Source organism: Cognatiluteimonas profundi, assembly GCF_009792795.1.
Classification (GTDB): Bacteria; Pseudomonadota; Gammaproteobacteria; order Xanthomonadales; family Xanthomonadaceae; genus Cognatiluteimonas; species Cognatiluteimonas profundi.
In genome coordinates, this window is sequence record NZ_VKHQ01000001.1 from 56,219 (window position 1) to 152,169 (window position 95,951).

91 protein-coding genes, 9 tRNA genes, 1 other RNA gene and 1 pseudogene (1 of these 102 cut by a window edge) are annotated in these 95,951 nt (G+C 66.8%); 37 read left to right on the forward strand and 65 right to left on the reverse strand.

Translation table 11 applies throughout. From position 1 onward, the window contains the following. Positions 1–1,195 carry the 3' portion of an exodeoxyribonuclease VII large subunit gene (gene xseA / locus GST15_RS00295; protein ID WP_159015258.1) on the forward strand. Its footprint begins 155 nt before the window's first position, so 1,195 of the gene's 1,350 nt are visible here — the last part of the coding sequence; its start codon lies off the left edge, out of view; its stop codon occupies positions 1,193–1,195. Between the two features lie 82 nt (positions 1,196–1,277). Continuing rightward, on the forward strand, positions 1,278–2,714 hold the full coding sequence (locus GST15_RS00300) for an aldehyde dehydrogenase family protein (protein WP_159015259.1): 1,437 nt from the start codon (positions 1,278–1,280) through the stop codon (positions 2,712–2,714). 15 nt (positions 2,715–2,729) lie between these two features. Here the strand turns inward: GST15_RS00300 and GST15_RS00305 are convergent, their stop codons facing one another. Next, a complete protein-coding gene (locus GST15_RS00305; protein ID WP_159015260.1) occupies positions 2,730–5,675 on the reverse strand; it encodes an EAL domain-containing protein in 2,946 nt (981 codons plus the stop codon). 133 nt (positions 5,676–5,808) lie between these two features. Here GST15_RS00305 and GST15_RS00310 point away from each other — a divergent pair, with 133 nt between their 5' ends. From GST15_RS00310 to GST15_RS00330, 5 genes are all read left to right on the forward strand, one after another. Next, positions 5,809–6,402: an RNA polymerase sigma factor gene (locus GST15_RS00310; RefSeq protein WP_159015261.1), complete on the forward strand. Its 594-nt coding sequence runs from the start codon at positions 5,809–5,811 to the stop codon at positions 6,400–6,402. Continuing rightward, on the forward strand, positions 6,399–7,256 hold the full coding sequence (locus GST15_RS00315) for a hypothetical protein (RefSeq protein WP_159015262.1): 858 nt from the start codon (positions 6,399–6,401) through the stop codon (positions 7,254–7,256). Before GST15_RS00310 ends, GST15_RS00315 begins: the two co-directional genes overlap by 4 nt. Then, positions 7,253–7,861 carry an IMPACT family protein gene (locus GST15_RS00320; protein ID WP_159015263.1) on the forward strand — a complete coding sequence of 203 codons (609 nt, stop codon included), beginning with the start codon at positions 7,253–7,255 and terminating at the stop codon, positions 7,859–7,861. Before GST15_RS00315 ends, GST15_RS00320 begins: the two co-directional genes overlap by 4 nt. An 82-nt stretch (positions 7,862–7,943) precedes the next feature. Continuing rightward, entirely contained in the window at positions 7,944–9,698 is a 1,755-nt protein-coding gene (locus GST15_RS00325; RefSeq protein WP_159015264.1) for an ABC transporter transmembrane domain-containing protein, read from the forward strand. A gap of 81 nt (positions 9,699–9,779) precedes the next feature. Next, positions 9,780–10,487 (forward strand): hypothetical protein, encoded by a 708-nt coding sequence (locus GST15_RS00330; RefSeq protein ID WP_159015265.1) that lies wholly within the window; start codon positions 9,780–9,782, stop codon positions 10,485–10,487. 64 nt (positions 10,488–10,551) lie between these two features. Here GST15_RS00330 and GST15_RS00335 read toward each other — a convergent pair whose 3' ends face one another. The 7 genes from GST15_RS00335 to GST15_RS00365 all read right to left on the reverse strand — a co-directional run bounded on the left by GST15_RS00335 (position 10,552) and on the right by GST15_RS00365 (position 17,424). Next, the gene (locus GST15_RS00335; protein WP_159015266.1) at positions 10,552–10,758 is read right to left on the reverse strand and encodes a cold-shock protein; all 207 of its coding nucleotides are present in this window, start codon (positions 10,756–10,758) and stop codon (positions 10,552–10,554) included. 97 nt (positions 10,759–10,855) lie between these two features. Further along, positions 10,856–11,629 carry an S-methyl-5'-thioinosine phosphorylase gene (locus GST15_RS00340; protein WP_425482172.1) on the reverse strand — a complete coding sequence of 258 codons (774 nt, stop codon included), beginning with the start codon at positions 11,627–11,629 and terminating at the stop codon, positions 10,856–10,858. 5 nt (positions 11,630–11,634) lie between these two features. Beyond that, entirely contained in the window at positions 11,635–12,186 is a 552-nt protein-coding gene (locus GST15_RS00345) for a hypoxanthine-guanine phosphoribosyltransferase (protein ID WP_159015267.1), read from the reverse strand. Then, a complete protein-coding gene (gene nagZ, locus GST15_RS00350; RefSeq protein ID WP_159015268.1) occupies positions 12,183–13,181 on the reverse strand; it encodes a beta-N-acetylhexosaminidase in 999 nt (332 codons plus the stop codon). Before nagZ ends, GST15_RS00345 begins: the two co-directional genes overlap by 4 nt. A gap of 101 nt (positions 13,182–13,282) precedes the next feature. Beyond that, entirely contained in the window at positions 13,283–14,644 is a 1,362-nt protein-coding gene (gene rlmD / locus GST15_RS00355; RefSeq protein ID WP_233263000.1) for a 23S rRNA (uracil(1939)-C(5))-methyltransferase RlmD, read from the reverse strand. Between the two features lie 55 nt (positions 14,645–14,699). Beyond that, positions 14,700–15,305 (reverse strand): YdbL family probable chaperone protein, encoded by a 606-nt coding sequence (locus GST15_RS00360; protein WP_159015270.1) that lies wholly within the window; start codon positions 15,303–15,305, stop codon positions 14,700–14,702. Positions 15,306–15,345: 40 nt separating this feature from the next. After that, on the reverse strand, positions 15,346–17,424 hold the full coding sequence (locus GST15_RS00365) for a translocation/assembly module TamB domain-containing protein (protein ID WP_159015271.1): 2,079 nt from the start codon (positions 17,422–17,424) through the stop codon (positions 15,346–15,348). A 45-nt stretch (positions 17,425–17,469) separates the two neighbouring features. Between GST15_RS00365 and GST15_RS00370 the strand changes: the two genes are divergently transcribed. Next, positions 17,470–18,210 carry a hybrid sensor histidine kinase/response regulator gene (locus GST15_RS00370; protein WP_159015272.1) on the forward strand — a complete coding sequence of 247 codons (741 nt, stop codon included), beginning with the start codon at positions 17,470–17,472 and terminating at the stop codon, positions 18,208–18,210. On the opposite strand, the gene recO is transcribed toward GST15_RS00370, so the two are convergent. The 9 genes from recO to rpoE all read right to left on the reverse strand — a co-directional run bounded on the left by recO (position 18,207) and on the right by rpoE (position 27,048). Beyond that, positions 18,207–18,950 (reverse strand): DNA repair protein RecO, encoded by a 744-nt coding sequence (recO, locus tag GST15_RS00375; RefSeq protein WP_159015273.1) that lies wholly within the window; start codon positions 18,948–18,950, stop codon positions 18,207–18,209. The two genes, GST15_RS00370 and recO, sit on opposite strands and share 4 nt — an antisense overlap. 50 nt (positions 18,951–19,000) lie before the next feature. Next, a complete protein-coding gene (gene era / locus GST15_RS00380; RefSeq protein ID WP_159015274.1) occupies positions 19,001–19,933 on the reverse strand; it encodes a GTPase Era in 933 nt (310 codons plus the stop codon). Further along, positions 19,930–20,613: a ribonuclease III gene (rnc, locus tag GST15_RS00385; protein WP_159015275.1), complete on the reverse strand. Its 684-nt coding sequence runs from the start codon at positions 20,611–20,613 to the stop codon at positions 19,930–19,932. Before rnc ends, era begins: the two co-directional genes overlap by 4 nt. Next, positions 20,600–20,980, reverse strand: a complete 381-nt coding sequence (locus tag GST15_RS00390; RefSeq protein ID WP_159015276.1) for a DUF4845 domain-containing protein — start codon at positions 20,978–20,980, stop codon at positions 20,600–20,602. The genes rnc and GST15_RS00390 overlap by 14 nt, the downstream gene beginning before the upstream one ends. An 89-nt stretch (positions 20,981–21,069) precedes the next feature. Then, a complete protein-coding gene (gene lepB / locus GST15_RS00395; protein WP_159015277.1) occupies positions 21,070–21,861 on the reverse strand; it encodes a signal peptidase I in 792 nt (263 codons plus the stop codon). A gap of 102 nt (positions 21,862–21,963) precedes the next feature. After that, the gene (lepA, locus tag GST15_RS00400) at positions 21,964–23,757 is read right to left on the reverse strand and encodes a translation elongation factor 4 (protein WP_159015278.1); all 1,794 of its coding nucleotides are present in this window, start codon (positions 23,755–23,757) and stop codon (positions 21,964–21,966) included. 213 nt (positions 23,758–23,970) lie between these two features. Next, positions 23,971–25,506, reverse strand: coding sequence for a DegQ family serine endoprotease (locus tag GST15_RS00405; protein ID WP_159015279.1), 1,536 nt, complete (start codon positions 25,504–25,506; stop codon positions 23,971–23,973). A gap of 79 nt (positions 25,507–25,585) precedes the next feature. Beyond that, a complete protein-coding gene (locus GST15_RS00410) occupies positions 25,586–26,437 on the reverse strand; it encodes a sigma-E factor negative regulatory protein (protein ID WP_159015280.1) in 852 nt (283 codons plus the stop codon). Beyond that, the gene (gene rpoE / locus GST15_RS00415) at positions 26,434–27,048 is read right to left on the reverse strand and encodes an RNA polymerase sigma factor RpoE (protein WP_159015281.1); all 615 of its coding nucleotides are present in this window, start codon (positions 27,046–27,048) and stop codon (positions 26,434–26,436) included. Before rpoE ends, GST15_RS00410 begins: the two co-directional genes overlap by 4 nt. 157 nt (positions 27,049–27,205) lie before the next feature. On the opposite strand from rpoE, the gene GST15_RS00420 reads away from it, so the two are divergent. Next, positions 27,206–29,257: a 3-hydroxyacyl-CoA dehydrogenase NAD-binding domain-containing protein gene (locus tag GST15_RS00420; protein WP_159015282.1), complete on the forward strand. Its 2,052-nt coding sequence runs from the start codon at positions 27,206–27,208 to the stop codon at positions 29,255–29,257. 57 nt (positions 29,258–29,314) lie between these two features. Here GST15_RS00420 and GST15_RS00425 read toward each other — a convergent pair whose 3' ends face one another. The 13 genes from GST15_RS00425 to GST15_RS00485 form a co-directional block, all read right to left on the reverse strand. Next, the gene (locus GST15_RS00425; RefSeq protein ID WP_159015283.1) at positions 29,315–29,674 is read right to left on the reverse strand and encodes a PilZ domain-containing protein; all 360 of its coding nucleotides are present in this window, start codon (positions 29,672–29,674) and stop codon (positions 29,315–29,317) included. Further along, a complete protein-coding gene (locus tag GST15_RS00430) occupies positions 29,674–30,669 on the reverse strand; it encodes a DNA polymerase III subunit delta' (protein ID WP_233262995.1) in 996 nt (331 codons plus the stop codon). The genes GST15_RS00425 and GST15_RS00430 overlap by 1 nt, the downstream gene beginning before the upstream one ends. Beyond that, the gene (gene tmk / locus GST15_RS00435) at positions 30,666–31,322 is read right to left on the reverse strand and encodes a dTMP kinase (RefSeq protein ID WP_159015284.1); all 657 of its coding nucleotides are present in this window, start codon (positions 31,320–31,322) and stop codon (positions 30,666–30,668) included. Before tmk ends, GST15_RS00430 begins: the two co-directional genes overlap by 4 nt. Continuing rightward, complete coding sequence (gene mltG, locus GST15_RS00440; RefSeq protein ID WP_159015285.1) at positions 31,319–32,371, reverse strand: endolytic transglycosylase MltG; 1,053 nt, start codon at positions 32,369–32,371, stop codon at positions 31,319–31,321. Before mltG ends, tmk begins: the two co-directional genes overlap by 4 nt. Further along, a complete protein-coding gene (gene pabC / locus GST15_RS00445) occupies positions 32,368–33,189 on the reverse strand; it encodes an aminodeoxychorismate lyase (RefSeq protein WP_159015286.1) in 822 nt (273 codons plus the stop codon). The genes mltG and pabC overlap by 4 nt, the downstream gene beginning before the upstream one ends. Further along, positions 33,186–34,541 (reverse strand): aminodeoxychorismate synthase component I, encoded by a 1,356-nt coding sequence (locus GST15_RS00450; protein ID WP_159015287.1) that lies wholly within the window; start codon positions 34,539–34,541, stop codon positions 33,186–33,188. Before GST15_RS00450 ends, pabC begins: the two co-directional genes overlap by 4 nt. A 17-nt stretch (positions 34,542–34,558) precedes the next feature. After that, positions 34,559–35,797, reverse strand: a complete 1,239-nt coding sequence (gene fabF, locus GST15_RS00455; RefSeq protein WP_159015288.1) for a beta-ketoacyl-ACP synthase II — start codon at positions 35,795–35,797, stop codon at positions 34,559–34,561. 119 nt (positions 35,798–35,916) lie between these two features. Further along, entirely contained in the window at positions 35,917–36,156 is a 240-nt protein-coding gene (gene acpP, locus GST15_RS00460) for an acyl carrier protein (protein WP_159015289.1), read from the reverse strand. A 93-nt stretch (positions 36,157–36,249) separates the two neighbouring features. Then, positions 36,250–36,996, reverse strand: coding sequence for a 3-oxoacyl-ACP reductase FabG (gene fabG / locus GST15_RS00465; protein WP_159015290.1), 747 nt, complete (start codon positions 36,994–36,996; stop codon positions 36,250–36,252). Further along, positions 36,993–37,943: an ACP S-malonyltransferase gene (gene fabD, locus GST15_RS00470; RefSeq protein ID WP_159015291.1), complete on the reverse strand. Its 951-nt coding sequence runs from the start codon at positions 37,941–37,943 to the stop codon at positions 36,993–36,995. Before fabD ends, fabG begins: the two co-directional genes overlap by 4 nt. A gap of 97 nt (positions 37,944–38,040) precedes the next feature. After that, positions 38,041–39,048 carry a beta-ketoacyl-ACP synthase III gene (locus GST15_RS00475; RefSeq protein ID WP_159015292.1) on the reverse strand — a complete coding sequence of 336 codons (1,008 nt, stop codon included), beginning with the start codon at positions 39,046–39,048 and terminating at the stop codon, positions 38,041–38,043. A 90-nt stretch (positions 39,049–39,138) separates the two neighbouring features. Continuing rightward, the gene (gene rpmF, locus GST15_RS00480) at positions 39,139–39,333 is read right to left on the reverse strand and encodes a 50S ribosomal protein L32 (RefSeq protein ID WP_159015293.1); all 195 of its coding nucleotides are present in this window, start codon (positions 39,331–39,333) and stop codon (positions 39,139–39,141) included. Between the two features lie 78 nt (positions 39,334–39,411). Further along, positions 39,412–39,936, reverse strand: a complete 525-nt coding sequence (locus tag GST15_RS00485; protein ID WP_159015350.1) for a YceD family protein — start codon at positions 39,934–39,936, stop codon at positions 39,412–39,414. 123 nt (positions 39,937–40,059) lie between these two features. Here GST15_RS00485 and GST15_RS00490 point away from each other — a divergent pair, with 123 nt between their 5' ends. Together GST15_RS00490 and GST15_RS00495 are read left to right on the forward strand one after the other, a co-directional pair. Further along, positions 40,060–40,419, forward strand: coding sequence for a hypothetical protein (locus GST15_RS00490; protein WP_159015294.1), 360 nt, complete (start codon positions 40,060–40,062; stop codon positions 40,417–40,419). A gap of 8 nt (positions 40,420–40,427) precedes the next feature. Then, positions 40,428–41,036: a Maf family protein gene (locus tag GST15_RS00495; RefSeq protein WP_199268683.1), complete on the forward strand. Its 609-nt coding sequence runs from the start codon at positions 40,428–40,430 to the stop codon at positions 41,034–41,036. Positions 41,037–41,066: 30 nt separating this feature from the next. On the opposite strand, the gene GST15_RS00500 is transcribed toward GST15_RS00495, so the two are convergent. Further along, positions 41,067–42,905 carry an ArnT family glycosyltransferase gene (locus GST15_RS00500; protein WP_199268685.1) on the reverse strand — a complete coding sequence of 613 codons (1,839 nt, stop codon included), beginning with the start codon at positions 42,903–42,905 and terminating at the stop codon, positions 41,067–41,069. Between the two features lie 162 nt (positions 42,906–43,067). Here GST15_RS00500 and GST15_RS00505 point away from each other — a divergent pair, with 162 nt between their 5' ends. The 4 genes from GST15_RS00505 to GST15_RS00520 are packed head-to-tail and all read left to right on the forward strand — an operon-like array spanning position 43,068 to position 47,471. Then, positions 43,068–44,021: an AAA family ATPase gene (locus tag GST15_RS00505; protein ID WP_325064759.1), complete on the forward strand. Its 954-nt coding sequence runs from the start codon at positions 43,068–43,070 to the stop codon at positions 44,019–44,021. Between the two features lie 2 nt (positions 44,022–44,023). Further along, the gene (locus tag GST15_RS00510; RefSeq protein ID WP_159015296.1) at positions 44,024–44,986 is read left to right on the forward strand and encodes a DUF58 domain-containing protein; all 963 of its coding nucleotides are present in this window, start codon (positions 44,024–44,026) and stop codon (positions 44,984–44,986) included. Positions 44,987–44,988: 2 nt separating this feature from the next. After that, the gene (locus GST15_RS00515) at positions 44,989–46,941 is read left to right on the forward strand and encodes a transglutaminase TgpA family protein (RefSeq protein ID WP_159015297.1); all 1,953 of its coding nucleotides are present in this window, start codon (positions 44,989–44,991) and stop codon (positions 46,939–46,941) included. 29 nt (positions 46,942–46,970) lie between these two features. Further along, positions 46,971–47,471 carry a Slp family lipoprotein gene (locus tag GST15_RS00520; RefSeq protein WP_159015298.1) on the forward strand — a complete coding sequence of 167 codons (501 nt, stop codon included), beginning with the start codon at positions 46,971–46,973 and terminating at the stop codon, positions 47,469–47,471. Positions 47,472–47,540: 69 nt separating this feature from the next. Here the strand turns inward: GST15_RS00520 and GST15_RS00525 are convergent, their stop codons facing one another. From GST15_RS00525 to dnaX, 4 genes are read right to left on the reverse strand one after another with little or no spacing between them, the layout of a single operon-like run. Next, the gene (locus GST15_RS00525) at positions 47,541–47,894 is read right to left on the reverse strand and encodes a histidine triad nucleotide-binding protein (RefSeq protein ID WP_159015299.1); all 354 of its coding nucleotides are present in this window, start codon (positions 47,892–47,894) and stop codon (positions 47,541–47,543) included. A 22-nt stretch (positions 47,895–47,916) separates the two neighbouring features. Continuing rightward, positions 47,917–48,516 (reverse strand): recombination mediator RecR, encoded by a 600-nt coding sequence (gene recR / locus GST15_RS00530; protein WP_159015300.1) that lies wholly within the window; start codon positions 48,514–48,516, stop codon positions 47,917–47,919. Positions 48,517–48,552: 36 nt separating this feature from the next. After that, a complete protein-coding gene (locus GST15_RS00535) occupies positions 48,553–48,873 on the reverse strand; it encodes a YbaB/EbfC family nucleoid-associated protein (RefSeq protein ID WP_159015301.1) in 321 nt (106 codons plus the stop codon). Between the two features lie 56 nt (positions 48,874–48,929). Then, complete coding sequence (gene dnaX / locus GST15_RS00540) at positions 48,930–50,591, reverse strand: DNA polymerase III subunit gamma/tau (protein WP_159015302.1); 1,662 nt, start codon at positions 50,589–50,591, stop codon at positions 48,930–48,932. 233 nt (positions 50,592–50,824) lie between these two features. On the opposite strand from dnaX, the gene GST15_RS00545 reads away from it, so the two are divergent. Then, positions 50,825–50,917 (forward strand) — tRNA-Ser (locus tag GST15_RS00545). 33 nt (positions 50,918–50,950) lie between these two features. Next, positions 50,951–51,047, forward strand: an RNA gene (gene ffs / locus GST15_RS00550) — signal recognition particle sRNA small type. Positions 51,048–51,197: 150 nt separating this feature from the next. On the opposite strand, the gene GST15_RS00555 is transcribed toward ffs, so the two are convergent. Genes GST15_RS00555 through GST15_RS00580 form a run of 6 tightly spaced genes read right to left on the reverse strand, consistent with a single transcriptional unit; the run spans position 51,198 to position 54,948 of the window. Then, a complete protein-coding gene (locus GST15_RS00555) occupies positions 51,198–51,662 on the reverse strand; it encodes a molybdenum cofactor biosynthesis protein MoaE (protein WP_159015303.1) in 465 nt (154 codons plus the stop codon). After that, positions 51,619–51,861: a molybdopterin converting factor subunit 1 gene (moaD, locus tag GST15_RS00560; protein WP_159015304.1), complete on the reverse strand. Its 243-nt coding sequence runs from the start codon at positions 51,859–51,861 to the stop codon at positions 51,619–51,621. The genes GST15_RS00555 and moaD overlap by 44 nt, the downstream gene beginning before the upstream one ends. Further along, the gene (moaC, locus tag GST15_RS00565) at positions 51,858–52,352 is read right to left on the reverse strand and encodes a cyclic pyranopterin monophosphate synthase MoaC (RefSeq protein ID WP_159015305.1); all 495 of its coding nucleotides are present in this window, start codon (positions 52,350–52,352) and stop codon (positions 51,858–51,860) included. The genes moaD and moaC overlap by 4 nt, the downstream gene beginning before the upstream one ends. After that, the gene (gene moaA, locus GST15_RS00570) at positions 52,353–53,390 is read right to left on the reverse strand and encodes a GTP 3',8-cyclase MoaA (protein ID WP_233263002.1); all 1,038 of its coding nucleotides are present in this window, start codon (positions 53,388–53,390) and stop codon (positions 52,353–52,355) included. 23 nt (positions 53,391–53,413) lie between these two features. After that, positions 53,414–54,169, reverse strand: coding sequence for an MBL fold metallo-hydrolase (locus tag GST15_RS00575; protein WP_159015307.1), 756 nt, complete (start codon positions 54,167–54,169; stop codon positions 53,414–53,416). Further along, the gene (locus GST15_RS00580) at positions 54,169–54,948 is read right to left on the reverse strand and encodes a 3-deoxy-D-manno-octulosonic acid kinase (protein WP_159015308.1); all 780 of its coding nucleotides are present in this window, start codon (positions 54,946–54,948) and stop codon (positions 54,169–54,171) included. Before GST15_RS00580 ends, GST15_RS00575 begins: the two co-directional genes overlap by 1 nt. 66 nt (positions 54,949–55,014) lie before the next feature. Between GST15_RS00580 and GST15_RS00585 the strand changes: the two genes are divergently transcribed. Further along, positions 55,015–56,046, forward strand: a complete 1,032-nt coding sequence (locus GST15_RS00585) for a glycosyltransferase family 9 protein (RefSeq protein WP_233263003.1) — start codon at positions 55,015–55,017, stop codon at positions 56,044–56,046. Here the strand turns inward: GST15_RS00585 and GST15_RS00590 are convergent, their stop codons facing one another. Together GST15_RS00590 and GST15_RS00595 are read right to left on the reverse strand one after the other, a co-directional pair. Continuing rightward, positions 56,047–56,448, reverse strand: coding sequence for a DUF6165 family protein (locus GST15_RS00590; protein WP_159015310.1), 402 nt, complete (start codon positions 56,446–56,448; stop codon positions 56,047–56,049). Positions 56,449–56,581: 133 nt separating this feature from the next. Continuing rightward, a tRNA-Ser gene (locus GST15_RS00595) sits at positions 56,582–56,671 on the reverse strand. 201 nt (positions 56,672–56,872) lie between these two features. Between GST15_RS00595 and GST15_RS00600 the strand changes: the two genes are divergently transcribed. Beyond that, on the forward strand, positions 56,873–57,577 hold the full coding sequence (locus tag GST15_RS00600; protein ID WP_159015311.1) for a PP2C family protein-serine/threonine phosphatase: 705 nt from the start codon (positions 56,873–56,875) through the stop codon (positions 57,575–57,577). Positions 57,578–57,609: 32 nt separating this feature from the next. On the opposite strand, the gene dnaQ is transcribed toward GST15_RS00600, so the two are convergent. From dnaQ to GST15_RS00615, 3 genes are read right to left on the reverse strand one after another with little or no spacing between them, the layout of a single operon-like run. Then, the gene (dnaQ, locus tag GST15_RS00605) at positions 57,610–58,317 is read right to left on the reverse strand and encodes a DNA polymerase III subunit epsilon (protein ID WP_159015312.1); all 708 of its coding nucleotides are present in this window, start codon (positions 58,315–58,317) and stop codon (positions 57,610–57,612) included. Beyond that, on the reverse strand, positions 58,317–58,778 hold the full coding sequence (gene rnhA / locus GST15_RS00610; protein ID WP_159015353.1) for a ribonuclease HI: 462 nt from the start codon (positions 58,776–58,778) through the stop codon (positions 58,317–58,319). The genes dnaQ and rnhA overlap by 1 nt, the downstream gene beginning before the upstream one ends. 32 nt (positions 58,779–58,810) lie before the next feature. Further along, positions 58,811–59,425: a class I SAM-dependent methyltransferase gene (locus GST15_RS00615; RefSeq protein ID WP_159015313.1), complete on the reverse strand. Its 615-nt coding sequence runs from the start codon at positions 59,423–59,425 to the stop codon at positions 58,811–58,813. A gap of 93 nt (positions 59,426–59,518) precedes the next feature. Between GST15_RS00615 and gloB the strand changes: the two genes are divergently transcribed. From gloB to GST15_RS00630, 3 genes are read left to right on the forward strand one after another with little or no spacing between them, the layout of a single operon-like run. Continuing rightward, complete coding sequence (gloB, locus tag GST15_RS00620; RefSeq protein WP_159015314.1) at positions 59,519–60,283, forward strand: hydroxyacylglutathione hydrolase; 765 nt, start codon at positions 59,519–59,521, stop codon at positions 60,281–60,283. Further along, the gene (locus GST15_RS00625) at positions 60,280–61,431 is read left to right on the forward strand and encodes a LysM peptidoglycan-binding domain-containing protein (protein WP_159015315.1); all 1,152 of its coding nucleotides are present in this window, start codon (positions 60,280–60,282) and stop codon (positions 61,429–61,431) included. The genes gloB and GST15_RS00625 overlap by 4 nt, the downstream gene beginning before the upstream one ends. A 59-nt stretch (positions 61,432–61,490) precedes the next feature. Beyond that, positions 61,491–62,285 carry an enoyl-ACP reductase FabI gene (locus GST15_RS00630; protein ID WP_159015316.1) on the forward strand — a complete coding sequence of 265 codons (795 nt, stop codon included), beginning with the start codon at positions 61,491–61,493 and terminating at the stop codon, positions 62,283–62,285. Positions 62,286–62,358: 73 nt separating this feature from the next. Here GST15_RS00630 and GST15_RS00635 read toward each other — a convergent pair whose 3' ends face one another. The 14 genes from GST15_RS00635 to GST15_RS00700 form a co-directional block, all read right to left on the reverse strand. Next, entirely contained in the window at positions 62,359–64,338 is a 1,980-nt protein-coding gene (locus GST15_RS00635) for a SurA N-terminal domain-containing protein (protein WP_159015317.1), read from the reverse strand. A 116-nt stretch (positions 64,339–64,454) separates the two neighbouring features. Further along, a tRNA-Asp gene (locus GST15_RS00640) sits at positions 64,455–64,531 on the reverse strand. Between the two features lie 36 nt (positions 64,532–64,567). Next, positions 64,568–64,642, reverse strand: a tRNA-Val gene (locus GST15_RS00645). Between the two features lie 45 nt (positions 64,643–64,687). Further along, on the reverse strand, positions 64,688–64,960 hold the full coding sequence (locus GST15_RS00650) for an HU family DNA-binding protein (RefSeq protein ID WP_159015318.1): 273 nt from the start codon (positions 64,958–64,960) through the stop codon (positions 64,688–64,690). A 205-nt stretch (positions 64,961–65,165) separates the two neighbouring features. Next, the gene (gene lon, locus GST15_RS00655) at positions 65,166–67,592 is read right to left on the reverse strand and encodes an endopeptidase La (protein ID WP_159015319.1); all 2,427 of its coding nucleotides are present in this window, start codon (positions 67,590–67,592) and stop codon (positions 65,166–65,168) included. A gap of 276 nt (positions 67,593–67,868) precedes the next feature. Beyond that, positions 67,869–69,152 carry an ATP-dependent Clp protease ATP-binding subunit ClpX gene (gene clpX / locus GST15_RS00660; protein WP_159015320.1) on the reverse strand — a complete coding sequence of 428 codons (1,284 nt, stop codon included), beginning with the start codon at positions 69,150–69,152 and terminating at the stop codon, positions 67,869–67,871. 127 nt (positions 69,153–69,279) lie between these two features. After that, positions 69,280–69,906 (reverse strand): ATP-dependent Clp endopeptidase proteolytic subunit ClpP, encoded by a 627-nt coding sequence (clpP, locus tag GST15_RS00665; RefSeq protein WP_159015321.1) that lies wholly within the window; start codon positions 69,904–69,906, stop codon positions 69,280–69,282. Positions 69,907–69,941: 35 nt separating this feature from the next. Further along, the gene (tig, locus tag GST15_RS00670; RefSeq protein WP_159015322.1) at positions 69,942–71,246 is read right to left on the reverse strand and encodes a trigger factor; all 1,305 of its coding nucleotides are present in this window, start codon (positions 71,244–71,246) and stop codon (positions 69,942–69,944) included. A 507-nt stretch (positions 71,247–71,753) separates the two neighbouring features. Then, a tRNA-Leu gene (locus GST15_RS00675) sits at positions 71,754–71,838 on the reverse strand. Positions 71,839–71,971: 133 nt separating this feature from the next. Beyond that, positions 71,972–72,047 (reverse strand) — tRNA-Lys (locus tag GST15_RS00680). 34 nt (positions 72,048–72,081) lie between these two features. Beyond that, positions 72,082–72,158, reverse strand: a tRNA-His gene (locus GST15_RS00685). 951 nt (positions 72,159–73,109) lie between these two features. After that, positions 73,110–73,787, reverse strand: a complete 678-nt coding sequence (locus GST15_RS00690; protein WP_159015323.1) for a hypothetical protein — start codon at positions 73,785–73,787, stop codon at positions 73,110–73,112. A gap of 257 nt (positions 73,788–74,044) precedes the next feature. Further along, a tRNA-Arg gene (locus GST15_RS00695) sits at positions 74,045–74,121 on the reverse strand. 52 nt (positions 74,122–74,173) lie between these two features. Then, positions 74,174–74,250 (reverse strand) — tRNA-Pro (locus tag GST15_RS00700). Positions 74,251–74,383: 133 nt separating this feature from the next. On the opposite strand from GST15_RS00700, the gene GST15_RS00705 reads away from it, so the two are divergent. Continuing rightward, positions 74,384–75,139: a Bax inhibitor-1/YccA family protein gene (locus GST15_RS00705; protein ID WP_159015324.1), complete on the forward strand. Its 756-nt coding sequence runs from the start codon at positions 74,384–74,386 to the stop codon at positions 75,137–75,139. Positions 75,140–75,239: 100 nt separating this feature from the next. Here the strand turns inward: GST15_RS00705 and GST15_RS00710 are convergent, their stop codons facing one another. The 3 genes from GST15_RS00710 to grxC all read right to left on the reverse strand — a co-directional run bounded on the left by GST15_RS00710 (position 75,240) and on the right by grxC (position 77,054). Next, a complete protein-coding gene (locus GST15_RS00710; protein WP_159015325.1) occupies positions 75,240–76,247 on the reverse strand; it encodes an isocitrate dehydrogenase in 1,008 nt (335 codons plus the stop codon). A gap of 130 nt (positions 76,248–76,377) precedes the next feature. Then, on the reverse strand, positions 76,378–76,767 hold the full coding sequence (locus GST15_RS00715; protein ID WP_159015326.1) for a carboxymuconolactone decarboxylase family protein: 390 nt from the start codon (positions 76,765–76,767) through the stop codon (positions 76,378–76,380). Then, entirely contained in the window at positions 76,764–77,054 is a 291-nt protein-coding gene (grxC, locus tag GST15_RS00720; RefSeq protein ID WP_267902531.1) for a glutaredoxin 3, read from the reverse strand. The genes GST15_RS00715 and grxC overlap by 4 nt, the downstream gene beginning before the upstream one ends. 162 nt (positions 77,055–77,216) lie before the next feature. Between grxC and GST15_RS00725 the strand changes: the two genes are divergently transcribed. The 6 genes from GST15_RS00725 to GST15_RS00750 all read left to right on the forward strand — a co-directional run bounded on the left by GST15_RS00725 (position 77,217) and on the right by GST15_RS00750 (position 85,632). Beyond that, a complete protein-coding gene (locus tag GST15_RS00725) occupies positions 77,217–78,824 on the forward strand; it encodes a M48 family metalloprotease (protein WP_233262998.1) in 1,608 nt (535 codons plus the stop codon). Between the two features lie 102 nt (positions 78,825–78,926). Next, positions 78,927–79,628, forward strand: coding sequence for a phosphate regulon transcriptional regulator PhoB (gene phoB / locus GST15_RS00730; RefSeq protein WP_159015327.1), 702 nt, complete (start codon positions 78,927–78,929; stop codon positions 79,626–79,628). A gap of 9 nt (positions 79,629–79,637) precedes the next feature. After that, positions 79,638–80,960: a phosphate regulon sensor histidine kinase PhoR gene (gene phoR, locus GST15_RS00735; RefSeq protein WP_159015328.1), complete on the forward strand. Its 1,323-nt coding sequence runs from the start codon at positions 79,638–79,640 to the stop codon at positions 80,958–80,960. Between the two features lie 64 nt (positions 80,961–81,024). Further along, on the forward strand, positions 81,025–83,145 hold the full coding sequence (ppk1, locus tag GST15_RS00740) for a polyphosphate kinase 1 (protein ID WP_159015329.1): 2,121 nt from the start codon (positions 81,025–81,027) through the stop codon (positions 83,143–83,145). Continuing rightward, positions 83,142–84,695, forward strand: coding sequence for an exopolyphosphatase (ppx, locus tag GST15_RS00745; protein WP_159015330.1), 1,554 nt, complete (start codon positions 83,142–83,144; stop codon positions 84,693–84,695). The genes ppk1 and ppx overlap by 4 nt, the downstream gene beginning before the upstream one ends. 82 nt (positions 84,696–84,777) lie before the next feature. Further along, positions 84,778–85,632 (forward strand): 23S rRNA (adenine(2030)-N(6))-methyltransferase RlmJ, encoded by an 855-nt coding sequence (locus tag GST15_RS00750; protein WP_159015331.1) that lies wholly within the window; start codon positions 84,778–84,780, stop codon positions 85,630–85,632. A 41-nt stretch (positions 85,633–85,673) separates the two neighbouring features. On the opposite strand, the gene GST15_RS00755 is transcribed toward GST15_RS00750, so the two are convergent. Beyond that, a complete protein-coding gene (locus GST15_RS00755; protein ID WP_159015332.1) occupies positions 85,674–86,588 on the reverse strand; it encodes a cation diffusion facilitator family transporter in 915 nt (304 codons plus the stop codon). A gap of 129 nt (positions 86,589–86,717) precedes the next feature. On the opposite strand from GST15_RS00755, the gene GST15_RS00760 reads away from it, so the two are divergent. From GST15_RS00760 to GST15_RS00770, 3 genes are all read left to right on the forward strand, one after another. Further along, on the forward strand, positions 86,718–87,266 hold the full coding sequence (locus GST15_RS00760; protein WP_159015333.1) for a GNAT family N-acetyltransferase: 549 nt from the start codon (positions 86,718–86,720) through the stop codon (positions 87,264–87,266). 161 nt (positions 87,267–87,427) lie between these two features. After that, complete coding sequence (gene mfd / locus GST15_RS00765) at positions 87,428–90,973, forward strand: transcription-repair coupling factor (RefSeq protein WP_425482169.1); 3,546 nt, start codon at positions 87,428–87,430, stop codon at positions 90,971–90,973. 150 nt (positions 90,974–91,123) lie between these two features. After that, positions 91,124–91,453 carry a hypothetical protein gene (locus GST15_RS00770; protein ID WP_159015334.1) on the forward strand — a complete coding sequence of 110 codons (330 nt, stop codon included), beginning with the start codon at positions 91,124–91,126 and terminating at the stop codon, positions 91,451–91,453. Between the two features lies 1 nt (position 91,454). Here the strand turns inward: GST15_RS00770 and GST15_RS00775 are convergent, their stop codons facing one another. Continuing rightward, positions 91,455–92,450 carry an integron integrase gene (locus GST15_RS00775; protein WP_325064760.1) on the reverse strand — a complete coding sequence of 332 codons (996 nt, stop codon included), beginning with the start codon at positions 92,448–92,450 and terminating at the stop codon, positions 91,455–91,457. 598 nt (positions 92,451–93,048) lie between these two features. Here GST15_RS00775 and GST15_RS00780 point away from each other — a divergent pair. The 5 genes and pseudogenes from GST15_RS00780 (at position 93,049) to GST15_RS00795 (ending at position 95,934) form a co-directional block, all read left to right on the forward strand. After that, positions 93,049–93,474 carry a hypothetical protein gene (locus GST15_RS00780; RefSeq protein ID WP_159015335.1) on the forward strand — a complete coding sequence of 142 codons (426 nt, stop codon included), beginning with the start codon at positions 93,049–93,051 and terminating at the stop codon, positions 93,472–93,474. Between the two features lie 119 nt (positions 93,475–93,593). Beyond that, positions 93,594–93,659: pseudogene (locus GST15_RS12990) on the forward strand (hypothetical protein); the annotation flags it as partial. A gap of 66 nt (positions 93,660–93,725) precedes the next feature. Next, positions 93,726–93,881, forward strand: a complete 156-nt coding sequence (locus tag GST15_RS00785) for a hypothetical protein (protein WP_159015336.1) — start codon at positions 93,726–93,728, stop codon at positions 93,879–93,881. A 143-nt stretch (positions 93,882–94,024) separates the two neighbouring features. Continuing rightward, entirely contained in the window at positions 94,025–94,597 is a 573-nt protein-coding gene (locus GST15_RS00790; protein WP_159015337.1) for a hypothetical protein, read from the forward strand. Between the two features lie 998 nt (positions 94,598–95,595). Beyond that, positions 95,596–95,934 (forward strand): hypothetical protein, encoded by a 339-nt coding sequence (locus tag GST15_RS00795; RefSeq protein WP_159015338.1) that lies wholly within the window; start codon positions 95,596–95,598, stop codon positions 95,932–95,934. Positions 95,935–95,951 lie beyond the last annotated feature (17 nt).

Sequence of the window (95,951 nt, forward strand, 5' to 3'; positions counted from 1 at the left end):
CCTCAAGGATGCCCGCGCGCAGGTGCGATGCGCGCTGTTCAAGCCAAAAAGCACGTGGTTGACGTTCGTTCCGCGCGACGGCCTGCGCGTGCTGGCCCGCGGCCGCCTGACCCTGTACGAGGCCCGCGGCGACTACCAGCTGGTGCTGGACCACATGGAGGAAGCCGGCGAAGGCGCCCTGCGCCGCGCCTTCGACGAACTGCGCGCGAAGCTCGCGGCCGAGGGCCTGTTCGCGAGCGAGCGCAAGCGTCCCCTGCCCCCGCATCCGCGACGCATCGCGGTCATCACCTCGGCCAGCGGTGCCGCCGTGCGCGATGTCCTCAGCGTGCTGGCCAGGCGCTATCCGCTGCTTGAGGTCGACGTGTTGCCGGTCCTGGTCCAGGGCACCACGGCTGCCGCACAGATCACCGCCATGCTGCGACGCGCGGCGGCCAGCGGCCGCTACGACGTGTTGCTGCTGACCCGCGGTGGCGGCTCGCTGGAAGACCTGTGGGCATTCAACGACGAACACCTGGTCCGCGCGATCGTGGCATCGGCAGTGCCGGTGGTCTCGGCTGTTGGCCACGAGACCGATGTCAGCCTGGCCGATTTCGCCGCGGACCTGCGCGCGCCCACGCCGTCGGCTGCCGCGGAACTGCTGGTGCCCAGCCAGGACGACCTGCATCGCCGCCTGCGCACGCTGGCCGCGCGCCTGGCCAACCTGCAGCAGCAGCGCCTGCGCGGCGCGATCCAGCGGGCCGATCGCGCGTCGATCCGCCTGCATGGGCTGCGGCCACAGGCGCGGCTGCAGCTGCTGTGCCAGCGGCAGGCGGAGGGCCTGCGGCGGCTCGCTGCCGCATGGCAACGCCGACTGGACCGCGAGCGCGCACGCCTGCGGCATGCCGATGCGGTGCTGCGTTCCGCGCATCCGTCGCGGCGGCTGGCGCGCCTGCAGGCGCGCGTCGAAGGCCTCGGCCCACGGAGCCGGACCGCCATCGCACGCCGCCTGTCGGGCGATGCCCTGCGCCTGCGCGCGCTGGCGCGATCGCTGCATGCGGTGAGCCCGCTGGCGACGGTTGCCCGCGGCTACGCCATCCTGCAACACGATGACGGTCGCATCGTCCGCAGCGTCCTCGACGCGACTCCCGGCGACGCCCTGGATGCGCGCCTGAGCGATGGCCACCTGCGGGTGCGCGTGGAAGATCCGACGCACTGAGTGAAATCACCCCGGTGTTCCCGCGCCAAAGGGGACCCGCGCTTCACGACCCTTGCCGCAGGCTGATCCAAGGAGGCAGCACATGCTCAGCCAGACATATCCGTACTACCTCGCCAACCGACCGGTTGCGGCCAACTGCGACCTCGCCGTCACCGACAAGTATTCGGGCGATGTCGCCACGCGCGTTGCCTTCGCCGACGCCGACGCCATGCGCGAAGCCATCGGCCGCGCCTCCGATGCGCGGGCGGCAATGGCCGCCTTCCCGCCCGACGCACGACGCGATGTCCTGGAACATTGCGTGCGACGTTTCGGCGAGCGCCAGGACGAGCTGGCGATGGCGTTGTGCATCGAGGCCGGCAAGCCGATCAAGGATGCGCGCGGCGAAGTGGCGCGACTGATCGACACCTTCCGCATTGCCGCCGGGGAAGCCACGCGCATCGATGGCGACGTGATCGAGCTGCAGGTCTCGCCGCGCACGCGCGGCTACCGTGGAATGGTCAAGCGCGTGCCCGTCGGCGCGTGCGCGTTCATCACGCCGTTCAACTTTCCGCTCAACCTGGTGGCGCACAAGGTCGCGCCGGCGATCGCCGCGGGTTGCCCGTTCGTGCTCAAGCCGGCCGCCAAGACACCAATCGGTGCGCTCATCATCGGCGGGATCCTGTCGGAGACGGATCTGCCGGAAGGCGCGTTTTCCATCCTGCCGTGCTCCAACGACGATGCCGGCCTGCTGGTCGAGGACCCGCGCATCGCACTGCTGAGCTTCACCGGTGGCATGGTCGGCTGGGAGCTGAAAGCGCGCGCCGGCCGCAAGCGCGTCACCCTCGAACTCGGCGGCAATGCAGCATGCATCGTCGACGCCGACCCCGGGCAATCGCTCGATGCCATCGTCGCGCGGCTGGTCTCTGGCGCGTATTACCAGTCGGGGCAAAGCTGCATCAGCGTGCAGCGCATCCTCGCCCACGCGGACATCCATGCGCAGCTGTGCGACAAGCTGCGGGCCGCCATCGCCGCGTTGCGCATGGGTGATCCGCGCGACGAAGACGTCTTCATCGGCCCGATGATCGACGTCGACGCGGCGACACGCGTTCAGGACTGGATCGATGCCGCCATCGCCGCCGGCGCCACGCTGCTGGCTGGCGGCAAGCGCGACGGCGCATTCGTCGCGCCGTCGCTGCTCGCCAACGTGCCGCGCGACTGCGACCTGTACCGCAAGGAAGCATTCGGTCCGGTGGCATGCATCGAATCCTTCGTCGACTTCGACGATGCGATCGCCCGCGTCAACGACAGCGATTTCGGGCTGCAGGCGGGCGTGTTCAGCGGAAGCCTCGCGCACGCCATGCGTGCATGGGACCGGCTGGAAGTCGGCGGCGTGATCGTCGGCGACGTGCCGAGCTTCCGCGTCGACAACATGCCCTATGGCGGCGTGAAGGGTTCCGGGATCGGACGCGAGGGAATCGCCAGCGCCATCGCCGACATGACCGAGCCCCGATTGCTGGTGATCCGCGATCGCCCGGATTGAGCGCTGGCTGTCCCGTCAGGCCAGCGGAACCGTGCCCCAGGTCGCTTCTTCCTGCGGCTTGCCGAGCAGGTAGCCCTGGCCGAAAAGACATCCCAGCTCCATCAGCGTGTCGCGCTGGACGACCGTCTCGATGCCCTCGCCGATGGTGTCGATGCCCAGCGTCACGGCGAGCGCGAGGATGGCACGAACCAGCGCAAGGCTTTCGGCGCGCGTTTCCCCATCGAGACCGGCGACGAAGCTGCGATCGATCTTCAAGGCCTGGATCGGGAAGCGATGCAGGTAGGACAGCGCCGAGAAGCCGGTGCCGAAGTCGTCCAGCAATGCGAGTACGCCGCGCTCGCGCAACACGTTGAGCATGCGCAGCGCGCGCGGAGCGTCGTCGAGCAGCGCAACCTCCGTGATCTCGATGCGCAACCGCCGCGGGTCCGCGCCGGCGGAATCCAGCATCCCGAGCAGGCGTTCGGCGAAGTCGTCGGATCGGAAATGCTTGGGCGACACATTGATCGACACGTAGCCGTCGCCCGGCTGGCGCAGCCAGCCCATCACCCGTTCGTACAGCAGCCAGTCGACCTGCTCGATCAGGCCGCTGTCCTCGCCGACGCCGACGAACTCGCCTGGCGGCAATGCGCCGTGGAGTTCGTGGTTCCAGCGCAACAGCGCCTCGTGGCCCATGATCTTTCCATCGGTCAGCCGCACGATCGGCTGGAAATGCGGCATGAACGCATCGCTCAGGATGGCGCGGCGCAGGTCGGCTTCCAGGTCGAGCAGGCGGATGGCGTGCGCGCGCATGGCCTCGTCGAACACCGCGCTGCGATCGCGGCCTTCCGCCTTCGCGCGGTACATGGCCGCATCGGCGTCGCGCAGGAGTTCCTCGCCCAGGCGGTAACGCGGTTGCCACAGCGCGATCCCGATGCTGGCCGAGGGAAACAACTCGCGCCCGCCAAGCCACAGTGGTTTCCCCAGCGACTCCAGGATGCGCGCGGCGAGGATCTCGCTTTCGCCGTCGCCTTCGAGCGTATCGACCAGGATCGCGAATTCGTCGCCGCCAAAGCGCGCGACCACGCCGCGTTCGCCCAGTGCGTCGGCAATGCGCCGTCCGACTTCCACGAGCATCTCGTCGCCGGCGGCATGGCCGATGCTGTCGTTGATGAGCTTGAAGCGATCCAGGTCCAGGAACAGCACGGCGAAGGAAGCGCCATCGAGCATGCGCGCCTGGCTGATCGCCTCGTCCAGGCGCTCCAGCAGCTGTGGCCGGTTGGGCAGGCCGGTCAGCGCATCGTGGCGCGCCTGGTGGGTCAGCCGCTGCTCGGCGCGCATGCGCTCGCCGATCTGGGCGCGCAGTTCGCGATTGGCGCCGGCCAGTTCCTGCGTGCGCGACTCGACGCGGAACTCCAGTTCCGAATGCGCGGCCTTCAGGTGTTCCTGCGTGCGTTTGCGCGCAAGCCCGCCACCGATGTGGTGGGCGACGAACGTCAGCAATTCCTGGTCGCGCGGGGTGAACATGATGTCGGATGTGTAGCTCTGCACCGCGATCGCACCCACGACCATGCTGTCGCGCACCAGCGGCACGCCCAGCCAGCAATGCGCCAGCGCGCCATGGCTGCGCACGCTGCCGAAGGCCTCCAGGTCCGCGATCCGCGCGCGGTCCGCCAGCAGGGCTTCGCCGTTGTCGATGACGAATTCGGTCAGCCCGTTCGCACGTCGGCGCGTGATGCGGTTGGGATCGCGCTCATCCACCGAATAGGGGAACTCGATGTCCTCGCCGCTGGACGTCAGCAACGCGATGTAGAAGTTGCGCGCATACAGCAGCTCACCGACCAGGCCGTGCACGTCGGCATAGAAACGCTCCAGGCTGCCGGCGGTCACCGACAGTTCGGTGATCTTGTACAGGGCGCGCTGCAGCCGCTCGGCACGCTTGCGCTCGACGATCTCGGCCTGCAGCACCAGGTTGGCCTGCTGCAATTCCAGCGTGCGCTCATCGACCCGGCGCTCGAGCTCGACCCGCGTGTGCTTGCGGTCCAGGGCCGTCTGGATGTGCTGGGCGACGTACTCCAGCAACGCCCGGTCCTCGTCGCTGTACAACCCGGGCCGGTCGTAGCTCTGGACGACGATTGCGCCGCTGACGCGACTGTCGCGTCGCATCGGAACGCCAAGCCAGTCAGCACTGTCCGGGCCGTGGCTCAGGTCGCCCTGCACGCCCAGTTCGCGACGCACCTGTGCAGATGGCCCCATCAGCGGCTCGCCGTAGTGCAGCAACGCCACCGTCAGACTGTTGGTCAATTCGCCGATCGGGATCTCGACATCCGATTCGGCGACGTAGGGATCCAGCGCGTCGGCGAAATACAGGAAGCGCACCGATGCCCGCACCTCGTCGTAGACCACGATGAAGAAGTTCTCGGCGTACATGAGTCCGCCGACCACGTCGTGGATGCGGCCGAGCATGTCGCGCATTTCCAGCGCGGAGCCCGCCAGGTCGGCAATCTCGTACAGGGCCTGCTGCAGGCGCTGGGATTTCTGCAGCGACGCGACCCGGGCCTTGGCATGCGTGGATTCCAGGGTCGCGGCGACCGTGCGCCGGGCCAGCGACAGCCAGTTCGAGCGCGCCGGTGGCGCCAACGGCTCGGCGAGCGTCGCGACAATGGCAATGCGGGTGTCGCCGGACTCCCAGGTCGAGTGGATCTCCGCGGCGGATGCGGCTGGCTGCCCGGCGTCCAGGCAGGTCTCCGCGTGGGCATGCAGCGGTTGGGAGGCGCCCATCGACGCCGACACCCCGTCCCCGGCCGCGGCATTGCGCCAGCGCACGACGATCGTCGAGCCTTCCGGCAGGGTCGCCGCCAGCGCATCGGCGAGGCTGTGCGCGTCCGTGTCCGAACTGTCGGTATCGCCCGTCCCCACGGGCGCCTCATCGGTGGCCTCCGCGAAGCGGGCGCCGTGATGGGCAACAATCGTTCCCCTGCTCATGGGCCGCAGGATAGCGCGCACGGGCGGGGGTGCGGGGAGCCGGCTGCGGCGCGGGACTAGCGGGCGGCCAAACCAAGCGTCCCAAGGGCTGGCGGGCTTCACCCGGCCAGCCGTACCGCTTAACCTGCCAACGATGGACACCTCCGTGGGCGACAGCACCCAGGCCAGCGATGAACGGCTGATGCTCGCCTGGGCAGCGGGCGACCTGCCGGCCTTCGAGCAGCTGTATGGACGCCACCGTGGAAGCCTGTACCGTTATCTGTTGCGCCAGCTGCGCAATCCGGCCGTCGCCGACGACGTGTTCCAGGATGTCTGGCAGCGCGTGATCATGGCGCGCGCGGACTGGAAGCCGGACGCCGCCTTCGCGACCTGGCTGTACCGGATCGCCCACAACCGGCTTGTCGATCATTGGCGCGCGCAGCGTTACCGGCCGCCGGCCCCTTCCGATGGCGACGAGCGCACCGCGCGCATACCCGATCCCGACACGCCCGAACGCACACTGTCCGAATTCGAACAACGGCGGGCCCTGCAACTGGCGCTTGACCAGTTGCCCAAGGACCAGCGCGAGGTGCTGTTGTTGCGCCTGGAACAGGAACTGACGCTGGAGGAAATCGGAATCGTCACTGGCGTGGGACGCGAAACCGTCAAGTCACGCCTGCGCTATGCGATGGACAAGCTGCGTGCGCGGCTGCCCGACTCCGCCCCCGACACGATGCAGCACCAATGACCAAGTCCCGCCTGACAGACCTGAGCCCCGAAGAGCGGACGCTGGCCGAGCAGCTCGCCCGTGTCGGTCCTCGCGCAGAGCCATCGCCGGCGCTGGACGCGCGCGTGATGGCGGCGGCCCGCGACGCATCGGACCGGGAACGCGAACCGTTGCGCAAGCATCGGCGCTGGCCGCTGGCTGTCGGCCTGGTCGCCTCGCTGGTGCTGGCGGTCGGCATCGCCTGGCGCGTGCGTCCATTGCCACCGAGCGGTTCGCCGGGTACGCCAGAGGTCGCAGGGCCCGTGTCCGCCAAGGGGCCCGCGCAGGCGCCACGGGAGTTCGCCACGCCAGCACCGGCCACTGGCGTGGCCGACACGGCGCCTGCCGTCGAAGCGGCAACCGAAGCCCGCTCGCCCAAGCCCGCCGCCGCCATTCGGGAAAAAGCCGCGGCGCCGACAGCCTCCGCGCCGGACATCGCACTCGACGTCCCGACCCCAGTCGAAGCACCCACGGCCCCGACGCCAGCGCCAGCGCCGCCGCCTCCGCCGGCACGGCCGGTGTCGCAGGCACAGCCGGCGCCCGCACCAGCCGCCAATGCCGCCATGGATGCGGCGCGGGTCCAGTCCGACGCTGGAAGCGACGAATCAGGAATGGCCGCCGAGGCCACGCCGGAGCCAGGTTCCAGCGACGAACCCATGGACGCGATGCCACCGGCGACCGCGGACGCCCCCGGCGTACGCGACGCCTGGCTGCTCCGCATCCGCACGCTCATCGACAGCGGCGACATCGCCGGCGGACGTCGCAGCCTGCGCGCGTTCGCCGAACGCTATCCCGAATACCCCCTCCCGGAAGACCTGCGCGCCCTGTTGCGATGAGCGACACCCTAGCGGCACCGGCCACGCACCTGCTCGAAGTTCGCCACAGCCGCTTCCTGGCGCAGGCCGCGCCGGCGGCATCGATCGATGCCGCGCTGGGGTTCATCGATCGGATGCGGCAAGCGGACGCCTCGCACAACTGCTGGGCCTACCGGATTGGCGACCTGTACCGGTCCACCGATGACGGCGAGCCCGCGGGGACCTCGGGCCGGCCGATCCTGGCGGCGATCGACGGCCAGGGCCTCGACCAGGTGGTGGTACTGGTCAGTCGCTGGTTCGGCGGCATCAAGCTCGGCGCCGGCGGCCTGGTCCGCGCCTATGGCGGCGCGGCGGCCGAATGCCTGCGGACGGCTGAGCGCCAACCACTGACGATCCCTTGCGAACTGCTGTTGCGGGCCGGCTTCGACGACATCGGCGCGGTGCATGCGGCACTGCAGGCGCACGGCGCCACGCCCGTGGAAGAAACCTTCGACAGCGACGGACTGCGACTTCGCGTGACGCTCCCACGGCAAGCGATGGACCCGCTGGTCGTCCGCCTGCGCGACGCCACCCGCGATCGCGTCCGCATCGAGGTGCCGCCGGGGAAGGCGCCGCCTCCGGGTTGACCGCGGGCGGACAAGCCCAAATCCCGGACACCACGGCGCGAGCGATGTCGCGTCATCAGCGCTGAACGTTCATCATGGCCGGATGACCACGACACCTCCATCCAAAGCCCCCATCGGCAGCCTGCGGGCGCTGTGGCCTTTCGTGCGGGCGCATCGCAACCTCTTCGTCGCCTGGTTGCTGGCGCTGGCGTTCTCCTCTTCGGCAACGCTCAGCCTGCCGGTCGCATTCCGGCGAATGATCGACCAGGGCTTCACCAACGGCGCCAACATCGACCGCGCGTTCCTGTTCCTGTTTGGCGTGGCGACGGTGCTGGCGCTCGCAACCGCTGCACGCTTCTTCTTCGTGTCGCTGCTCGGCGAACGCGTGGTGGCGGACATGCGGCAGCAGCTGTATTCGCACCTGATCGGCCTGGATGCCGGATTCCACGACCGCACCCGCAGTGGCGAACTCGTCTCGCGCCTGACCTCCGACGCCGAACTACTTCGCAGCGTGGTGGGTTCGAGCATGTCGGTCGCCTTGCGCAGCCTGATCACGGTGGTCGGCTCGATCGCCATGTTGTTCGTCACCAGCCCGCACCTGGCCAGCTTCACCCTGATCGGCATCCCGTTGGCCGTGTTGCCGATCGTGATCGGCGGCCGTCGCCTGCGGAAGATCGCCCGCGCCAGCCAGGATCGCGTTGCCGACGCGAACACGCTCGCGGCCGAAACCCTGGGCGCCGTGCGGACCGTGCAGGCCCACGCGCGCGAACCCTACGAGCGCGAGCGCTTCGGCCATGCACTGGAGGTTGCGGTCGCCACCGCGCGCAAGCGCATCCGCTCGCAGGCGGTGGTCACGGCCGTCGCCATCGTGCTGATCTTCGGCGCGATCACGCTGGTGTTGTGGTCCGGTGCGCATGACGTGGTGGCCGGGCGCATGAGCGCGGGCACGCTCGGCCAGTTCGTGCTGTACGCGCTGATCGGCGGTGGCTCGGTGGGCGCGCTGGCGGAAGTCTGGAACGAACTGCAGCGCGCCGCCGGTGGCATGGGACGCATCTCGGAATTGCTGGATGAGCCATCGGGCATCGTCGCGCCGGCCAATCCGGTCGCGCTGTCGAAGCCGGCGCGCGGCGAAGTCGCATTCGATCGCGTGACCTTCCATTACCCGATGCGGGAAGACCTGCCGGCGATCGAGGATTTCAGCCTGCATGTGCGCCCGGGCGAAACCGTGGCACTGGTGGGGCCGTCGGGGGCCGGGAAGAGCACGGTGTTTTCGCTGCTGCTGCGCTTCCATGATCCGAAGACCGGCGTGGTGTCGGTGGATGGCGTCGACGTTCGCCAGCTGGACCCGGCCGACCTGCGCGGCGCGATCGCACTGGTGCCGCAATCACCGACGATCTTCGCGACGACCGCCGCGGACAACATCCGTTACGGACGCCTGGAGGCGTCGGATGCGGACCTGCGCGCGGCTGCGCGCTCGGCCGAGGCGGAAGGATTCCTGGATGCCTTGCCCGAAGGGTTCGCGACCGAACTGGGCGAGCGTGGCGCACGCCTGTCCGGCGGCCAGCAGCAACGTATCGTGATCGCGCGCGCGCTGCTGAAGGACGCGCCGATCCTGCTGCTCGACGAAGCGACGTCGGCGCTGGACGCGCAGAGCGAGCGCGCCGTCCAGCACGCACTGGAGAACCTGATGGCCGGCCGCACCACGCTGGTGATCGCGCATCGGCTGGCGACGGTGCTGCGCGCCGACCGGATCGTGGTCATGGACCGCGGCCGGATCGTCGCCGAAGGCACCCACGACGCGCTGATGGCCGAGGGCGGACTCTATTCCGAGCTGGCGAAGCTGCAATTCCTGGACTGAGGGCCCATCCTCCGCGCTGGCCGCACGTGTCCGACTTCGGCGTTGTCCCTGCTGGGTATCCGTCCATCGGGGGATCGGGCAATGGTCGCGCCAGCACTGCGTCGCAATATCGAACGCCGCATGTACACCACCGCCGCGCTCGTGGCGCTCCTGGTCGTGTTCGCGGGTTTCGCCCGGACCTATTACCTGAAACTCGCATTCGGCACGCCGCCGCTGACGCTGCTGCAGCAGGTGCACGGGTTGGTGATGTCGTCGTGGTTCGTGTTGTTCCTGGTGCAGGTGCAGTTCGTCGCCAGGGGGCGCACCGACCTCCATCGGCGCCTGGGCATCGTGGGCGCCATGCTTGCCGCAGCCGTGCTGGTGATGGGAACGACGACCGCCATCGTCGGAGCCAGGCTGGGTCATTCGCCGGGCCCACCGCCATTGAATTTCCTCGCGGTGCCATTGGGCGACATGACGGTCTTCGCCCTGCTCGTCGGCACCGCCCTGTGGTTCCGACGCCGCAGCGACATCCACAAGCGGCTGATGCTGTTGTCCTGCGTCGGCATCCTGACCGCGGCGATCGCGCGCATCCCGATCCCGCCATTCCACGGCGTCGGGATCCCGGCTTTCTTCCTGACGACCTATGCGCTGGTGATCTCCTGCGTGGCTTACGACACGATCCGCAACCGGCGCTTGCATCCGGCATTCGGATGGGGCGCGCTGTTGATCATCGTGTCCTGGCCGCTGCGCCTGCTGGTGTCGGGAACCGCCGCATGGCTGTCCTTCGCAACGTGGATCACGCACTAGCGGGCGCGACTGCCGGGCAAAAAAAACCCCGCCGAAGCGGGGCATGAAAGCGGGGAGTATTGCTTCAGACGGCAGGCTGTACGCCTGCCGCTTGCGCGCCCTTCGGACCCTGGGTCAATTCATAGCTGACACGCTGCCCTTCCTGCAGGCTGCGGAAACCCTTGGACGCGATTGCCGAAAAATGCACGAACACATCGGCAGTGCCGTCCTCCGGGGCGATGAACCCGAAACCCTTGGCGTCGTTGAACCACTTCACGGTGCCGTATTGCATGACTTGCTGACCTCATGATGGATGCGTTGGCGTGCGCCGGCGCGTGGGGCAGCCTGGTGCACGCGCGGAGTATGCAAAGCAGGGCCCGGCCTGGCAATCACCCCACCAGCATTCCACGCAACACGCGCGCGACGCCCTCTGTGGCCGCGGCAACGTTCGCCAGCACCTCCTCCATGCCGATGACCGCGTCGACGTCGGGCCCCGCCCCAGCCGCCCAATTGGCGACGATGCCGATGCACGCGTAATCGAGGCCCAATTCGCGGGCGAGTGCCGCCTCGGGCATGCCGGTCATGCCGACCAGGTCACAGCCGTCGCGGCGCATCCGGGCGATCTCGGCCCTGGTTTCCAGTCGCGGCCCTTGGGTGGCGCCATAGCAACCGCCATCCACCATGTGGACGTTCGCGCGATGTGCGGCAGCCAATGCCGCCGCGCGCAACGACGCCGTGTAGGGGTCGCCGAAATCCACGTGCACGACCTCGCTGCCTGCTTCCTCGCTGAACGTGCCAATCCGCCCCCAGGTGTAGTCGATCAGCTGGTCCGGACAAACCAGTGCGCGCGGCCCGCAATCGGCCGTGATGCCACCGACCGTGTTGAGCGCCAGCACGCGACGCGCGCCGGCCATCTGCAATGCGACCAGGTTGGCGCGATAGTTGATGCGATGCGGCGGCACCGAATGGCCTTCGCCATGGCGGGCGAGAAAAGCGACCCTGTGGCCATCGAGCGTGCCGATCCGGATCGGCCCCGAAGGCATCCCGTAAGGCGTTTCCTGCCACCAGCTGTCGACGTCGGCCAGCTGCCCCAGCGCGTACACGCCGGTTCCGCCGATGACCGCCAGTTCGATGCCCTGGTCGCTGTCGATGTGGATGGGCACGTCGCTCACAGCGCGTAGATCGCCGGCAGGTTGCGGCCCTGCTCGTGGTAATCCATTCCGTAACCGAAGACATACCGATCGGGAACCTCGACGCCGGCGTAGTCGGCGCGCAAGCCATCGACGCAGCGGTCGTGGCGCTTCACGGCAAGCGCCGCGATCCGCACATCGAGCGCGCCCTCGCCCATGCACCAGTCGCGTACCGCCGCCAGCGTGTGCCCCTCGTCGACGATGTCGTCGACCAGCAACACGCGACGCCCGCGCAGCGACGTGGCGGGCTGGTGTTTCCATTCCACCGCCGCGCCCGACGTCTGCCCGCGATATCGCGTGGCGTGCAGGTAATCGAGCGTGATGGGCTGGCCGAGTTCGCCCAGTGCCAATGCAAGTTGCGCCGCGAACGGCAGGCCACCGTGCATGACCGTCAGGTACAGCGGCACGTCGCCGGCGTAGTCGTTGCGGATGCGGATCGCCATTTCGCCGATGGCGCGCTCGATCTGCGCACGGTCGTGCACGATCCGCGCCTGCGGCAACACGTCGGACAGGATCGGGCTCGATGTCATGCCAGTCCGCCCAACAGCCTGGCCTGCGCCTGCTGGTAATGCGAACCAGCAATCAGACCGTCCCAGCCCATCGCGCCACGCCCGATCAGGCCGATCAGCGCCGCGGTATTGAGGCTGCGGCCGCGCACGGCGGCGAGCGACTCATCGACCAGCTCCGGATGGCAGACCAGCACCACGTCGCAGCCGGCGTCCAGGTGCGCATCCACGCGCGCCTTGATGCCGCCGGCGGAAAACGCCGCCGCCATGCCGATGTCATCGGAGAACACCACGCCGCGGAAGCCCATGTCGCCACGCAGGATGTCGTTGATCCATCGTGGTGAATAGCCGGCGGGTTCCGGCGCGACCTGCGGATAGACGACGTGGGCCATCATCACCGCATCCGCCTTGGCATCGATGCCGGCCACGAACGGCACCAGGTCGAGCGCCCGCAGCTCGTCGAGCGACCGGTCATCCACCGCGGTATCGAAATGGGTGTCTTCCAGCACCGATCCGTGGCCGGGGAAATGCTTCAGCGTCGCCGGCATGCCCGCGGCATGCATGCCACGCACGTAGGCGCGGGTGAAGTCCGCCACGACCTGCGGATCGGCGGAGAACGCGCGATCGCCGATGGCGCGATTGCCGCGGCCCAGGTCGACCACGGGGGCGAAGCTGAGGTCGACGCCGCTGGCGCGGATTTCGCTTGCCATCAACCAGGCATGTTCCTGCGCCAGCGCCAGCGCCGCGGCTGGATCATCCGCATACAGTCGGCCAAATGTCTCCAGCGGCGGAAGCGCGCTGTAGCCGTCGCGGAACCGCTGCACGCGGCCACCTTCCTGGTCCACGCACACGAGTTGCGGCCGCGGGGCTGCCTGGCGGATGGCCTGCGAGAGTTCGGCGACCTGCGTGCGCGAGGCGAAATTGCGCGAGAACAGGATGACGCCCGCGCAGGCATCGTCCTGCAACCAGTCGCGCTCCTGGGCCGTGAGTTCGGTGCCGGCGATGCCGATGACGAGCATCAGGTGTGTCTCCTTCAATCCAGTGGGGGCTGACTCGCCGTATCGCCGCGATGTTACCTTCCGGCGCGCTCCGGCGGCGTTGAGCTGCAGTGCATGTCGATTCAGTCGCGCTCGAACATCGCGATCGATTCCACGTGGGCCGTGTGCGGAAACATGTCCATGACGCCGGCGGCGCGCAGTTTCCAGCCCCGCTCGTTGACCAGGTAACCGGCGTCGCGCGCCAGCGAAGCCGGGTGGCAGCTGACGTAGACGATCCGTTGCAATCCCTTCAGCGGCAGTTGCTTGAGCACGACGTCCGCACCCGAGCGCGGTGGGTCCAGCAGCAGCCGATCGAAGCCCTCGCGCATCCATGGTTGCGCGCGCAGGTCCTGCGCAAGGTCCGCCGCATGGAAGTGGGCATTGTCCAGCTGGTTGTGCCGGGCGTTGTCCAGCGCCCGCTGCACCAGGCCGGCATCTCCCTCCACGCCGACCGCTTCGCGAACCGTTCGCGCCAGTGGCAGCGTGAAGTTGCCAAGCCCGCAGAACAGGTCGAGGACGCGGTCGCCGGGTTGCGCGTCCAGCAACGACAGCGCGCTGGCGATCATCTTCTGGTTCAGGCCGGCGTTGACCTGGATGAAATCCAGCGGACGGAACTGCAGTTCCACGTTCCACTGCGGCAGGCGGAAGGCCAGCGTCGGTGCTTCAGGCCACAAGGCGTGCACCGAGTCGATGCCGCCGGGCTGCAGATAGATCGCGAACGCATGCTCCTTGGCGAATTCGACAAGGGCCGCGCGGTCGGCGTCGCCAAGCGGAACCAGGTGCCGGAACACCAGTGCCACGGTGTCGTCGCCGGCGATGAACTCGACCTGCGGGATCCCGCTGCGCGCATCCATGCCGTCGATCAGCGTCGCCAACGCGGCCACCTTCATCCCGATCTGCGGAATGACGGTATGGCATTCACCCAGGTCGGCGACGAAGCGCGGATCCTGCTCGCGGAAGCCGACCAGCGTCTTGCCCTTCTTCTCGACCCGCCGCACCGAGAAACGCCCCTTGCGACGGTAGCCCCATGCGGCGTCGGTGAGCGGCGGAAGGATCGCTTCGGCGGTGACATGTCCGATGCGCTCGAGGTTCTCCATCAGCACGCCCTGCTTGGCGTGGATCTGCCGGGCTTCGTCCATGTGCTGCAGGGCGCAGCCGCCACAGACGCCGAAGTGGGGGCAACGCGGCGTCACGCGATCCGGTGAGGCCTCGAGGACTTCAACCGTCCTGGCCTCGTCGAAGCTGCGCTGGCGCGCCGTCTGCTGCGCCATGACGCGTTCACCCGGCAATGCGCCGGAGATGAAGATGGCCTTGCCCGATTCGCGCCGCGCGACGCCACGGCCATCATGGGTGAGGCCGGTCACGACGACTTCAAACGGGGTCTGGTCGATGCGGCTCACGGATCGATCGGCGCGGGTGGGGCGCGCATTGTCGCAGACGCACAGGGCCGCGTACCCAATGCGAACGGCCCGCTTTCGCGGGCCGCCCGGGCAATACGGTTTATTTCTGCTTCCAGCCGCCGGAGGCGTCCTGGTACCACCAGCCGCCGTGCGCACTGTCGACCCACTGTTTCGCGAACACCCCGCGGATCTGCGCTTCCCACTCGGGATGGCCGTTGGCAACGGCGACCTCGCGGTAGACGGCCTTGCGGTCGCGGTTGTCGTCGGCCACCGCCTGGTTGACCGCGACCCGATCCTTGAGCTGCAGCTTGCTGGCATCGCGCACGACGATCAGCCCGTCACGGGTGAAGCCCAAGGCGCCGGAATCGAAGCCGGTACGCAGGCTGCCGTCGAATCGTTGCGCCATCCGCGCCTGGATCGACTGGATCACCGGCGTCTTGATGGTGATGTCCGGCGCGCCCTGGGCGTAGGCAGGCGAGATTCCGATCAGCATCAGCGGATCGAAGCGCGGCAGCGTCAGCCCGGCCATGCCACCACCGCCATCGGCAGGCTTCGCCGGTGCAGGTGTCGGTTGGTCGCCGATGACTTTCTCGACGAACTGCTTCGCCGCTGCCTTGGCCTCGGCCGCGGGGAAATACACATTGATCGTGACGCAGGCCGTCAATGCCAGCACGCCGGCAAGCGGCATTCCCATCCAGCGCTTCATCACTGTCTCTCCTCGACGAATACAACAAACAGGATGGCGATCATTGCACGACCGGCTTGACCTCGCCCTTGCTGGCGGCCGACAGCCGCTCGAGCAACGTGGGCCAGTCGACCAGGCGGTTGAATCCCACGACCGTCAGGTGCGGAATGCCCGCTCCTTCCACGATAGTAAAGCCCGCGCCTTCTGAACCGCGCTTGTGCGGCAGCCAGTCGAAGGTACGCTGGCCCGGGGACTGCGCACCGCCGGCATGCAGGCCGTCCATTGCACAGACCTCGTTCTCCAGCTTGCAGGAGATGCCGATCCGGCTGTAGCCGAAGTCGTTGAACAGGCCGATCAGCCGGCTTTGCAGCGTGCTGGTGAAAGACGTGTCGCCCACGCTGGAAATATTCTGCACCGCGCGCTGGCTGATGCGCCGCGGCACGCCACGCACGGACATCGTGTGCAGTTCGGCATCGAAGGCCGTCGCCGTCCAGTCGACCAGGCGCAGCTGGTCGATGCGTCCGGCCAGTCGACCGGTGATGCTGCCGAAGTCGAACACGCCGGTCAGCGCCAACAGGTCGACGTTGTCGATCAGCAGGTCCGCGGTCAGGGACGGCGCCACGCCGAACGGACGCTCCATCGCCAGCGACGACGCCTGCACCGTGCCACCAAACAGCTGCATGGTCAGGCCGCCATCGAATGCGAGGCGCTCACTGGCGTAGTGGGCGTTGGGAATGCGCCCGCTCAACTCGCCCTTGAACGCCGGCCAGTCGAGTGCCTTGGCGAGCTTCCCGATGTCCAGCCGATCCAGCTGCAATCCGAAACGGATGTCCGCGCCGGCGTCGCCAGCAGGCGGGCGGAACGTCAGGTGATCGAAGCCCAGCGTGCCGCCCAATGCCGGAACCGTCACGTCGTCGCGCAGGTGGACTTCGCCCTGGCTGCTGTCGAGGACCAGGCGGGATTGCGCGAAGTCGATGCCGTACAGCTGCCCCGCCTTCCATTCCAGCGTACCGGTGACCGGGGATGTCGCGGAAAAGCGCGGTGCGCCATCCAGCCCATCGAAACGGAACCGGCCTTTCGCATCAACGATATCCACGTTGTGCAGCATCAACGCCGCGTCCTGCAGCCGGGCGTCCTGGATGCGCACGTCGGCATCGGCCGCGCCAGCCAGCGTCAGGTCGGCCAGTCCAGCCACTGCCAGCCAACCCGACAGGTAACGGCTCGCAAGCGGCGCCACGTCGGCGCTATGTGCATGCAGGTCCAGCGCCTGCAGGGATGTGTCCGTGCCGAAGGCCGCGCTCCCGGTCGCGAGCAGCGTGTCGCCATCGCGCCACTGGATGACGGGCAACTGCCATCCCGCGCCTTTGTGCTGGTTTGCATCGATGCGCAGGCCGACGTCGGTGTCGGGCAAGGCGACATACGCATTGCCGACGAGGAAGGCGCCGCCGCGCAATGGGCCGTCCAGGCGCACGGTCGTCTGCGCCGGCGTCTTGCGATAGTCGAGCGTGAAGCGACCGCCGAGATGCTCCCCGGCGATGGTCGCATCGGGCGTGTCGAAGGCCGCATCGCTGAACTGCAACGCGCCACTGACGTCCAGCGGCCGCCCGGTCGGTGCATGCACGCGCAGGCGCGCATCCAGCGTGCCCGATTTCATCTGCCCGGCCTGCCAGGCCTGCGAGAGCAATGCCTGGGCCCACCGCAAGGGCACATGCGTCAGGTCTACCAGGGTGTCGTCCGGCGTCGCCGCACCGCGCTCGATGGACAGCATGCCCCTGCCCTGCGTCAGCGCCGCCCGCGTCGTCGAAGGACCGAGATCGACGGCCAGTGCCATGGCGGGAGATCGTCCGCTGCGCAGCTCGCCCGCACATTGCCAGCGACCGGCCGCAGGCCGCCGCAACCCGCAGCGCCAGGTCAGGTCACGAAAGTGGTAGCCCATGTCGGCGGCATCCAGGCGCCGTGCGGTGAGGACCAGCTCGCCCTGCGACGCCTCGGCCGGCCAGTCCAGGCGCACCTGCACGTCGTCCATCATCGCGACGGGTGTGACGACATGGTCGACATGCATCCGCACGCTGCGCGCGATCGCCGGTGACGCCGGCAACCACGCCAGCACGCACGCAATCGGGAGCAGCAGGGTTACCATCGGCCGGACCATGCAGGCAAGCATACCGATGACAGGCAGGCCACGATGACAACGCGCATCCTGCTGGTCGAGGACGACCCGGTGAGTCGCGCGTTCCTGGGCGCCGCCGCCGAAGCGCTGCCGGCCATCGTCGACGTCGCCGGGACCTGCGCCGCCGCGATGGACTGTGCGATGCATGGCGCGCACGACCTGTGGCTGATCGACGCGAACCTGCCAGACGACACCGGCGCCGCCCTGCTCTCCCGCCTGCGTGCGCGCTTCCCGGCAACGCCAGCGCTGGCGCATACGGCCAGCGAACATCCGGACGATCATGCGGCGCTGCTGGCGGCGGGTTTCATCGAGGTGCTGGTCAAGCCGATCGCGGTGCTCGACCTGCAGACAGCGATCTGCCGCACGCTGGGCTTCGACCGGGCGATCCCCGACGGCGGAGCGCGATTGTGCGCGAACCTCCCCGACTGGGACGATGCCGCTGCGCTGGCCGCACTGAAGGGCGAGCAGGCGCACGTGCTCGCACTGCGAGGCTTGTTCCTCGACGACCTGGCGCTGCAGCGCGAAACCGTCGTCGAGGCGTTGCGCAATGGCGACCCGCAGCGCGCGCAGCGCAGCCTGCACATGCTGCGCGCGAGTTGCGGTTTCGTCGGCGCCGCGAAGCTGGGTGATGCAGTGCGGGCACTGGAATCCGAGCCACAATCCACCCTTGCACTGGGTCGCTTCCAGGCGGCGGTCGATGCGCTGCTCAGCCAGGACCGCATTGCCGCCACGGCGGCCGCAACTGCGCGAACCTAATCCGGATCCGGCGCCCGCGGCGTGAGCCGGCCGAGTTCGCCCAGCATGTCCCAGGACTTGAGGCCGCGGCCACCCAGCAACTGCAGCAGCACCGGTCGCAGTGCCCGCCGCAGTCCGGCAAGGTCGTCGGCATCGGGCTTGTCGTCCGCGGCGAGCGACAACAGCGCCCGGCCCGTCGCCGCGGCGCTGCGGTCATCATGGCCGCGGTCGCTGAGCAGCCGGCGTGGGCCGTGCTCCGGATCCAGCCGGTAACGCGCGGCCGGGTCGATCGATGCCCCGTCGCCATCGTGGTCGAAGGGAAATCCGAATCCGAGGGCATCCAGCAGGTCGCGCTCGAATCGACGCAGGCTCCACGCGATCGAGGACTCCGCGCCAAGGCGTCGCCGAACCATCCCATACGCGTCGAACAGCTCGGGAAGCGGATCCTGCCGGGGCGCCAGCCGCAGCACCAGCTCGTTGATGTAGAACGCGGCCAGCGTCGCCTCGCCAACGAGTTGCGGCGCGGCATCCAGCGCTTCGGCCGAGCGCAGTTGCGCCAGTTCGCCGCGCTGCACGGCATCCACCCGGATGTACTGCAGCGGCTGCAAGGCCGCGCGCATGACCTGTCGCTTCGGCCCCTGCACCCCGCGCGCCAGCAAGCCGAGCCGCCCGTGGTTCTCGCTAAGGACCTCGATCAGCAGGCTGGTCTCACGCCAGGGGCGCGCGTGCAGGACATAGGCCGGTTCGTTGTCGATGCGCATGGTCGCTGGCCATCAACCCGCGGGGTTCCGGGCGCCTGCGGGCAACCGGATCAGTCGTGGTAACCCAGCGTGCGCAATGCGGCTTCGTCGTCCGACCAGCCCTCGCGCACGCGCACCCATGTCTCGAGGAACACCTTGTTGCCGAACAGGCGTTCCATCTGCTCGCGTGCGCGACTGCCGATCTCGCGCAGGCGGGTGCCGCCCTTGCCGATCACGATGGCCTTCTGCCCGTCGCGCTCGACCCAGATCACCGCGCCGATGCGCAGCAGGTGCCCGCCAGGCGTGTTGCGCAACGGCTCCTCGACGAAGCTTTCGATCTCGACCGTGGTCGAGTACGGCAACTCCGCGCCGAGCTGGCGCATCAGCTGTTCGCGCACCAATTCACCGGCCAGGAAACGCTGGCTCTTGTCGGTGATCTCGTCGTCGGCATAGAGCGCAGGCTGCTGCGGCATCAGTTGCAGCAAGGTGGACACCAATGGTTCGAGTCCCTTGCGCTTGAGCGCGGAAATTGGATGCACGGCGTCAAATTCGCGCCCGGCGTTGACCTCTTCCAGGAACGGCAGCAACGCCGACTTGTCCTTGATGCGATCCACCTGGTTGACGGCCAGCACCACCGGCACGCCGGCGGATTTCAACGCTTCGTAGGCCAGCGTGTCGCCATCGTCCCAACGTCCCGCCTCGATCACCAGCACGGCGGCGTCGACGCCTTCCAGTGCTCCGCGCGCGGCGCGGTTCATCCAGCGATGCATCGCCGACGCGGTGGCCTTGCCTTGGTCGCGGTGGATGCCCGGCGTATCGACCAGCAACAGCTGCCCGTTGTCGAAGCTGGCAATGCCCAGCAGGCGGTGCCGTGTCGTCTGCGGCCGGCTGGAGGTGATGCTGACCTTCGCCCCGACCAGTGCATTGACCAGCGTCGACTTGCCGACATTGGGCCGCCCGATCACGGCGACGTGACCTGCGCGGAAACCTTCCTGCGTACTCATTCCAGTGCGATCCGTTGCAGCGCAGCCTCGGCGGCGGCCTGTTCGGCCGCCCTGCGCGAGGTGCCACTACCTTCAGTGGCGATAGTGGGGTCGGCCAGGGTGCAGCCGACGCGAAAACGCTTGTCGTGCTCGTCGCCCGACTCCTCCAGCAGGACGTACACCGGAAGCGCCCGCTGGCGCGCCTGCAGCCATTCCTGCAGCCGCGTCTTGGCGTCCTTGCCGACCTGGTGCAGTGGAGGCAGCGCTGCCAGCAGCGGTTCGAACCACTGCAGCACCGTGTTCCTGCAGGCATCCAGGCCGCCGTCCAGGTACAAGGCTGCAATCACGGCTTCCAGCGCATCGGCCAGGATGGAGTCGCGGCGATGTCCGCCGGTCTTCATCTCGCCGGGCCCCAGGTTGAGGCGCGCACCCAGGTCCAGGCTGCGCGCGACCGCGGCCAGCGCCGATTCACGCACCAGCTCGGCGCGCGCCCGTGTCATCGCGCCTTCGTCCGCCTTGGGCCAGCGTGCGTACAGCTGCTCGGCGATGATCAGGTTGAGCAGCGCGTCACCGAGGAATTCGAGACGCTCGTTGTGCGGACTGCCGGCGCTGCGATGGCTCAGCGCCTGGGTCAGCAGGCTGCCGTCGGCGAAGGCGTGGCCCTCGAAGACGGCAGCATGGGAGGGATTACTCGTCGCCACCGCGCCGGGTCATGTTCTCGGTCGCGTGGAACTTGCCGACGACGTCCAGGTTGTAGATGAGGGGCTTGCGCACCTCATAGTCGACGTCCATCTGCCAGCCTGCGTCGATCCGCTTGATCTTCACGTGCTCGGGCTTCACGTCTTCCGCGTAGCTGATGTACAGCCGACGGAAAAACGAATCCTCGATCTTGGCCGGATCCTGGTCGGCGATGCCTGGCTCCGCAGCTAGCCCCTTGAGCGCCTGCTTGACCGCGTAGTACTCCGAATACATGGGAAGCAGCTTCATGCCGACATAGGCGAACAGCCCCACCACCCCCAGGACGATCACAAACCCGATCAGGGTCATTCCGCTTTGCGTACGCTTCATTGCCTTTCCCCTCGTGCGACCTGCGTCGTTGTCGGCCAGCCTACAGAACTCCGTCCGCGAAACCGGGAACCCATCCCGGGGTCGCGCACTTACGGAATCCTGCTCCCAATCCGGTCGAAGTTCACCCCACCGGCACTGCGGTCCCAGCTCATCCAGATCAGGAACGCCTTCCCGCGCAGGTCCGCCTCGGGCAGGAAGCCCCAGAACCGGCTGTCCTCACTGTTGTCACGATTGTCGCCCATGACGAAGTAGTTCCCGGCCGGGACCGTCCACTGGCCCTCGCCCTGGACGAAATACGGCCGATCGTCGCGCTCGAGCACCGGGTGCGGTCGGCCGGGCAGCTGCTCGGTCAGCAGCCGCGCGCCGCTCTCGTCCGTTTCCTGGCCATTGCCGACGTAGCGGCCAACCATTCTGTATTGCAGGGGCTCGCCGTTCACATAGACGGTGTCGTTGCGATAGGCAATGGTGTCCCCGGGCAAGCCGATCACGCGCTTGATCCAGTCCTCGTCGGGATGCTGCGGTGGACGGAAGACGACGACATCGCCGCGTTTCGGCTCGCCGGTCCCGATGAACTTCTGGTTGGTGATCGGCAGCCGCAAACCGTACGCGAACTTGTTGACCAGGATGAAGTCGCCGATCAGCAATGTCGGGATCATCGAGCCGGACGGAATGCGGAAGGGTTCGGCGACGAAGCTGCGCAGGCACAGCACCACGGCGAGCACGGGGAAGAACGCCTTCGCATAGTCGACGACGATTGGTTCGGTCGGTTCCAGCAGGCCGGCGCGTGCCGCCCGGCGCTTGGCGAGATACAGCTTGTCCAGCAGCCAGACCGCGCCGGTGAACAGCGTCAGTGCCACGAGGGCGATTTCAAACCAACGCATACCCGCTCCTGTTGTTGACGCATCTGTCGTCATGCGACGGTCCGGCCAAGCCGGACGTGATGCCGGCCATGGTCATGGCCAGCACGGATTGTTGGGACCGGTTTACTTGTTGTCCACCTGCAGCACGGCCAGGAAGGCCTCCTGCGGGATTTCCACGCGGCCGACCTGCTTCATGCGCTTCTTGCCCGCTTTCTGCTTCTCGAGCAGCTTCTTCTTGCGCGACGCGTCGCCGCCGTAGCACTTGGCCAGCACGTTCTTGCGCATGGCCTTGACGGTCGTTCGCGCGATGACCTGCGCACCGACCGCGGCCTGGATGGCGACGTCGAACATCTGGCGCGGGATCAGCTCGCGCATCTTCTCCGCGATCTCGCGACCACGCCGATCCGCATGCGCGCGATGCACGATCAGGCTCATGGCATCGACCTTGTCGCCGTTGATCAGCGTGTCGACGCGCACGAACGGGCCGGCATCGAAGCGGATCAGGTGGTAGTCCAGCGACGCGTAGCCGCGCGACACCGACTTCAGCCGGTCGAAGAAGTCCAGCACGACTTCCGCCATCGGCAATTCGTAACTGATCTGCACCTGGCTGCCCAGGTACTGGATGCCCTGCTGGGAGCCGCGCTTTTCCTCGCACAGGGTGATGATGTTGCCGACGTAATCCGGCGGGGTGAGGATCGTCGCGAGGATGATCGGCTCGCGGATTTCCTGCAGCCGGTTCGGCGGCGGCAGCTTCGCCGGATTGTCCAGCGGCAGGACGGTGCCGTCGGTCAGCAGCACCTCGTAGATCACCGTGGGCGCGGTGGTGACGAGGTTGAGGTCGTATTCGCGCTCGAGCCGCTCCTGGACGATCTCCAGGTGCAGCATGCCGAGGAAGCCGCAGCGGAAGCCGAAGCCCATCGCCTCGGAGGATTCGGGCTCGAAGCGCAGCGCCGCATCGTTGAGCCGCAGCTTTTCCAGCGCCTCGCGCAGCGCCGGATAGTCGTCCGACTCCACCGGGAACAGCCCGGCGAATACACGCGGCTGCATCTCCTGGAATCCGGGCAGCGGACTGTCCGCCGGCAGCGCCGCCGACGTCAGCGTGTCGCCGACTGGCGCGCCATGCACGTCCTTGATCGACGCGTTGACCCAGCCCACCTCGCCGGCGCCGAGCCGGGCGAGATCCGTGCGCTTGGGCGTGAACACGCCGACCTTGTCGACCAGATGGGTGCGCCCGGTCGACATCACCAGGATCTTGTCGCCCGGCTTGATCTCGCCCTGCATGACGCGCACCAGCGACACCACGCCGAGGTAGTTGTCGAACCACGAATCGATGATCAGCGCCTGCAGGCGATCGCTGCCGCGCGGCTTGGGCGGCGGGATGCGCAGCACGATCGCTTCCAGCACGTCGATGACGTTGAGCCCCGTCTTCGCGCTGATGGCGACGGCATCCTCGGCGTCGATGCCGATGACGGCCTCGATCTCCTTCTTGACGCGCTCGATGTCGGCCGTCGGCAGGTCGATCTTGTTGAGCACCGGGACGACTTCGAGTCCCTGCTCCACCGCCGTGTAGCAGTTGGCGACCGACTGCGCCTCGACACCCTGCGCGGCATCGACCACCAGCAGCGCGCCCTCGCAGGCGGCGAGCGAGCGCGACACTTCGTAACTGAAGTCGACATGCCCGGGCGTGTCGATGAAATTCAACTGGTAGGTCTCGCCATCGCGCGCGGTGTAGGGCAGCGATACCGACTGGGCCTTGATGGTGATGCCGCGCTCGCGCTCGATCGGATTGGAATCCAGGACCTGCGCTTCCATCTCGCGGTCCTGCAGGCCGCCGCACAACTGGATGATGCGGTCGGCGAGCGTCGACTTGCCGTGGTCGACATGGGCAATGATCGAGAAATTGCGGATTTTCCGCATCCGATCATTCTGTTTGGGGTCTGGCTGCATGTACCTTGCTGCGTGCGGGGCGCAAGCGCGCCAATGGGTCGGGATAACACACCATTGTCGCATGGCGGGGCCTGCAACCCGCCCGCACGGCGCGAGGCGGCGTCCTGCCCGCGAAGCAGGACGCGAGGAAACGGATCGTGGCCGCCGGGTGGACGCTGCACCCGGGCGGGCCCTGCGGCTGGCCTATCCGCGCGCGTCGTTGGCGCGCGGCGTCACCGCGACAAACTGGGTCGCGTCGCCGCGGCGGACCAGCAGCATGACGGTCTGGCCGGCCTTGACGTGGGCCAGTTCGCGATCCAGCGCAGCCGGGCTGCCGACCTGCGTCCGCCCGATCGACAGCACCACGTCGCCAGGCTGCAGCCCGGCAGTGCGTGCGGCGAGGCCGTCGACCCGGGCGATCGCCACTCCCTGGTCGGGCTTGAGCCCCATCTGCCTGCGGTCATCGGCGTCCAGCGGCTGCGCCACCAGCCCCAGGGGATTGGAGGACGCACCGCGTTGCGACTGTCCGCCCTGGGCAGGGGCCACGTTGGCGACGCCATCACTCAACTGCGTCAGCGTGAGGTCGACTTCGCGCGGCTTGCCTTCACGCAGCACGGTCAATTGCGCACGGCTCCCCGGCGCCAGCGCACCGACCAGTGGCGGCAGTTCACTGGAGTCGTTGATGGTGGTGCCATTGAAGCTGCGGATGACATCACCGGGCTCCAAGCCCGCTTTTTCCGCCGCGCTGCCGGGCGCGACGTTGACGATCAGCGCTCCGCGCGCATCGGGCAGTCCCAGTCCGCGCGCATCGTCGGCGCCGACCTGCTGCACGTTCACGCCGATCTGCCCGCGCGCGACCCTGCCGGTGGCCTTGAGCTGCTTGACCGCGCTCATCGCAACATCGATCGGGATGGCGAAGCTCACGCCCATGTAGCCGCCCGAGTTGCTGAAGATCTGCGAATTGATGCCGACGACTTCGCCGCGCGTGTTGAGCAGCGGGCCGCCGGAATTACCGCGATTGATCGCAACGTCGGTCTGGATGAACGGAACGTAGCGCTGGTTGGCATAGGGATTGCTGCGACCGACCGCGCTGACGATGCCCGCGGTGACCGAATGATCGAGCCCGAACGGCGAACCGATCGCCACCACCCACTGCCCTGGACGCAGCAGGTTGGAATCGCCCAGTCGCAGCGTCGGCAGGCCCGTCGCCGCGATCTTCAGCAGCGCCACGTCGGATTGCTCATCGCTGCCGACCACCTTGGCGATGAATTCGCGACGGTCCGACAGGCGCACCTTCACCTGGTCCGCACCATCGACGACATGCCGGTTGGTCAGGACGTAGCCGTCGCCGGAGATGACGAAGCCCGTTCCCATCGCGATACCGCCGCCTCGCGCCCGCGGCTCGCCCGGCTGCATGCCCGGCGGCAGGTCCTGCCCGAAGAAGCGCCGGAAGAAATCGGGCATGTCGTCCTCGCCCGGCACCTGCGCCTGCGCCTGCTCGTTCGCGCCACCGCCCATTCGCGCCTCGACGTTGACGACGCCCGGGCCGACCTGATCCACCAGGTTGGTGAAGTCCGGAAGCCCAACGAGCTGGGGTGCGGGGGATGGCGACTGCGCGGTCGCCGGGAGCAGGACCACGGCGCTGGTCGCAGCGGCGGTCGCGACCACCAGCGCCAGTGCGCGGACGCGGGGCAGGCTCAGGAAGGCAGGCAAGGGACGGCGGGCGGGCGATGGGGACATCGAAACGTTTCCTCGGGCAGTCGCAATGGAGGATGAGGAGGAAAGTCCACCTCGTTGTCAGCGATGGGGCTTTGCGGGATCAGAGATGCGGGGCGTTGTCCGTCGGCTCTGGCACGCCGCGCGGCGCGAACGGGTACAAGGCAGGCGTGACCGCCTGGTGCGTGCCGTAGTCGACCGTGAATGCCCCGGCGGCAGAGGATGTCGGCAGCAACGCACGCGGCCACGGACGATTGGGCAGGTTGATGTGCTGACCGGAGAACGGATCGATGGCAACAGTAGCGACGGCCGTATTGGCCACGGCGCGCGGAACTGGTGTGCGGATGGCCGCACGCTGGCTCTGCGCGCGCGATCGACGGGCACCCAGGCGGCGCGGAACGTCCGCGGCGGCCAGCGCGGTGGCCAGTTCGCCGGCCTGCGCAGGGACGCGATCCGGAGACGGGGTCACGACCGCCGGAGGGGTAGCAGGTGCGGGAGCGGGAGTTGGCGCCGCGGCGATGTCGGGATTCGATTGCGCGACGGCAGGGGCTGCTTCCTGCGGCTGGCGGGCCAGCAGCAAGGCGATCACCGCCGCCGACGCTGCGAGGGCGGCACCACCACCCCACCGGAGGCGACGCGAGCCATCGGCAACAGACCGTCGCTTCGGCTCCCTCGCCACCGCCGCCGCAACGCCCGCGGCAAAATGCGCGGGGAGCGGCAGCTCCACGTTGCCCCGCAGGATGTCGCCGGCCTGTTGCCAGCGTTCCCAGCAACCGAGCAGCTGCGGATCATGCTGCAGCCGTCGCAGCAGGAATCGCGCCTCGTCCGGCGGCAACTCTCCGTCCAGCAGCGCTGACAGCTGCTGCCGGTGGTGATCCAGAATCCTGTCCTGGGGAATCCTGCCCTGGTTCTGGGCGGAACCGGGATCGGCGTCATGTCTGTCGTTGGGCGTCATCGGCTGGCACGCTCCGTAAGTGATCCATCCATCAAGGGCTGCATTTCGAGATCGATCGCTTCGCGGGCACGGAAGATGCGCGAGCGCACCGTTCCGATCGGGCAATCCATCTTCTTTGCGATCTCTTCGTAACTCAGGCCTTCGACTTCGCGCAGCGTGATCGCGACGCGGAGCTCTTCGGGCAATGCTTCGACCGCGCGCATCAGCGTTTGTTCCAGTTGCTGGCGCATGAGTTCGCGTTCGGGGGTGTCGTTGTCGCGCAGGCGCATGCCTGATGCGAACTGCTCCGCGTCCTCGACGTCGATGTCGTCGGTGGGCGGGCGGCGCTTGTTGGCGACAAGGTGGTTCTTTGCTGTGTTCACGGCAATCCGGTGCAGCCATGTGTAGAACTGCGCGTCGCCACGGAAGTTGCCAAGCGCCCGGTATGCGCGCAGGAAGGTTTCCTGCGCCACGTCCTGGCACTCGCTCCAGTCGGCGATGTAACGGCCGATCAGGCCGGCGATCCGGTGCTGGTACTTGCGCACCAGCAGGTCGAATGCCGCGCTGTCGCCCCGCTGCACACGCCTGACCAGCTCCTGGTCGAGCTCCTGTGACAACTCCACTTCGGCCATGCCGCGCCGGCACTCCTGCATGTCGGCCCGGTACAAACCGGGCAGTGGGACAACGTATGGACGGAAAAGTTCACCCGCATGCTTGATGGGGCCGGATTGACGACAATCAAATGCGGCCACGATCATACTGACATCCCGTACCGCTTCGGATGGTCCCATGGCCGTTGGCTTCGACGGGCTGCGCTTTGAACACTGGCAGGTCGAAACCGGCGCCGACGGCGTCGTCCTGGTCGCCATCGACCGCGCCGGCCAGGCCGTCAATGCGCTGTCGCAGGACATGCTGATCGAGCTCGACGCGTTGGTGGAGCGGCTGACGATCGATCCGCCGCGCGGCGTCGTGTTCCGGTCAGGCAAGGCCTCGGGCTTCGTGGCGGGCGCCGATATCCGCGAATTCCGCGACTTCGATGCGCGGGGCACGGTCAAGGACGCGCTCTTCCGCGGCCAGCAGGTCTTCCAGAAAATCGCCGACCTTCCCTGCCCCACGGTCGCCGCCATCCACGGCTACTGCATGGGCGGCGGCACCGAGCTGGCGCTTGCGTGCCGCTATCGCGTCGCCTCGAGCGATCCATCGACCCGGATCGGCCTACCCGAAGTAAAACTCGGCATCTACCCGGGCTGGGGCGGCAGCGTGCGCCTGCCGCGCCTGGTCGGCGCCCCCGCCGCGATGGACCTGATGTTGACCGGGCGCACGCTGTCGGCCACGGCCGCACGGGCCGCCGGGCTGGTCGACAAGGTGGTCGACGCACCCATGCTCATCGACACGGCGATCGCACTCGCCCTCGATCCCAGGCCACGGTTGTTCCAACAACGATTCCAGGCATGGGCCACCAACACATGGCTCGCGCGGCAGATCCTCGCGCCGATGCTGGTCAAGCAGGTGTCGCGAAAGGCGCGCAGGGAACACTATCCGGCGCCCTATTCCCTCATCGACACCTGGCGGCGCACTGGCGGCGGCATCCAGTCGCGCCTGGCCGCGGAACGCAAGTCGGTGGCCAGGCTCGCGGCCACGCCGACGGCGCGCAACCTGACCCGCGTGTTCTTCCTGCAGGAGCGACTCAAGGCCCTGGGTGGCAAGGACAGCGGCATCCGGCGCGTACATGTCGTCGGCGCCGGCGTCATGGGCGGCGATATCGCGGCATGGTCCGCGTACAAGGGCTTCGATGTCACCCTGACCGATCGCGAGCAGCCGATCATCGCTGCGGCATTGGCCCGTGCCCAGGAATTGTTCGCACGCAAGGTGCGCGACGACACCAAACGTCCGGAAGTTTCAGCGCGCCTCGTAGCCGATCCCGACGGCGCGGGCGCGGCGCAGGCCGACCTGGTGATCGAGGCCATCGTCGAGCGTGCGCAGGCCAAGCGCGAGTTGTATGCGCAAGTCGAACCACGGATGAAGCCCGACGCCTTGCTGACGACCAACACGTCGTCGATCCCGCTGGTGGAGTTGCGCGAAGTCGTCCAGCGCCCGGCGCAGTTCGCCGGGCTGCACTACTTCAATCCGGTCGCATTGATGCCGCTGGTCGAGATCGTGCGGCACGACCTGCTCGCGGCCGATACCGAGCGTCGCCTCGCTGCCTTCTGCAGGAGCATCGACAAGCTGCCGGTTCCGGTCGCGGGGACACCGGGCTTCCTGGTGAACCGCGTGTTGTTCCCGTACCTGCTCGAGGCCGCGACCGCATTCGCCGAAGGGATTCCCGGTCGGGCCATCGATTCGGCAGCGACCCGCTTCGGCATGCCGATGGGACCGATCGAGTTGATCGACACGGTCGGCCTGGACGTCGCCACGGGCGTCGCGGGCGAGCTCGGCCCCTTCCTCGGGCTGGAGATTCCCGCCGCGCTGTCGATCACGCCGGAAGCCGGCAGGCGCGGAAAGAAGGACGGCCACGGCCTGTATCGCTGGGAGAACGGCAAACCGGTCAAGCCGGAGACCGCGAAGGACTACAAGCCGCCCGCTGACCTGCAGGATCGCCTGATGCTGCCCCTGCTCAACGAAGCCGTCGCCGCGTTGCATGACGGCGTGGTCGCCGATGCGGACCTGCTGGATGCGGGCGTGATCTTCGGAACGGGATTCGCGCCCTTTCGCGGCGGCCCGATCCAGTACATCCGCGAGACAGGCGCCGATGCGCTGCTGGCGACACTCGAGGCGCTGCGCTCGCGCCACGGAGAGCGGTTCCGCGCGCGTCCAGGCTGGGATTCACCCGCGCTGCGTTGACCGACGGGATGGCGCGTTTTCGCGCCCCGTCATCGGGACGCCTGCGCGGAAACGCCGTTACATCGTGCTGGTCGGCTTGTCCGCGCCAAGCGTGCCCGCGAGCAGGGCTTCGATGCGTCCCTTCACCGTTTCGCCCTCGGCGCTGTCGGTGAACTGCACGCCGATACCCGCAACACGGTTGCCTTGGGCACCGGCGGGAGTGATCCAGATCACCTTGCCGGCCACGGGCAGGCGTTCGTTGGATTCGGGCAATGTCAGCAACAGGAAGACCTCGTCGCCGAGGAAGTAGCGCTTGCCCGTCGGCACGAAAATGCCGCCGCTCTTGAGGTAGGGCATGTAGGCGCTGTAGAGCTGCGCCTTGTCCTTGACCGCCAGCGACAGGATTCCCTGCCGGGCACCACCTGCGGTTGCAGCCATCAGCGCACTTCCCCCGTCATGCCCATGCGTCTCCCATCCGCCTTGCCGCCGGAATCCAGCGGCCAGGCCAGCAACAACTCCGCGATCGCCAGGTCCGTGCGAACCGTCGTGCGCAGCAGCGCGCGGGTCCGGTTCGCGGCATCGAACCACTTGGCCAGACTGCGTGTTCGGGACGGATCGGTCAAGCTGGTCGCCAGCGCCACGGCGTGGTCGGCGGCAAAGCGCAGACGCAGCGATGCATGCTCATCCGCGGCCCATCGCTGCGCGGTCGCGGCCGCCGATGCATTGCCTTCGGCAAGCGACTGCAGGTCCGCGATGACCTGTCGCCGCAGCGCCAGCCCGCCATCGCGCAGCCATGCATCGGCAAGGCCCGGATGGCCACGCGCCGCCGCCAATGCCTCCGCCGCGGCGGCGCTGGCGTGTCCCTGCGACTGCAGCCAGGCAAGGGCCTCGTCCGCTGGCGGCAATGCGAATTCGAGCCGCTGGCAACGACTGCGGATGGTCGCCGGCAGCCGCGCCGGGTTGCTGGTGACCAGCCACAGGTAACGACCGGGCTGCGGCTCCTCCAAGGTCTTGAGCAGCGCATTCAGCGCAGCCGGATTGACGGCGTCGGCCGGGTCGACGATGACGACCTGCGCGCCGCCGAACTGCGGGGTCAGCGACATGCTCGCCGACAGCGCACGAATCTGGTCGATGACCACCTCGGTCCGCAACCGGGTGTTTTCCTTGTTCATGACAAACGACACCACGGTGAAATCCGGGTGCGTGCCGGCCTTGAACAGACGACAGCTGCGGCAGGTTCCGCACGCTTCGCCCTGCGCATCGCGGGTGCGGCATAGCGCGCGATATGCCAGTCGGTCGGCAACGGCGCGCTTTCCCAGCTGCGCCGGACCGCAGATCAGCAAGGCATGACCCAGGCGGCCGGCATCCATGGCCGCTGCGGCGCGGACATAGGCGCGCTCCTGCCACGGGGCCATCGGCGGAGTCGATGTCATGACTGCTGCGCCCGCTGCCATTGCGCGAGGTGACGCACGGCATCGGCAGCGACCACGTCCGCCGGACGGCTGGCATCGATGATCCGGAACCGGTCCGGCTCGGCGGCCGCGCGCTGCAGGAAGGTGTTGCGCACGCGCTCGAAGAAGTCGTCCTGTTCGCGCTCGATGCGGTCCGGGGAAGGATCCCGGCCACGTGCGCGGGCCCTGCCCTCATCCACGCCCACGTCGAGCAGCAGCGTCAGGCCCGGCTGCAGTCCGACCACGTGCTGCTCGAGACCGGCGATGAGCGCGATCGGCAATCCGCGCCCGCCGCCCTGGTAGGCGTAACTGGAGTCGGTGAAGCGATCGCAGAGCACCCAGCTTCCGCGCTGCAACGCCGGCAGGATGGTATGGCGCAGGTGTTGCGCGCGCGCGGCGAACATCAGGAGCAGCTCCGTTTCCGGTGCCACATCCTCGCCTGCCGGCTCATTGCGCAGCAGCAGTCCGCGGATCTGCTCGGCGAGCGGCGTGCCTCCCGGCTCGCGCGTGCTCAACACGTCCGCACCATCGGCCTGCAGCATCGCGCGAAGCGCATTGAGTACGGTCGTCTTCCCCGCCCCTTCGCCACCCTCCAGCGAAATGAAACGCGGATACGCGGTCAATGTCGTCGTCATGGCGTCGCCGGGCTCCGCGCCGCGCGGTAACGCTGGATGTACTGCCGCACGGCGGCTTCGTGCTCGGCCAGCGAACTGGTGAACACATGCCGGCCACTGCCGTCGCCGACCGCGACGAAATACAGCGCGTCGCCAGCCGCCGGATGGGTCGCGGCCTGCAATGCGGCGCGTCCGGGCATCGCGATCGGTGTCGGCGGTAGGCCCATGCGCGTATACGTGTTGTACGGCGTGTCGGCGAGCAGGTCGGCCTTGTGGATGTTGCCGGCGTAGGCGGCGCCCATGCCGTAGATGACGGTCGGATCGGTCTGCAGGCGCATGCCGATGCGCAGTCGCCGCACGAAGACGCCGGCGATTGCCGGCCGCTCCTCGGCAACGCCGGTTTCCTTCTCGACGATGGAGGCCAGTGCCAGCGCCTGTTCGGGGGATTGCAATGGCAGGTCGGCGGCTCGCGTCTTCCACGCCTCGGCCAATGCCAGCGACATCGCGTCGAATGCGCGCCGCAACACCGCCAGTTCTCCGTCGCCGCGCGTGTAGACATAGGTTTCGGGCAGGAAGCGGCCTTCCGGATGCATGCCCGGATGCCCCAGCGCCTTCATCAGGCCAGCGTCGTCGAGCTTGGCCGCGTCATGCCGCAGTGGTTGCGCGCGCCCGAGCGCTGCCCGCAGTTCGCGGATGTTCCAGCCCTCGACGATCGTGAAGCGATGGCTGATGACCTTGCCTTCGCGCATCCGCATCAACAGCATGCGTGGGGTCGTACCGGGCTCCAGTGCGTATTCGCCGACCTGCAGCTTGCCGGCGACGCCGAGTTGCCGGCCCAGCGCCTGCCATTCCAGGACGTGCGCCTGCGCGCCGACGGCCTTCAGCTTGCCAAGGACGGTCGCGAACGAATCTCCCTGCTCGACCTGCAGCGTGTCTCCGGCGTGCAGCCCGGCAATGGGCGTGTCGGCGAATCCGAGGTAACGGGTGACCGCCCAATAACCAGTCGCCGCCGCAAGCAACAGGACGAAGGGGAACAGCCATCCGGCACGGCGCTTGGGTTTGCGGCTCACGGATGCTCCAGGTCAGGGGCGAGACCGGGGTGCGACTGCGCGAGCAGTTGCCCGGCCGACACCGATTGCGAAACATCGGTCCATGTCCGCGCACCCAGGCGGGTGACGGGGAGGATACCGCGCACCGCGTTGCACAGGAAAACCGCGTCGGCGTCCTCGACCTGGGCTGGCGACAGGCGCTCTTCGCAGGCGTCGAGGATCAACAGGAGATGCGATCGGCACACGCCGGCCACGCCGCAGCGATCGACACGCGGCGTGCGCCACCGGCCCTCCCATAGCACGAACACGTTGGCAGCCGTCGCGCTGACCACGCTCCCCTCGCCGTCGCACATCAGGCCCTCGTCGGCGTGCGCGCGCACGCACTCCGCGCGACCCAGCACCTGCTCGAGGCGGTTGCAGTGCTTGAGGCCGGCGAGTGCAGGCTGGATTGCCATCCGGGTCGCACACCAGTGCAGGTGCAGGCCTTGCCGCGCGCGTTCCGGCAGGTCATGGCGGGACAGCACCCACACCGGCGGTGCATCCGGCACGGGTGCATATCCGCGAGCGTCGCCACCACGACCGAGCAGCAGTTTCAGCACGCCATCGCCAGCATCGTCGAACAAGGTCGCCGCGGCCTGCCGCACCTGCGTGGTTTCGGGCAGCGCGATGCCCAGGCGCGCGGCACCGACGGCCAGGCGTGCCCAGTGCGCCTGCCACCAGGGAATGCTGCCGCGGTGCACGCGCATGGTTTCGAACAGGCCGTCACCATAGGCCATGCCGCGATTGCCGACGGGAATGGCGTCGATCGACTCGCTGCCGAGGAACACGAGGGCGCTCATCCCTGGACACCCAGCGCGCGCAGCATGCCGCGCGCCTTCGCGCGCGTCTCGTCCAGCTCCCGTGCGGGATCGGAGTCGGCGACGATGCCGGCGCCAGTGCGGAAACGTACCGTGTCGCCTTCGACTTCGGCACTGCGGATCAGGATGTTGAGATCGAGGTCGCCATCGCCATTGAGCCAGCCGAAAGCGCCCGTGTAGGCGCCACGATCGGCCGTCTCCAGCTCGGCGATGATCTGCATGCAGCGCACCTTCGGACAGCCGGTGATGGTGCCGCCGGGGAATACCGCGCGGATCACATCACCCGGCGTGACCCGGTCGCGCAGGCGACCGCGGACGTTGCTCACGATGTGGTGCACGTGCGCGTAGCTTTCGACCCCCATCAATTCATCGACCTCGATGCTGCCTGGCCGGCAGACACGACCCAGGTCGTTGCGTTCCAGGTCGATCAGCATCACGTGCTCGGCGCGCTCCTTCGGATGGCCGACGAGTTCGCCGATGCGGGCGGCATCGTCGTCGCCATCGAAGCGCGGCCGGGTGCCGGCAATTGGGCGCGTCTGGATGTCGTCGCCGCGCACCGACACCAGGCGCTCGGGCGAGGCGCTGACGACAGCGCAGCCATCCAGCGCCAGCAGTCCGGCGAACGGCGCCGGATTGTGGCTGCGCAGCCGTGCAAACAACTGGGCCGGATCCAGCGGGCGGTCGAAGCGCGCCTGCCATTGCCGCGAGAGGTTGACCTGGAAGACATCACCCGCGGCGAGGTAGTCGAGGATGCGTGCGACGCCATTGGTGAACCGATCCGTATCGTCCTCGCTGATCGATGCGGGCGCCTGCCACGCTGCGGGCGCCGGCATTGCCATGGCGAGGTCGCAATCGATGTCGATCGTGTCGAGCATCGAGGCATGCGCGGCTTCGGCCAGCATCACGCACTGCCCCGTCGCGTGGTCGCGCAGCACCGCGGCAGGGCAGCGCAAGGCCGCCGCGATCGGCAATGCGCCCGTCACCGGTGGCAGCGCGAGGACAGGCTCGACCTGCGCGGCCAGCGGATATCCCAGGTACAGGGCCCAGCCACCGCGGAACGGCCATGGCGACGACTCGCGACCGCCACCCAGTGCCTGCCAGTCGAGATCGAGTGCGTGGAGGAAATCGCGTCCCGCAATGCGGCCATCACCGCGACGGGTGACGCCGTCCGCATGCGCCACCAGCGACTCGCCATTGCTCGCGAGCAGCACATCCCATCGACCCTGGGCCGAGCCTGTCGCCGAGGATTCCAGCAGCAGCGGATAGCGCCGCGGCGACAATCGATGCAGCGCCAGCAGGTCGATGTCGGCGGCCAGTGGCCGGATGACGAGCATGCGCCCGCCGGGGGCCGTCAGAAACGGCGCAGCACGAGCGTGCCGTTGGTGCCGCCGAAACCGAACGAATTGGACATCGCCACGTCGACGCGATGTTCGCGGGCGACGTGTGGGACGTAATCCAGGTCGCAACCCTCCGATGGATGGTCGAGGTTGATCGTCGGCGGAATGATGCCGGTATGCAGCGCCATCGCCGAGAACACGGCCTCGACCCCGCCGGCCGCGCCGAGCAGGTGGCCGGTCATCGATTTCGTCGAACTGATCATTGTCCTGTAGGCGTGCTCGCCAAGCGCCGCCTTGATCGCCATCGTCTCGGCGAGGTCGCCGGCAGGCGTCGACGTCCCGTGCGCATTGATGTAGCCGATCGCGGAGGCGTCGATGCCGGCGTCGCGGATCGCATTGACCATGCAGCGCGCGGCACCCTCGCCGCTCTCGCTTGGCGCCGTCATGTGGTGTGCATCGCCACTCATGCCGAAGCCGGCCAGCTCGCAATAGATGCGGGCGCCGCGCGCCTTGGCGTACTCGTATTCCTCCAGGATGAGGATGCCGGCGCCGTCGCCCATGACGAAACCATCGCGGTCCCTGTCCCATGGCCGTGAGGCTTTTTCCGGTTCGTCATTGCGCGTGGAGAGCGCTTTCATCGCACAGAATCCGCCAACCGATGTCGGCGTGGTGGCGAATTCGGCGCCGCCGGCGATCATCGCGTCGGCGTCGCCGTACTGGATCATGCGCATCGCCAGGCCGATGTTGTGTGTCGCCGTCGTGCAGGCGGTGACCACGGCGATGTTGGGGCCCTTCGCGCCGGTCATGATCGAGACCTGGCCGGCGATCATGTTGATGATCGTGCTGGGCACGTAGAACGGCGAGATCTTGCGGGCGCCGCCTTCGTGGAACTTCAGCGTGGTTTCCTCGATGCCCTTCAGCCCGCCGATGCCGGCGCCGATGGCAACGCCGATCCGGTCCGCGACCGCATCGGTGATCTCCAGTCCCGCATCCTGCAGCGCCATCATCGAAGCGGCGACGCCGTAATGCACGAACGGGTCCATCTTCTTGATGTCCTTGGGCGCGATCCAGGCGCCAGGATCGAAGCCCTTCACCTCACCGGCGATGCGGGTGGGGAACGAGGACGCATCAAAATGCGTGATCGGACCGATGCCCGAACGGCCATGGATGATTCCATCCCAGCTGCTTTGAAGATCATTGCCGACCGGCGACAGGATGCCGAGACCGGTGACGACGACACGACGCTTGGACATGGCTCACTCCTGGATCTTTAGCCCGGCACCGCGGCCGGCTCTCTTGGATCGCGTAACGCCCGTTTCACAAATGCGCGGGGCCGCGTATGCGGCCCCGGCGTGCCACGCGTTGCGACGCGTCAGGCCTTGACGTGCGTCCGGACGTAATCGATCGCCTGCTGCACGGAGGTGATCTTCTCGGCTTCCTCGTCCGGAATCTCGCACTCGAATTCTTCTTCCAGCGCCATCACCAGCTCCACGGTGTCGAGCGAGTCGGCGCCGAGATCGTCAACGAACGAAGCACTGTTGGTGACTTCATCTTCCTTCACGCCCAACTGCTCCACCACGATCTTCTTGACGCGCTCTTCGATGCTGCTCATGGGTATTTGCTCCTCCGGGGAGACTGTTCAGACGCATAGTGTAAGGGAAAGTGTAACCGCCCGTATGCCGGGCTGGCGGCCCTTTCAGGCCGATCAGGGCATGTACATCCCGCCGTTGACATGCAGGGTTTCGCCGGTGATGTAGGCGGCGGACGGCCCGGCCAGGAAACACACTGCATGGGCGACATCGGCCGGTTCGCCGAGCCGCCCAAGGGCGATCTGCCCGAGCAGTCCTTCACGTGCCGCCTCGGGCATCGCGCGGGTCATGTCGGTGTCGATGAATCCGGGCGCGACCACGTTGACCGTGATGCCCCGCGACCCGATCTCGCGCGCCAGCGACTTGGAGAACGCGACGACACCAGCCTTGGCGGCGGCGTAGTTGGACTGACCGGCATTGCCGATGGATCCGATCACCGATGCGATGTTGATGATGCGGCCCTTGCGTGCCTTCATCATCCCGCGCAACACGGCCTTGCTGGTGCGATAGACGCTGGTGAGGTTGGTGTCGAGGATCGCCTGCCACTCGTCCTCCTTCATCCGCAACAACAGGTTGTCGCGGGTGATGCCGGCGTTGTTGACGAGGATCGACACGCCGCCGAATTCCGTCGCGATCGAATCGACCAGCGCCTCGACCGACGCGCCGTCGGTCACGTCCAGCAAGCGACCGTGGCCACCGGCGGCGGCGAGTCGCTCGCCGATGGCGGTTGCCCCGGAAGCGGACGTCGCCGTCCCGATGACGGTTGCGCCCAGTGCGGCGAGTTCGGATGCGATCGCCGCACCGATGCCGCGGCTGGCGCCGGTCACCAGGGCGATTTCTCCATGCAATGCGCCTTGATTCATGCCTCGCTCCATTGTTGCAATGCGTTGTCGAAGTCGTCCTGCGATCCGATGGCGATGGCATCCATCGACTTGTCGATGCGCTTGACCAGGCCCGCCAGCACCTTGCCCGGGCCGCACTCGGCAACGCGCGTGACGCCACGCGATGCGAGCGCCTGGACGCAGGACGTCCATTGCACGGGCAGGTACAACTGGCGCACAAGCGCGGCGCGGATCGCGGTGGTCGTCGGGTGGATCCGCGCATCGACGTTCTGGATCACCGGGATCACCGGATCGCTGAATCGCATGTCCTGCATTGCGGCGCCCAGGCGTTCCGCGGCATCGCGCATGAGTGGCGTATGCGATGGCACGCTGACGGCGAGCTTCACTGCCTTGCGCACGCCGCGCTCGGCGAGCAGCGCCAGTGCGCGGTCGACGGCGGCAGCATGCCCGCCGATGACGATCTGGCCAGGCGAGTTGTAATTGGCGGGCACGACGACGTCGGCGCCGGATGCGTCCGCGCAGGCCTGTTGCACGACGTTGTCGTCGGCACCCAGCACGGCGGCCATGGCGCCCGTCCCGGGAGGAGCGGCGTCCTGCATCAGCTGGCCGCGATGCCGTACCAGTCGGGCCGCATCGCCCAGCGACAACACCTGCGCGGCGACCAGCGCGCTGTATTCGCCGAGGCTGTGGCCGGCGAGCACGGACGGCTGGCTGCCGCCCTGCTGCTGCCACAGCCGCCACACCGCGACGCCTGCGGCGAGCAGTGCGGGCTGGGTGAATTCGGTGCGATTGAGCTCGTCTTCGGGGCCAGCCTGGGACAGGGTCCACAGATCGACACCCGCGCCGTCCGAGGCTTCGACGAACGTGTCACGCACGACCGGGTTGCGTTGCGCCAGTCCGGCGAGCATCCCGATCGATTGTGAGCCCTGCCCCGGGAAGACAAAGGCAAGCGTCGGCGAACAGGTCATCGGCAATCCTCGAAAGGGGCGCGAATGATACGGGCACGGGACGGCAAAGCGTCAGTACTGTGGCGCACGCCCGGAGCCAACCGCTACTTCCGCGTGCTCAATAGCGCAGCAGTGCGGAGCCCCAGGTAAAGCCGCCGCCGAAGGCTTCCAGCAACAACAACTGGCCACGCTTGACCTGCCCGGAACGCACCGCGCAATCCAGCGCCAGCGGAACCGATCCGGACGAAGTGTTGCCGTGCTTGTCGACGGTGACGACGACGCGCTCCATCGGCATGTCCAGTCGTTTGGCGGTTGCCTCGATGATGCGCAGGTTGGCCTGGTGCGGGATCAGCCAGTCGATGTCATGGCGGTCCAGCCCGTTGGCGGCGAGGGTTTCCTCCACGACGGCGTCCAGGGCCTTGACGGCGTGCTTGAACACTTCGTTGCCGATCATCAGGACCTTGACGCCAGCGTTGTGCTCCTCCGGCTTGAAGCCGACCGACACGCCGACGGGATTCCACAGCAATTCCTTCTTGCTGCCATCGGCATGCAGGTGCGTGCTGAGGATCCCGGTCTCGGAATCGGCCTTCAACACCACCGCGCCGGCGCCATCACCGAACAGCACGCAGGTGCCGCGATCGGACCAGTCCAGCATGCGGGTCAGGGTCTCGGCACCGACGACCAGGGCGGTCCTCGCGGAACCGGAGCGGATGAACTGGTCGGCGACCGCCAATGCGAACAGGAAACCCGAGCAGGCGGCGTTGACGTCGAATGCGGGGCATCCGTTGGCGCCCAGTCGATGCTGCAACAGGCAGGCCGTGGAGGGAAAGATCAGGTCGGGCGTGGTGGTGCCCAGGATGATCAGGTCCAGCTCGGATGCCTGCACACCGGCGGCGTCCATCGCGCGAACGGCAGCGTGATAGGCAAGATCGCTGGTGGTTTCGCCCTCGGCCGCGACGTGGCGCTCACGAATGCCCGTGCGCGCCGCGATCCACTCGTCGCTGGTGTCCACGAATTGCGCGAGATCAGCGTTGGTCAGCACCTTTTCCGGCAGATAGCTGCCAGTACCGGCGATGCGGGAAAAGATCCGGCCAGCATTCGACTGGCCAGCGACCTGCTCACTCATGGGTGACCCCGTGTCTGTTCGGCTGAAGCCGCACCAACCCGGTGCGACTGCGCGTGGATGCGGCTGGCTGGGCAGCCGCGATCCGCGGGATCAATCTTCCTCGACCACCTTGGTCTTGGGCACGATGACCTGCTTGCCACGGTAGTAGCCGTCGGCAGTGACATGGTGCCGCACGTGGGTCTCGCCGGTCGTCGGATCGGTCGACAGCTGCTTGGAGGTCAGCGCGTCATGGGCGCGACGCATGCCACGGCGGGATGGGGAAACTCGGGATTTCTGTACAGCCATGGGAGTGCTCCAACTTCAATTCGGTGTGATTCGCCCGGCTCTCGCCGCGTATTTTTCTGTCTGATCCAACCTGGTGCATCAGTCCGACGGCTTGAGCCGGGCCAGCGCCGAGAATGGATTGGCCTGCTCAAGCTCTTCGGCCTGCACCGGCCATTCCTTTTCCATGGCCTCCGTGCCAGGCATCGCCGGCACGACCGGCACGGCAAGTATCAATTCATCCTCGACCAGATCGGCGGGGTGCAACAAACCGTCGTCCGGCAGCAACAACGGCTCGTATCCCTCGGGCAATCCCGCTTCGTCCGACTCGTCGCGGATCAACCCGAGACGCTGCACCAGCTGCACCGGCTGGAGGAAGCGCTGCAACGTGCGCTGGCATTCCAGCGGCAGTGCGGCGTCGATCCTCAGCTCGACGTAGGGAACCTGGAATGCATCGCGGTCGAACTCGAGCGCGAAGCGAACCACACCTTCATCGTCGTACAGCACGTCACGCAGCCGGGTCATCGACGACAGTGGCAACGATCCCTCGAATACCCGCCGCGCAGCCACCATGCGCCAGGCGTCCAGGACGTCGGGCACCCGTGATTCCGGTATTTCCGCAGACATAAGCGGCGGAATGTTAGGCGTCGGGGCCCCTGCTGTCAAACCCAGGCCCTTGTGGAAGCGGGTGATTTGCCCCGCGCGGGGGCCGGCGGCAGACTGCATTCCTGTCCCGCCGGAAATGCCTGTTTGAGCACTGTCCTGCTGTTGCTCGCCATCGCCGCCATTATCACCGGACTGGCCCTGGCCGTCCGCCGTCGCAGCGGCCGCCGCAAGAATGCCGTCATTCAGGTCCTGGATGCGGCCGATGCCCTTGAAGAACGCCTGCGGACGGCGCGGGTCGAGATCGAGGCCATCGTGGGCAGCGACCAGAACCCGGTCCGCGACGCCATGCAGGAAATGCTGCGCCAGCGGCTCTGGCTGCAGCAGCACGGTCCGGACGCGTCCTTGCAGCAGCTTCAGGTGGTGCGCGACTCCATCGACGCCGCCCGGGTGCGGATCGAGCAACAACTGGTCCAGATCGACCGGGCACGGGCACTGCTGCATTGAACGCCGGCGTGGATGAACGGGACGCCCGCAGGCCACCACCATCCGGGCGGCTGCTGCTGGCATCGACGTCGCGCTATCGGCGCGAGTTGCTGCAGCGCCTGGGATTGCCATTCGAGGTCGCGGCGCCCGCTGTGGACGAGACGCCACGCCCAGGTGAAATACCGGCAGCGACGGCGACCCGCCTGGCCCAGGCCAAGGCCGAGGCCCTGGTGGGTACACACGGGGACGCATGGGTGCTCGGCTCCGACCAGGTGGCGACCCTCGACCAACGGACGCTGGGAAAGCCGGGTGGCCATGACCGGGCGCTGGCGCAACTGATGGCGATGTCCGGTCGCAACGTCGAATTCCTGACGGCGGTCTGCCTGGCCCGGGCGGACGGCCAGCGATTCCATGCACTGGATGTCACCACCGTGCGATTCCGCGCGCTGCACGAGGACGAGGTGCGCCGCTATCTGGAGGCGGAGGAACCCTACGACTGCGCCGGCAGCTTCAAGGCCGAAGGACTGGGCATCGCGCTGTTCGAGTCGATCCGGTCCGAAGACCCCACCGGCCTGATCGGACTGCCGCTCATCGCAACCGCAAGGCTGCTGCGCCAGGCGGGCTTCGCCGTCCCCTGAGCCGAGTGACATGCATTGCGCGGTGTGCAGTCAGCGGATGGTGATCGGCTCCTCGCTCCAATCCTCGACACTGCCGTCGCGCCCGAACAGCCGCAGGCCCAGCCAATGGCGCCCGGCGGGGACCGACCGGACGTTGACCTGCGCCTGGAAACCCACATTTGGCTGCTGCGGATCGGTCGACTGCTTCCAGAAGATCGCGACGCCCGGATTGGCCAGGCCGTACTGCGCCTTGGCAACGGGCAAGCCGTCGAGCATCACGATGACCTGCCGCAACCCGACGCCATCCTTGAATGCCCATCCGGAAACATCGAAGGAGCGTCCAACCTTCGTGCCTGCCGCGGGCTGGTCCACCCAAGCCATCGCCGGCGCGGTGCATGGACCCGACGCACGCTTTCGACCCAATGCGAACAGCAGGAAGCGCTGGCTGCCGTGATCCACGTTGACCACGCGGGGCCGCGGCAGGGGACCGACCCGTTCGCACAGCGCGTGATATTGCTCCAGCAGGTTCTTGTATTCGACTTCCGACGCGCCGACCACCAGCAGCACGGGGCGCGCGCCAAGCTCGGATCGGTCGTCGACCCTCAGCCCCCACAACTTCAACTGCGGCGCACGACCGTGTTTGCGGTTCAGCGGATGTGGAAGGACGGCAATCTGCGGATCGTCGAGCGCAAAGCCGAGCTCCGCTCCATCCTTGAAATTGTCGGCAACCAGCCGGGTGTCCGCCGGCATCGTCGACTGCAGCTTGCGAACCGACGTTGCGAGCGAGTCCCATCCGGCGAAGTTCTTCGGATACCACTTGTCGGCGGCCGTCTGCGCCCGCAGCGACGGCACTGAAACCGCGGCGTAGTACCCGAGCATGCCGATGAGGCCCGCTGCCGCCATGGCGACCGTCGCCGACCGCAACCACCGTGGCCATGCCAGCAACAGTCCCGGCAGCAACGGCAGCAGCGCGACGTACCCGGGCAATGGCCAGTGGAAGCTGACCCGCTCGGTGTCGGCAAAGAATCCGAGGACGAAGAATCCAACAACCACCAGCGCGCCAAGCCAGGCGAAGTAGCGATGTACCAGGTTGTGGTCGCGGCGATGCACCCATACGGCCGACGCCAGCGCGGCGAACAGCAGCGGGGTCACCAGCAGCGCCTGGATCAGCACGAACCAGATACCGTCCGCGTGGAATGCCCACGGATGGCGATCGAGCAACTGGAAGCGCAGGCCGGCCTCCGCATTGCCCAGGTTCCATGCGAGCAGCGGTGTCCAGGCGGCGGCGCCGAAGGCAATGGAAACCAGTACGCGGGCATCGCGCAGCGCCGCGCGCCCCTGCGGGATCAGCAGCAACGCCATCAGGCCAACGCCAATCACGGCGATGAACCGGTAGTGGCTGAGTGCGCCGATCGCAAGCCCTGCGCCGAGTTCGAGCGCCGCCGTCGCCGTCACGCCTCGCAGGAGTCGCGATCCGGCGTCCATGCACAACAGCGTGGCGAATGTCATGGCCGCATCCGGCACCGCAAGCACGCCCAGCGTTCCGGCCAGGGGCAGCAGCATCGTGAACAGCCCCGCCATCCAGCCCTGCGCCGCCCCGAACTCGCGGGCGGTGATTCGCGCGACCAGCCAGGGCAGGCAGGCGGCAATCGCCAGGAAGGGCGCGCGCAGCGCCAGCGGATGGTTGCCGCCCAGCTCCACGCCCAGGCGGGTCAGCCACGCCGTCATCCCCGGCAGGTCGGAATAGGCCCACGCGAGGTGCTGGCCTTCCTGCCAGTAGAACGCCTCGTCGACGAACAGCGGCAAGCGCGCGGCCACCAGCAACTTGATGAGCGTCAGCAACACCCAGACGCCTGTGAACCAGCGCATCGCCCGGACTTCGTCCCGCAGGTCCTCTTGCCTCGCTACACTCATGGATGACACCTTCAAGGCAACAGCAGGCAGGGCGTCGATCACCCTCCCCTGGTCTGTCTGGTTGCACCCTGTAAGAGGGTGGAGTGACAGGAATCGTTCCTTCCAGCAACAGATCCCGGCGCACATCGCGAGGACCGCATGTCAGCAACCCCCGTGGCAGCCAGCATGCTAACCGACGATTCACGCGAGCTCCTCAAGCGTGCGCTGGCGCAGGTCAACACACTGGTACTCGGAAAACCGCAGGAAGTGCGGCTGGCCTTCGTCGCGCTGCTATCCGGCGGGCACCTGCTGATCGAAGACCTCCCCGGCCTGGGCAAGACCACGCTTGCGCATGCATTGGCTGCGACGCTTGGGCTTGGATTCCAGCGCGTGCAGTTCACTTCGGATCTCCTGCCGTCCGACATCGTCGGCGTGTCGGTGTTCGATGCGCAGGCGCGCCGGTTTGAATTCCACCCCGGTCCGATCTTCGCGCACGTCCTGCTGGCCGACGAAATCAACCGCGCCCCACCGCGCACGCAAAGCGCATTGCTCGAAGCGATGGCCGAGCACCAGGTCACCGTCGACAGCCACACGCATCCGCTGCCCGATCCGTTTTTCGTCATCGCCACGCAGAACCCGGTCGATCTTGCCGGCACCTACCCGCTGCCGGATTCCCAACTCGATCGCTTCCTGCTGCGGCTGACCCTGGGCTATCCCGACGAGGATGCCGAGCGTGCACTGCTGTCGGGCAGCGACCGTCGCGACCTGATCGCGCAGGCAACGCCGTTGCTGGGCGCGGCCGAAGTCCTCGCGATGCGTCGCGCCGTCAACGAGGTGCATGCCAGCAGTGCATTGATCGGTTACGTGCAGGCCCTGATGACCCGCAGCCGCCAGCATCCCGGCGTGCGCGTGGGCCTGTCGCCGCGCGCCGGAATCGCGTTGCTGCGCGCGGCCCGCGCCTACGCGTTGCTGCTCGGTCGCAACCACGTCCTGCCGGAAGACGTGCAGGCCCTGTTTGCAGCGGTTGCGGCGCATCGGCTGGTGGCCGACAGCGACGCCGGCGGCCATGCATCGCTGGCCAAGTCCATCCTGCACGCGGTGCCGGTCGACTGAAGATGGTCGCAGTACCAAGGCCAGCCCTGCGCCAGCGCCTGTTGTCCTGGACGCGACCGCGCGCGCCGGAAAGCCTGCCCGTTCGACTGGACCGTCGTCGCGTCTACATCCTGCCCACGGGTTTCGGCCTGTTCTTTTCGCTGCTGTTGCTGGCGATGTGGGTTGGCGCCCTCAACTACAACAACAATCCAGCCCTGCTGCTGTGCCTGCTGCTCGCCGGCGCGGCCAACACCAGCCTGCTGGCGGCGCACCTGCAGCTGACGGGACTGCGCATCGTCGCCATCTCCGCCGACCCCGTGCCTGCCGGCGCCACGCTGGAGATGCGCCTGCATGTGCGTGCCGATCCGGGTCGGCAGCGCCGCGGGCTGCATGTGGACGTCGATGCCGCCACTGCAAACCTGTCGCTGGTCGACGCCCATGGCCAGGCGATGTTGTCGCTGCCCACGCAGCGACGTGGGTGGCTCGAGCCCGGCCGGATCCGCATCTGGACGACGCGCCCGCTTGGCCTGGCCCGTGCGTGGGCATACGTCTGGCCCGACGCGCCGTTGCTGGTCTATCCGGCACCCGAGCTCCACGGCCCCGCCCTGCCTGAAGGCACGGGCACGGCCGCGCGGGCGCGACTGCAGGCCAGTGGCGACGACGTGCACCACCTGCGCACCTACCGCCGCGGCGACGCGCGCCGCGCGATCGCCTGGAAGCCGTCGGCGCGCCGCGATGCCCTGCTCGTGCGCGAATTCGAGCAGCCGCTCGGCGCCGACATCGTGCTGGACTGGCAGCAGCTCCCGATGCCGGATGCCGAAGCCCGCATCCGCCGGCTTGCGCGCTGGGTCGACGAGGCCGAGCGCGACGGTCGTCGCTACGCATTGCGCCTTCCGGGCCATTCCCCGATTGGACCAGGGTCCGGTGCAGCGCATCGGCACGCCTGCCTGCGCGCGCTGGCCTTGCTGCCGGCGCAAGGCGGCTGATGATGCCGGCGCGCGGTCTGCCGCTGGATCCACGCAGCCGCGCCTGGGCGCTGCTGGCGGCTGCCACCTGCCTGCTGCCCTTGCTGCTGCAACTGCCGCCGGAACTGGGCATCGGCATGGCCGTCGCGACGGCGCTGGTCGCAGTCGCTTCCTGGCGACGCCCATTGCCGCTGGCGATGCGATTGCTGTTGCCGCTGGTCCTTGTCGCCGCAGTGCTGTCGCGCTCGCATTTCGCATTCGGGCGCGACACGGCCTGCGCATTGCTGGCGGCGATGCTGGCGATCAAGCCCGCGGAAACCTTCACCCTGCGCGACGGGCGCAGCCTGCTCGGATTCGCGTTGTTCGCGCCATTCGCGACCTTCCTGCTCGACCAGGGTCCTGTGTCACTGGCACTGGGCCTGGTCGGCTCGGTCCTCGCCCTGGCTGCATTGGGGCGCCTGGCCGAACTGGAATCCGGCGACACCGGCCATCCCCTGCCACCGTGGCGCCGGATGGCCGCGGTGCTGAAGCTGATGGCGATCGGCCTGCCGCTGGCACTGGCCGTGTTCTGGCTGTTCCCGCGACTGGCGACGCCGCTCTGGGGCACGCCACAACGCGCCATGGCGCGCCCTGGCCTGTCGGACCACATGGCGCCGGGACAGTGGATCGACCTGCTCACCGACGACACGACAGCCTTGCGCGTCCAGTTTTCAGGCGCGACGCCGCCCACGTCGCAGATGTACTGGCGTGGTCCGGTGCTGTCGAACTTCGATGGCCGCACCTGGACGCAGGCGCGCTGGTTGCAGGGGATTCCGGCCGCCCCTGTCCGCCCGGGCCCGACACGCTGGGACTACACGCTCGAAGTCGAACCGACCGACGGCCGCCAACTGGTCGCGCTGGAACTGCCAACCAGCATTCCCGACGGAACGCAGCTGTCGCTGGACTATGGCCTTTACGCCCGGCAACCGCTGACGACGGTGACGCATTGGCGCATGCACTCGGCGCCCCCGGCGGCGTTCGAGCCGCAACTCCGGCGGACGCTGCGTGCCATGGCGCTGGCCCTGCCCGCCGGCTACAACCCGCGCACGCTCGCGCTGGCACGCCAGTGGCGAAGCCAGGACGGAAACAATGATGCCGCCATCGTGCAGCGCGCCCTGCGCCTGTTCCACGACAGCTTCGGCTACACGCTGGCCACTCCACTGGCTGGTCGCAATTCGGTCGACGAATTCCTGTTCGAGCAGAAGGAAGGATTCTGCGAACACTTCAGCTCGGCCTTCGTGGTGCTGATGCGCGCGGCAGGCATCCCGGCGCGCGTGGTCACCGGCTACGTTGGCGGTTACCGCAATCCGATCGGCCAGTACTGGCAGGTGCGACGCTCGGACGCCCACGCCTGGGCCGAGGTCTGGATGGCGGGCCGCGGGTGGGTGCGGGTGGATCCGACGGCGGCGGTGGCGCCCGAGCGCATCTACGACACGCTGGCCGATCGTGCGCCAGGCGCCGAGGGCTTGCTGGGTGCATGGCTGCCGACGCCGGTGTTCAACGCGAGCGACTGGCTGCGGCGCGGCTGGAACGATTTCGCCCTGGGCTTCGACGCCATCCACCAGCGCCAGCTGCTGCAACCCCTGGGCCTGGACGAACTCGACTCGGGCCGACTCGTCGCCCTGTTCTGCACCGCCGTGGCGCTGGCGCTGTTCTGGATGGCCTGGCTGACCGCCCGCGCGGAGCACGAACCGGATCCGGTCCTGCGTGCATGGCATCGACTGGACGCCCGCTATGCGCGCATCGGCCTTGGACGCGAATCGCACGAGCCGGCTGCCGACTGGGCTGAACGGGTCAGCCTGGCGGACGCGACAGCCGCTGGACAGCTGCGCCAGCTAAGCTGGCGTTTCAATTCCTGGCGTTACGCTGGACGAGAACCGGGACGCGAGGCCAGTGCGCTGATCAAGGCCCTGGATCGCCACCGGCCCGGTCGTTGACCACACGGTTGCATCCTTCGGAGCCGCCAATGAACATCCCGACTGCACGTTTGCGTCTCGCCGCCCTGGCACTGGCGACCGCGCTGCTTTCCGCATGCGTTTCGCAACCACGGCCGTTGCAGGGGCAATTCGCCACCATCACGCCACGCCAGGCGATCGATCACGACAGCACCGGCGCCACGGTGCGCTGGGGTGGCCGCATCGTGTCGGTCGAACCGGGCGAGAACCGCACCTGTTTCGAGATGCTGGCGACGCGGCTGGATACCACCGGTCGGCCCTCCTGGGCGACGGACGAGGTCGGTGGACGCTTCATCGCATGTCGCACCGGTTTCTATGATCCTGCATTGTTCGAGAAGAACCGCGAGGTCACCTTCACCGGCCGTATCGACGGCTACGAGAACCGGCGCATCGGCGGCTACGACTACCGCTTCCCGCATGTCGCGGCCGATGTCGTCTACCTGTGGCCGGTACGCGAGCGGGTGAACGTAATCACGCGTCCGTCGCCGTGGCCGTGGTGGGGCTGGTGGTAAGCGCTGCGGAAACCTCGCAAGGCGGCTGAATGATGGACCCGCCGATTGCGGGAACGCGATCGGCCGCGATCAGCCCCGCGCGCCGAAGTGACCCAGCGGCGCACCGGCAAGCAGGTGCAGGTGCAGCTGGAAGACGGTCTGTCCGCCATCACGGTTGCAGTTCATGACGATGCGGTAGCCGTCCGCGGCGAAGCCTTCCCGACGTGCGTAGTGCGTTGCCGCCAGCACGAGTTTCCCCATCAGTCCGGCCTGCGCGCCTGTCAGGTCGTTGAGCGTGGCGATCGGCGTTTTCGGCACGAACAGCACGTGCACCGGCGCCTGCGGGGCGACGTCGCGAAACCCGATCACGTCGTCGTCCTCGAACACGATGTCGGCCGGAATCTCGCGCCGGATGATCTTTCCGAAGATGGTGTCGTCCTGCATCTGGATTCCTCTCCCGCGTGGGTTACTGCGGCATTTCGCTGCGGCTGCCGAAGGCATGCGACAGCGTGCCGCGATCGACGTACTCCAGCTCCCCGCCCAGTGGCACGCCGTGCGTCAGCCGACTGGGCTTGACGCGATGCTGGCGCGCCAGTTGCGCGAGGTAGTGGGCCGTCGCCTCGCCTTCGACCGTGGGGTTGGTCGCGATGATCAGTTCCTGCACTTCGCCCTCGGCCATGCGCGCGGACAGCTGGTCCAGGCCGAGTTCGCGCGGGCCGATGCCATCCAGCGGACTCAGCCGGCCCTGCAGCACGAAGTACAGCCCGCGAAAGCCCGTTGCCTGCTCGATCGCCAATCGGTCCGCGGGTGACTCGACCACGCACAACAGCTGCCTGTCACGACTGCCGCTGGTGCAGGTCGCACAGCGGGCGTTTTCGCTGAAGTCACGGCAGCGATCGCAGTTCCCGATCTTGTCCACGGCCTCGCCCAGCGCCAGTGCCAGGCGCCTGCCACCTTCGCGCTCGCGTTCGAGCATGTGATAGGCCATGCGCTGCGCGGTCTTCTGGCCGACGCCCGGAAGCACGCGGAAGGCTTCGATCAATTGTTCGAGCAGTGACGAGGACATCGTGTCAGCCGGCCCGCAGGCCCCTGTCCGGGCGCATCAGAACGGCAGCTTCAGGCCGGGCGGCATCGGCATGCCGGCGGTCGCTGCTCCCATCTTTTCCTGGGAGATCGCATTGGCCTTGGCCACGGCGTCGTTGAAGGCGGCGGCGATCAGGTCTTCGGCCATTTCAGGATCGGTGAGCACGCTGGGATCCACGCGCACCTTGCGGCATTCCATCTTCCCGCTGAGGGTCACGGTGACCATGCCGCCACCGGCGCTGCCGGTGACTTCCGCGCTGGCGAGCTCTTCCTGCACGCGCTGCATGTTTTCCTGCATCTTCTGCGCTTGCTGCATGAGTTGGGCGATGTTTCCGCGCATGCTGTCTAGTTCCTCGATTTGGGCGCGCACGATGCTGCGCGCAAAGGTGAAGCCGGTCAGTCGTCCAGCGGCCGGATCGAATCCGGCACGACGGCCGCGCCATGCTGGTTGATGAGCTGCTGCACGCCGGCGTCGGCCATGAAGGCCGACTCCGCCTGCGACTGTCGCGCATCCTGCGCGCGCGAACTGCGCTGGTGCAGCGTTTCCGCGCTGGTCGCGGTGGATTCGAACCGGATCTGCGGGATTCCACCCAGGGCCGGTGCAAGCGATTCGGCAAGTTGCCTGGTCAGGTTCGGCGCCTGCAGGTGCTCGTCCAGCGGCGACAGCGACAAACGCAACACGCCATCGGCATAGCCGACAAAACCCGCATGCACGGCGAGTTCGCGCGCCGGCCCGCGCAGGCTGCCATCGGCGACGAGGCCCAGCCAACGTTCGGCGTCCATGTCGCCGCCAGCGCGAGGCGCGGCTTCCACGACCGGCACCGCGATTGCCGGGGCTGGCACCGCTGGGCGCGCAACGGGTGCTGGTGGCTTGGCGGCGGCCTGTGGTGCATCCAGCGCTGCCCTGGCCGCCGACGCCGACGCCACCCGTGGGGTCTTGTCGGATGCGGTCGGCTGCGTGGCTTGATGCGACGGGCGAAACGCCAGCATGCGCAACATCGCCATCTCGAATCCGGCGCGCGCGCTGGGCGCAAACGACAGGTCGCGGCGGGCATTGAGCGCCATCTGGTACCAGAGCTGCACGAGTTCGGGACGCAGCTGCGTCGCCAGCGCATCCACATCCACCGCATCGCCATCGACCTGGATGTCGGGAACCAGCTGCTTCACCTGCACGCGATGCAGGGCATCGGCAAAGGCATCGAGCACGCCGTTCCAGTCGGGCGAGAACTCGGCCAGCGTTGAAATTTCCGCCATCAGCGCGCCACCATCTCCCGCGCCGAGCGCGGACAGCAGCAGGCCGACCCGGCTGCGATCCACCGTGCCCAGCATGGTCGCGACGGCCGAGCCTTCCAGCGCGATCTCGCCACTGGCACCGGTGTAGGCGATCGCCTGGTCGAGCAAGGACAAGCCATCGCGCAGGCTCCCATCGGCGGCCTTGGACAGCTGCCTCACCGCATCGGCGTCGACCGCGATGCCCTCGGCCTGCAGGATCATGTTGATCTGCCCGCCGATCTGCTGCTCGTCCAGGCGCTTGAGATTGAACTGCAGGCAGCGCGACAGCACGGTCACCGGCAGCTTCTGCGGGTCGGTGGTCGCGAGCAGGAACTTCACGTGGCCCGGCGGTTCCTCGAGCGTCTTCAGCAGCGCGTTGAACGCCGCCTTGGACAGCATGTGGACTTCGTCGATCAGGTACACCTTCACCCGGCCGCGCGACGGCATGTATTGCGCGTTCTCGATGACTTCGCGCACGTCGTCGACGCCGGTGTTGGAGGCGGCATCGATCTCGAGCAGGTCGATGAAACGGCCGGCGTCGATATCACGACAGGAGTTGCACTCCCCACAGGGTTCGGCCGAGGTCCCGCGCTCGCAGTTCAGCGACTTGGCGAAGATCCGCGCGATCGTTGTCTTGCCGACGCCGCGGGTACCGGTGAACAGGAAGGCATGGTGGACGCGGCCGGTGTCCAGGGCATTGGTGAGTGCCCGGACGACATGCTCCTGCCCGACCAGTTCGGCAAAACGCTTCGGGCGCCATTTTCGGGCGAGGACGAGATAGGACATGCGGGCATTCTGCCGCGCCGCAGGAATTTTTGCCGCGCCTCGGGCGAATCCGCCTGCGGCTCAGCCCCGACGCGCCGCCGCGCGCCCTGGAAATCGTATCAATGCGCAAAAGTGCCGAATGGGCGTTGCCCCCGCCTTTCGCCATCCCTCGACCCGATTTTCTTGTGGCGCACCCCGGCGGCGGCTAGAATTGCCGGCCCTGAATGCAAGTGTTGCGAGCATTCGGGTCCAGCGGAGAGGTGTCCGAGCGGTTGAAGGAGCACGCCTGGAAAGTGTGTAAGCGTCTAAACCGCGCTTCGGGGGTTCGAATCCCCCTCTCTCCGCCATTGTCGTGCTGTCTGTACGTTCCCATGGTGGCCCCGTTGGCCCCTCGCGACGCCAGGTCGAAAACCCCGCCAGGGCCGGAAGGCAGCAACGGTATCGACTGATGCGGGTGCCGAGGTCAGCCGGCGGGGCCATCGCCCATCTGTTCCGCAACGCGGAACAGATCCCAAAGTTTGCTGCGCAAACCTTGGGCCCCAGGGCCTTTGCCTTCCATCCCTGCCCCTGTCGGGGCGCCCCCTTTGGAAGGGGGCTCGGCATTGCGACTGTCTAACTGGATCGAAACTATTGCGGCGGGTGCAGCCAGGTTGAGTCGCCGTCGGCGTAGCGTTCGTGTTTCCAGATCGGCATATCCGCCTTGATCGCGTCGATGATGAAGCGGCATGCCGCGAATGCGGCATCGCGATGACCGGCTGTCACGCCGACCCACACCGCGAGCTCGCCGATTGCCAGGTCGCCGGTGCGGTGCACGCAATGCGCATCGAGGATGTCGAACTGCTCCAGCGCCTGGGCGAGGATGCGCTCGCCCTCGGTCCTTGCAAGCGCCGCGTAGGCTTCGTAGCGCAACCCATGCACTTGTCGCCCGTCGTTTTCCTCGCGCACCCAGCCCTCGAAGCTCGCGTAGGCGCCGACGCGTGCGTCGAGCAGTTGCGCGCGCAAGGTCGCGGTGTCGAATGGGGTTTCGGACAGGTGGAAGCGCTTCACCTCAGCCACCACTGACCGGGGGGATGAAGGCGATCTCGCTGCCATCGCGCGGCGCATCCTGCCAGCGCGCGAACGCGCCATCGACAGCGACGCGCAGCTGCTCCCTCGCCATCGGGAATCCATGGCGCTGCTGCAATTCGGCATACAGCGCTGCAAGGTCCGCGGCCTGCGTCTGGACCGCTTCCGCATCGATGCGCGCGGCGTCCCGCAAGCTGGCGAAATAGAGCACCGTGGCGTGCGTCACGGCGCGGCCTTGCCGACATCGCGCCTGCCGCCACGCTTGCCGAGCAGGCGCGCCGGGCCGATGACGATTGCGTGCGACAACGCCTTGCACATGTCGTACACCGTCAACGCGGCGACGGTGGCTCCGGTCAGCGCTTCCATCTCGACACCGGTGCGGTGCGTGGTCTTGACCGTGCAGGTGATGTCCAGGTCACGCTCGCCCACCCAGTCGACCGTGAGGCGGCAGCTGTCCACGGGCAGTGGATGGCAGAACGGGATCAGCTCATGCGTGCGCTTCACTGCCATGGTGCCGGCGATGATGGCGGTTTCGACGATGCCGCCCTTGGCCGTCCGCAGGCCCGATGCGCGCAATTGCACTGCGACCGCGGCGGGAAAGCGCACCTTGCAAGCCGCAATGGCCTCGCGCGCCGTCACTGCCTTGCCGGAGACGTCGACCATGGTCGGCATGCCCTTTGGATCCACATGGGTCAAGGTGCGCCTGCGACTGGCCACTCAGCCTCCCACCAGGAACATCTCGACGCGCTTGCCAGATGCTGCACGCGTGCCCCGCAACTCGCTGTAGCGGTCGGCTCGATCCGACCATAGCCCGGCGATGTGCTGCGCCAGCGCCGGCTGGCCTTCGCGCAATGCCGGCCGCAGATCATGCCCCTGCCCTGCGAACAGGCAGGTGTAGAGCTTGCCGTCGGCCGATACACGTGCGCGGTGGCAATCACCACAGAACGGCGTGCTGACCGAACTGACGAATCCGACTTCGCCACCGCCGTCCTCGAATCCGTAGCGCGTCGCCACTTCGCCGCGGTAATGCGGCGCCAGCGGCCGCAGCGGCCAACGCGCATGGATCGCGTCGCGGATCTCCACCGACGGCACGACGCGCGCGGCGCTCCAGCCATTGCACGTGCCCACATCCATGTATTCGATGAAACGCAGCACGTGGCCGCTGCCACGGAAATGCCCGGCAAGCGGCAGGATCTCGCCGTCGTTGATGCCGCGCTGCACGACGCAGTTGAGCTTGATGGCGCCGAAGCCGGCTGCTTCGGCCGCCGCGATTCCCGCCAATGCGTGGCCGACGTCGCCGCGCCCGCCGGACAATTGCCGATACAACACCGGATCCAATGCGTCCAGGCTGACCGTCAGGCGCTGTAGTCCGGCGGTACGCAGCGCGTGGGCCTGGCCCGCCAGCAGCGCGCCATTGGTCGTCAGCGCCAGGTCGTCCAGGCCCGCAATGGATGCGAGCCGCGCGATCAGCTCCGGCAGTCGCCTGCGCAACAGCGGCTCGCCACCGGTCAGGCGCAGCTTGCGCACGCCGACCTGCACGAAGCCGCGCACCAGCGTTTCGATTTCGTCGAAGTCCAGTCGCGATGCCGCATCCAGGCCGTGGTCGTCGGCGATCCGGTCGGCGGGCATGCAATAGGGGCAGCGGAAGTTGCACGCATCGATGACCGACAGCCGAAGGTCGCGCAATGGGCGACCCAGCCGATCGCTGGCCGCTGTCGTCGGTCGCGTGTCGGTCGATGTGACAGCGGCAGCCAAATCGGCGGTGTGGGAAAGCAGGGTCACGTGTGCTCGATGGTCAGGGTGCGTGGTTCGGCCAGCGCGATGCAGTCGCCCTGCCTGGCGACGCGATACCCGCGCGCCGACAAGGCCTCGGCATCGCCACGGCCGTAGTGGTAGAGCAGGCAACGCGCCAGCAGTTGCGGAGGGTATTCGCGCTCGAGATCGTCGATGCCGCTGTGCGATGGGTTGCCGTGCAACGCGCAGTCGTGCGCCACCAGTTCGCCGTCGTCGGCGAATCGTGCCAGCTGCTCGGGAATCGGGCGGGTGTCGCCGGTCCACGCCAGGCTGCCGCGCAGGCGCAGCCCGAACGCGCTGTCGGGCCAGTGATGGCGCACAGGAAAGCATTCCAGGCGCACGCCGTCGTGCCAGAACGCATCACCGACCGGAACCAGCCGGAAGGCATCCCAGAAATTCGCCCCGCCCTCGGCGACGACGTTGGGATAGCTGGCGATGCGCTGCTGCAGCAGCGGCACCAGCGGCGCCGGCACATACAGCCGGGTGTCGTCGCGCCGCGGCTGGGCGAAGTAACCCGCGCCGAACAGTCGTTCCAGGCCGCCCACGTGGTCCAGGTGCGCATGGGTGATGAACAAGGCCCGCGGATACGCGCCGTAATGCGCGACGTAATCCGTGAGTCCCTCGCTGCCGCAATCGATGCCCAGCCACGGCTTGCCGTCGCGCTCGATCGTCGCCATCGCCGATCCGAGCTCGACCGCGGCGGAGTTGCCGACGCCATGGAACCGCAATGACCACATCATCAATACCCTCGCTGCCAGGTCGCATCGTAAGCCTGGCGCAGGCGCGCGTAATCGCGCTGCAACGACGCTGGCGGCGTCGGACCATGCAGCTTGCGCAGGGACCGGTACAGCCGCGCAAGGTTGCCCTCGCGCCATCGCGTCGCGGGAATGCGCAGCCGGCAACGGTCGAAATCGATCAGCCAGCCTTGTCCCGTGGGCCCGAACAGGATGTTGTGCGCGTTGAGGTCGGCGTGGTCGAGGCCGACGCGATGGAAGCGTGCGACCAGGCGTCCGGTTTCCTCCCATGGCGCATCCGAACCGGCCACCAGCGCGCGCTCGGCGAACGAATGCACGCCCTCGAGGCGCTCGAGCAGGATGGCTGCGCGGTAGCCCTGACCCGCACGTCGGTAGCACGCGGCCAGGGGCCTTGGCACCGGCAGACCCATGCCGTGCAACTCCCGGGTCAAACGGAATTCCTCGAAGCTGCGGACGCGGTTCGCGCCTTGCCAGAGGTAGGTATCGCGGCTGACGTGCGCCGCCCAGCCACCGCGAAGGTAGTGGCGAAGCACCATCGCACCATTGGGCGCGTCGATGAACCAGGCGCCGCCGCGACCGCCGACGGCCACCGGACGCGCGTGTTCGCCCCAATACGCAGGCCAGAACCATTCGGGCTCGACTTGCCGCGCGTGCCGGGTATCGAACAGAATCGCCCCGTACCGCTTGCCGTGGCCGCCGTCGCCATGACCTTCCTCTCCATAGCGGAATGGCGTCAGGCTTTCGCTGGCGTCGAATGCGGCCATCCACCGAGTCTAGCAAGCCACGTGAGCAATCCCGTCCGGTACGACCCGCCCTTCCCGACCGGATCGATCTGCCTGTTGCGGCTTTCGGCCCTTGGCGACGTCACCCACGTGCTGCCGCTGGTGCACACGCTGCAGCGGGCGTGGCCGCAGGTGTCGCTGGCCTGGGTCATCGGCACCGCAGAGCACCGATTGCTCGAAGGCCTGCAGGGCGTGCGCTTCATCCCCTATGACAAGCGGACAGGCCTTGCCGGGATGCTGGCGCTGCGCCGGCAACTGAAGGGCGAGCGTTTCGGCGCGCTGTTGCAGATGCAGGTGGCCGCGCGCGCCAACCTGCTCTCCGCGTGCATCCCGGCGCAGCGACGCATCGGCTATGACGCCGCACGGGCAAAGGATCTGCACGGCCTGTTCGTCAACGAGCGCATCCCCGATCGTCCCGGCATCCACGTGCTGGATGCGATCGGCAGTTTCTGCGAGCCGCTTGGACTCAAGCAGACACAGGTGCGGTGGAACCTGCCGGTTCCCGACGCCGCCCGCGACTGGGCCGCGCGGCAATGGACCGGCGACAGGCCGACGCTGGTGATCTCGCCCTGCTCCAGCCATGTCGTCAGGAACTGGCGCGCCGACCGCTACGCGGCGGTCGCCGACCATGCCGCCGCGCAGGGTTGGCGTGTCGTGCTGTGCGGTGGCCGCAGCCAGCTCGAACGCGACACCACCGACGCCATCCTCGCCGCGATGTCCTCCGCGGCGCTGGACCTGGTCGGCAAGGACACGTTGAAGCAACTCCCCGCCCTGCTCGAACGCGCCGACCTGGTGCTGACGCCCGACTCGGGGCCGATGCACATCGCCAATGCCATGGGCACCACGGTGCTGGGGCTGCACGCCGCGAGCAATCCGGCGCGCAGCGGGCCGTATTCGGATCGGCGCTACTGCGTGGATCGCTACGACGACGCCGCGCGCCGGTACCTGGGAAAGCCGGCTGGCGAACTCAGGTGGGGCACCAAGATCGAGCGCGAAGGCGTGATGGACCTGGTGACCGTCGCCGATGCGATCGCGGCATTCGAGCGCTTCAGGCTGCAGCGCGGCCCGACAAGCGGCTGATCAGCGCGCGCTTCCGTAATCCTGGTACGACTTCTCCTCGACATAGGTCGAGCCGAGCGCCAGGTTGATGTCCTTCTTGATGCGCGCCCGCGTGTCGTTCTCGAAATACACGCTGCGCGCAAGCTGCACGAAGGCGTCATCGAACTGCTGCGCCTTTTCCTTGACGCGGATGTCGTCCTCGATGTCCCACAGGCGCTCGTTGACCGCCTTGAGTTGCGCGCGCAGACCGACGACGTCGCCGCCAGCGGCCGGATGCGCCATCCAGATTGCCTCGAGCGCGGAGAGCTCGTGCCGGACATTGGCCAGCTTGGCGCCGTCGGTCATGCGCTCGGACTTGATCTGGAGGATGGAGATCTTGTCCAGCAGTTCGCCGAAGGACACCGGAACGAGGATTTCGGACATCGGATATCCAGTCGACACTGCGGAATGCGGCAGTTTAGCGGCAGCGCGGCCGATATGCCCCATCCGTGCGCGTCGTCGGCAGCAGCGGCCGGGGAACCCGGCGCGATGCGTTGATGGAATCGGTGCAACCGGATGGCGGAGAGGGTGGGATTCGAACCCACGGTGCGCTTACACGCACGCCTGATTTCGAGTCAGGTACATTCGACCACTCTGCCACCTCTCCGAAGGTGTGCTGCATCCCTTCCGGTGGTCCCGGGAAGGGCCGCAGATGATACGGGGGTACGCACCTGACGCACAAGACTGCCGATGTGGCGCCCTGCCTGCGATCGGGAGCCAATCTGTTTGCCTCGCGGCCGCCCGGCCATGAAGATGACGTTCGCTCCACAGAGACACACCACATGACATCACCGGCATTGACCGACCCATGATCGAATTCGGACACCTGACCCATGTCGGCCTGCGGCGCGAGCTGAACGAAGACACCTATTACGGCGACAGCGACCTGGGCCTGTGGCTCGTCGCCGACGGCATGGGTGGCCACGAATATGGTGAAGTCGCCAGTGCGCTGGCGCGCGAGGCCATCGTCCGCGAGATCCGCCAGGGGACCCCGCTACCCCAGGCCATCCGCATCGCCGACGAGGAGATCATCCGTGCGTCGCGGCAGCGCAACGACGCGCTGCCGATGGGCACGACGGTCGTGGCGGCCCGGATCAACGGAAACCGCTTCGAAGTCGCCTGGGTCGGCGACAGCCGGGTCTACCTGTGGCGCGACGGCAAGCTCGCGCAACTGTCGCAGGACCACAGCTATGTGCAGGAACTGATCAGCCAGGGCGCCATCAGCGTCGAACAGGCGCGCAGCCATCCGCACCGCAATGTCGTGACGCAGGCGCTGGGGGTCACCGACCCGCAGAACCTCAACGTCGAGACGCTGTCCGGCGAACTCCAGCCGGGCATGCAGCTGTTGCTGTGCAGCGATGGCCTGACCGAAGAGGTCGACGACAGCGGCATTTCACGCGTGCTGGCCCACGACGAGTGCAGCGCGCAGGAATGCGTCGACGGCCTGGTCGCGGCTGCGCTGGACGGCGGCGGCTCGGACAACGTCACCGTCGTGCTGGTGCGCCGGCACTGAGGTCGCGATACCGGGATACGGTGCGGCGCCGCTCAGGCGCCGATGAGATCCCAGATGCAGACCGCCGCCTTGCCGCGCAGCGACTGCAGTCGCGCCTCGTGGGCGGCGGCTTCCTCGCCGCTGATATCGATCCGCGGCCGCCTGGCGTGCACGAGGTCGGCGTTGATCGCCACGCTCAACTGCACGCCCTCGTTGGCGGCGCTGGCGAATCCCAGCTCGCTCTGTCCCGAGGTCAGCGCCAGGTAGGCTTCGGTCAGCAGCTGCGCATCGAGCAATGCGCCGTGCAATTGCCGGTGCGAGCAATCCACGCCCAGCCGCCGGCACAGCGCGTCCAGCGAATTGCGCTGGCCGGGATAGCGCTGCCGCGCCAGGGCCAGCGAATCCTCCACCCGGCAACGCAGGTGCAGGCGCCCGTAGTGCGGGCCCAGGCGGGACAGTTCGTGGTCCAGGAAGCCGACGTCGAATGCCGCGTTGTGGATCACCAGTTCGGCGCCGTCGATGAAGTCGAGGAACTCATCGACGATATCCGCGAACTTCGGCTTGTCGGCGAGGAACTCCCATGACAGGCCGGTGACTTCCTGGGCGCCGGGTTCGAACTCGCGCTCGGGATTGAGGTAACGCTGGAACGTGCGCCCGGTTGGACGGCGCTCGATCAGTTCGACGCAGCCGATCTCGACCACGCGATTGCCGCGCTCCCAGGACAATCCGGTGGTTTCGGTGTCCAGCACGATCTGTCGCATCAGGCGTCGGTTCCCAGGCTGCTGGCAAGCTTGTATTGGATGGCGGCATCACGCGCCAACTGGTCGACGCGCTCGTTGTCGGGGTCGCCGTTGTGACCCTTGACCCAGCGCCACTCGATCTTGTGCCGATGCACCGCCGCGTACAGGCGTTCCCACAGGTCGCGATTCTTGACCGGGGCGCCGCCGGCCGTGCGCCAGTTGCGGCGGACCCAGTTGGGCAGCCACTCGGTGATGCCCTGCCGCACGTACTGCGAGTCCGTCTGCAGGATGATGTCGCAGGCCTCGCTGAGTGTCTCCAGCGCCACGATCGCCGCCATCAACTCCATCCGGTTGTTGGTCGTGTGCGCTTCGCCGCCGGTGAGTTCGCGCTCCTTGCCGCGGTAGCGCAACAGCGCGGCCCAGCCGCCCGGCCCCGGATTGCCCAGGCAGGCGCCGTCGGTATGCACCTCGACGCTCTTCATCGTCTGGCTGGTCATTGTCTGGCTGGCGGCGGTCATGCGGCCGATACACCGTCGCCCAGGCGCAAGGGCACCTGGGCGCGCAATGGCGTCAGCGGGATCGTGCGTTTCTCGGCACGCAACCGGTAGGCGGCGCGAAGGCCGAGCCCGTGCTGGCGGGCTTCGATGGGATCCTCGCGCCAGCGCGGACCCATTCCCTCGGACACCGGATCCGGATCCAGCCCCGCCTGTCGCAACCGCCAGCGCCACGGCATGGGCTCCGACGCGCCGAGACCACTGCCGCTCCAGCGCCACCGGTAGGGCGACAGCGGGTTCAGCGCGTACAGCCAGCAGCGGCCGCCGGGGATCAGCACGCGGGCACATTCCTCGATGAGCGGATAGCCGGCGCGTCCGGTCGGGGCGACATGCTGCAGGACGATCGTCGCCACCGATTCGTTGGGCAAGGGCAGCGGCAGCGCGCAGCGCACCGACCCGTTCCAGCCGTCACCGTGGGCGTGAAGGTGCACGCCATGCCCGTCGACGTCGAGGGCCTGCGCGACCGGCGACAGCCACAGCCAAGGGTGTCCGCGACGCTCACCCAGGGCACTGCGGACGCTGCCCGATTCGCTGTCCAGCAGGGCCCGTCCGGGGGGCGAATCGAACCATGTCAAGCGGTTACGTGCGGACCCGGCGACTTGACCGGCTGGATGAAGGGGGGGCATGGTCGACATTCTAGCGGCCCGGTCCGGGCCCGGAGCGACGCAATGCACCTGCAGCCGCTGCCCGCCTTGACCGACAACTACATCTGGACGCTGGCCAGTGGCGAGGCCGATACGGTCGTCGTCGACCCAGGCGATGCCTCCCCTGTGCTGCAAGCGGCCGACAGCGGCCTGCGGCCAGCGGCCGTGCTGCTGACCCACCACCATCCGGACCATATCGGCGGCGCTGCCGCGCTGTTGCGCCGCTGGCCGGGCCTGCCCGTCTTCGCCCCGCACGACACCAGGATCGACCTGCCCTGCCATCGGGTGTCGGAGGGCGACACGGTGGAGGTCACCGGCTGGCGCTTCACGGTGATGGAGGTTCCCGGTCATACGCTCAGCCACATCGCCTATTTCGGCCATGAGGTGGTGTTCAGCGGCGATACGCTGTTCAGCCTGGGCTGCGGGCGCCTGTTCGAGGGCTCACCCGCCCAGATGCTGGCCTCGCTGGACCGGTTGGCCGCGCTGCCGCCCGCCACCCGCGTCTGCTGCGGCCACGAATACACGGTGGCCAACGCCGCTTTCGCCCGGACGGTCGAGCCCGGGAATCCGGTGCTGGCCGAACGGGCCGAGGCTGCCCAGGCCCTGCGACGCGCGGGCCGGCCGACCCTTCCCAGCCTGATGGGCGACGAACTGGCCGCAAACCCATTCCTGCGCGTCGATATCCCGGACGTTCGTGCCGCGATTACCAGCCGACTGGGTCGCGAGCCCGACGACCGCGCCGAGACGTTCGCCGAGCTGAGGCGCTGGAAGGACGGGTTTGTCGCATGAACGCGTCTTGCCGCCGCCTCCTGCCCGTCGTCGTGTTGTTGCTGGCTGCCAAGCCTGCCTGGTCGCAACAGCCCACTCCCGCCGCCACCCGCAGCGGCGGTGACATCTACGCGCAGTTCCGCGCGGGGCTGGCCGATCCCCATTGCGATCATGGCGGCAGCTCCCGCTGGCGTGGCCATTTCGCCGCCGCACCCGCCCGCCTCGCTGCGCCGAGCAGTGACGTGATGCCGCTGTTCGGTTATGTCGTCGATGCGGTCCGCGCCGCTGGCTTGCCCACCGAATACGCGCTGATCCCGTTCGTGGAAAGCGGATACAAGCCCGGCGCACGCAGCGCCGGCGGGCCGGCCGGGCTGTGGCAGATGATTGCCGTCACCGCGCGCGACCACGCCGTTCCGATCCGCGCCGGATACGACGGCCGGCTCTCGCCGGTGGACTCGACGCGGGCAGCGGTGCGTTACCTCAAGACCCTGCACGGCATGTTCGCCGGCGACTGGCGACTGGCCGTGATGGCCTACAACGCAGGCGAATACCGGGTTTTCAGTGCGCTGCGGCAAAGTGGCCAGGTCGCGCGCAGCGCCGACCCCGAAAAACTCACCAGCCTCTCCGGCATCACCCGTGCATACGTGCGCAAGCTGCATGCGCTGTCCTGCCTGTTCGACCAGGCCGATGACGACAATGCGTGGTTGCAGGCACTGGATCGGCCGGTACCCATCCTCAGGGCCATCGCCGTTCCGCCCGGCACCACCAGCCTGCGCGCCTGGTCCGCCGTCAACGGATGGGACTCGGCCCAGATGCAGCGCCTCAACCCGGCCTTTGCCGACGGGCGCATCGCCTCGGCAGGCCATCCAGACATCCTCGCCCCCGCAGCAAGCACGTCGCCTGCCATGGGGGCTCCTGCCGGGCGCGACGGCGACGCAGGCTCCGCAGCTGCGCCCGACGCGGACAAGGCCACCCCGGTCGCGGCGATGGCAACTGCCGACAGTCCCGCGCGGCGCACGCATCGCGTCAGTCGTGGCGATTCGCTGCAGCGCATCGCGAAGCGCTACAAGGTCCGGCTGGGCGACCTGCTGCTGCTCAACGGCCTCGCCAGCCGCAGCGTGCTGCGTCCAGGCATGGTGCTGAAACTCGACGCCGCGCCCGGCGAGTAGCCCGCGACCGCCGCGGCGGGCACACTAGCGGCCTCGTTTCCCGGCACAACGGATACCCCATGGGATTTTTGCAAGGCAAGCGCGCGTTGATCACCGGTGTCGCCAGCCAGCGCTCCATCGCCAACGGCATCGCCGAGGCCATGCGTCGCGAAGGCGCGGAACTGGCCTTCACCTACCAGACCGAAAAGCTCCGCTCGCGCGTCGAAGACGCCGCCAGCGAGTACGGATCGGACATCGTCCTGCCGCTGGACGTCGCCGACGACGCCCAGATCGAGGCGTGCTTCTCCGAACTCGGCAAGCGATGGGACGGCCTGGATATCCTGGTCCACTCGATCGGGTTCGCGCCACGCGAGGCGATCGAAGGCGCCTACCTGGATGGATTGACCCGCGAGAATTTCCGGATTGCCCACGACATTTCCGCATATTCGCTCTCGGCACTGGCCAAGGCGGCACGCCCGATGATGGCCGGGCGCAACGGCAGCATCCTGACGCTGAGCTACCTGGGCGCGGAGCGCGCGCTGGCCAACTACAACGTGATGGGCGTGGCCAAGGCCGCGCTGGAAGCCAGCGTGCGTTACCTGGCGCTCAACCTCGGCCCGGAAGGCACGCGCGTCAACGCGATCTCCGCAGGGCCGATCAAGACGCTGGCCGCGGCCGGCATCGCGAACTTCCGCAAGATGCTGGGCCACTTCGAGGAATACGCGCCGCTGCACCGCAGCGTCACCATCGAGGACGTCGGCAATGTCGCCGCGTTCCTGTGTTCGGACCTGGCCGCCGGAATCACCGGCGAGGTCACCCATGTCGATGCGGGTTACAACATCCTCGGCATGACCGGGATCGGCGAGACGCACTGACCGTCGACCAGGATGCAGCCCAACAAAAAGCCCGGCAATCGCCGGGCTTTTTGTTGATGCGCTCGCCGCCGGCTCAGAGGCGATCCTCGGCGATCGTCACCACCGTGCGCTTGCGGAGCGCCTTGACCAGGCCTTCGACATCATCGGCGCCGGCCATCTCGGAGAGCTGCTGCTGGAGCGACGCCTTCTGGTCCGCGGAGGCTTCGGCCGGATCGCCGGGAATGACCTTGCTCACGGCAAAGACCACGGCGCGACCGTCTGCCAGGATCGTCTTGCCGGGCGAGACCTTGCCCGGTGCCGGCGGCGGCACGTTGAAGATCGCATCGGCCGTCAGCTTGTCCGGAACGGGCGCGCCCCTCGGTACGGCGGGGACATCGCTGGCCGCCAGGTGTTGCGCGGCGGCCAGTTCCTTCAACGGCATCCCGGCACGGACCTGTGCCACCAGCTTGTCGGCGATGGCTGCCTGCGCCTTGGCCGCACGGTCGCCGCGGATCGAGGCGATGACACGCTGGCTGACCTGCGCCAGCGGCAGCTGGTGCGCCTGGGTGTGCTGCGCCACGCGGATCAGCACGCTGTGGTTGGGCCCCAGTTCGATGGGATCGCTGACGGTGCCGTCCTCGATCATCGATTCGGAAAACGCGACACGCTGCAGGGCGAGGTTCGCCGCGATGCCCGTGCCCTGGCCACGCGCGAACGGCCCGATCGTCTGCACCGGCAGGTTGGCCAGGCGCGCGGCCGGCACCAGGGTGGTCGGGTTCTTGTTGATCTGGTCGACCAGCTTGCCAGTGAGGTCATTGAAGACCCGGTCGCGGTCCGCATCGGCCTGTTCGCGCGCCAGCTGCTCGCGCACCTGCTCGAAGGGCACCTGCTTGCCCGCCTTGATCTCGCGCAGCTGGATGACGTGCCAGCCGAATTCGGTCTTCACCGGCCCCCGGATCTCGCCGGCCTGCATGGCGTACAAGGCATCCTCGAAGGGCTTGACCATCACGTCCTTCGCCACCCAGCCCAGGTCGCCGCCTGCGGCTTTTGATCCGGTGTCATCGGAATTGGCGCGCGCCAGTGCGGCGAAATCCGCACCCGGCTGCCGTGCCTGCTGGGCCAATGCCGCCGCCTTTGCCTCGGCCGCCTTCTGCTCGGCGGCGCTTGCCTTCGGATCGACCTTGATCAGGATGTGGGACGCCAGGCGCTGCTCCGGTTCACTGAAACGCGACTTTTCCTGCACATAGCGCTGGCGCAGCGCGTCGTCGTCAGCGGCGGCGGTGGCTGCAGGCAATGTCGCCCCGTTGATCTCCACATACTCCAGCGACACCGTTTCCGGCACGCGGTAGTCGGCGGCATGGCTGTCGTACCACTTCTGGATATCCACTGCGCTGACCGGACCGGCATCGGGCGGTGGCGGTGGCAGCATGGCGAAGCTCACGTCGCGCTTCTCGCCGAGCAGCCTGAGAAGGCGCTGCAACTCCGAGGGGGTGACGAATGCGGTCTCGGCGACTGCCGCCGGGATCATCGATTGCTGCAGGCTGTCGCGCACTTCCTGCTCGAATTGCCGCGGCGTGCGCGACGGCGCCTGCGAGGTCAGTGCGAGCTGGTAGCGCTGCGGATTGAACTTGCCATCGACCTGGAAGGCCGGGATCTTTTCGATCTCGCGGCGCACCTGCGCGTCGCCGACCGCAACGCCGGCCCGCGCCGCCGTCATCGCCAGCACGCGCTGGTCGACCAGCGTGTCGAGCACCTTGCGCTTGTTACCGATGCTTTCGAACTCGCGCGGATCGAACTGCTCGCCCTGCTGCTGCCGTTGTTGCTGGCGTGATCGCTCGAACGCCGCGCGGAAATCCTCGGCGCTGATCTCGTCGCGCTGCCAGAGCATGGTCAACGGCCACATCGCCGGGGCCGACGGCCACCAGGTCGGCGGCGCCTCGATCTTGGCGGCGAACGTGTCGTTGCGCTGGAACAGGTACTGCTCCATCCCGAAGAAGGCGAATGGGACCACCAGCAGGCCGAGAATGGCGGTGGCGATCCAGCCGGATGTCTTGTCGCGGAGAGACTGCAGCATCGGGAAAGGGACTTGCGTTGGGCGAAGCCGCGCAGTTTAGCGCGCTTCAAGCCGCTGTCGCGCCGGGCGGCGGCCCAAAAAAGAAGGACGCCACCTGGGCGTCCTTCGGTACATCGTGGCGGAGTGGACGGGACTCGAACCCGCGACCTCCGGCGTGACAGGCCAGCATTCTAACCGACTGAACTACCACTCCGCATTTTCGAACCTGTCCCTGCCGACACAGCGTGCTTGGTGGGTGCTGAGGGTTTCGAACCCCCGACCCTCTCCGTGTAAAGGAGACGCTCTACCGCTGAGCTAAGCACCCTGTGAAGGCTTTTCCGGCGACATCAAGCCGCCGCCGGTGAGCCAATTAGTTTACGGCATCCTTCAGGGCCTTGCCAGCCTTGAACGTCGGATTCTTCGACGCAGCGATGTTGATCGCATCGCCGGTACGCGGGTTGCGGCCGGTGCGGGCGCCACGGTCGCGCACGGTGAACGTGCCGAAGCCAACGAGGGTGACGGTGTCGCCCTTCTTCAGCGCCTTGGTGATCGCCCCGACCATCGCATCGACAGCGCGCGCTGCCTCGAGCTTGGACAGTTCGGCGGCATCAGCGACGGCATCGACGAATTCGGCTTTGTTCATTACTGGACTCCCTGAGTGGAGCGTTGCTCCACTGGTGTGATTCGATAGGTTCGAGGATCGGGTCGATGTGCTGCGGTGAACGCAGATTGTCCCCGGTCGAGTGGCCGCGATGCACGATCATGCGCATCGCGGTTGCTCGTTATACCAGCCGCATTTTGACCACGCAACACGGAAACCAAGCTATGACGCGGGTTTCAGCCCGCGATCAGTGCTTGACATCCAACGCGATGGCCGCGGCTGCCTCGCCTTCGCGGGATTGTTCGGGCACCGTCGCGGCAGCCGGCGGGCGTGGCGAGACCGGACGCTCCAGGGCCAGGTCGAGCACCTCATCGATCCAGCGCACCGGAACCAGCTTCATCTGCTGGGAGACCGACTTGGGGATGTCGACCAGGTCCTTGCGGTTTTCTTCCGGGATGATGACCGTGCGGATGCCACCGCGCATCGCCGCAAGCAGCTTTTCCTTGAGTCCGCCGATCGGCAGCACCCGGCCGCGCAAGGTGATCTCGCCCGTCATGGCCACGTCGGCGCGGACGGGAATGCGGGTCAGGGTCGACACCAGCGCGGTCGCCATGGCGATGCCCGCACTCGGGCCGTCCTTCGGCGTCGCACCCTCCGGGACGTGCAGGTGGACGTCCTGCTTGGCCAGGAAGTCCAGGTCGATGCCAAGGCGTTCGGTCCGTGCGCGCACCACCGACAGCGCAGCCGACGCGGACTCCTTCATGACATCGCCGAGCTGGCCGGTCAGGATCAGCTGACCCTTGCCCGGCACCAGCGTGGATTCGATCTGCAGCAGGTCGCCACCGACTTCGGTCCATGCAAGTCCAGTGACCAGGCCGATCTCGTTTTCCGCTTCCGCGCGACCGAAGTCGAAGCGCTGCACGCCCAGGTACTTGTCGAGGTTCTTGGCGGTGACGTTGACCACCTTCGCCGCCTTGGCCTTCGGTCCGGCCAGCGCGATTTCCTTCACCACCTTGCGGCAGATCCGTGCGATCTCGCGTTCGAGGTTGCGCACGCCGGATTCGCGCGTGTAGTAACGCACGATGCTCTGCACCGCCGATTCCGCGACCTTCAATTCGCCGGGCTTGAGTCCGTTGGCCTTGAGCTGCTTGGGCAGCAGGTAACGCATCGCGATGTTGATCTTTTCATCCTCCGTGTAGCCGGGGATGCGGATCACTTCCATGCGGTCGAGCAGCGGGCCGGGGATGTTGAGCGAATTCGACGTCGCCACGAACATCACCTCGGACAGGTCCAGATCGACCTCCAGGTAATGGTCGTTGAACGTGGAGTTCTGCTCGGGGTCCAGTACTTCGAGCAGCGCCGACGAGGGATCGCCGCGGAAGTCCATCGACATCTTGTCGATCTCGTCGAGCATGAACAGCGGATTCTTCGCGCCGGCCTTGTTGAGGTTCTGCACGATGCGCCCGGGCATGGAGCCGACGTAGGTGCGGCGGTGGCCGCGGATTTCCGCCTCGTCGCGCACGCCGCCAAGCGACAGTCGCACGAACTTGCGATTGGTGGCCTTGGCGATGGACTGGCCCAGCGATGTCTTGCCCACGCCAGGCGGCCCGACCAGGCACAGGATCGCGCCCTTCATCTTCTGCACGCGCGTCTGCACCGCGAGGTATTCGAGGATGCGTTCCTTGACGCGCTCCAGGCCGTAATGATCGGCGTCCAGCACGTCCTGGGCGGCCTTGAGGTCCTTGCGGATCTTGGTGCGCTTCTTCCACGGCACGCCGAGCAGCCAGTCCAGGTAGTTGCGGACCACGGCCGCCTCGGCGGACATCGGCGACATCTGCTTGAGCTTGTTGAGTTCGTTCTTCGCCTTCGCCTCGACCGGCTTGGGCATGCCGGCCTCGGCGATCCTGCGCGCCAGCTCGTCCACGTCGCTCGGCGATTCGTCGATGTCGCCCAGTTCCTTCTGGATCGCCTTCATCTGCTCGTTGAGGTAGTACTCGCGCTGGCTTTTTTCCATCTGCGACTTCACCCGGCCACGGATGCGCTTTTCCATCTGCTGCACATCGATCTCGCCATCGACGAAGCCGACCAGCAACTCCAGACGCTCGCCGGTATCGATGCTGTCCAGCAGGCGCTGCTTGTCCGCCAGGCGCACCCCGAGGTGCGCGGCAATCGTGTCGGCCAGCCGGCTCGGGTCATCGATGCCCGCCAGCGTCTGCAACAGTTCCGGGGGGAGCTTGCGGTTGGTCTTGACGTACTGCTCGAACAACGTCATCAGCGATCGCGCGGTCGCCTCGATCTCACGCGCCTCGCGCGCCTGCGTCGAGGGCACGACCACGGCATGGCCACTCAAGGTGCCGCCGCGCTCGGACACCTTGTCCACGCGCACGCGCTCCATTCCTTCGACCAGCACCTTGATCGTGCCGTCGGGGAGCTTGAGCAGTTGCAGCACGTTGGCGAGCGTGCCGATCTCGTAGAGGTCGGCCGCGACCGGATCGTCGGTCTCGGCGGATTTCTGCGCCACCAGCAGGATGCGCTTGTCCGATTCCATCGCCAGTTCCAGCGCGCGCACGGACTTGTCGCGTCCCACGAACAGCGGGATGACCATGTGGGGAAACACCACCACGTCGCGCAGTGGCAGCACCGGCAGGACGAGGGCTTCGGGATGGTCTGTCATGGGATCTCCGTTGCTGGCTGGCGTTCCGGGGCTGCGCGCAGATCGCGTCCGGCGGGCGTTTGCGCCCCACGCGATCCGGGTGACTGCACATTACCCTTGTGGGGGTAAAAACTGTGCATGAGCCCCGAGTCAGTGTGATGGGGGTGGCGTGAAGAGCATACAAGCCGCGCGTCGCCCTTCACGGGGCGACGTTGGCTGGTTGATGCGATATGTGACCGCAGCCGAGCTCAGCCTGGGCGGTCGTTGCCGTTCATCTGGCGGCAGGGGGCCGCAGGGCTATTCGCCGCTGGCGGCCTTGGGCACCACGGGCGTCTGGTAGATCAGGTACGGCTCGGATTTATGTTCGATCACCGATTCGTCCACCACGACCTTGCTGACGTTTTCCAGTGAAGGCAGGTCGTACATCGTGTCGAGCAGGACCGACTCGACGATGGTGCGCAATCCGCGTGCACCGGTCTTGCGCTTGAGCGCCTTGCGGGCGATCGCGGCAAGCGCATCCTGGCGGAATTCCAGCTCGACGCCTTCCATCTCGAACAGCTTCTTGAACTGCTTGCTGATGGCGTTCTTGGGCTCGGTCAGGATCCGTACCAGCGCCGCCTCGTCGAGCTCCTCGAGCGTGGCGACCACCGGAAGTCGACCGACGAATTCCGGGATCAGGCCGAACTTGATCAGGTCTTCCGGCTCGACATCGGCCAGGACCTTGCCGATCTCGGTCTTGCGCTCGGAACTCTTGAGCTTGGCGCCAAAGCCAATCCCGCTGGCGTCGGTGCTGCGCTGCTGGATGATCTTGTCGAGGCCCGAGAACGCACCGCCGACGATGAAGAGGATGTTGCGCGTATCCACCTGCAGGAATTCCTGCTGCGGATGCTTGCGCCCACCCTGCGGCGGCACGCTGGCGATGGTGCCCTCGATCAGCTTCAGCAGCGCCTGCTGCACACCTTCGCCGGAGACATCGCGGGTGATCGACGGGTTCTCGCTCTTGCGCGAGATCTTGTCGATCTCATCGATGTAGACGATGCCCTGCTGCGCTTTCTCGACGTCGTAGTCGCACTTCTGCAGCAGCTTCTGGATGATGTTCTCGACGTCCTCGCCGACGTAGCCGGCTTCGGTGAGCGTCGTCGCATCGGCCATCGTGAACGGGACATTGAGCAGCCGCGCCAGCGTTTCGGCCAGGAGCGTCTTGCCCGAGCCGGTCGGGCCGACGAGCAGGATGTTCGATTTCGCAAGCTCGACGTCGTCGTTCTTCTGGCGACTCTCGATGCGCTTGTAATGGTTGTAGACGGCGACGGCGAGCGTGCGCTTGGCGCGACGCTGGCCGATCACGTACTGGTCGAGCACGTCGAGGATTTCGCGCGGCTTGGGCAGCGAGCTGCGCGCCGACTGCGCCTTCTCCTCGAGCTCCTCGCGGATGATGTCGTTGCACAGCTCGACGCATTCATCGCAGATGAACACGCTCGGGCCCGCAATCAGCTTGCGGACCTCATGCTGGCTTTTCCCGCAGAACGAGCAGTAGAGGATCTTGTTGCTGTCGGCGGTTCGGCCTGTACGGTCTTCGGTCATTCCCCGTTACCTGTTGCAGCCGCGATTGCGGCCCGAGAATAGCACAGGGGCCCGGATTGCTCCGGGACCCGCAGGGCTGGGTGGAAAGGGTATGGAATCAGGCGCTTCTGGCGAGCTTGGATGGCGGTCAACCCGGCCGGATCGACTCTTCCGGACGACGCTCCAGGACCTCGTCGACCAGGCCGTAGTCGCGCGCGCCCTCAGCGCTCTTGAAGTTGTCGCGCTCGGTGTCGCGGGCGATCGTGTCGAGTGACTGCCCGGTGTGCTTGGACAGGATCTCGTTCAGGCGCTGGCGCATCGACAGGATCTCGCGCGCATGGATGTCGATGTCGGTCGCCTGGCCCTGGAATCCGCCGAGGGGCTGGTGGATCATCACCCGCGAATTGGGCAGCGCATAGCGCTTGCTCTTGGCGCCGGACGCCAGCAGCAGGGCGCCCATGCTGGCCGCCTGGCCAACGCAGATGGTGCTCACGTCCGGCTTGATGAACTGCATGGTGTCGTAGATCGCCATGCCGGCGGTAACGATGCCGCCCGGCGAATTGATATAGAGGCTGATGTCCTTTTCGGGATTCTCGGCCTCCAGGAACAGCATCTGCGCCACGATCACGTTGGCGACGTGGTCGTCGATCCCGCCGACCAGGAAGATCACGCGCTCCTTGAGCAGGCGCGAATAGATGTCGTACGCGCGCTCGCCGCGGCTGGTCTGTTCGACCACCATCGGCACCAGGTTGAGTGCTTTGATCTCGTTGCTCATGGCGTTCTCGGGGCTCGTGTCGGTTGAAGCGGCGATCAAGCCGGCTGGCCGATCGCCTCCTGGAAGGATAGTGCCTGCTCGGTGTGCCGGGCGCGCTCGGCGATCCAGTCGATCACCTGCTCCTCCATCACCCGCGATTGCAGTCCAGACATCAACTGGGGATCGTTGCGGTACAACTCAATGACCTGACGCGGCTCTTCGTACGTCGATGCGATCAGGCGCAGGGTTTCGTTGACCCGCTTGGGGTCCAGCATCAGCTCGTTGCGACGGGCGACCTCGCCGACGAGCATGCCGACCAGCACGCGCTTGCGTGCGGCGTCCATGAACATCTCATGGGCGTCGGCCGGCATTTCGCCGACGTTGCCCTGGCGCCGGGCCTGCTCGAACGCCTGCTGGGCCATCTGCCGGGCTTCGTTCTCCACGACCCGCGGCGGCAGTTCCACCTGCGCGTAGGCCGCGATCAGCTGCTCGCCGACCTCGCGACGCAGCCTGCCCATCAGGGCACCCTTGAGCTCACGCTCCAGGTTGCTGCGGATCTCGGCCCTGAACTGCTCCGTTTCGCCGCTCTTGACGCCGAAGCTGCGGATGAAGGCCTCGTCGACCTCGGGCATCACCGGCTCGGAAACCTGTTCGGCCTTCAGGTGGACCTGGACCGTGCGGCCGGCCAGCTGCGGCACCCGCCATTCGGCCGGAAACGCCACCTCGATCGACTTCTCGTCGCCGGCCTTCATCCCAGCCAGCGCGGATTCGATTTCGGCCAGCATGCTGCCGGCGCCGATGACGGCAACGCCTTTTTCGGTGCCTTCGGCCGGAATCCGCTCGTCACCGGCCTGCGACCAGGTTTCCAGGTCGACGGCATCGCCCTGCTGGGCGACGCGCGTGACGGCGGTCCAGCTGCGGCGCTGCATGCGCAGGTTGTCGATCATGCGATCGATGTCGGCGTCGTTGATCTCGGCGGTATGGCGGACGATTTCGAGCTTCTCGATGTCGATGTCGCCAAACTCGGGCATCACCTCGAAGGTCGCCACGTAGGCCATCTCGCCCTCGCCCGCCTCGGACGGCTGGATCTGCGGGTTTCCCGCCAGGCGCAGCGCGTTGTCGCGGATGGCGCTGTCGAATCCCTCGCGCAGCAGCCCATCCAGCACTTCGGCGCGAACCTGCTGGCCGTAGCGCTGCTCGACGACCTTCGTCGGCACCTTTCCGGGGCGGAATCCCTTGATGCGCGCCGTGCGGGCGATTTCGCGGAGACGCCCGCCCACCTGGCTCTCAATGGCCTCCGCCGGGAGGCGCAGGGTCATTCGACGCTCGAGGTTGCCAATGGATTCGACCTGGACTTGCATACCCACTCCTGCCACCACAGCCTGGCTGCGGCACTGTTGAAATTTGTCGGGCGCGGCACTGCCCGACGGGCAATGCGGAGCGAACGGCGGAACGCGATAGTTTGGCTGATCGGGCGCCCCGCCGCCAGCGACGGGAGTGCCGGGGGTGACGCGAACCCGCCGCAGGGCGATTCGGATGACTCGGCGCGGCGGGAATCGGGGGTCAGTCGTTGGTGGGGTTTACCGCTCGTATCCGGGTGCCCCAGCGCGCGACGGCGCGGCGGGATTGGGGCCAGTTTCGCTGGCGGGTGTTACCGCTCGTGTCCGGGTGCCCCAGCGCGCGGCGGAGCGGCGGGATTGGGGCCGGTTTCGCGGGCGGGTGTTACCGCTCGTATCTGAGTGCCCCAGCGCGCGACGGCGCGGCGGGATTGGGGCCAGTTTCGCTGGCGGGTGTTACCGCTCGTGTCCGGGTGCCCCAGCGCGCGACGGCGCGGCGGGCTTTTTTTGTTGCCGTTTTCCCGTTCCGCGTGGTGCGAAAGGCGGGACTCGAACCCGCACGCCTTGCGGCACTGGCACCTAAAGCCAGGGCGTCTACCAATTCCGCCACTTTCGCGCGAGCCGGATTCTACGGCAGCGGCGTCGAGCCGTCCGTCGCGCGCGGCCGCATCCGACGACTGGACAGCACGCGGGGTTCGCCACAAAAGAAAAAGGCACCGGGACGTGGATCCAGGTGCCTGTTTCGGGATTGGTGGGCCGTCAAGGATTCGAACCTTGGACCTATTGATTAAGAGTCAACTGCTCTACCAACTGAGCTAACGGCCCGAAACACGTGAAAATTATAGCAAAACTCAACAAATGGGGTGGAAGACGGGATTTGAACCCGCGACCCCCGGAATCACAATCCGGTGCTCTAACCAACTGAGCTACATCCACCACTGGAACTTTCGACAGCTAAGGGCCCTGCAACCCGCCACGCATGTTACCCGCGACTTGGCGCGCCCGGCAGGAGTCGAACCTGCAACCACCGGCTTAGAAGGCAGGCCTACTCAGCTGCAGATTCAATGGGTTGGCTCCTCCAAATTTCAGGAGAGACCACCGTGGAAGGCGCGCCACCACTAGAGCGGTCGACTATTTTTAAGGAGCTGACCCTCAGTTGCAAGCATAACCTTCTCAAGAGGTAGAGCAGCTGATTAAGAGTCGGTTCCTTACACCTTCGGAATCAATCGTTTGCCGTCGCCAAATTTACGGAGGCGTGGTCGTGGAACCCGCATAGGCGCTTGGGCGCGGCTAGATTTTTACGGAGGAGCTGGCTAGTCGAGTCGCTGTCAGGCCGCTCACCCCCGACCGCCGAGTAGTGGCCACGCCCGTTGCGAATTAGCCGCCAACGTTTGGCCCAAAAAATACGCTGGCGGCATTTTGTGCCCACCCTGGCGAGCTCAAGAAGCTACGCGACCTTGGGCTTTGCCATCTCGCTTAGTAGCTGCGCCATTGCCGTCTTGATCTTCGTCACCCGTTGCAACTGAAGTTTTAGGTCAGTAACTGTGCAAGCTCCCCCAAGCTTGTAGTCGGCCTTCACTCGGTCAGTTCTCGCAGCTTGTATTGCGAACGCTAGCGAATTCCCAGTCGCAGTCAGGCGGCTGAGTGCCGGATGAAGTCCTGCGGTATTCCACTCATTTAGCCGATCAGACAGTTCTTGATGCGTAACATGGCTGACTTGGGCTGGGCAGGCTTTTGACCTGGGCAGCTGCTCAACAAACGGCACTACAAGATGGAAAGCAGCGTAATACGCCCGACTCACTGCTGCTCGTAATTCTGTCTCCGACGCCGCCCCTTCAGTGCGAGCTTTGGCAAACGTTTCTAAATCTTCCGCCGAAATAGTCACCCTTATTCGCCGCAAGCAAGCGCGAATACGACTTCACCCGCCCTAAGTGAAGGCAGGTTTACGTCACCTAATGCCCCGAAAAGGTCCCACTCCAGATCCGCGACGGCCTCAGGCTGCTCATCAATTCGAAATTGGTAGTACTGGACCTTACGGCCATCTTCAAAGGGCAGGCTCGATACCTGCATAGCTTCGATTTTCGACCCTCGGGCACGGACGTAGTTGCGAATGAACTCAACCGCCCTCGTTATCTCCTCACCATTTGGCATGGGCCCGCTCTCAAGTTGCTCAACTGTCTTGTCGAACGCACCTTCAGAGCTCCCGCTCAATCGCGGGGCTTCTCGCAAAAGGTCTAGAGCTAAATCGGACGAGCCGATCTGGATGAGCATTTGACTGGCCGTTCCAATTGCACTCAAGTCGTTTCTAATAAGTCCCCGATACTGCACAACTGTGTCGCGAATCTTGGTACCCAATCCGGCGGCTTGCAGCACAATCAGGAATCGCATGACGGTTCGGAGACGACTATCCGTCCCGCTCAGCGCCTTTAGAAAGAACTGCTCGGCCTCATCAAATCTTCCGCGTCGCGCAGCAAGGTACGACCGCAACTCAAAGGCGCCGAACGCATCCGCCTTAGCCAAATCGTCAATTTCGCGATCAAGCCGCTTCCAGGCGAGATCGGACATCTGCCCCCCTTCAATCGCTCCTGTTACTCGGTGCCAGAGCTCGTTGAAGATTGTTTCAGGCGCAGGCTGAGCGGTCACATCGATCCCTTCAAGTTCGGCTATCCGCCGGAAGCTCGTGCTTTCGGATAGTACACGTCAGGCACCAAACGCCATGGATAGGCCTCGGCTGACAAAAATTCGCCGGCCGAATTTTCAGGAGATTTTTCAGGAGACTGCGGTGGCTTTAAAGATTAATTCAGTTAAACCATTGATTTATATGGCGCGCCCGGCAGGAGTCGAACCTGCAACCACCGGCTTAGAAGGCCGGTGCTCTATCCGGTTGAGCTACGGGCGCACGGGCCGGATTGTCGCACCGGACCGCCGAATGAAGCCGCCCGGAAGACAGATGGTCGGGGTAGAGGGATTCGAACCCCCGACATCCTGCTCCCAAAGCAGGCGCGCTACCAGACTGCGCTATACCCCGCCCGCTTGACCTGCCTGCCACTGCACGATCTTTCCGTGCAACGCGAAACGCCAGCCATTGTCCGGAGCGGTTCCGGTGCTGTCAACGCGCGCTATGCTGGCCAACGACCATTCCCGACATCAAAGGACTCACGATGCGCAGCGGCAATCCGGCCCTGAAGCCCTCCACCTTCCTCGACCTCGGCACCGGCGTGGTCACCGACGCGCGCGGCGGCGTGATGACGCTGAACGGCACGGTCAACCGCACGGCGTTCCTGCTGCTGCTGACGCTTGTCGGCGCGATGTACAGCTGGAGCGTGTTCTTCGGCTCGGCAGGCGCGGCCAACCTGATGCCCTACGTGCTCGTCGGCGGACTGGGCGGGTTTGTCGTGGCCATGGTGACGATCTTCAAGAAGACGTGGGCTCCGTTCACCGCGCCGCTCTACGCGGTCCTGGAAGGCCTGTTCATCGGGGCCATGTCGGCCATCTTCGAGCAGCGCCATCCGGGCATCGTGATCCAGGCGACGGCCTTGACGTTCGGCACGCTGGCCGCGTTGTTGATGGCCTATCGCAGCGGGCTGATCAAGGCCACCGAGAACTTCAAGCTCGGCGTGGTCGCCGCGACCGGCGGCATCGCACTCGTCTACCTGGCCAGCATCGTCATGGGCTTCTTCGGACATGCCATTCCGATGATCAACGGCGGCGGCATGCTCGGCATCGGCTTCTCGGCTGTCGTCGTCGTCGTTGCCGCGTTGAACCTGGTGCTGGACTTCGCCTTCATCGAGGAAGGTGTCGCCAAGGGTGCGCCCAAATACATGGAGTGGTATGCGGCGTTCGGGCTGCTGGTGACGCTGGTGTGGTTGTATCTCGAAATCCTTCGCCTGCTGTCGAAGCTGCAGTCGCGCAACTGACCTCGGCGATCATCGGAAAGCAGGAAGGGCGCCAATGGGCGCCCTTCTTTTATGCAACTGGCGCAGCGGCGAGCCGCGGCGCCTTGAACCTCGCCGCAAGCTACAGCCGCGTGGCAATCGCCTTCGCGAATGACATCGTGTTGCCAGCCCCACCGAGGTCGGGCGTCAACGAGTCCTTGGCTTCCAGGGTCGCCACGATCGCATTTCGCAGCCGGGTTGCCTTGTCGGGCTGTCCGATGTGGTCGAGCATCTGGGCCGCGCCCAGCAGCAACGCGCAGGGATTCGCCTTGCCCTGGCCCGCGATGTCGGGCGCCGTGCCATGCACGGCCTCGAAAATGGCCGCATCGGTTCCGATGTTCGCGCCCGGCGCCAGCCCCAGGCCGCCGACGAGGCCGGCGCACAGGTCGGAAATGATGTCGCCGAACAGGTTCGTCGTCACGATGATGTCGAACTGCTCCGGTCGCATCACCAGCTGCATGCAGCAGTTGTCGACGATCAGCTCGTTGCACTCGATGTCGGGGTATTCGGCGGCCACGGTCCGCGCCGTGCGCAGGAACAGCCCCGACGTCGACTTCAGGATGTTGGCCTTGTGCACGACCGTCACCTTGCGGCGTCCGGTCCTGCGCGCCAGTTCGAATGCGTAGCGCACGATGCGCTCGGAACCGCGACGCGTGACCTTCTGCGTGAGCAGCGCGGTCTCGCCATCCTCCGACAGGCTCTGGCCTTCGCCGATGTAGGCGCCCTCGGTGTTTTCACGCACCGTGACCAGGTCGACGTTGGCCGGGAACCGCGCCTTGGTATTGGGGAAGGATTTCGCCGGACGCACGTTGGCGTACAGGTCGAAGCGCTTGCGCAGCTCGACGTTGATCGAGGAAAACCCCTCGCCGACGGGGGTCGTGAGCGGACTCTTCAGCGCGATCCGGTTGCGGCGGATCGAATCCATGGTCGCCGCCGGGAGCAACTCGCCGTGCTTTTCCAGCGCGACCAGGCCTGCGTCGGCGAATTCGTACTGCAATCCAACGTCCAGGGCATCCAGGACATGCAAGGTCGCATCCATGATTTCCGGGCCAATGCCATCGCCGCGGATCACGGTAATCGTCTGTGTCATTCGGGGTTTCCAGCTGATGGGCGGCGTGCGTCTGCAGCGCCACTGCAGCGCGAATTATGCCGGATGCGCGCCGCCCGGCCAAAACCGGCCGCTGCGCATGCCTCGCGGAAGACCGTCCCGCCCGGGTCGATCAGGCGTGGTCGTGCACCGACGGCGTCGTGCCCTCGCCGCTTTCCAGCTGGTCCAGGAAGTCCACCGCGCGGCGCAGGTGCGGGATGACGATGCTGCCGCCGACGATCAGGCCGACGGAGAAGGTCTCGAACATCTCGTCCCGGCTGACCCCCGCCTGCCGGCACTGGGCGACGTGGTAACTGATGCAGTCGTCGCAGCGCAGTACCAGCGATGCGACCAGGCCAAGCAGCTCCTTGGTCTTCACGTCGAGCGCGCCGGCCTGGTAGGCCTGCGTATCCAAGGCGAAGAATCGCCGCACGACCTGGTTGGGTTCGGCCAGGATCCGATCGTTCATCCGCTGCCGGAAGCTGGTGAAGGCGGCCAGCCGGTCCTCCTGCCCATCGCTCATGCGGCGTCCCCGACCAGCAGTGCGTCCAGCTTGCCGGCGCGATGCAGCGCCATCATGTCGTCGTAGCCGCCGACGTGGGTGTCGCCAACGAAGATCTGCGGTACCGACGTCCGCCGCGCCATCGACATCATCCGCTCGCGTTCGACCGGGTCCAGGTCGATGCGGACTTCCGTCCATTCCAGGCCCTTGCTCTTCAGGAAGTTCTTGGCAGCCGAGCAATACCCGCACATGGCCGAGGTGAACAAGGTGATGGGGCGACGCGCTGTTTCTGTGGCCGGCTGGCTCAAGACGATCTCCGGAATGCCGAGGGATGGCACGCAATATGCGGGCGCAGGCCATGCTTTTCCACCCCGGCACGCCCGTCGCCAGGCCCGCCGCCATCCGGCCGGATTAACCGCCGGTTCACACCCGCGCTGTCCACGACAGTCATCCTTCACGCTGCTCCGTCGATGGCAACTCCACCCACCATGCGCAACATCGTGTCCCTGGCTGCCGTGAGCGTCCTTGCCACCGGCCTGCTGCTGGGTGGGGGACAAGCCGCTGCACAGGACAGCCGCCTGCCCGATATCGGCTCGTCGGCCGGCGAGGTGCTGGGTCCGGCGCAGCAGAAGCAGTACGGCGAAATGACGCTCGCCCAGCTGCGCAATTACGGCTACACCCTCGACGATCCGCTGCTGGGTGGCTGGCTGCAGTCCATCGGCGACAAGCTGGGCGCTGCCAGCGACAAGCCCCGGCAGCCATTCACCCTGTTCCTGCTGCGCGATCGGCAGGTCAACGCCTTCGCCACGCTGGGTGGCTATGTCGCCGTCAACGCCGGCCTGGTGCTCGCCGCGAACCGCGAGGACGAAGTCGCCGCCGTGCTGTCGCACGAAATCGCGCACGTGACGCAGTCGCACGTGCTGCGGGCGGTCGAACGCGCGCAGCGCGACAGCGTGCCGATCCTGCTGGCCATGCTGGGCGCCATCGCCGTCGCGCAGACCTCCCACAGCAGTTCCGCCGGCAACGGGGCCATGGCCGTCATGGCCTCGGCGCAGGGGCTGATGGCACAGCGCCAGATCAACTACACCCGCGACAACGAGTCCGAGGCCGATCGCATCGGCATCCGCACCCTTGCACGCAGCGGCTACGACCCGACGGCCATGGCCGATTTCTTCGAGAAGCTGCAGACCATCATCCGCAGCAACCAGGGCGACGAGCGCGAGCGGACGCCCGATTACCTGCAGACCCACCCGGTGACGCTGACGCGCATCAGCGAAGCCAGGCAGCGCGCACTGCAACTGCAGAAGTCGAACGCCTTCGTCCCCGACGACAAGGTCGTCGACAACCCACTGTTGCCGGCATCGTTGCGGATCGGCAATGCACTGGCCCATGGCGACAGCGGCCAGTTCCCCTGGGCGCGCGAACGCCTGCGCGTGCTCAGCGCCGACACCCCGGCCGCGGCCACGCGCGAATACGAAAAGCTGCGTCGCGCCGGCAGCCTGACCGACGCGCAACGCTACGGACTGGCGTTGTCGCGCTTGCTGGACGGCCATGCGGCGGTTGCGGCGGACGAGTTCGGGCCGTTGCTGGACGCCCACCCCGGCAATGTCTGGATCACGCTGGGGCTGGCACAGGCCGAGGCGCGATCGAGCAGGATCGCCGCCGCCGATGCCCGCTTCGAGGCGTTGCTGGCGCGGATGCCGGGCAATCGTGCAGTCGCGCTGACCTACGCCGGCATGCTCGATGAGCGCAACACCCCGATCGCCGGCAAGCGCGCGCAGGCGATCCTGCGGCCCTTGCTGTCCAGCGCGGCGAGCGATCCGGTGTTCCAGCAGACCTTCGCGCGCAGCAGCGAGATCGCCGGCGACCCGGTGCGCGCCGGCGAAGCCTACGCCGAGGCCGCCTACCTCAATGGCCGCCCCGAGCAGGCGCTGGTGCAGCTCAACACCCTCAAGAAACGCGGGGACGTCGACTACTACGCCCGGTCGCGCATCGATGCGCGCATCGCGGCCATCACCCCGACGGTGCTCGAACTGCGGCGACAGGGCGTGCGCGACGAGGACCTCGACCGGCGCTGACAACACCCACCGGCGACGCAGGCGGCCCCCAGCCGTGTCATCGATCGGTCACACAGCTGTCGTCTACTTGCGCCCTGACCTGGGCGATGACACGGTGAACGCGTGCAGAAACGCATCCTGATCGTCGACGACGAACCCGCCATCCGCGAGATGGTCGCCTTTGCCCTGCGCAAGGCCGACTACGAGCCGGTGCATGCCGGCGACGCGCGCGAGGCCCAGGCGTCCATTGCCGACCGGCTGCCGGACCTGATCCTGCTGGACTGGATGCTGCCGGGCACCAGCGGGCTGGAGCTGGCGCGGCGCTGGCGCCGCGATGCGCTCACCCGCGAGATCCCGATCATCATGCTGACCGCCCGTGGCGAGGAGAACGATCGGGTCGGCGGCCTGGAGGCCGGCGTCGACGACTACGTGGTCAAGCCGTTTTCGGCGCGCGAGCTGCTGGCCCGCATCCGCGCGGTCATGCGCCGCTCGCGCGAGGACGACGAGAACGGCAGCATCGAGATCGGGGCCCTGCGCATCGACGGCGCCGCGCATCGCGTGTTCGCGCAGGTCGACGGGGGCGACGTCGCCGTAGCGATCGGCCCGACGGAATACCGCCTGCTGCACTTCTTCATGACCCATCCCGAACGCGTCTATACGCGATCGCAGCTCCTCGACCACGTCTGGGGCGGCAGCGTCTACGTGGAGGAGCGCACGGTCGACGTGCATATCCGTCGCCTGCGCAAGACGCTCGAGCCCGTGCATCTGGACAACATGGTGCAGACGGTGCGCGGCGCCGGGTATCGTTTCTCGACGGCGGTCTAGGCGCAACGCATGCCCAGCGAACGCAGCGCATGGCTCCGCTCGCTCGCACGGCTGGCAGTGCTGCTGGTCGTGGCTGGCGCAATCGGCCTGGCCATCGGGCGTCCCTGGCCGATGCTGGCACTGGCCAGCCTCGGCGCGCTCGCGTGGCAGCAATGGAAGTTGCGCAACCTGCTGCTGCAGCTGCTCGCGCGACGGCGTGCGGACCTGCCCGGCGGCAGCGGCGTGTGGGACGAGATCGACCGCCTGCTGCATCGCAGCCAGGCCGACATGCGCGCGCAGAAGCGTCGCCTGCTCGACATGCTGCGCGCCTACCGTGCGGCGGCGGCCGCCCTGCCCGACGCGGTGCTCGTGCTCGACCGCAACAGCCAGCGCATCCTGTGGTTCAACGATGCGGCGACACGCCTGCTGGGGCTGCGTTATCCGCGCGACATCGACGCGTCGCTTGGCGATCGCCTGCAGCCGCTGCCGGTCGCGCATTGGCTGTCGTCGGGCCGCAATGCCGAACCGCTGTCGGACATGCCCTCCCCGGTCGATCCGGACATCCGCCTCAACCTGCGGCTGATCCCGTATTCGGACGAGCTGTGGCTGCTGGTGGCCCGCGACGTCAGCAAGCTCATGCGCCTGGAACACATGCGCCGGGACTTCGTCGCCAACGTCTCGCACGAGCTACGCACGCCGCTGACCGTCGTCCATGGCTACCTGGACATGCTCGATCCGGTCGAGCAGCCCGAGTGGGCGCCCATCCTGCATGAGATGCGCCGGCAGTCGCAGCGCATGACGCAGCTGGTCGAAGACCTGTTGACGCTGTCGCGACTGGAGGCCCAGGACGCGCTCGCCGACGAAAGCGTGCCGATGGCGCCGCTGCTGGCGACGCTCGGCCGCGAAGCGCAGGCGCTCAGCCAGAATCGCCACGTCATCACGGTGGAGGACGATGCGCAAGTCGACCTGTGGGGTTCGCAGCGCGAATTGCACAGTGCGTTTTCCAACCTGGTCAGCAACGCCGTGCGCTACACCCCCGAAGGCGGCAGCATCGACATCCGCTTTGCCCGCGACGCCGGCGGCGGCGCCGTGCTGTCGGTGCAGGACAGCGGCTACGGCATCCCGGCCGCGCACCTGCCGCGGATCACCGAGCGCTTCTATCGCGTCTCCACCAGCCGTTCACGCGAGAGCGGCGGCACCGGGCTGGGACTGGCCATCGCCAAGCATGTCCTGAGCCTGCACCAGGCGCGGCTGGAGATCGCCAGCGAGGTCGGTCGGGGCAGTCGGTTTTCCTGCCATTTCGGCCCCGAGCGGGTGTACCTGCGTTCGCCGCGCGACCTCGCGATCACGTGACCTCGCCGGCCGGACAGGCGGCTGGTCACCGCGGCCGCAGGCTTGCGCTCCTACAATGCGACCGATGAAAGACAAATCCTCGCGCAGGCAACCCCCGTCACCAGCCACTGAACCCACGGATTCGGACCCGCTGCGCGATCCGGCGCTGTACTTCAACCGCGAACTGTCGCAGTTGGACTTCAATTTCCGCGTGCTGGCGCAGGCGCAGGACGCTGGCGTCCCGTTGCTGGAACGGCTGCGCTACCTGTGCATCTCGTGCACCAACCTGGACGAATTCTTCGAGATCCGGGCGGCGACCGTGCGCCATGCGCAGGACTTCAACATGCCGGTTGCCGCGGACGGGATGCCGCCGGCCACGGTGCTCAAGCGCATCCACGATCGCGCCGCCGAACTGGTGGCGGCGCAGTACCGCTGCTGGAACGACGACCTGCGCCCATCGCTCAATGCCGCCGGCGTCCGCGTGCTGGGTCGCGACAGCTGGAATGCCAAGCAGACGCGCTGGCTGCGCGCCTATTTCCGCGACGAGATCATGCCGGTGCTGTCGCCGCTGGGGCTGGATCCCGCGCACCCGTTCCCGCAGATCCTCAACAAGTCCCTCAACATCGTCGTGGTGCTGAAGGGCAAGGATGCGTTCGGCCGCGCAGGGCACCTGGCGATCGTGCGCGCGCCGCGTTCGCTGCCGCGCATCATCCAGCTGCCGCCGAAGGTGTCCGGTGGCGAAGACGACTTCGTGTTCCTGTCATCGGTGCTGTCGGCGTTCGTCGACGAGCTGTTCCCGGGCATGGAGGTCAAGGGCGCGTACCAGTTCCGCGTCACCCGCAATTCCGAATTGATCGTCGACGAGGAGGAAGTCGAGAACCTCGCGCTCGCCCTGCGCGACGAGCTCATCGGCCGTGGCTACCTGCGCGCGATGCGGCTGGAGATCGCCGGCAACTGCCCCAAGCCCATCGTGCGCACGCTGCTGCAGAATTTCGAGCTGCCCGACAACGCCGTGTATCGCATCGACGGCCCGGTCAACCTCAGCCGGGTCGTGCAGGTCTACGACCTGGTGCAGCGGCCGGAACTGAAGTACCCGGCGTTCCAGCCACGCAGCCTGCGCAATACCGATGTCATCTTCGATCGCATCAACGACGGCGACATCCTGCTGCACCACCCCTACGACGCGTTCACCCCGGTGCTGGAGCTGATCCGCCAGTCGGCCGAGGATCCCAACGTGCTGGCGATCAAGCAGACGCTGTATCGCACCGGGCGCGAGTCGCAGATCGTCGAGCACCTCGTGCAGGCCGCGCGCAACGGCAAGGACGTGACCGTCGTCGTCGAGTTGCGCGCGCGTTTCGACGAGGAAGCCAACCTGGGGTTTGCCGACCGCCTGCAACAGGCCGGCGTGCAGGTCGTCTATGGCGTCGTCGGCTACAAGACGCACGCCAAGATGCTGCTGATCGTGCGCCGCGAGGGCCGCAAGCTGCGGCGCTATGTCCACCTGGGAACCGGCAACTACCACGCCGGGACCGCGCGCACCTATACCGACCTGGGATTGATCACGGCCGATCCTGACATCGGCAGCGACGTCCACCAGATCTTCCAGCAGCTCTCCGGCATGGCGCCGGCGATCAAGCTGCGCAGGCTGCTGCAATCGCCGTTCACGCTGCACGCGGGCGTTCTGCACAAGATCGAGCGCGAAGCCCGGCATGCGCGCGAAGGCAAGCCCGCGCGCGTGGTCGCCAAGATGAACGCCCTCAACGAACCGCAGGTCATCCGCGCGCTGTACGCCGCCTCCCAATCCGGCGTGCAGATCGACCTGATCGTGCGCGGCGCGTGCACCTTGCGACCGGGCGTGCCGGGTGTGTCGGAAACCATCCGCGTGCGCTCGATCGTCGGCCGCTTCCTCGAGCACAGCCGGGTGTACTGGTTCCAGAACGACGACGCGCCGGAGCTGTATTGCGCGAGTGCGGACTGGCTCGAACGCAACCTGCTGCGTCGCGTGGAAACCTGTTTCCCCATCCTGGAGCCGGAGCTGGCGGCGCGCGTCAAGGAAGAGGCCCTGGACAACAACCTACTGGACAACCTCAACGCCTGGGAGCTGCAACCCAGCGGCGTGTATGCGCGGCTGCATCCAGGCGACGACGCGATGCCGCATTCGGCGCAGACATCGCTGCTGGCCAAGCTCTGCGGGGCCTCGTCATGAACGACACCCACCTGTTCGCGCCATCGACGGCGCTGCCACTGCAGGACGGCGACCTGCTGGCCGCGATCGACCTGGGATCCAACAGCTTCCACATGGTGGTGTCGCGTTACGTGCTCGGGCAGCTGCGCGTGGTCGATCGCCTGCGCGAAATGGTCCGCCTGGCCGAAGGCCTGGACAGCAGGCGCGAACTCAAGCCGGAGGTCCGCCAGCGCGCGCTGGAGTGCCTGTCGCGTTTCGGCCAGCGCCTGCGCGACATCCCGCCACAACGCGTGCGCGCCATCGCCACCAATACCGTGCGCCAGCTCGCGGCGCCGCAATCGTTCCTGGTTCCGGCGGAAACGGCGCTCGGACACACGATCGAAGTCGTCTCCGGCCGCGAGGAAGCCCGCCTGGTCTATCTTGGAGTCGCCCATGCACAGCCGCCCAGGCCCGACGACCTGCGGCTGGTGATCGACATCGGCGGCGGCTCCACCGAATGCATCATCGGCCGCGGCTTCGACGCGCTGGAGCGCGAAAGCCTGCAGGCCGGATGCGTTGCCAGCACCCGCCGTTTCTTCGCCGACGGCAAGCTGTCCAACAAGCGGTGGAAGGAAGCGCTCACCGAGGTCACCGCGGAATTCCAGCAGTTCGCCGGCGTCTACCGGCACCTGGGCTGGGACGAAGCGCTGGGGTCATCGGGCACCAACAAGGCGATCGCCGCCATCTGCCTGGCGATGAAATTGACCAAGGGCGAGATCACCGCCGACGCCCTGGCGCAGGTGCGCGAACGCCTGCTGATGGCCGGGCGCATCGACGCGATCGACCTGCCCGCGTTGTCGGCCGAGCGCAAGCCGATCATCGCCGGCGGGCTGCTGGTGCTGGAATCCGCCTTCACCGCATTGGGCTTGCAGCGCATGGGCGTCAGCAAAGCGGCGCTGCGCGAAGGCGTGCTGCACGACATGGTGGGACGCGGCAGCGGCGCCGACCCGCGCGATGCCTCGGTGCATGCGCTGATGCAGCGCTACGGCATCGACGCCGCGCAGGCCGCGCGCGTCGAGGCGACGGCGATGATGCTGTTCGACCGGGTGGAGCGCGCATGGCAGCTGGATCGTGACGATCGCCTGCTGCTGTCCTGGGCGGCGCGCCTGCACGAACTCGGCCTTGCCATCGCCCACAGCCAATATCACGTGCATGGTGCGTACATCCTGGAACATTCGGACATCGCCGGATTCTCGCAACAGGCGCAGCGCGCGCTGGCGGCACTGGTGCGCACGCATCGCCGTGGCATCCCCAAGTCGGCCTTCGCCGCGCTGCCGGACCGCATGCAGCTCCCGGCCCGTCGCACGGCGGCGCTGCTGCGGCTGGCGGTGCTGTTCCGACGCTCGCACGAAGCCGACGGCGAACCCGACATGCGCCTGGTCGCCGACGGCGATGCCCTGTCGTTGTCGCTGCCGCAGCGCTGGCTCGACGCAAGGCCGCTGCTCGCCAGCGACCTTGCCACCGAAATCCGGGAACTGCCGGCCCTCGGCATCCACTTGTCGCTCGACACCCAGGTGCCGGTGACGGCCTGACCGCGCGATTGCATCCCGGGCTGCACTGCAGCCTTCGCAGCCCGTGCTGGAATGCCGGCGCCGGCGCACCGACAATGCAGCGATGAACTACCGGCACGCCTTCCACGCAGGCAACCACGCCGACGTGCTCAAGCACGTCGTGCTGCTCGCCCTGTGCGACGCGCTGGTGCGCAAACCGGCGCCGGTGTTCGCACTGGACACCCACGCCGGCCGCGGGCTGTACGCACTGGATTCGGACCCGGCGCTGCGCACCGGCGAGGCCTCCGAAGGCATCGACCGCGTGCTCGCGGCGCCAGTGGACGATCCGTCGATCCAGCGCTACGTCGCCGCCATCCACGCCTGCCGCACCCAGCACGGCGCGCACGCCTATCCCGGATCGCCCTGGCTGCTCGCGCATGCGCTGCGCGCAAGCGACCGCATCGCCTGTTGCGAGCTGCAACCCGACGAAGCCGCCGCACTCAAGGCGAACATGGCCGGTGATCGCCGCATCGCCGTGCACCAGCGCGACGGCTACGCGGCGATGAAGGCGCTGCTGCCGCCAGTGGTTGGCGGACAACGCTTCGCGCGTGGACTGGTGCTGGTCGACCCGCCCTACGAGGCGCAGCTGGAGGAATTCGCCAGCGTGTTCGCCGCGCTACGCGATGGCATGGACCGCTGGCCGCAGGCGACCTGCATGCTCTGGTATCCGATCAAGCAGCGTCGCAGCCTGCAGCCGTTCTACCGCAGCGCCGCGACCCTGCCGGCGAAATCCGTGTTGATCGCCGAACTACTGGTGCGGCCGGACGACTCGCCGCTGCGAATGAACGGCAGCGGCCTGTTGCTGCTCAATCCGCCTTACCAGTTCGAGGCAAGCCTGGCCACGACGCTGCGCGCGCTGGCGGCGATGCTGGACGGCGGCGCCCCGGCGCCACGGGTCGAGATGCTGCGTGCGGGCTAGACATTTCGTGGCGGCGACGGCTTTCCCAGTGGACGGCCCGGTCAGATCCCGGCCTTGATGTCCGGCTCGAAGAAGCTCCAGCGCACGTCCGGGAATTCCTCCTTCAACGCCCGCTCGACCGTGTTGATCTGCACGGCCAGCGCGCGGGCGCTCTGCTCCTCGCTCATCTCCGCCTGCACCGACACCAGCATGTCGTTGCCCAGCTGCAGGGTGATCAGGCTGATCACGTTGCCGATCTCGGGACGATCGTCGAGGAACCTGCGCATCTGCGCCTGCACCGCCGGGTCCACGCTCTGGCCAATGAGCATCGCCTTGATCTCGATGGCGACGAACACCGCGACGACGATCAGCAAGGCGCCGATCGCCAGCGTGCCGAGCGCGTCCCACATCGGGTTGCCGGTCACCACGGTAGCCAGCACCGCAACGAGGGCGACGCTCAGGCCAGCCATCGCCGCGAGGTCCTCGCCGACGATCACGACCAGTTCGGCCTGCCTGCTTTGCCGGAACCAGAGCCACAGGCTGCGCCCGCGCCGCTCGATGGCCGCTTCCTGCAGCGCGGCGCGGGTCGAAAAGGCTTCGGCGACGATACCGAAGGCCAGCACGCCCACGGCCCATCCCCACTTCCGGAGAGGTTCGGGGTTGTGCAATTTGTGCCAGCCCTCGTACAGCGAAAACATCCCGCCGACGGTGAACAACATGACCGCCACCAGGAACGACCAGAAGTAGATCGCCTTGCCATGCCCCAGCGGATAATCCGGCGATGCCGGCCGGCGGGCCTGTTTCATCCCCAGCAACAGCAGCAGCTGGTTGCCGCAATCGGCCAGCGAATGCACGGTTTCGGCCAGCATCGCGCTGGACCCGGTGAAGAAGGCGGCCACCCCCTTGGCACCGGCGATGGACAGGTTCGCGCCGAGGGCGAAGAGGATTGCGCGGGTCGATTCGCCTTTGCCGGCCATGAAAGTCCTGTCAAGGAAATGGAAAATTTCCGTTCACCGATCGATATCGGCTGCGGGCGCGGAGTCTAGCAAAGCGACCTCGATCACAAATGTGAGTAGCGCTTCACCTGCGCCATGCGAGGATCGGGCATGGCCGCCAGAAACCGACTCCCGCCGTGGCACGAGATGCAGCACCTGTCCAATGGTCGCGACGTGCTGATCCGCCCCATCCGACCCGATGACGCGCAGCCGCTGCGCGCGGCATTCCCGCTGCTCGAGCCTGACGAAGTGCGCGTGCGCATGCAATCGTCGCTGCCGGAATTGTCGGCGGAAATGGCCGACAAGCTGTCGCGACCGGATCCGCGCAGCGAGTTCGCGATTGTCGTCACCGAACCCTTGCCGCCGGGTGAAGCCATGGTCGGCGCCGTTGCGCGGGCGACCATCGTGCCGGGCGGACGCGACGTCGAATTCGCCATCCTGGTCAGTCGTTTCATCGGTGGCATGGGCCTGGGCCGGCACCTGATGCGGCGACTCGTGCGCTGGGCGCGCGGCAAGCAGGTCGATCGCATCTATGGCGACGTGCTCGCGCAGAACCAGCCGATGCTGTCGCTGGCGCAATCGCTGGGATTCCATAGCGAAGCCTCCAGCGAACCGGGCATGGTCCGGGTCGTGCTGGACCTGCAACCCGCCAAGGGCTGATCGACGCCGGCGACGCGCCGGGGTTGGGTCCTGCGGAATCCGTGGCATCGCCAAGCCTGACGCGCGACAGCCCGGCCGCAATCGCGCTCAAGTAAACTGCGACACCGATGCGCTGGCAGCAAACGACTGCCGGCGCTGCACTTGTTGAGCCCGTCGATTCCATGCCAAAGCCCCCAGCCGCGTTGCCCGCATCCACCACGCCGCCATTGCCCAGGGCCGGGCAACAGCGCGTGTACTGGCGCGCGCCGTCGTCGCCATCGGCGCTTGCGTTCCACCTGGGCGCGGCGGCCAGCACGCACGATGGGCCGCTGCTCGTCATCGCGCGCGACAACCACACCGCGCAACAGATCGAAAGCGACCTGCGCACGCTGCTCACGCGCGAACTGCCCGCGGGACAGGCGCAATGGCCGCCGATCGTGCACTTCCCGGACTGGGAAACGCTGCCCTACGACCGCTTCAGCCCGCACCCGGACATCGTCAGCCAGCGACTGGCGGCATTGCACCGCATGCCGACGCTGGATCGCGGCATCGTCGTGGTGCCGGTGCAGACATTGCTGCAGCGACTGGCTCCGCTGCGTCACGTCAGCGGCGGCAGCTTCGACCTCAAGCTGGGCGACCGGCTCGACCTGGATGCCGAGAAGCGCCGGCTGGAAGGCGCGGGCTATCGCAACGTGCCGCAGGTGCTCGACCCGGGCGACTTCGCCGTGCGTGGCGGCCTGCTGGACGTTTACCCGATGGGCGCCGAGCAGCCCTTTCGCATCGAGCTGCTGGACGACGAGATCGACACCATCCGCGTGTTCGATCCGGAATCGCAGCGCTCGCTGGAGAAGATCGAAGCGATCCACCTGCTGCCCGGGCGCGAAGTGCCGCTGGACGAGGCATCGCTCAAGCGCGCACTCGATACGCTGCGCGACCGCTTCGACATCGACACCCGGCGCAGCACGCTGTACCAGGACCTGAAATCCGGCCTGGCGCCCGCGGGAGTCGAGTACTACCTGCCGTTGTTCTTCCAGTCGACGTCGACACTGTTCGATTACCTCGGCGCCAACACGCTGCCCGTCCTTGGCGAAGGCGCCCTGGAAGCGGCCGAACACTTCTGGGCCCAGACCGCCGAGCGCTACGAACAGCGCCGCCACGACGTCGAGCGCCCACTGCTTCCGCCCGACGCCCTGTACCTGTCGCCGGAGGCATTGCGCGAACGACTCAACCAGTCCGCACGCATCGACGTCTGCGGCGACGGCCACCCGCAACGCGAGCGTGCGCAGTCGCTCGGCGACCAGCCGGTTCCGGCATTGCCGCTGGTCGTGCGCGACCACGCCGGCGCCGAGGCATTGAAGTCATTCGTCGGCAGCTATCCGGGCCGCGTGCTCGTCGCGGCGGATTCCGCAGGTCGACGCGAGGCGCTGATCGAGATCCTGCACGCGGCGGGACTCAAGCCGGAGGTGTTGCCGAATTTCCAGGGCTTCGCCGGGAGCGGCCCTCATCCGCCCTCCGGGCACCTTCTCCCGCAGGCGGGAGAAGGGACACCATTGGCGACCTTCGCCATCGCCGTGGCGCCACTGGACGATGGATTTGCGCTGACGGCGCCCGCGATCGCGGTGCTGACCGAACGCCAGTTGTTTCCCGAACGCGCCAACCAGCCACGCCGGCGCAAGCGCGCCGGTCGCGAACCCGAAGCGATCATCCGCGACCTGGGCGAGCTGACCGAAGGCGCGCCGATCGTGCACGAGGACCACGGCGTTGGTCGTTATCGCGGCCTGGTGATGCTCGAAGCCGGTGGCATGCCCGGCGAATACCTGGAGATCGAATACGCCAAGGGCGACCGCCTGTACGTGCCGGTCGCGCAGCTGCACCTGATCAATCGCTACTCGGGCGCGTCGGCCGAAACCGCGCCGTTGCATTCGCTGGGCGGCGAGCAGTGGTCGAAGGCCAAGAAAAAGGCCGCCGAGAAGGTCCGTGATGTCGCCGCGGAATTGCTGGAGATCCAGGCCAGGCGACACGCGCGCCAAGGGCTGGCGATCGACGTCGACCGCTCGATGTACGAGCCGTTCGCGGCGACATTTCCGTTCGAAGAAACCGTCGACCAGCTCAGCGCGATCGAGGCCGTCATCGGCGACCTCGCCTCGTCGCGGCCGATGGACCGCGTGGTCTGCGGCGACGTCGGCTTCGGCAAGACCGAAGTCGCGGTGCGCGCCGCGTTCGTGGCCGCCGCAGCCGGCAAGCAGGTCGCCGTGCTGGTACCGACCACGCTGCTGGCCGAACAGCACTACCGCAACTTCCGCGACCGTTTCGCCGACTGGCCGCTGCGCGTGGAAGTGCTGTCGCGCTTCAAGTCGCCCAAGGAGATCAAGGCGGAGATCGCGAAGATCGCCGATGGCACGCTCGACGTCATCGTCGGCACGCACCGGCTGCTGCAGAAGGACGTGCGCTTCAAGGACCTGGGCCTGGTCATCGTTGACGAGGAACAGCGATTCGGCGTGCGACAGAAGGAAGCACTCAAGGCCCTGCGCGCCAACGTGCACCTGCTGACACTGACCGCGACGCCGATCCCGCGCACGCTCAACATGGCCATGGCCGGCCTGCGCGACCTCGCCATCATCGCCACGCCGCCCGCGCATCGCCTCGCGGTGCAGACCTTCGTCGTGCCCTGGGACGACGCGCAACTGCGCGAGGCTTTCCAGCGCGAACTCGCGCGCGGCGGCCAGGTGTACTTCCTGCACAACGATGTGGAGTCCATCGGTCGCATGCAGCGCGAACTGCAGGACCTGGTGCCGGACGCGCGCATCGGCATCGCGCATGGGCAGATGCCCGAACGCGAGCTGGAGCGCGTCATGCTCGAGTTCAACAAGCAGCGCTTCAACGTGCTGCTGTGCACGACGATCATCGAGTCGGGCATCGACATCCCCAACGCCAACACCATCGTGATCAACCGCGCCGACAAGTTCGGCCTGGCCCAGCTGCACCAGCTGCGCGGTCGCGTCGGCCGCTCGCACCATCGCGCCTATGCCTACCTCGTCGTGCCAGACCAGCGCAGCATCACCAGCGATGCGCGCAAGCGCCTGGACGCCATCGCCTCGATGGACGAGCTGGGCGCCGGCTTCACGCTGGCGACGCACGACCTGGAGATCCGCGGCGCCGGCGAATTGCTGGGCGAGGACCAGAGCGGACAGATGGCCGAAGTCGGCTTCAGCCTCTACACCGAGCTGCTCGAACGCGCGGTGCGCAGCATCCGCCAGGGCAAGCTGCCCGATGCCGACCTGCAGGAATCACGCGGCGCCGAAGTGGAACTCAACATCCCGTCGCTGATCCCAGACGATTACCTGCCCGACGTGCATACGCGACTCACGCTCTACAAGCGCATCAGCTCGGCGCGCGACAGCAATGCGCTGCGCGAGCTGCAGGTGGAGATGATCGACCGCTTCGGCCTGTTGCCGGACCCCGCCAAGCATCTGTTCGCCATCGCCGAGCTCAAGCTGCAGGCGACGCGACTGGGCATCCGCAAGCTGGACCTCGGCCCGGTGAGCGGCCGCTTGCAGTTCGAGAGCAAGCCCAACGTCGATCCGATGACCGTGATCCAGCTGATCCAGAAGCAGCCGAAGCATTACGCGCTGGATGGCCCCGAGAAACTACGGATCAAGCTGGACCTGCCCGATGCGGCGAGTCGCCTGCAGGCGGCGCGCGGGTTGTTGGCGTCGCTGGCGAAATAGCCCGCAGCGTTTCGATGCAAGCCCGTTAGGATTTTTCCGATTGCATGTGCGGCGCCCATCGTCGACCATGCGCGTCCCGTCCAGGAAGGACGGGTTCGCGCGGGTGTGGCCCGCCCCGCCGATTCCTCTCGGGCTACCAAGGAGTGGTGCATGTCACTGTCGAAATTCGTCCTGCTGGGCGCCGTGTCGTTGTTGTTCTCCGGTTGCGCTTCGATCGCCGGCAGCTCCAAAACCATCTTGACCGACGATCGGATCAAGTCCGAAACCTCTGCCGCGCTCGGCTACGCTGCCGAAGACCTGACCCTGGTCAGCCGTCGCACCGAAGGCCTCAATACCTACGCAAGCCTCAAGGCGAAGGACGGCAAGGAATTCACCTGCATGATCAATGGCGGCAACTGGCTCTCAATGGGGCTGACCAACCCGCCGGTGTGCAGCCGCAAGGGCGAACCGCTCAAGAATGCGGCGCCGTTCCAAGGCTGAGTCAGGAAACTGGCGCCTTCGGACCAACCGGAGGCGCCAGGTTCAGCGTGCGAATGTCCATTGCCTGGCGGTCCAGCGGGCTCAACACGCCACCGGCGCCGCGATTCAGGACATGCGTGTAGATCTGCGTGGTCGCTACGTCGCTATGGCCAAGCAATTCCTGCACCGTGCGGATGTCATACCCGGCTTCCAGCAAGTGGGTGGCGAACGAATGCCGCAGCGTGTGCGCCGATACCGGCTTGACGATCCCAGCCTTGCCGCAGGCCCGCTTCAATGCCCGCGACAGGACGCCATCGTCGAAGTGGTGACGACGCTCCACGCCACCACGCGGATCGACCGATCGCTTCGGTGCCGGAAACACGAACTGCCAACCGAATTCCCGAGCCGCGTTCGGATATTTCCTTGCCAACGCATGCGGCAGGACGGCTTCGCCGAATCCGGCGGCAACGTCCTCCTGATGCATCAGGTGCGCTCGCTCGACCTCTCGCTGAAGCGGTTCGACCAGCGAAGCCGGCAGCACCGTCCGTCGATCCTTGGCGCCCTTGCCGCCGCGCACGGTGATCTCGTTGCGGGCAAAGTCGGTGTCCTTGACCCGCAACCGCAGGCACTCCATCAGGCGCAGGCCGCTCCCGTAGAGCAGGCTTGCCAGCAACCACGGCCGACCGTCCATCTGCGCCAGGATCCGCTGCACCTCGCCGCACGACAGCACCGTTGGCACCCGCTGCGGCCGCTTGGCGCGAACCATGCTCTCCATCCATGGCAACTGGATGTTCAAGACCTCGCGGTACAGGAACAGCATCGCCGACAGGGCTTGATTCTGCGTACTGGCGGCCACGTTGCCTTCCACCGCCAGCATCGAGAGGAAGCGTTCGAGCTCCGGTGCGCCCATGTCCTTCGGGTGGCGCTTGTCATTGGCAAGAATGAAGCGCCGAATCCACGCCAGGTAGATAGTCTCCGTCCGGATGCTGTAGCGCTTCGCCCGGAGGCGGATCCGCACCGCATCGAGCAGCCGGGGTTCGCGGGCCTGAACGTCCCTTTCCCTTATCACCTTGCACCCAAGCCCATAAGACTTATCAACCCGGTTTGACAGCGTTACTTATCAATCTGCCGGGAAGGGAACGCCAAAGAAATCAGGCAAATACTTGATAAGGCGTAGGGTTATGGCTTGACGGGTGAGGAGCGCGACCTGAATATCCGTTCCTATTGCCCCTACCCGGGGTCTACTTAGTGTTAGGGAGACAGCGGTCGAACACTCTCGTGCGTGGGGAAATGCTCACGGAACAGGACGCGGCTTTCCGACTGTCGGCGGCGCGGCAAACATGGTAGAAAAGCGGCGCAACGCGCGCGCCGCAAGCTCGCTTGCGGTCACGCGATGACCGCTTTTCCCAGATCTTCGTCCCTGCGGTTAGGGAATCGATGCACTGTCCCAGTTGAGGAGCAGCATGCGAGTGATGCAGCCGCTGCACCCTAACTACTCATTCAAGCCGAACCCGCTTCGTGGCTGCAAGGCTCCATACGGGCTCATGGGCGGGTCGGCTTAATTCAGGTGTTAGGGCGCAATTGATATCCTCCAGAGCCCCGTACGGAGAGAGACCATGAATAGCCGCTACGTTGGCTACCTGATGAGCTTGATTCCCATGGCAGCGTTAGGGCCGGTTGCTGCCCAAGAGGTCGTCGCTCCATCTTCAGCGGCCCAATCTCAATCCGCACCAGAATCCACAATCCAAGTAACTCGAGATGTCGGAGCAATGGGAAAGCTTTGCCTCGGCGAGATTTACTTGGACGGGAAAGTCGTCGCGGAACTAGATCGCGGTCAATCCTATTCGACCAAGGTTAGCCCTGGCTCGCACACGTTACGTGGCGCTCCAGCGCTCAACACCTGGCTATGCAAACGCTTCTACTCCGCGCCACAGATGCAGCAGGCCCAGCTAACTATTGATGTTCCGGTGGGCGCAAACTTGGCATACCGTTATGGATTTACTTCTAGCGGAGTTCCCTCGCTTACTGCAGCGGGGCCGTAAGCTTTCAATTACACCTGCTCGTTTGCGCCCTAACAATTCATTCAAGCCGAAGCCGCTTCGCGGCTCGGCTTAATTCAGGTGTTAGGCGCCTTGTTGTGGCCTGAGGAGGCCCTATGGCAATGACCGCGTGTAATGAATGTCGCAATGAGATCAGCACAACGGCAAAAGCATGTCCAAAATGCGGCGCTATAGTGCCGCGGGCAAAGATATGGCCCTGGCTCATTGTTGTCCCGGTCGTATTGGTGATTGCAATGACAATCTACGGCGCCTCTATTCCCAAGTACGAGATCGAGGCAGGCAAGGTTCGCGAGGCCTGCGAACAGATCGCAGCGTACGACCAAAAATACATATGCGACGCGCAGTACGATGAGGCAATCCGCAAAGGAGAGGCGGAGTCAAACAACTAGGCATCGGGTATGCGGTCACTTGGCCGGGGCCTAACAATTCATTCAAGCCGAACTTGCTTCGTTACATCAAAAGCGTGGCATAAAAAGCCTGCCACGCTTTTGCCTCCACTACGCAAGTCGGCTTAATTCAGGTGTTAGCGCCCATGAAATACTTACTCGTCCTCGTACTAGTAATCTGCTCGTCCGCTGTCGATGCTAAAGAATATTGGCATCCGAATAACTCAGGCTGCTTTTCGCAGACTCTGTCAGACACGCTATTCGCTTGGGAGGCTGCGCCAGAACTTTCGGCTGGAGGTATTCGCATCGCTGTTCAGCCGGACACGGGCAACGGCCCAACGCGACTTGTAGTGATTGATCCAGGGCACGGAGAGATATTCGGCAGCCCCGCTGTGGATCCATTCTTGCTGGTTGCGGTCGGCACTGGCCGCCGCACCTGCGTGCATAAGGAACCGATCCACGAGTGTCCTGCGGCACTCAGTGTGCTGCAAAGCCTGCATCGCCAGTCTATTCCCGTCGGCTTCCAGGCTGATTCGCCAGCCCTGCTTCCAGTGATCCACGGCGAAACCTATTACTTAGATTTTCGCGACGGACAAGGCAACCTTAACCAGTGGCGATTTTATGGGGCCTATCACCCAATGCAGGCTGTCATTGAGGTGAGTTTTGAACAGCTCAAGGAATGCATCTCGCCAGTTCAGGCGTCCCTGGATGGGCGCTAACAATTCATTCAAGCCGAAGCCGCTTCGCGGCTCGGCTTAATTCAGGTGTTAGGCCGCGCATGGGGCAAAGGCTCAGGGCAAACAGCCAGCCTGCTCGAGCGGATTCGGTCTTGGGGTAGCCAGTCGCCCTGCCCCGCTCGCGTTGCACAATCATTGGCCCTGCGGCCAAGCATTCCGCGTAGCCTTTTTTCACCGTGATCCGACCGCAGTGGGTTGTTGCCAATTGCGCTGCAACTCATTGGCCTGCTCGGCGTCGCGGGCCGCTTCCATGAAGCTCCTAGAGCAAAGCCTGGGCTTGTTCGCGGGCCCGCCGTTAATCAGCTATCTTTTGCGCTCGGGGCCAGCTGGGAGCGTGGCCTAACAGTTCATTCAAGCCGAACTTGCTTCGTTACAGCAAAAGGCGGTTACAAAAAGCCTAACCGCCTTTTGCCTCCACTACGCAAGCCGGCTTAATTCAGGTGTTAGCTGCCATGGCTTTATGCGCAAAGTTCTGAAGACCCTTGCTTGGATCGGCGGCGCATGTCTGGCACTTGTGTTGGTCGCTGCCATCGGCATCTGGCTTATGCTTGATGACGCATGTGGTAACGAGGTACTCGCGCAGCTTCCTTCGCCTAACGGGAAGTTCAACGCTATTGTGTTTCAGCGAGATTGCGGCGCCACGACCGGCTACAGCACTCAAATTTCGGTACTACCGGCGGGCCGCTCCTTGGGAAACAGCTCTGGAAACGTGTTCAGCGCTGACACTAATCATGGGGCTGCTCCGTCAGGCGCCGGAGGCGGGCCTGCCGTTCAAATGCAATGGATTGGTCTCGAATCGCTGAGTGTGTCCCACCACCCAATGGCGCGAATATTCCTAGCAAGACCGGAGTTCGACAGCGTGCACATCACGTACAAGGCTGCGCAGTAGGCAGCTAACAATTCATTCAAGCCGAAGCCGCTTCGCGGCTCGGCTTAATTCAGGTGTTAGGCGGCATTTCAGATCATCGCATCGGAGAAATATGTTCCGCAGAATCGTCCGCTGGCTGCGCCATTCGCCCCACATCCATATTCGCAAGGATGGCGTGCAAAGTCTTTCTGACTTGGTCGGGTTAATTGACCGGTTTATCGATGACGAGCTCCGCTATGTACTGGAGTGGGATGACTTCATTTCATGGGATCACTCCAACCCCGAAATCGAGGCCATCCGCGACAGAATCGCCGCTACAGAGCCACTGTTCTTTTCTAAGGATCCGGCAAAGGTCGCTCATGCGAACGAGTTGTTGCTTGAACAAAGAAACCAAGCCGCTCTATTGTCCGGTAAAGCAGTGCGTACTCGGGCAGCAAGTGATGCCGGGTGAATTAACACTCCAAGTGC

What these genes read in the sequence shown, in the direction of transcription:
- GST15_RS00300 (WP_159015259.1), top strand. Translation starts at nt 1,278, where the DNA reads ATGCTCAGCCAGACATATCCGTACTACCTCGCCAACCGACCGGTTGCG.
- GST15_RS00305 (WP_159015260.1), bottom strand. Translation starts at nt 5,675, where the DNA reads ATGAGCAGGGGAACGATTGTTGCCCATCACGGCGCCCGCTTCGCGGAG.
- GST15_RS00310 (WP_159015261.1), top strand. Translation starts at nt 5,809, where the DNA reads ATGGACACCTCCGTGGGCGACAGCACCCAGGCCAGCGATGAACGGCTG.
- GST15_RS00315 (WP_159015262.1), top strand. Translation starts at nt 6,399, where the DNA reads ATGACCAAGTCCCGCCTGACAGACCTGAGCCCCGAAGAGCGGACGCTG.
- GST15_RS00320 (WP_159015263.1), top strand. Translation starts at nt 7,253, where the DNA reads ATGAGCGACACCCTAGCGGCACCGGCCACGCACCTGCTCGAAGTTCGC.
- GST15_RS00325 (WP_159015264.1), top strand. Translation starts at nt 7,944, where the DNA reads ATGACCACGACACCTCCATCCAAAGCCCCCATCGGCAGCCTGCGGGCG.
- GST15_RS00330 (WP_159015265.1), top strand. Translation starts at nt 9,780, where the DNA reads ATGGTCGCGCCAGCACTGCGTCGCAATATCGAACGCCGCATGTACACC.
- GST15_RS00335 (WP_159015266.1), bottom strand. Translation starts at nt 10,758, where the DNA reads ATGCAATACGGCACCGTGAAGTGGTTCAACGACGCCAAGGGTTTCGGG.
- GST15_RS00345 (WP_159015267.1), bottom strand. Translation starts at nt 12,186, where the DNA reads ATGACATCGAGCCCGATCCTGTCCGACGTGTTGCCGCAGGCGCGGATC.
- nagZ (WP_159015268.1), bottom strand. Translation starts at nt 13,181, where the DNA reads ATGCTCGTCATCGGCATCGCCGGCACCGAACTCACGGCCCAGGAGCGC.
- GST15_RS00360 (WP_159015270.1), bottom strand. Translation starts at nt 15,305, where the DNA reads ATGAAGCGCTGGATGGGAATGCCGCTTGCCGGCGTGCTGGCATTGACG.
- GST15_RS00365 (WP_159015271.1), bottom strand. Translation starts at nt 17,424, where the DNA reads ATGGTAACCCTGCTGCTCCCGATTGCGTGCGTGCTGGCGTGGTTGCCG.
- GST15_RS00370 (WP_159015272.1), top strand. Translation starts at nt 17,470, where the DNA reads ATGACAACGCGCATCCTGCTGGTCGAGGACGACCCGGTGAGTCGCGCG.
- recO (WP_159015273.1), bottom strand. Translation starts at nt 18,950, where the DNA reads ATGCGCATCGACAACGAACCGGCCTATGTCCTGCACGCGCGCCCCTGG.
- era (WP_159015274.1), bottom strand. Translation starts at nt 19,933, where the DNA reads ATGAGTACGCAGGAAGGTTTCCGCGCAGGTCACGTCGCCGTGATCGGG.
- GST15_RS00390 (WP_159015276.1), bottom strand. Translation starts at nt 20,980, where the DNA reads ATGAAGCGTACGCAAAGCGGAATGACCCTGATCGGGTTTGTGATCGTC.
- lepB (WP_159015277.1), bottom strand. Translation starts at nt 21,861, where the DNA reads ATGCGTTGGTTTGAAATCGCCCTCGTGGCACTGACGCTGTTCACCGGC.
- lepA (WP_159015278.1), bottom strand. Translation starts at nt 23,757, where the DNA reads ATGCGGAAAATCCGCAATTTCTCGATCATTGCCCATGTCGACCACGGC.
- GST15_RS00405 (WP_159015279.1), bottom strand. Translation starts at nt 25,506, where the DNA reads ATGTCCCCATCGCCCGCCCGCCGTCCCTTGCCTGCCTTCCTGAGCCTG.
- GST15_RS00410 (WP_159015280.1), bottom strand. Translation starts at nt 26,437, where the DNA reads ATGACGCCCAACGACAGACATGACGCCGATCCCGGTTCCGCCCAGAAC.
- rpoE (WP_159015281.1), bottom strand. Translation starts at nt 27,048, where the DNA reads ATGGCCGAAGTGGAGTTGTCACAGGAGCTCGACCAGGAGCTGGTCAGG.
- GST15_RS00420 (WP_159015282.1), top strand. Translation starts at nt 27,206, where the DNA reads ATGGCCGTTGGCTTCGACGGGCTGCGCTTTGAACACTGGCAGGTCGAA.
- GST15_RS00425 (WP_159015283.1), bottom strand. Translation starts at nt 29,674, where the DNA reads ATGGCTGCAACCGCAGGTGGTGCCCGGCAGGGAATCCTGTCGCTGGCG.
- GST15_RS00430 (WP_233262995.1), bottom strand. Translation starts at nt 30,669, where the DNA reads ATGACATCGACTCCGCCGATGGCCCCGTGGCAGGAGCGCGCCTATGTC.
- tmk (WP_159015284.1), bottom strand. Translation starts at nt 31,322, where the DNA reads ATGACGACGACATTGACCGCGTATCCGCGTTTCATTTCGCTGGAGGGT.
- pabC (WP_159015286.1), bottom strand. Translation starts at nt 33,189, where the DNA reads ATGAGCGCCCTCGTGTTCCTCGGCAGCGAGTCGATCGACGCCATTCCC.
- GST15_RS00450 (WP_159015287.1), bottom strand. Translation starts at nt 34,541, where the DNA reads ATGCTCGTCATCCGGCCACTGGCCGCCGACATCGACCTGCTGGCGCTG.
- fabF (WP_159015288.1), bottom strand. Translation starts at nt 35,797, where the DNA reads ATGTCCAAGCGTCGTGTCGTCGTCACCGGTCTCGGCATCCTGTCGCCG.
- acpP (WP_159015289.1), bottom strand. Translation starts at nt 36,156, where the DNA reads ATGAGCAGCATCGAAGAGCGCGTCAAGAAGATCGTGGTGGAGCAGTTG.
- fabG (WP_159015290.1), bottom strand. Translation starts at nt 36,996, where the DNA reads ATGAATCAAGGCGCATTGCATGGAGAAATCGCCCTGGTGACCGGCGCC.
- fabD (WP_159015291.1), bottom strand. Translation starts at nt 37,943, where the DNA reads ATGACCTGTTCGCCGACGCTTGCCTTTGTCTTCCCGGGGCAGGGCTCA.
- GST15_RS00475 (WP_159015292.1), bottom strand. Translation starts at nt 39,048, where the DNA reads ATGAGTGAGCAGGTCGCTGGCCAGTCGAATGCTGGCCGGATCTTTTCC.
- rpmF (WP_159015293.1), bottom strand. Translation starts at nt 39,333, where the DNA reads ATGGCTGTACAGAAATCCCGAGTTTCCCCATCCCGCCGTGGCATGCGT.
- GST15_RS00485 (WP_159015350.1), bottom strand. Translation starts at nt 39,936, where the DNA reads ATGTCTGCGGAAATACCGGAATCACGGGTGCCCGACGTCCTGGACGCC.
- GST15_RS00505 (WP_325064759.1), top strand. Translation starts at nt 43,068, where the DNA reads ATGTCAGCAACCCCCGTGGCAGCCAGCATGCTAACCGACGATTCACGC.
- GST15_RS00510 (WP_159015296.1), top strand. Translation starts at nt 44,024, where the DNA reads ATGGTCGCAGTACCAAGGCCAGCCCTGCGCCAGCGCCTGTTGTCCTGG.
- GST15_RS00515 (WP_159015297.1), top strand. Translation starts at nt 44,989, where the DNA reads ATGCCGGCGCGCGGTCTGCCGCTGGATCCACGCAGCCGCGCCTGGGCG.
- GST15_RS00520 (WP_159015298.1), top strand. Translation starts at nt 46,971, where the DNA reads ATGAACATCCCGACTGCACGTTTGCGTCTCGCCGCCCTGGCACTGGCG.
- GST15_RS00525 (WP_159015299.1), bottom strand. Translation starts at nt 47,894, where the DNA reads ATGCAGGACGACACCATCTTCGGAAAGATCATCCGGCGCGAGATTCCG.
- recR (WP_159015300.1), bottom strand. Translation starts at nt 48,516, where the DNA reads ATGTCCTCGTCACTGCTCGAACAATTGATCGAAGCCTTCCGCGTGCTT.
- GST15_RS00535 (WP_159015301.1), bottom strand. Translation starts at nt 48,873, where the DNA reads ATGCGCGGAAACATCGCCCAACTCATGCAGCAAGCGCAGAAGATGCAG.
- dnaX (WP_159015302.1), bottom strand. Translation starts at nt 50,591, where the DNA reads ATGTCCTATCTCGTCCTCGCCCGAAAATGGCGCCCGAAGCGTTTTGCC.
- GST15_RS00555 (WP_159015303.1), bottom strand. Translation starts at nt 51,662, where the DNA reads ATGGCAGCGAGATCGCCTTCATCCCCCCGGTCAGTGGTGGCTGAGGTG.
- GST15_RS00575 (WP_159015307.1), bottom strand. Translation starts at nt 54,169, where the DNA reads ATGATGTGGTCATTGCGGTTCCATGGCGTCGGCAACTCCGCCGCGGTC.
- GST15_RS00580 (WP_159015308.1), bottom strand. Translation starts at nt 54,948, where the DNA reads ATGGCCGCATTCGACGCCAGCGAAAGCCTGACGCCATTCCGCTATGGA.
- GST15_RS00590 (WP_159015310.1), bottom strand. Translation starts at nt 56,448, where the DNA reads ATGTCCGAAATCCTCGTTCCGGTGTCCTTCGGCGAACTGCTGGACAAG.
- GST15_RS00600 (WP_159015311.1), top strand. Translation starts at nt 56,873, where the DNA reads ATGATCGAATTCGGACACCTGACCCATGTCGGCCTGCGGCGCGAGCTG.
- dnaQ (WP_159015312.1), bottom strand. Translation starts at nt 58,317, where the DNA reads ATGCGACAGATCGTGCTGGACACCGAAACCACCGGATTGTCCTGGGAG.
- rnhA (WP_159015353.1), bottom strand. Translation starts at nt 58,778, where the DNA reads ATGAAGAGCGTCGAGGTGCATACCGACGGCGCCTGCCTGGGCAATCCG.
- gloB (WP_159015314.1), top strand. Translation starts at nt 59,519, where the DNA reads ATGCACCTGCAGCCGCTGCCCGCCTTGACCGACAACTACATCTGGACG.
- GST15_RS00625 (WP_159015315.1), top strand. Translation starts at nt 60,280, where the DNA reads ATGAACGCGTCTTGCCGCCGCCTCCTGCCCGTCGTCGTGTTGTTGCTG.
- GST15_RS00630 (WP_159015316.1), top strand. Translation starts at nt 61,491, where the DNA reads ATGGGATTTTTGCAAGGCAAGCGCGCGTTGATCACCGGTGTCGCCAGC.
- GST15_RS00635 (WP_159015317.1), bottom strand. Translation starts at nt 64,338, where the DNA reads ATGCTGCAGTCTCTCCGCGACAAGACATCCGGCTGGATCGCCACCGCC.
- GST15_RS00650 (WP_159015318.1), bottom strand. Translation starts at nt 64,960, where the DNA reads ATGAACAAAGCCGAATTCGTCGATGCCGTCGCTGATGCCGCCGAACTG.
- lon (WP_159015319.1), bottom strand. Translation starts at nt 67,592, where the DNA reads ATGACAGACCATCCCGAAGCCCTCGTCCTGCCGGTGCTGCCACTGCGC.
- clpX (WP_159015320.1), bottom strand. Translation starts at nt 69,152, where the DNA reads ATGACCGAAGACCGTACAGGCCGAACCGCCGACAGCAACAAGATCCTC.
- clpP (WP_159015321.1), bottom strand. Translation starts at nt 69,906, where the DNA reads ATGAGCAACGAGATCAAAGCACTCAACCTGGTGCCGATGGTGGTCGAA.
- tig (WP_159015322.1), bottom strand. Translation starts at nt 71,246, where the DNA reads ATGCAAGTCCAGGTCGAATCCATTGGCAACCTCGAGCGTCGAATGACC.
- GST15_RS00690 (WP_159015323.1), bottom strand. Translation starts at nt 73,787, where the DNA reads ATGTCCGATCTCGCCTGGAAGCGGCTTGATCGCGAAATTGACGATTTG.
- GST15_RS00705 (WP_159015324.1), top strand. Translation starts at nt 74,384, where the DNA reads ATGCGCAGCGGCAATCCGGCCCTGAAGCCCTCCACCTTCCTCGACCTC.
- GST15_RS00710 (WP_159015325.1), bottom strand. Translation starts at nt 76,247, where the DNA reads ATGACACAGACGATTACCGTGATCCGCGGCGATGGCATTGGCCCGGAA.
- GST15_RS00715 (WP_159015326.1), bottom strand. Translation starts at nt 76,767, where the DNA reads ATGAGCGATGGGCAGGAGGACCGGCTGGCCGCCTTCACCAGCTTCCGG.
- GST15_RS00725 (WP_233262998.1), top strand. Translation starts at nt 77,217, where the DNA reads ATGGCAACTCCACCCACCATGCGCAACATCGTGTCCCTGGCTGCCGTG.
- phoR (WP_159015328.1), top strand. Translation starts at nt 79,638, where the DNA reads ATGCCCAGCGAACGCAGCGCATGGCTCCGCTCGCTCGCACGGCTGGCA.
- ppk1 (WP_159015329.1), top strand. Translation starts at nt 81,025, where the DNA reads ATGAAAGACAAATCCTCGCGCAGGCAACCCCCGTCACCAGCCACTGAA.
- ppx (WP_159015330.1), top strand. Translation starts at nt 83,142, where the DNA reads ATGAACGACACCCACCTGTTCGCGCCATCGACGGCGCTGCCACTGCAG.
- GST15_RS00750 (WP_159015331.1), top strand. Translation starts at nt 84,778, where the DNA reads ATGAACTACCGGCACGCCTTCCACGCAGGCAACCACGCCGACGTGCTC.
- GST15_RS00755 (WP_159015332.1), bottom strand. Translation starts at nt 86,588, where the DNA reads ATGGCCGGCAAAGGCGAATCGACCCGCGCAATCCTCTTCGCCCTCGGC.
- GST15_RS00760 (WP_159015333.1), top strand. Translation starts at nt 86,718, where the DNA reads ATGGCCGCCAGAAACCGACTCCCGCCGTGGCACGAGATGCAGCACCTG.
- mfd (WP_425482169.1), top strand. Translation starts at nt 87,428, where the DNA reads ATGCCAAAGCCCCCAGCCGCGTTGCCCGCATCCACCACGCCGCCATTG.
- GST15_RS00770 (WP_159015334.1), top strand. Translation starts at nt 91,124, where the DNA reads ATGTCACTGTCGAAATTCGTCCTGCTGGGCGCCGTGTCGTTGTTGTTC.
- GST15_RS00780 (WP_159015335.1), top strand. Translation starts at nt 93,049, where the DNA reads ATGAATAGCCGCTACGTTGGCTACCTGATGAGCTTGATTCCCATGGCA.
- GST15_RS00785 (WP_159015336.1), top strand. Translation starts at nt 93,726, where the DNA reads ATGACAATCTACGGCGCCTCTATTCCCAAGTACGAGATCGAGGCAGGC.
- GST15_RS00790 (WP_159015337.1), top strand. Translation starts at nt 94,025, where the DNA reads ATGAAATACTTACTCGTCCTCGTACTAGTAATCTGCTCGTCCGCTGTC.
- GST15_RS00795 (WP_159015338.1), top strand. Translation starts at nt 95,596, where the DNA reads ATGTTCCGCAGAATCGTCCGCTGGCTGCGCCATTCGCCCCACATCCAT.